The sequence below is a fragment of the Arthrobacter sp. CAN_A2 genome (genome assembly GCF_015752045.1).
Classification (GTDB): domain Bacteria; phylum Actinomycetota; class Actinomycetes; order Actinomycetales; family Micrococcaceae; genus Arthrobacter_D.
Genome location: NZ_JADOUS010000002.1, coordinates 168964 through 284306 on the forward strand (window position 1 = coordinate 168964; position 115343 = coordinate 284306).

The 115343-nt window shown below is 71.3% G+C and carries 86 protein-coding genes, 1 tRNA gene and 1 pseudogene (2 of these 88 only partly in view); 30 read left to right on the forward strand and 58 right to left on the reverse strand.

Going from position 1 to position 115343, the window contains the following annotated elements; all coding sequences use genetic code 11:
* The 4 genes in view from IWX63_RS03040 to IWX63_RS03055 are tightly spaced (at most 32 nt apart) and all read right to left on the reverse strand, a layout consistent with a single transcriptional unit that may run on beyond the window.
* A protein-coding gene (locus tag IWX63_RS03040) for a formimidoylglutamate deiminase (RefSeq protein ID WP_199276670.1) crosses the window boundary here: on the reverse strand, window positions 1–1398 show its 5' portion. 27 nt of this gene lie to the left of the window's left edge; the window shows 1398 of its 1425 coding nt (coding positions 1–1398); it begins with the start codon at window positions 1396–1398; the stop codon falls past the left edge of the window.
* On the reverse strand, window positions 1395–2612 hold the full coding sequence (locus IWX63_RS03045; RefSeq protein ID WP_199276671.1) for an allantoate amidohydrolase: 1218 nt from the start codon (window positions 2610–2612) through the stop codon (window positions 1395–1397). The genes IWX63_RS03040 and IWX63_RS03045 overlap by 4 nt, the downstream gene beginning before the upstream one ends.
* A gap of 32 nt (window positions 2613–2644) precedes the next feature.
* Complete coding sequence (hutU, locus tag IWX63_RS03050) at window positions 2645–4321, reverse strand: urocanate hydratase (protein WP_199276672.1); 1677 nt, start codon at window positions 4319–4321, stop codon at window positions 2645–2647.
* The gene (locus tag IWX63_RS03055; RefSeq protein ID WP_199276673.1) at window positions 4318–5007 is read right to left on the reverse strand and encodes an IclR family transcriptional regulator; all 690 of its coding nucleotides are present in this window, start codon (window positions 5005–5007) and stop codon (window positions 4318–4320) included. The genes hutU and IWX63_RS03055 overlap by 4 nt, the downstream gene beginning before the upstream one ends.
* A 110-nt stretch (window positions 5008–5117) precedes the next feature.
* Between IWX63_RS03055 and hutH the strand changes: the two genes are divergently transcribed.
* The 3 genes and pseudogenes from hutH to IWX63_RS16920 all read left to right on the forward strand — a co-directional run bounded on the left by hutH (window position 5118) and on the right by IWX63_RS16920 (window position 7631).
* The gene (gene hutH / locus IWX63_RS03060; protein WP_199276674.1) at window positions 5118–6722 is read left to right on the forward strand and encodes a histidine ammonia-lyase; all 1605 of its coding nucleotides are present in this window, start codon (window positions 5118–5120) and stop codon (window positions 6720–6722) included.
* A gap of 47 nt (window positions 6723–6769) precedes the next feature.
* Window positions 6770–7357, forward strand: a pseudogene (locus IWX63_RS03065) (siderophore-interacting protein); the annotation flags it as partial.
* A gap of 127 nt (window positions 7358–7484) precedes the next feature.
* Window positions 7485–7631, forward strand: a complete 147-nt coding sequence (locus IWX63_RS16920) for a hypothetical protein (RefSeq protein ID WP_442859088.1) — start codon at window positions 7485–7487, stop codon at window positions 7629–7631.
* Between the two features lie 51 nt (window positions 7632–7682).
* Here IWX63_RS16920 and IWX63_RS03070 read toward each other — a convergent pair whose 3' ends face one another.
* The 16 genes from IWX63_RS03070 to IWX63_RS03145 all read right to left on the reverse strand — a co-directional run bounded on the left by IWX63_RS03070 (window position 7683) and on the right by IWX63_RS03145 (window position 23763).
* Window positions 7683–8876, reverse strand: coding sequence for a cation:proton antiporter (locus IWX63_RS03070; protein ID WP_199276675.1), 1194 nt, complete (start codon window positions 8874–8876; stop codon window positions 7683–7685).
* Between the two features lie 9 nt (window positions 8877–8885).
* Complete coding sequence (locus tag IWX63_RS03075; protein WP_199276676.1) at window positions 8886–9368, reverse strand: cation:proton antiporter regulatory subunit; 483 nt, start codon at window positions 9366–9368, stop codon at window positions 8886–8888.
* A gap of 24 nt (window positions 9369–9392) precedes the next feature.
* A complete protein-coding gene (locus IWX63_RS03080; protein WP_199276677.1) occupies window positions 9393–10367 on the reverse strand; it encodes a cation diffusion facilitator family transporter in 975 nt (324 codons plus the stop codon).
* Window positions 10368–10530: 163 nt separating this feature from the next.
* Window positions 10531–11628, reverse strand: coding sequence for an NAD(P)/FAD-dependent oxidoreductase (locus IWX63_RS03085; protein WP_199276678.1), 1098 nt, complete (start codon window positions 11626–11628; stop codon window positions 10531–10533).
* Between the two features lie 40 nt (window positions 11629–11668).
* Window positions 11669–12913, reverse strand: coding sequence for a glycine C-acetyltransferase (locus tag IWX63_RS03090; protein ID WP_199276679.1), 1245 nt, complete (start codon window positions 12911–12913; stop codon window positions 11669–11671).
* 15 nt (window positions 12914–12928) lie between these two features.
* Window positions 12929–13972 carry an L-threonine 3-dehydrogenase gene (gene tdh, locus IWX63_RS03095; protein ID WP_199276680.1) on the reverse strand — a complete coding sequence of 348 codons (1044 nt, stop codon included), beginning with the start codon at window positions 13970–13972 and terminating at the stop codon, window positions 12929–12931.
* Between the two features lie 95 nt (window positions 13973–14067).
* A complete protein-coding gene (locus tag IWX63_RS03100; protein ID WP_199276681.1) occupies window positions 14068–14976 on the reverse strand; it encodes an aminoglycoside phosphotransferase family protein in 909 nt (302 codons plus the stop codon).
* A gap of 28 nt (window positions 14977–15004) precedes the next feature.
* A complete protein-coding gene (gatB, locus tag IWX63_RS03105) occupies window positions 15005–16519 on the reverse strand; it encodes an Asp-tRNA(Asn)/Glu-tRNA(Gln) amidotransferase subunit GatB (protein ID WP_199276682.1) in 1515 nt (504 codons plus the stop codon).
* Window positions 16519–18024, reverse strand: a complete 1506-nt coding sequence (gatA, locus tag IWX63_RS03110; RefSeq protein ID WP_199276683.1) for an Asp-tRNA(Asn)/Glu-tRNA(Gln) amidotransferase subunit GatA — start codon at window positions 18022–18024, stop codon at window positions 16519–16521. The genes gatB and gatA overlap by 1 nt, the downstream gene beginning before the upstream one ends.
* Before the next feature lie 3 nt (window positions 18025–18027).
* The gene (gene gatC / locus IWX63_RS03115) at window positions 18028–18324 is read right to left on the reverse strand and encodes an Asp-tRNA(Asn)/Glu-tRNA(Gln) amidotransferase subunit GatC (protein ID WP_104168350.1); all 297 of its coding nucleotides are present in this window, start codon (window positions 18322–18324) and stop codon (window positions 18028–18030) included.
* Window positions 18325–18432: 108 nt separating this feature from the next.
* On the reverse strand, window positions 18433–18966 hold the full coding sequence (locus tag IWX63_RS03120) for a GNAT family N-acetyltransferase (RefSeq protein WP_334685586.1): 534 nt from the start codon (window positions 18964–18966) through the stop codon (window positions 18433–18435).
* 88 nt (window positions 18967–19054) lie between these two features.
* Window positions 19055–19525 (reverse strand): Hsp20/alpha crystallin family protein, encoded by a 471-nt coding sequence (locus IWX63_RS03125; protein ID WP_199276684.1) that lies wholly within the window; start codon window positions 19523–19525, stop codon window positions 19055–19057.
* A gap of 132 nt (window positions 19526–19657) precedes the next feature.
* Window positions 19658–20803, reverse strand: a complete 1146-nt coding sequence (locus IWX63_RS03130; protein ID WP_199276685.1) for a glycerol dehydrogenase — start codon at window positions 20801–20803, stop codon at window positions 19658–19660.
* A 61-nt stretch (window positions 20804–20864) separates the two neighbouring features.
* Window positions 20865–21899, reverse strand: coding sequence for an NAD(P)-dependent alcohol dehydrogenase (locus IWX63_RS03135; RefSeq protein WP_199276686.1), 1035 nt, complete (start codon window positions 21897–21899; stop codon window positions 20865–20867).
* Window positions 21896–22720 carry a metal-sulfur cluster assembly factor gene (locus tag IWX63_RS03140; protein WP_199276687.1) on the reverse strand — a complete coding sequence of 275 codons (825 nt, stop codon included), beginning with the start codon at window positions 22718–22720 and terminating at the stop codon, window positions 21896–21898. The genes IWX63_RS03135 and IWX63_RS03140 overlap by 4 nt, the downstream gene beginning before the upstream one ends.
* Window positions 22717–23763: an amidohydrolase family protein gene (locus tag IWX63_RS03145; protein WP_199276688.1), complete on the reverse strand. Its 1047-nt coding sequence runs from the start codon at window positions 23761–23763 to the stop codon at window positions 22717–22719. The genes IWX63_RS03140 and IWX63_RS03145 overlap by 4 nt, the downstream gene beginning before the upstream one ends.
* 158 nt (window positions 23764–23921) lie before the next feature.
* On the opposite strand from IWX63_RS03145, the gene IWX63_RS03150 reads away from it, so the two are divergent.
* Window positions 23922–25427, forward strand: a complete 1506-nt coding sequence (locus tag IWX63_RS03150) for a GAF domain-containing protein (RefSeq protein WP_199276689.1) — start codon at window positions 23922–23924, stop codon at window positions 25425–25427.
* Window positions 25428–26100: 673 nt separating this feature from the next.
* A complete protein-coding gene (locus IWX63_RS03155; protein ID WP_334685631.1) occupies window positions 26101–27669 on the forward strand; it encodes an HNH endonuclease in 1569 nt (522 codons plus the stop codon).
* A 105-nt stretch (window positions 27670–27774) separates the two neighbouring features.
* Here IWX63_RS03155 and IWX63_RS03160 read toward each other — a convergent pair whose 3' ends face one another.
* The 8 genes from IWX63_RS03160 to IWX63_RS03195 all read right to left on the reverse strand — a co-directional run bounded on the left by IWX63_RS03160 (window position 27775) and on the right by IWX63_RS03195 (window position 36267).
* On the reverse strand, window positions 27775–28239 hold the full coding sequence (locus IWX63_RS03160; RefSeq protein ID WP_199276690.1) for a DUF2087 domain-containing protein: 465 nt from the start codon (window positions 28237–28239) through the stop codon (window positions 27775–27777).
* A complete protein-coding gene (locus tag IWX63_RS03165; RefSeq protein ID WP_199276691.1) occupies window positions 28236–29135 on the reverse strand; it encodes an inositol monophosphatase family protein in 900 nt (299 codons plus the stop codon). Before IWX63_RS03165 ends, IWX63_RS03160 begins: the two co-directional genes overlap by 4 nt.
* The gene (gene ligA / locus IWX63_RS03170; RefSeq protein ID WP_334685587.1) at window positions 29132–31456 is read right to left on the reverse strand and encodes an NAD-dependent DNA ligase LigA; all 2325 of its coding nucleotides are present in this window, start codon (window positions 31454–31456) and stop codon (window positions 29132–29134) included. Before ligA ends, IWX63_RS03165 begins: the two co-directional genes overlap by 4 nt.
* Before the next feature lie 15 nt (window positions 31457–31471).
* Window positions 31472–32410: a PP2C family protein-serine/threonine phosphatase gene (locus IWX63_RS03175; RefSeq protein ID WP_199276692.1), complete on the reverse strand. Its 939-nt coding sequence runs from the start codon at window positions 32408–32410 to the stop codon at window positions 31472–31474.
* 176 nt (window positions 32411–32586) lie between these two features.
* Entirely contained in the window at window positions 32587–33882 is a 1296-nt protein-coding gene (locus tag IWX63_RS03180) for an adenylate/guanylate cyclase domain-containing protein (protein ID WP_442859089.1), read from the reverse strand.
* A complete protein-coding gene (locus IWX63_RS03185) occupies window positions 33879–34475 on the reverse strand; it encodes a PH domain-containing protein (protein WP_199276693.1) in 597 nt (198 codons plus the stop codon). The genes IWX63_RS03180 and IWX63_RS03185 overlap by 4 nt, the downstream gene beginning before the upstream one ends.
* A 3-nt stretch (window positions 34476–34478) precedes the next feature.
* Window positions 34479–35360, reverse strand: a complete 882-nt coding sequence (locus IWX63_RS03190; protein WP_199276694.1) for a biotin--[acetyl-CoA-carboxylase] ligase — start codon at window positions 35358–35360, stop codon at window positions 34479–34481.
* Window positions 35361–35406: 46 nt separating this feature from the next.
* Window positions 35407–36267, reverse strand: coding sequence for an SDR family oxidoreductase (locus IWX63_RS03195; RefSeq protein WP_199276695.1), 861 nt, complete (start codon window positions 36265–36267; stop codon window positions 35407–35409).
* A gap of 253 nt (window positions 36268–36520) precedes the next feature.
* Between IWX63_RS03195 and IWX63_RS03200 the strand changes: the two genes are divergently transcribed.
* Both IWX63_RS03200 and IWX63_RS03205 read left to right on the forward strand, forming a co-directional pair.
* On the forward strand, window positions 36521–38104 hold the full coding sequence (locus tag IWX63_RS03200; protein ID WP_199276931.1) for an acyl-CoA carboxylase subunit beta: 1584 nt from the start codon (window positions 36521–36523) through the stop codon (window positions 38102–38104).
* Window positions 38101–38346: an acyl-CoA carboxylase subunit epsilon gene (locus tag IWX63_RS03205; protein ID WP_199276696.1), complete on the forward strand. Its 246-nt coding sequence runs from the start codon at window positions 38101–38103 to the stop codon at window positions 38344–38346. The genes IWX63_RS03200 and IWX63_RS03205 overlap by 4 nt, the downstream gene beginning before the upstream one ends.
* Before the next feature lie 35 nt (window positions 38347–38381).
* Here the strand turns inward: IWX63_RS03205 and IWX63_RS03210 are convergent, their stop codons facing one another.
* Window positions 38382–39551: a serpin family protein gene (locus IWX63_RS03210; RefSeq protein WP_199276697.1), complete on the reverse strand. Its 1170-nt coding sequence runs from the start codon at window positions 39549–39551 to the stop codon at window positions 38382–38384.
* A 209-nt stretch (window positions 39552–39760) separates the two neighbouring features.
* On the opposite strand from IWX63_RS03210, the gene IWX63_RS03215 reads away from it, so the two are divergent.
* The 11 genes from IWX63_RS03215 (at window position 39761) to IWX63_RS03265 (ending at window position 53347) form a co-directional block, all read left to right on the forward strand.
* Complete coding sequence (locus tag IWX63_RS03215; RefSeq protein ID WP_334685588.1) at window positions 39761–41890, forward strand: copper-translocating P-type ATPase; 2130 nt, start codon at window positions 39761–39763, stop codon at window positions 41888–41890.
* A 189-nt stretch (window positions 41891–42079) separates the two neighbouring features.
* Window positions 42080–42634, forward strand: a complete 555-nt coding sequence (locus IWX63_RS03220; RefSeq protein WP_199276699.1) for a hypothetical protein — start codon at window positions 42080–42082, stop codon at window positions 42632–42634.
* A 156-nt stretch (window positions 42635–42790) separates the two neighbouring features.
* A complete protein-coding gene (locus IWX63_RS03225) occupies window positions 42791–43492 on the forward strand; it encodes a DUF305 domain-containing protein (protein ID WP_199276700.1) in 702 nt (233 codons plus the stop codon).
* A 199-nt stretch (window positions 43493–43691) separates the two neighbouring features.
* Window positions 43692–44552, forward strand: coding sequence for a F510_1955 family glycosylhydrolase (locus IWX63_RS03230; RefSeq protein WP_334685589.1), 861 nt, complete (start codon window positions 43692–43694; stop codon window positions 44550–44552).
* Between the two features lie 237 nt (window positions 44553–44789).
* Window positions 44790–45065 (forward strand): SHOCT domain-containing protein, encoded by a 276-nt coding sequence (locus IWX63_RS03235; RefSeq protein WP_199276701.1) that lies wholly within the window; start codon window positions 44790–44792, stop codon window positions 45063–45065.
* Window positions 45062–46534: a multicopper oxidase family protein gene (locus IWX63_RS03240; protein WP_199276702.1), complete on the forward strand. Its 1473-nt coding sequence runs from the start codon at window positions 45062–45064 to the stop codon at window positions 46532–46534. Before IWX63_RS03235 ends, IWX63_RS03240 begins: the two co-directional genes overlap by 4 nt.
* A gap of 152 nt (window positions 46535–46686) precedes the next feature.
* A complete protein-coding gene (locus IWX63_RS03245; RefSeq protein WP_199276933.1) occupies window positions 46687–48375 on the forward strand; it encodes a DUF885 domain-containing protein in 1689 nt (562 codons plus the stop codon).
* A 167-nt stretch (window positions 48376–48542) separates the two neighbouring features.
* On the forward strand, window positions 48543–49973 hold the full coding sequence (locus IWX63_RS03250; protein ID WP_199276703.1) for a dicarboxylate/amino acid:cation symporter: 1431 nt from the start codon (window positions 48543–48545) through the stop codon (window positions 49971–49973).
* Between the two features lie 177 nt (window positions 49974–50150).
* On the forward strand, window positions 50151–50699 hold the full coding sequence (locus tag IWX63_RS03255) for an AMIN-like domain-containing (lipo)protein (RefSeq protein WP_199276934.1): 549 nt from the start codon (window positions 50151–50153) through the stop codon (window positions 50697–50699).
* A gap of 59 nt (window positions 50700–50758) precedes the next feature.
* A complete protein-coding gene (locus IWX63_RS03260) occupies window positions 50759–51391 on the forward strand; it encodes a Maf family protein (protein WP_199276704.1) in 633 nt (210 codons plus the stop codon).
* A 108-nt stretch (window positions 51392–51499) separates the two neighbouring features.
* Complete coding sequence (locus tag IWX63_RS03265) at window positions 51500–53347, forward strand: acetyl/propionyl/methylcrotonyl-CoA carboxylase subunit alpha (protein ID WP_199276705.1); 1848 nt, start codon at window positions 51500–51502, stop codon at window positions 53345–53347.
* 31 nt (window positions 53348–53378) lie between these two features.
* On the opposite strand, the gene IWX63_RS03270 is transcribed toward IWX63_RS03265, so the two are convergent.
* From IWX63_RS03270 to IWX63_RS03285, 4 genes are all read right to left on the reverse strand, one after another.
* The gene (locus tag IWX63_RS03270; RefSeq protein WP_199276962.1) at window positions 53379–54173 is read right to left on the reverse strand and encodes a hypothetical protein; all 795 of its coding nucleotides are present in this window, start codon (window positions 54171–54173) and stop codon (window positions 53379–53381) included.
* A complete protein-coding gene (locus IWX63_RS03275; RefSeq protein ID WP_199276706.1) occupies window positions 54170–55477 on the reverse strand; it encodes a serine/threonine-protein kinase in 1308 nt (435 codons plus the stop codon). The genes IWX63_RS03270 and IWX63_RS03275 overlap by 4 nt, the downstream gene beginning before the upstream one ends.
* 312 nt (window positions 55478–55789) lie before the next feature.
* Window positions 55790–57202 (reverse strand): MFS transporter, encoded by a 1413-nt coding sequence (locus IWX63_RS03280; protein ID WP_199276707.1) that lies wholly within the window; start codon window positions 57200–57202, stop codon window positions 55790–55792.
* A 170-nt stretch (window positions 57203–57372) separates the two neighbouring features.
* On the reverse strand, window positions 57373–58773 hold the full coding sequence (locus IWX63_RS03285; RefSeq protein WP_199276708.1) for an NAD(P)H-quinone dehydrogenase: 1401 nt from the start codon (window positions 58771–58773) through the stop codon (window positions 57373–57375).
* Between the two features lie 56 nt (window positions 58774–58829).
* Here IWX63_RS03285 and IWX63_RS03290 point away from each other — a divergent pair, with 56 nt between their 5' ends.
* The 5 genes from IWX63_RS03290 to IWX63_RS03310 all read left to right on the forward strand — a co-directional run bounded on the left by IWX63_RS03290 (window position 58830) and on the right by IWX63_RS03310 (window position 63235).
* Window positions 58830–59630, forward strand: a complete 801-nt coding sequence (locus tag IWX63_RS03290) for a purine-nucleoside phosphorylase (protein WP_199276709.1) — start codon at window positions 58830–58832, stop codon at window positions 59628–59630.
* A gap of 85 nt (window positions 59631–59715) precedes the next feature.
* Window positions 59716–61461: a phospho-sugar mutase gene (locus IWX63_RS03295; RefSeq protein WP_199276710.1), complete on the forward strand. Its 1746-nt coding sequence runs from the start codon at window positions 59716–59718 to the stop codon at window positions 61459–61461.
* A gap of 53 nt (window positions 61462–61514) precedes the next feature.
* A complete protein-coding gene (gene deoC / locus IWX63_RS03300; RefSeq protein WP_199276711.1) occupies window positions 61515–62195 on the forward strand; it encodes a deoxyribose-phosphate aldolase in 681 nt (226 codons plus the stop codon).
* Between the two features lie 72 nt (window positions 62196–62267).
* The gene (locus IWX63_RS03305) at window positions 62268–62555 is read left to right on the forward strand and encodes a hypothetical protein (RefSeq protein ID WP_199276712.1); all 288 of its coding nucleotides are present in this window, start codon (window positions 62268–62270) and stop codon (window positions 62553–62555) included.
* A gap of 209 nt (window positions 62556–62764) precedes the next feature.
* A complete protein-coding gene (locus IWX63_RS03310) occupies window positions 62765–63235 on the forward strand; it encodes a DUF6069 family protein (protein ID WP_199276713.1) in 471 nt (156 codons plus the stop codon).
* A gap of 49 nt (window positions 63236–63284) precedes the next feature.
* On the opposite strand, the gene mfd is transcribed toward IWX63_RS03310, so the two are convergent.
* A complete protein-coding gene (gene mfd / locus IWX63_RS03315; protein WP_199276714.1) occupies window positions 63285–66887 on the reverse strand; it encodes a transcription-repair coupling factor in 3603 nt (1200 codons plus the stop codon).
* Between the two features lie 247 nt (window positions 66888–67134).
* Between mfd and IWX63_RS03320 the strand changes: the two genes are divergently transcribed.
* From IWX63_RS03320 to IWX63_RS03335, 4 genes are read left to right on the forward strand one after another with little or no spacing between them, the layout of a single operon-like run.
* A complete protein-coding gene (locus IWX63_RS03320) occupies window positions 67135–67632 on the forward strand; it encodes a DUF2505 domain-containing protein (RefSeq protein WP_199276715.1) in 498 nt (165 codons plus the stop codon).
* Between the two features lie 54 nt (window positions 67633–67686).
* Window positions 67687–67908, forward strand: a complete 222-nt coding sequence (locus IWX63_RS03325) for an SCO4848 family membrane protein (protein WP_199276716.1) — start codon at window positions 67687–67689, stop codon at window positions 67906–67908.
* A 44-nt stretch (window positions 67909–67952) separates the two neighbouring features.
* The gene (gene nhaA / locus IWX63_RS03330; protein WP_199276717.1) at window positions 67953–69311 is read left to right on the forward strand and encodes a Na+/H+ antiporter NhaA; all 1359 of its coding nucleotides are present in this window, start codon (window positions 67953–67955) and stop codon (window positions 69309–69311) included.
* Between the two features lie 9 nt (window positions 69312–69320).
* Window positions 69321–70994, forward strand: a complete 1674-nt coding sequence (locus tag IWX63_RS03335) for a sensor histidine kinase (RefSeq protein WP_199276718.1) — start codon at window positions 69321–69323, stop codon at window positions 70992–70994.
* 26 nt (window positions 70995–71020) lie between these two features.
* On the opposite strand, the gene sufU is transcribed toward IWX63_RS03335, so the two are convergent.
* From sufU to IWX63_RS03400, 13 genes are all read right to left on the reverse strand, one after another.
* Window positions 71021–71473 carry a Fe-S cluster assembly sulfur transfer protein SufU gene (gene sufU / locus IWX63_RS03340; protein WP_199276719.1) on the reverse strand — a complete coding sequence of 151 codons (453 nt, stop codon included), beginning with the start codon at window positions 71471–71473 and terminating at the stop codon, window positions 71021–71023.
* Window positions 71470–72789: an aminotransferase class V-fold PLP-dependent enzyme gene (locus IWX63_RS03345; protein WP_442859090.1), complete on the reverse strand. Its 1320-nt coding sequence runs from the start codon at window positions 72787–72789 to the stop codon at window positions 71470–71472. The genes sufU and IWX63_RS03345 overlap by 4 nt, the downstream gene beginning before the upstream one ends.
* 142 nt (window positions 72790–72931) lie before the next feature.
* Entirely contained in the window at window positions 72932–75568 is a 2637-nt protein-coding gene (locus tag IWX63_RS03350) for an AAA family ATPase (protein WP_199276721.1), read from the reverse strand.
* 17 nt (window positions 75569–75585) lie between these two features.
* Window positions 75586–78204 carry a helix-turn-helix transcriptional regulator gene (locus IWX63_RS03355; protein WP_199276722.1) on the reverse strand — a complete coding sequence of 873 codons (2619 nt, stop codon included), beginning with the start codon at window positions 78202–78204 and terminating at the stop codon, window positions 75586–75588.
* 294 nt (window positions 78205–78498) lie between these two features.
* Complete coding sequence (locus IWX63_RS03360) at window positions 78499–81231, reverse strand: LuxR C-terminal-related transcriptional regulator (protein ID WP_199276723.1); 2733 nt, start codon at window positions 81229–81231, stop codon at window positions 78499–78501.
* The gene (locus tag IWX63_RS03365; protein WP_199276724.1) at window positions 81228–84026 is read right to left on the reverse strand and encodes a helix-turn-helix transcriptional regulator; all 2799 of its coding nucleotides are present in this window, start codon (window positions 84024–84026) and stop codon (window positions 81228–81230) included. Before IWX63_RS03365 ends, IWX63_RS03360 begins: the two co-directional genes overlap by 4 nt.
* A 253-nt stretch (window positions 84027–84279) precedes the next feature.
* Complete coding sequence (gene pth, locus IWX63_RS03370; protein WP_334685591.1) at window positions 84280–84864, reverse strand: aminoacyl-tRNA hydrolase; 585 nt, start codon at window positions 84862–84864, stop codon at window positions 84280–84282.
* A gap of 10 nt (window positions 84865–84874) precedes the next feature.
* Window positions 84875–85513: a 50S ribosomal protein L25/general stress protein Ctc gene (locus IWX63_RS03375; protein ID WP_199276726.1), complete on the reverse strand. Its 639-nt coding sequence runs from the start codon at window positions 85511–85513 to the stop codon at window positions 84875–84877.
* Window positions 85514–86040: 527 nt separating this feature from the next.
* A complete protein-coding gene (locus tag IWX63_RS03380) occupies window positions 86041–88725 on the reverse strand; it encodes a helix-turn-helix transcriptional regulator (protein WP_199276727.1) in 2685 nt (894 codons plus the stop codon).
* Window positions 88722–91427, reverse strand: a complete 2706-nt coding sequence (locus IWX63_RS03385; protein ID WP_199276728.1) for a helix-turn-helix transcriptional regulator — start codon at window positions 91425–91427, stop codon at window positions 88722–88724. The genes IWX63_RS03380 and IWX63_RS03385 overlap by 4 nt, the downstream gene beginning before the upstream one ends.
* 199 nt (window positions 91428–91626) lie before the next feature.
* The gene (locus IWX63_RS03390; RefSeq protein ID WP_104121083.1) at window positions 91627–92607 is read right to left on the reverse strand and encodes a ribose-phosphate diphosphokinase; all 981 of its coding nucleotides are present in this window, start codon (window positions 92605–92607) and stop codon (window positions 91627–91629) included.
* The gene (gene glmU, locus IWX63_RS03395) at window positions 92604–94124 is read right to left on the reverse strand and encodes a bifunctional UDP-N-acetylglucosamine diphosphorylase/glucosamine-1-phosphate N-acetyltransferase GlmU (protein ID WP_334685592.1); all 1521 of its coding nucleotides are present in this window, start codon (window positions 94122–94124) and stop codon (window positions 92604–92606) included. Before glmU ends, IWX63_RS03390 begins: the two co-directional genes overlap by 4 nt.
* 71 nt (window positions 94125–94195) lie before the next feature.
* Window positions 94196–94267, reverse strand: a tRNA-Gln gene (locus IWX63_RS03400).
* Between the two features lie 149 nt (window positions 94268–94416).
* Here IWX63_RS03400 and IWX63_RS03405 point away from each other — a divergent pair.
* Entirely contained in the window at window positions 94417–94956 is a 540-nt protein-coding gene (locus IWX63_RS03405; protein WP_199276729.1) for a hypothetical protein, read from the forward strand.
* Here the strand turns inward: IWX63_RS03405 and IWX63_RS03410 are convergent.
* From IWX63_RS03410 to IWX63_RS03430, 5 genes are all read right to left on the reverse strand, one after another.
* Window positions 94931–96457 (reverse strand): dynamin family protein, encoded by a 1527-nt coding sequence (locus IWX63_RS03410; protein WP_199276730.1) that lies wholly within the window; start codon window positions 96455–96457, stop codon window positions 94931–94933. The two genes, IWX63_RS03405 and IWX63_RS03410, sit on opposite strands and share 26 nt — an antisense overlap.
* Window positions 96454–98328: a dynamin family protein gene (locus IWX63_RS03415; RefSeq protein WP_199276731.1), complete on the reverse strand. Its 1875-nt coding sequence runs from the start codon at window positions 98326–98328 to the stop codon at window positions 96454–96456. The genes IWX63_RS03410 and IWX63_RS03415 overlap by 4 nt, the downstream gene beginning before the upstream one ends.
* Before the next feature lie 89 nt (window positions 98329–98417).
* Window positions 98418–99722 (reverse strand): IniB N-terminal domain-containing protein, encoded by a 1305-nt coding sequence (locus IWX63_RS03420; protein WP_199276732.1) that lies wholly within the window; start codon window positions 99720–99722, stop codon window positions 98418–98420.
* Window positions 99723–99837: 115 nt separating this feature from the next.
* On the reverse strand, window positions 99838–102045 hold the full coding sequence (locus tag IWX63_RS16700) for a LuxR C-terminal-related transcriptional regulator (RefSeq protein ID WP_334685593.1): 2208 nt from the start codon (window positions 102043–102045) through the stop codon (window positions 99838–99840).
* On the reverse strand, window positions 102042–104090 hold the full coding sequence (locus tag IWX63_RS03430; RefSeq protein WP_199276733.1) for an Hsp70 family protein: 2049 nt from the start codon (window positions 104088–104090) through the stop codon (window positions 102042–102044). The genes IWX63_RS16700 and IWX63_RS03430 overlap by 4 nt, the downstream gene beginning before the upstream one ends.
* Before the next feature lie 277 nt (window positions 104091–104367).
* On the opposite strand from IWX63_RS03430, the gene IWX63_RS03435 reads away from it, so the two are divergent.
* Entirely contained in the window at window positions 104368–105717 is a 1350-nt protein-coding gene (locus tag IWX63_RS03435; RefSeq protein ID WP_199276734.1) for a right-handed parallel beta-helix repeat-containing protein, read from the forward strand.
* A 64-nt stretch (window positions 105718–105781) separates the two neighbouring features.
* Here IWX63_RS03435 and IWX63_RS03440 read toward each other — a convergent pair whose 3' ends face one another.
* The 6 genes from IWX63_RS03440 to IWX63_RS03465 all read right to left on the reverse strand — a co-directional run bounded on the left by IWX63_RS03440 (window position 105782) and on the right by IWX63_RS03465 (window position 114861).
* Window positions 105782–107191, reverse strand: coding sequence for a UDP-glucose dehydrogenase family protein (locus IWX63_RS03440; RefSeq protein ID WP_199276735.1), 1410 nt, complete (start codon window positions 107189–107191; stop codon window positions 105782–105784).
* Between the two features lie 55 nt (window positions 107192–107246).
* On the reverse strand, window positions 107247–108332 hold the full coding sequence (locus IWX63_RS03445; RefSeq protein WP_199276736.1) for a NosD domain-containing protein: 1086 nt from the start codon (window positions 108330–108332) through the stop codon (window positions 107247–107249).
* The gene (locus IWX63_RS03450; RefSeq protein WP_199276737.1) at window positions 108329–110170 is read right to left on the reverse strand and encodes a right-handed parallel beta-helix repeat-containing protein; all 1842 of its coding nucleotides are present in this window, start codon (window positions 110168–110170) and stop codon (window positions 108329–108331) included. Before IWX63_RS03450 ends, IWX63_RS03445 begins: the two co-directional genes overlap by 4 nt.
* Entirely contained in the window at window positions 110167–111522 is a 1356-nt protein-coding gene (locus IWX63_RS03455) for a glycosyltransferase (RefSeq protein ID WP_334685594.1), read from the reverse strand. The genes IWX63_RS03450 and IWX63_RS03455 overlap by 4 nt, the downstream gene beginning before the upstream one ends.
* Before the next feature lie 534 nt (window positions 111523–112056).
* The gene (locus IWX63_RS03460) at window positions 112057–113877 is read right to left on the reverse strand and encodes an ABC-F family ATP-binding cassette domain-containing protein (protein WP_199276739.1); all 1821 of its coding nucleotides are present in this window, start codon (window positions 113875–113877) and stop codon (window positions 112057–112059) included.
* A 36-nt stretch (window positions 113878–113913) separates the two neighbouring features.
* A complete protein-coding gene (locus IWX63_RS03465; RefSeq protein WP_334685595.1) occupies window positions 113914–114861 on the reverse strand; it encodes a 4-(cytidine 5'-diphospho)-2-C-methyl-D-erythritol kinase in 948 nt (315 codons plus the stop codon).
* 267 nt (window positions 114862–115128) lie between these two features.
* Here IWX63_RS03465 and IWX63_RS03470 point away from each other — a divergent pair, with 267 nt between their 5' ends.
* Window positions 115129–115343, forward strand: the beginning of a protein-coding gene (locus tag IWX63_RS03470) for an SGNH/GDSL hydrolase family protein (protein ID WP_334685596.1). Its footprint extends 586 nt past the window's final position; 215 of the gene's 801 nt are visible here — the first part of the coding sequence; its start codon is at window positions 115129–115131; its stop codon lies off the right edge, out of view.

The window sequence follows — 115343 nt, forward strand, 5'->3', positions numbered from 1 at the left end:
GTCACGGTGTGCGTCATCGAGGCGGGCGATGGCGGCGACCAGCAGGGGCCCGGGGTCCCCGAGCGTCGCGTGGACGCCGGAGCCCGCCGCCAGGACTCCCCCGACGACGACGCCGGTCACGTCCTGCGCCGTCGCCGTGTACGCGAGCTGCTCCCAGGAGGAGCCGGCCGTCCGGGCGGTGTGGGGGTCGACCGCCATGAAGTCGGCCGCCAGGCCCGGACCGAAGCCTGCTCCTGCGCGGTCCTGTGCCCGCGCGCCGCCGAGGGACGCGATCCCGTGCAGCCGTTCCGGGGCGAAACGGCCCCGGCGCCCGGTGCGCAGGCGCTCGCCGTGCTCGAGGGCCCGCATCTCGAGCCAGGGGTCGACGACGGCGTGCTGGTCGGTGCCGAGCGCCAGGGTGGCCCCGGCATCGAGGAGGTCCCCGGCCGGCCCGAGCCCGTCCGCGAGGTCCGCCTCCGTGGTGGGGCAGAGCACGACGGTTGCTCCGGCGTCGCCGAGGAGCGCGATGTCCTCCGCGCCGACATGGGTGGCGTGGATCACGGACAGGCGCGGCCCGGCGAGTCCGTGCCGGTGCAGCAGGCCCGCGGGGGTGAGCCCGGTGGCGCGGAGGCAGTCCTCGTTCTCGGCGGGCTGTTCGGAGAGGTGGATGTGGAGGGGCACCCCGGGCGGCAGGTGCCGGGCGATGACGGCCAGGTCCTCCCCCGGCACCGCGCGGACGGAGTGGATGGCCGCCCCGACCGTGACCTGGTGCGCGGGGTAGCGCGAGGAGATCGCGGTGCGCAGGGAGGCGAGCCGTGCCAGCCACCGCTCCGCGGTCCCGTCGGAGAAGCGGCGCTGGCCGTCCTCCAACGGGACCCCGAGACCGCCGGCGAGGTAGCAGGTGTCGAGCAGCGTCAGGCGGATGCCCGCCCGGACGGCCGCCCGGGCGAGGGCGAGCTCCATGGCATGCGGCCCGTCGTCGTCCTCCTCCTGGCCGTACGGCGTGCCGTCGGGGCGGTGGTGCACGTAGTGGAATTCGGCGACGCTCGTCCACCCCGACACCACCATCTCGGCGTACACCGCGGCGGCGAGCTCCTCGTACAGCCCGGGCGTGAGGGCGTGCGCCGCACGGTACATCGTCTCCCGCCAGGTCCAGAACGTCCCGTCGTCCGCCGTGCCGTGGGTGCGTCCGCGCAGTGCACGGTGGAACGCATGCGAATGCGCGTTGGCGGCGGCGGGGAACACCACGCCGCGCAGCACCACGTCGCCCGCCCGCGCCGGGACGCCCGGCAGCACGGCGACCACCAGCCCGTCGGCGTCCGCCTCGATCCGCACCGAGTCCGCGACGCCCTCGGCCCCCAGCCACGCGTGCTCGCACCAGACGGCGCGGGCGGCCCGACCGGCGCGGGGGCCGCTCACAGCAGGTCGTCGAGGACGTCCGCGAGCGCGGTGGCCCCGGCGTCGGCGTCGTCGCGCTCCACGAACTCCTCGGGTGAGTGGCTGATCCCGGTGGGGTTGCGGACGAACAGCATGGCGGTGGGTGCGATGGCGCCCAGGATGCCGGCGTCGTGGCCCGCCCCGGTGGGCAGGGTCGGGGCGACGGGGAAGGACCGGCGGAGCGACTGGCCGAGGGTGCGCTGCAGCGCGCCGTCGAAGTGGACCGTACCGCTGCGCGATTCCTCGGTCAGGGTGGCCCGGCAGCCCTCGAAGGCGCAGATCTTCTGGGCCTGGCCGTGGATCCTCTCGATGAGGGCTGCGGTCAGGGCGTCCTCCTCGTGGCGCACGTCCAGCCACAGGTCCACGCGGGAGGCGATGACGTTCGTCCCTCCCGGCACGGGCTGCAGCCGGCCGACGGTCGCGCGGGCGCCGTCCTGCTCGGCGGCGGTCTTCCGGACGGCGAGGACCACCTGGGCGGCGGCGACCATGGGGTCGGCGCGGTCGGCCATGAGCGTGGTCCCGGCGTGGTTGCCCTGGCCGGTGATCGACAGGCGCCAGCGCCCGTGGCCCAGCATGGTGGAGCCGATGGCCACGGCGGAGTCCAGGTCGACCAGCCCGCGCCCCTGCTCGACGTGGAGTTCCACGAAGTCCCCGATCCGCCGGATCGCCTCCTCGTCGCGGCCCAGGTGCGAGGGGTCGACGCCCGCGGCCCGGGCGGCCTCGGCGAACGTGGTGCCGTCGGTGTCCGTCAGGGACCGGACGGCGTCGGGGTCCAGGGTGCCGGTGAGCAGGCGCGAGCCCAGGCAGGACACCCCGAAGCGGGATCCCTCCTCCTCGGGGAACACGGCGATCGCGAGCGAGCGCTGCGGCTCCACCCCGCGTTCGCGCAGCAGGTCGACGGCGACGAGGGACGAGGCGACGCCGAGCGGGCCGTCGAAGGCGCCGCCGCCGGGCACGGAGTCGAGGTGGCTGCCGGTGACGAGCGCGCCGTCGCGGCTGTCGGTGGCGTCCCACCATGCCCAGAGGATGCCGTTGCGGTCCGTCTCCACGGCGAGCCCGCGGGTCTCCGCCTCCGCGGAGAACCATTCGCGCAGGGAGGATTCGGCCGGCGTGTACACGCCGCGCGAGTATCCCCCGCGGGTGGCGTCGCGGCCGACGTCGCTGATGGAATCGAGGACAGAGGAGACGGTCTGCACGGAGGTACCTTCCGGTCGGGTGGTGCGGGTCTTCAGGATTGCATGGGGATGCGCACCCCGCGCTCCTCGGCGACCTCGCGGGCGCGGTCGTACCCGGCGTCGACGTGGCGGATCACGCCCGTCCCGGGGTCGTTGGTGAGGAGCCGCTCGAGCTTCCGGGCGGCGAGGTCCGTGCCGTCGGCGACTGAGACCTGCCCGGCGTGGATGGAGCGGCCGATGCCCACGCCGCCGCCGTGGTGGATGGACACCCAGGTGGCCCCCGAGGCGGTGTTCAGCAGGGCGTTCAGCAGCGGCCAGTCGGCGACGGCGTCGGAGCCGTCCGCCATGGCCTCGGTCTCCCGGTAGGGCGAGGCGACGGACCCGGAGTCGAGGTGGTCGCGGCCGATGACGATCGGGGCCGACACCTTCCCCTCGGCGACGAGCCGGTTGAAGAGCAGGCCGGCCTTCGCGCGGTCCCCGTAGCCGAGCCAGCAGATCCGGGCGGGCAGGCCCTCGAACTCCACGTGCTCGGCCGCGGCGTCGAGCCAGCGGTGCAGGTGGCCGTTGTCCGGGAACAGCTCCTTCAGGGCGGCGTCCGTGACGGCGATGTCCGCCGGGTCGCCCGAGAGCGCGACCCAGCGGAACGGGCCGAGCCCCTCGCAGAACAGGGGCCGGATGTAGGCGGGGACGAACCCGACGATGTCGAACGCCCGGCCGTAGCCGCCCTTCCGGGCCTCGTCGCGGATCGAGTTGCCGTAGTCGAAGACCTCCGCCCCGGCGTCGAGGAAGCCGACCATCGCCTCGACGTGCAGGGCCATCGACGCCTGGGCCTTCTTCGTGAAGCCGTCGGGGTCCGCCGTGGCCTCACGCTCCCACTCGTCGACGGCGATGCCGTCGGGCAGGTAGCTGAGCGGGTCGTGGGCCGAGGTCTGGTCGGTGACGATGTCGACGTCGAGCCCGCGCCTGAGCAGTTCCGGGAAGACGGTCGCCGCGTTGCCGACGACGCCCACGGACAGCGCCCGCTTCCCGCGCTTGGCGGCGAGGACCTGCGCGACGGCGTCGTCGAGCGTGTCCGCGACGGTGTCCAGGTACCGCTTGGCGACGCGGCGGCGCAGGCGCGCCTCGCTGACGTCGACGATGAGGACGGCGCCGCCGTTGAGTGTGACGGCGAGGGGCTGGGCGCCGCCCATGCCGCCGCAGCCCCCCGTCAGGGTGAGGGTGCCGGCGAGGCTGCCGCCGAACCGTGTGCGGGCGATCGCGGCGAACGTCTCGAAGGTGCCCTGGAGGATGCCCTGCGTGCCGATGTAGATCCAGGAGCCCGCCGTCATCTGCCCGTACATCATCAGGCCCTCCGCCTCGAGGCGCCGGAACTCCGGCCAGGTGGCCCAGTCCCCCACGAGATTCGAGTTGGCGAGCAGCACGCGCGGCGCCCACGGGTGGGTGCGGAAGACCCCGACGGGCTTGCCGGACTGCACGAGCAGGGTCTCGTCGTCCTCGAGCGTGGTGAGGGTACGGACGATCGCGTCGTAGGCCTCCCAGCTGCGGGCCGCCCGTCCGGTCCCGCCGTACACCACGAGGTCCTCGGGCCGCTCGGCGACCTCCGGATCGAGGTTGTTCATGAGCATCCGCAGCGGCGCCTCGGTCTGCCAGCTCTTCGCCGTCAGGCGGGTGCCGCGCGCGGCCCGGATGGACCGGGAGGGATCGTGGGTCGGGGACGTGGGGGTGGTCATGCGGGTTCTCCTGTCAGATCCTCGGGCACCGGGACGGCGCCCGCAGCGGGCTCCGCCAGGAGGGCTGCGGCCTCCTGTGCCACGAGCGAGCCCATGCGGTGGGCCTCCGCCTCGGTGATGCGGTAGCTGGGGACCACGACGCTGAGCGCCGCGACCACCCGGCCGCCCGGCGAGACGGGTGCGGCGATCGCCGTGACGTCCGTCTCGACGCCGTCGCGCACGACGACGAAACCGCCCTCCGGGGGCCCGCCCGTGAGCACCGCGCCGACGGCGGTGTGCGCGAGCGGGATGCTGCGCCCCACCCAGCTGGCGTGGCGCACCGAGTGGGTGCCCTCGCGCATCGCCAGGTAGACACCCTCGCCGTCGTGCGAGGGAACGCTGAGGTAGGCCGACTCGCCGGTCCGCTCCACGAGGCGTTCGAGCGCGGGCTCCGCGAGGGAGACCAGGGACTCGTGGCCGAGGGCCTGCGCGCCGAGCTGCACCACGCGGAGGCCCGGCCGGTAGGCACCGGCGGCGTCCCGGCGGACGAAACCCGTGCCCTCGAGGGTGCGCAGGAGCCGCAGCGCCGTCGACGCCGACAGGTCGGCCTCCCGCGCGGCGTCGGCGAGGGTCAGCGACCCGGCCGCGCAGACCGCACCGAGCAGCACGAGGGCCCGTTCGACGGTGCGGGTCGACGATTCGGCCATGGCCCCTCCTTGCTTTCGTGGTCGGTGTGTATTTCACTTATTGAAACGCCGTTTTCACTCAATGGCAAGAGCGGCAAGAGCGGCCGGAGCCGCGGGAATCGAGGTACAGCGTGAACCAGCAGACCGTGATCGTTGATACGGGCCCGCTGTCCCCCGCCGACGTCGTCGCGGTGGCGCGGCACGGCGCCCGCGTGGACCTGGCGTCCGAGGCCCTCACCGCGATGGCCCGGTCCCGGGCGGTGGTCGACGCGCTCGTCGACGACGGCACACCGCACTACGGCGTCTCGACCGGGTTCGGCGCCCTGGCCACCCGGCACATCCCGCTGGACCAGCGCACCCGGCTCCAGCGCAGCCTCATCCGCAGCCACGCCGCATCCTCCGGCGCCGAGGTGGACCGCGAAGTGGTGCGTGGCCTGATGCTCGGGCGCCTCTCCACCCTCGCGACGGGCCGGACCGGCGTGCGCCCGCTGGTCGCCTCCACCTACGCCGCCCTGCTGAACGCCGGCATCACGCCGGTCGTCGGCGAGTACGGCTCCCTGGGCTGCTCCGGTGATCTCGCACCGCTCTCGCACATAGCCCTGGCACTGATGGGCGAGGGCGAGGTACGGGACGTCGCCGGGCACCTGGTGACGGCGTCCGCGGCGCTCGCCGCGGCCGGCATCACCCCGGTCGAGCTGCGCGAGAAGGAGGGGCTCGCCCTCATCAACGGCACGGACGGGATGCTCGGGATGCTCGTCCTCGCCGCCTCCGACCTGCGCCGGCTCCTCACGACGGCGGACCTCGCCGCCGCCATGAGCGTCGAGGGCCTGCTGGGCACGGACGCCGTCTTCGCCGAGGACCTCCACGCCCTGCGCCCGCACCCGGGCCAGCTGGCATCCGCCGCGAACATCCGGGCCCTGCTGGCCGGGTCTCCGCTCCTCGCCGAGCAGCTCACCTCCGAGACCGGACGGCACCGCTTCACCCGCGTGCAGGACGCCTACTCCCTGCGCTGCGCGCCCCAGGTCCACGGCGCGGCCCGCGCCACCCTCGCGCACGCCGACGGCGTCGCGGCGATCGAACTCGGGTCCGCGATCGACAACCCGGTCATCACGCCCGACGGCCGGATCGAGTCGAACGGCAACTTCCACGGGGCCCCCGTGGGCTACGTGCTGGACTTCCTCGCGATCGCCGTCGCGGATGTCGCCTCGATGAGCGAGCGCCGCACCGACCGCTTCCTCGACAAATCCCGCAGCCACGGGCTCAACGCCTTCCTCGCCCACGACCCGGGCGTCGACTCGGGCCACATGATCGCCCAGTACACGCAGGCCGGCATCGTGTCCGAGCTCAAGCGGCTCGCCGCCCCGGCGTCCGTGGACTCCATCCCCTCCTCGGCCATGCAGGAGGACCACGTCTCGATGGGCTGGGCCGCGGGCCTGAAGCTGCGCCGGGCCGTGGACGGCCTCACGCGCGTCCTCGCGATCGAGATCCTCACCGCCGCGCGCGCCCTGGACATGCGCGACGGCGGCGCGACCGGCCTCGCGGGCGCCGCCGGGACCGCAGCCGGCCCGCGCAGTTCCACGCCGATCACCGCCGTCCGGGCCCGGCTCCGCCAGGACATCGAGGGCCCGGGCACCGACCGCTATCTGGCCCCGGAGATCGAGGCCGCCCGCCTGCTGGTGGACGACGGATCCCTGCTGGCCGCGGCCCACCGGGCACTCCCGACCCCCCTCCAGTAGGGCTTGTTAGGGTGGAACGACCACCCCCGAGAAAGAGGCGCCGTTCCATGTCCTCACCCGCCCCCGCGCCCTCCGCCAAGCCCCCGCGGCCCCAGGCGGTCCTCACGGTGCTCGAGACGCAGCGGCTGGGCCCCCACCTCGTGCGGGTCGTGGCGGGCGGACCGGGCTTCCGGGACCTGCAGCACTGCGACGCGACGGACAGGTACGCCAAGCTGCTGTTTGCGAAGCCCGAGCTCGGGCTGACCCCGCCCTACGACCTCGCGGCCCTCAGGCACGAGCTGCCGGCGGACGACCGCCCCGTGAAGCGCACGTACACCATCCGGTGGCTCGACGCCCCCTCGGAGCGCCTGGCCATCGACTTCGTGGTGCACGGCGACTCCGGTATCGCCGGTCCGTGGGCGGCGCAGGCCTCCCCCGGGGACACCCTGGTGCTCATGGGCCCCTCCGGCAAGTGGTCGCCGGACCCGGACGCCGACTGGCACCTCTTCGCCGGGGACGATGCCGCGCTGCCGGCGATCGCCGCCGGCCTCGAGGCGCTGCACCCGGCCGCCGTCGGTCACGCCTACCTCGAGGTGGACACCGACGCCGATGTCCTCGCGCTCGCCGCCCCCGCCGGGGTCGAGCTGCACTGGCTGACGCGGGACGGCAGGGAACCGGGCACGACGACGCTGCTCGCGGACGCCGTCGCCGCCGGCCCGTGGCCCGAGGGGCGCGTGGCCCGAGGGGCGCGTCGACGCCTTCGTCCACGGCGAGCGCGGCGCCATGAAGGCCCTGCGGGACATCCTGTTCAAGGGCAGGGGGCTGGCCCGCTCGCAGGTCTCGCTCTCGGGCTACTGGGCGTACGGCCGGGAGGAGGACACCTTCCAGGCGGAGAAGCGTGAGCCGATCGGCAGGATCCTCGACGACTGACACGACTGACACGACTAACGCGAGCGACACGGCCGGCCGGCCCGCCGCTCCTCAGACGACGGGCGCGGCGCGCGGCCTCCGCCGGGGCACCCGGTCGAGGAGTCCCATCGCGGGCTCGGCGACACGCGCCAGCACGGGCCCGAGCACGGCCATGATCAGCACGTACGTCGTCGCGAGCGCAGCGAGCTCCGGGATCACGGCGCCGGAGGTGACAGCGAGGCCGGCGATGACGATCGAGAACTCCCCGCGCGCCACGAGGGCCGTGCCCGCCCGGGCCCGGCCCAAACGCCCGATGCCCTGGCGGCGGGCCGCCCACCAGCCGGTCGCGATCTTCGTCGCCGTCGTGGCGAGCGCCAGGAGCAGCGCGACCCCGAGCACCGGGGGGATCGACGCCGGATCGGTGTTGAGCCCGAACACCACGAAGAAGATGGCCGCGAAGAGGTCCCGCAGCGGTTCGAGGAGGCGGGCGGCGTTCTCCGCCGTCGCGCCGGAGATCGCGATGCCGAGCAGGAACGCCCCCACGGCGGCCGAGACCTGCAGGGCCGAAGCGAGACCCGCGACGAGCAGGGCCGCACCGATGAGGGTCAGCAGGAAGACCTCGCGGTCCTTGCTGTCGACGATGGTCGAGACCACGTTGCCCCAGCGCAGCGCGACGACGAGCACGAGGGTGACGACGAGCAGGGAGACCCCGACCGTGCCGAGTCCCCCGGCGAAGCTGAGCCCTGCCAGCACCGCGGTGAGGACCGGCAGGTAGACAGCCATGGCGAGGTCCTCGAAGACGAGGATGGCGAGGACGGTGGGGGTCTCCCGGTTGCCGAGCCGGCCGAGATCGCTCATGACCTTCGCGGCGATGCCCGAGGAGGAGATGTAGGTGACGCCGCCCATCACGAGGGCCGCGACCGGCCCCCAGCCCAGGATGACCGCGACGAGGGCGCCCGGGGTGAAGTTCAGGACGAGGTCGACGATTCCCGCCAGCCACGACTGGCGCAGCCCGGTGACGAGCTCCTTGGCCGTGTACTCCAGGCCGAGCAGCAGCAGGAGCAGGACGACGCCGATCTCACTGGCCACCTCGCTGAAGGAGACGACCCCTTCGAGCTGGAGGAAGCCACCCTGCCCGAAGAACAGTCCGCCGAGGAGGTACAGCGGGATGGGCGAGAGCCCGATCCGGCCCGCGAGCCGCCCGAGCACCCCGAGGAACAGGAGAATCGCGCCGAGTTCGATCAGGGTGAGGGCGGTCGTGTGCACAGGCGGCGATCAGCCGTTGCGCAGGATGTCCGCTGCGGCGTCCAGGCCCTCGGAGGTGCCCACCACCACCAGCAGATCACCGGCGGCGAGCGTGAAGTCGGGGGTGGGTGAGGCCTGGACCTGACCCGAGCGGAGCACGGCGACCAGGGACGCGCCGGAGCGCGACCGCATCCTGGTGTCGCCGAGGGCGCGGCCGTCGAAGGGCGATCCGCGGTTGATGTAGAACTGGCGCGTCGAGACGCCGGGAAGGTCCCGGTGCTCCTCCGTCAGCTGCGCGACGAGCTGCCGGGAGCCGAGGAGGTTGCCGATCGTCGCCGCCTCGTCCGGGGTCAGCGGGATGGAGGCGACGCAGGCATCCGGGTCATTGGCCTTCGAGATGATGAGGTCGAGCTCGCCGTCGCGCTGCGAGACGATACCCACCCTTCGACCGGACCCGGTGACGATCTCGCGCCGGACCCCGATGCCGGGAAGGCGTGTTTCGATGACGTTCATGCGATCATCCTAGACCTGCGCGGACTACTCGCCGGCGGGCAGGGCGCTGGTTGTGCTGCCGTTCGCTGAGGGCGTCGCGGCATCCTTCGGCGCGTACAGATCGGGCTCCAGGTAGATGAGCCTGGCGATCGGGACGGCCGCCCGGATGCGCTGCTCGGCGTCGTCGATGGCGGCCGCGATCTGTGCGCCGCTCTCCTGGCTCCCCACCGAGATCTTGGCTGCCACGAGCAGCTCCTCCGGCCCGAGGTGCAGGGTCTTCAGGTGGATGATCCGGGTGGACCCGTCGCTGCCGATGGCCTCCTCGATCTTCGCGACGTGGGCGGCGGAGGCACTCTCCCCGAGGAGCAGGCTCTTGGTCTCCACGGCGAGGATGGCCGCGATGGCCACGAGGAGCAGGCCGATCATCGCCGTCCCGGCCGCGTCCCACAGGCCGTTGTCGGTGAGCAGCGTCATGGAGACCCCGAACAGGGCGAAGAGGAGGCCCAGGAGGGCGCCGGTGTCCTCGAGGAGGATGACGGGCAGCTCGGGCGACTTGGCGGTGCGGACGAAGCGCACCCAGCTCATGCCCCCGCGCGAGGGGTTGGACTCCCGGATGGCCGTGCGGAGCGAGAAGGACTCGGCGACGATCGCCCCGGCGAGGACGGCCAGCGGTACCCACCAGAAGGAGCCCTCGATCGGGTGGGGATCCAGGGCCTTGTGGTACGCCTCGTACAGCGCGAAGAGGCCGCCGACGCTGAAGAGCACGATCGAGACGATGAACGCGTAGATGTACCGCTCGCGGCCGTAGCCGAAGGGGTGTTCCGGACTGGCCTGCTGTTTGGCACGCTTGCCGCCGACGAGCAGCAGGACCTGGTTCCCGGAGTCCGCCACGGAGTGGATACCCTCGGCGAGCATCGACGAGGACCGCGTGAGCGCGAAGGCCACGAACTTGAGTGCGGCGATCGTGAGGTTCGCGGCGAGGGCCGCGATGATCGCCTTGTTTCCTCCGCTTGCTGACATGATCCGTTCCATTCCTTCTGCCCCGCGTCCGCCGGGTTTTCTCGACGGTGATCGGGCCGGCCGCCGACGTCGTGCGCCGGGACCGCCTCCGTTCCCCACTGTACGGACTCGTCGACCGGCCGGGGCCGGAAGAATCGGACCCGGATGTGTGCTGCGCGGGCGCTCAGGCCGGACGGAGCGCCGCGGCCGCGGCGGTCACCCGCTCCGGGTCGGCCCCGAGATCGGCAGGATCGGCGCCGGTGAGCAGGACGGTCGCCAGTTCGGCGATGCCCGACGACGTCTGGAACCCGTACCCGCCCTGCCCCGCGAGCCAGAAGAAGCCGGGGTGGCCTCGGTCGAACCCGACGACCGGGACGGTGGAGTCCCGCTGGGTGCGCAGGCCCGTCCAGGACCGGTGGACGGCCGTGATCCCGAGGGTCGTCACGGTCCCGAGCCGCTCGATGAGGCGCTCGACGTCGCCCGGGTGGGGCTGCGCGTCGCCGGCCTCCGCCGGCTCCGACTCGCACGGCGAGATGAGGACGCCGTCGGCGTCCGGGCGGTAGTAGAAGGAGTCGTCGGCTGCCGCGACCATCGGGGACCCCACCCGGGGGGCGTTGCCCGCGGCGACGATCGCCGCGGTCCGTCGGCGCGGCACGAGTCCCTGGGGCGCGACGCCGCACAGGGCCGCGATGCCGTCGGCCCAGGCTCCCGCCGCGTCGACCACGACCTCCGCGGTGATCGGGCGGTAGCCTGCGCGGACGTTCCAGGCCGCGCCGTCGTAGCGGGCCTCGGTGACCTGCGCCCCGGTGAGGATGATGACGCCGTCGTCGCTCGCGCTCCGCCGGTGGTATTCGAGGAGCAGGTCCGTGTCCGTCCCCACGCACTCCGTGTCGATGGCGGCGGCAGCGAAGGATCCCGGGCGCAGCTGCGGGCAGAGATCGAGGGCCTCGGCGTGGGTGATACGACGCATCGCGGCGCTCGCCCGTGCGTCGACGTCGGCCTCGGATCCGACGAGGACGAAGGACCGCGGCACGGTCAGGGGCAGCCCGGTGGAGGACTGCACCCCGTCGAGCAGGTCGAGCGTGCGCCGCGTCAGGTCCAGGACCGGCCCGGGCCCGTAGCTCGGGATGAGCTGCCGGGCGGAGCGGGAGGAGGTGTGGTAGCCGAGGGTCGGCTCGGCTTCCACGAGGACCACGCTGGAGAACGGGGCCAGCGCGGAGGCCAGCGAAAGGCCGGCGATGCCGCCGCCGATGATCAGGACGTCGCACTCGAGGGAGCTCATCCCGTCATCCTAGGCTCGCCCGCCCCCGGTGGTGCTGTCCTCAGCCCACGTGCGCGCCCGGTGCGCCACCGACGGCGGCTCGCGACCCGCCCGCGGCCACCTCGGCGCGCGCGGCGACGAACGCCCGGACGCAGGCCTCGATGTCCTCCCCCGTGTGCGCTGCCGAGAGCTGCACGCGGATCCGGGCGGCGCCCTTCGGGACCACCGGGTAGCTGAACGCGGTCACGAAGACGCCCTGCGTAAGCATGGCATCGGCGGTCCTGGCCGCGAGGACGGCATCGCCGAACATGACCGGAACGATCGCGTGCTCCCCTGCGATCAGGTCGAAGCCCTCCTCCGTCATGCGGCGGCGGAACAGCGCGGCGTTGGCTGTCAGCGTGGACCGCAGGTCGGTGCTGTTCTGGACCAGGTCCAGGGCGGTCAGGGTCGCGGCGACGATCGACGGCGCGAGCGAGTTCGAGAACAGGTAGGGACGGGCACGCTGCCGCAGGAGGGCGACGATCTCGGCGCGGGCGGCCACGTACCCGCCGGAGGCCCCGCCGAGCGCCTTGCCGAAGGTGCCGGTGAAGATGTCCACCCGGTCGGCGACCCCGGCGTGCTCGGGCGTACCGGCACCGGTGGCGCCCATGAAGCCGACGGCGTGCGAGTCGTCGACCATGACCATCGCGTCGTAGCGCTCGGCGAGATCACAGACGGCTTCGAGCGGCGCCAGGTAGCCGTCCATGGAGAAGACGCCGTCGGTGACGACCAGGCGCCGCCGGGCCCCCGATGCCTCCTGCAGCTTCGCCTCGAGGTCCGCCATGTCGCGGTTGGCGTAGCGGAACCGCTGCGCCTTGGACAGGCGGATGCCGTCGATGATGGACGCGTGGTTCAGGGCGTCGGAGATGACGGCGTCCTCCGCTCCGAGGAGCGATTCGAAGACGCCGCCGTTCGCGTCGAAGCAGGAGGAGAACAGGATGGTGTCCTCGGTGCCGAGGAACCGCGAGACACGGCGTTCGAGCTCGAGGTGCAGGTCCTGGGTGCCGCAGATGAAGCGGACGGACGCCATGCCGAAGCCGCGCTCGTCCAGGGCCGTCTTGGCTGCGGCGATGATGTCCGGGTGGTCGGCGAGGCCGAGGTAGTTGTTCGCGCAGAAGTTCAGCACGCGGGCGTCCTCGGCCCCCAGCGCGCCGGCCGTGATGTGGCTGGACTGCGGTGAGGAGATGCGGCGCTCGTGCTTGAACAGGCCTGCACTGCGGATCTCGTCGAGTTCCCCGGCGAGCTGGTCGCGGACTGCTGAATACATGGTGTTCCACTCCTCCTAGAGCGTGGTCCAGTCGAGGACCACTTTGCCGCTCGCGCCACTGCGCGCTGTTGCGAATCCCTGCTGCCACTCGCGGGCAGGCAGGCAGTCGGTGACCACGGACGAGACGGCCTCGCGCAGGGTCCGGTTGGACTGCAGCATGGCGCTCATCGCATACCAGGTCTCGAACATCTCCCGACCGTAGATGCCCTTGAGGGTGAGCATATGCGTGACCACCTTGCCCCAGTCGATGGAGATCGGGCCTGCCGGCAGGCCGAGCATGGCGATCCGCCCGCCATGGTTCATATTGTCGATCATCTCGGGCAGCGCGGTGGCATGACCTGACATCTCCATCCCGATGTCGAAGCCCTCCTTCATGCCGAGCTCGCGTTGCGCGTCGGCGACGCGCCTCCGGCTGACGTCGATGGCGATGTCCGCCCCGACACCGCAGGCGAGGGCGAGCCGGGGCGCAGAGACGTCGGTGATCGCGATCTTGCGGGCCCCCGCGTGGCGGGCGACGGCGACGGCCATCAGGCCGATGGGTCCGGCGCCGGTGATCAGCACGTCCTCGCCGACGAGCGGGAAGCTCAGCGCGGTGTGGACGGCGTTGCCGAAGGGGTCGAAGACGGCGCCGAGCTCGGGGGTGATGGTGGCGTCGTGCACCCAGACGTTGGTCTCGGGGACGACGACGAACTCGGCGAACGCGCCGTCGCGCTGGACGCCGACGCTCGAGGTGCGGATACACATCTGGCGGCGCCCGGCACGGCAGTTGCGGCAGATCCCGCAGACGATGTGCCCCTCGCCGGAGACGCGGTCCCCGATGCGGACGTCCCGGATGCCCTCGCCGAGGGCGACGACCTCACCGTAGAACTCGTGGCCGGGGATCAGCGGCGCGGAGATCATGCCCTGCGCCCAGGTGTCCCAGCTCTCGATATGGAGGTCGGTGCCGCAGATGCCCGTCGTGACGACCCGGATCTTGACCTCACCCCACCCCGCGTCGGGTTCGGGCCGGTCCACGAGCTCGAAGCCGGGGTGTGCCCCGGATTTGTACAGCGCCTTCACTGAACGGTTCCTTCCATGCCGCGCCTGTCCCCGGCGGATCGCGTCGGGGCCGTGCGGTACGAGTGCCTGGGCGGAATGTGCCCGGAGCAACAGTATCAGCGGTGTCCGTCCTCGAGGACGGCGGCGAGGATCCCCACGCCGAGGCCGAGGAACGCCGGGGAGTCGTCGGAGGTCATCGCCAGGGCGCTCCCCATGCTCAGCGCCCAGCCCCGGGCCCGCTCCCAGGTCGCGGCGTCGACCGGGCGCAGGCGGTGCGTCTCGGCGCGGAACGCGGACCGACCGGCGGCGTCGAAGTGCAGCCAGGCCGCCGCGAGGTCCGTGGCGGGATCCCCGGAGCACAGGTCGCCGAAGTCGACGACTCCGGCGAGCGTGCCGTCGGGCGCGAGGACGACGTTGGCAGGATGGAGGTCGCCGTGCAGCCAGAGCGGCGCGTTCTGCCGGCCCGGTGCGGCGAGGGCGGAGTCCCAGACGCGCAGCAGGGCGGCGGTGGGCACCCCGGGGATGTCCGGGAGCGAAGCCAGCCGTGTCCGCAGGACGTCGTCGCGCGCCGCGAGCGGACCACCGCGCCCCACGGGACTGACCGGGGCATCACGTGGTGCGGGCTGGTGGAACCCGGCGAGGAAGCGCGCGAGCGGGACGGCCGCAGGAGAGCGCCCGGCCCGGGGCACGGTGATGCCGCTGACCCCGTCGATCCAGCGGGAGACGGACCAGTGCCACGGGTAGCCGGCGCCGGGGACGCCGATCCGGACGGGCGCCGACGTCGGCAGGGTGAGGTGGGCGGTCAGCCGGGGGACCCACTGCTGCTCCGCGACCATCAGCCCGGCGCCCGCCTCGCGGCGCGGCAGCCGCACCACGAGATCCTCCCCCAGCCGGAACAGCACGTTGTCCCACCCGTGACCGGCGGGACGGAGCGGGAGATCCGCCAGATCCGGGTGCTGGTCGGCGAGCAGCGACCTGACGAGGGAGGGCGCGATGTCGATCTCCGCCCTCGGCAGTACCGCCATCGCGCCCTCCCCGTGGATGCTGCCGGTGCTAGCCTTCGACGCCGAGGCGCTGAAGGATGAGCTCGCGCACGCGTCCCGCATCGGCCTGTCCGCGCGTGGCCTTCATGACGCCGCCCACGATCGCACCGACGGCCTGGACCTTGCCGCCGCGGATCTTGTCCGCGACGTCGGGCTGGGCCGCGAGGGCGCCGTCGATCGCCTCGAGCAGCGGGCCGTCGTCGGACACGACGGCGAGGCCGCGCTTCTCGACGACCTCCGCGGGCGTGCCCTCGCCGGCGAGGACGCCGTCGAGCACGTCGCGGGAGAGCTTGTCGTTGATCTTGCCGGTCTCGATGAGCGCGTTGAGTTCGACGATCAGCTCGGGTGTCACGCCGAGCTCGGCGGGCTCGACGTCGGCCAGCTTGGCGCGGCGGGAGATCTCGCCCATCCACCACTTGCGGGCGATAGCGGCGCTCACGCCGGCGGTGATGGTGTCCTCGATCGAGGACATGACCCCGGCGTTGACGACGTCGCGGAACTCGGCGTCGGAGTAGCCCCAGTCGGCCTGCAGGCGCTTGCGGCGCTCGGCGGGCGGCTCGGGGAGTTCGGCGCGCAGCTTCTCGATCCACGCCTCGTTCGTCACGACCGGCACGAGGTCCGGCTCCGGGAAGTAGCGGTAGTCGTCGGCGTCCGACTTGGGGCGCCCCGACGTCGTCGAGCGCGTGTCCTCGTGCCAGTGGCGCGTCTCCTGCTGGATCGGCGTACCCGAGTCGAGGACGGCGGCGTGCCGCTGGATCTCGTACCGGACGGCGTGCTCGACGGCGCGCAGGGAGTTGACGTTCTTGGTCTCGGTGCGGGTGCCGAACTTCTCCTGGCCCTTCGGCTTGAGGGAGACGTTCGCGTCGCAGCGCACGTTGCCGCGCTCCATGCGGGCGTCCGAGACGCCGAGGTTCTTGACGATCTCGCGGATCGCAGCGACGTAGGCCTTGGCGAGCTCGGGGGCGCGTGATCCGGCGCCGACGATCGGCTTGGTGACGATCTCGATCAGGGGCACGCCCGCGCGGTTGTAGTCCACGAGGGAGAACTCGGCGCCCTGGATGCGACCCGTCGCGCCACCCATGTGGGTGAGCTTGCCGGCGTCCTCCTCCATGTGGGCGCGCTCGATCTCCACCGTGAACACGGTGCCGTCGGCGAGCTCGATGTCGATGGTGCCGTCATAGGCGATCGGGTCCTCGAACTGGGAGGTCTGGAAGTTCTTCGGGGTGTCCGGGTAGAAGTAGTTCTTCCGTGCGAAGTAGCACTTCTCGGCGATCTTGCAGTTGAGCGCGAGGCCGATCTTGATCGCGGACTCGACGGCGACGCCGTTGACGACGGGCAGGACGCCGGGCAGGCCGAGGTCCACCGGGGTCACATTGGTGTTGGGGACGTCCCCGAACGCGTTGGGCGCGGAGGAGAACATCTTCGTCCGCGTGTTGAGCTCCACGTGGACCTCGAACCCGAGCACCGGATCGTACTTCTCGATGGCCTCGTCGAAGGACAGGACCTCATCGGTTACAGCAGTCATTACTTACCACCTGTGATCTCGGGGGCCTTGGCCAGCAGCGGCCCGCCCCACGTCTCTTCGAGCAGCGATTCGAGGACGGCGCCCACGCGGTAGAGGCGCGCGTCCTTGCGGGCGGGGGCGAGGAGCTGGATGCCGACGGGCAGCCCGTCCTCGTCCGCGAGGCCACCGGGCAGCGACAGTCCGGGGACGCCGGCCATGTTCGCCGGGATGGTGGCGACGTCGTTCAGGTACATCGCCAGCGGGTCGTTGAGCTTCTCGCCCAGCTTGAACGCCGTGGTGGGGGCGGTCGGCGAGATCAGGACGTCGGCCTGCTCGAACGCGGCGGCGAAGTCGCGCTGGATGAGCGTGCGCACCTTCTGGGCCGAGCCGTAGTAGGCGTCGTAGTACCCGGCGCTCAGTGCGTAGGTGCCGAGGATGATGCGGCGCTTGACCTCGTCGCCGAAGCCGGCCGCGCGGGTGGCTCCCATGACGCGCTCGATCGTGGGCGTGCCCTCAGGCACCACGCGCAGGCCGAAGCGCACGCCGTCGTACTTGGCGAGGTTGCTGGAGGCCTCGGACGGCATGATCAGGTAGTAGGCGGCGAGCGCGTACCGGAAGTTGGGGCAGGAGACCTCGACGATCTCGGCGCCCGCCGAGCGCAGCAGCTCGAGCGACTCGTGGAAGCGCGTGAGGACGCCGGCCTGGTAGCCCTCGCCCTGGAGTTCCTCGATGACGCCGATGCGCATGCCGTCGACCTGGCCGAGGCGGGCGGCTTCGACGAGCGCGCCGACCGGGTCGGTGAGCGACGTCGAATCGTGGGGGTCGTGGCCGCCGATGACCTCGTGCAGCAGGGCGCTGTCGAGGACCGTGCGGGACACGGGGCCGATCTGGTCGAGCGAGGACGCCATCGCGATTGCACCGTAGCGGGAGACACCGCCGTAGGTGGGCTTCACGCCGACCGTGCCGGTGACGGCGCCGGGCTGGCGGATGGACCCGCCGGTGTCGGTGCCGAGCGCGAGGGGTGCCTCGAACGCTGCGACGGCGGCCGCGGACCCGCCGCCGGACCCGCCGGGGATGCGGTCGAGGTCCCAGGGGTTGCGGGTGGGCCCGAAGGCGGAGTGCTCGGTGGAGGAGCCCATGGCGAACTCGTCGAGGTTCGTCTTGCCGAGGATGGGCATCCTGGCGGCGCGGAGCTTGCGGACCACGGTGGCGTCGTAGGGGCTCTGCCAGCCCTCGAGGATCTTCGACCCGGCCGTGGTGGGCTGACCTCGAGTGACGATCAGGTCCTTCACGGCGATGGGGACGCCGGCGAGCGGGTGCAGCGTGTCGCCGTCGATGCGGGCCTTGTCGACCCCGGCGGCGACGAGCAGCGCCTCATCGGTGTTGACGTGCAGGAACGCGTTGATCGCGCCGTCCACGGCGTCGATGCGGTCGAGGTAGGCCTGCGTCGCCTCGACGGCGGAGACCTCCTTCGCGGCGAGCTTCTGCGAGAGGGCGTCGGCGGAGAGGTGGATCAGGTCGGTCATGGGTTACTCCCCGTCCAGGATTGCCGGGACCTTGAAGCGGCCGTCGGCGTTGTCGGGAGCGCCGAGGAGGGCCTCCTCGTTGCTGAGGGTCTCCCCCACGACGTCGTCGCGGAACACGTTGCTCAGCGGGATCGGGTGGCTCGTCGCGGGGACGTCGTCGCCGGCGACCTCGCTCACGCTCTTGATGGAATCGACGATCACCGCGAGTTCCCCGGCCATGCGGTCGAGCTCGTCGTCGGTCATGTCGATGTGGGCGAGCCGCGCAAGGTGCGCGACGTCGTCCCGGTTGATCTCAGCCATGGATCTCCCCTGGAAGTCGGAGGTGGGTATCTGCCTCCAGTCTAGTGCTGGCGCGGTCGGCGCCCGGCATCAGCGGGGCCGGCACCCGACGACGACGGACGCGGACGCCTACAGGGGCAGGCGGAACACCCAGAGCAGGATGTCCTCGTTCGGGACCTCCCAGTCCCGGCCCGGCACGCGGACGAAGCCCATCGACTCGTAGAGGCGGTGCGCCCGGACCATGTCGGAACCGCTCGTCAGGCTCACGGCCTCGATGCCGGGGAGGGTGCGGGCGTGCTCGATGATGCGCTCCACCATGGCCCGGCCCACCCCGCCGCGCTGCACCGCCGGGTCCACGGCGAGCATGCGGAACTCCAGCTCCCCGTCGACGGCGATGTCCGTGTACCGCTGGCCCGCGAAGGTGAGGGCGACCGACCCGACGACGACGCCGCCGCGCTCCGCCACCCAGACCTCGGCGTGCTCGGCGCGGTGCTCGATGTCGGCCAGCACGGCCATGTAGGGGTGCGCCTCGTCGGTGAAGTACCCGGCGTCGAGGTAGGCGCCGCGCGTGATGCGGCGGACGTCGTCGTAGTCCTCGGGCTGGATGGGCCGGATGGTGATGCGGGCATCGGAGAGGGCGTTCCCTGAGGGTGCGTTGGTCACCGATCCATTTTGTCACGCGGCCTTGTCACGCGGCGACGCCGCCGGGACGCCGTCGTCCCGGCGGACGCCGTTCCTCCCCCGGCCTGGGTCAGGCCCGGGTGATGGGGAGTTTCCTGGGGCCCTCCGGCTTCTTGTCGTCCGGAAGCGGCGTCCGGACGTCCAGCACGCCGTCGGCGTAGCTGGCCCGGATGTCCTCGTCCTTCACGCCGTCGGGGAGCACGATGTCGCGTCGGAAGGCGCCGTACCGGAATTCGGTCCGGTACCCGTTCTTGTCCTTGTGCTCTTCCTTCTCCTCGCGGTGGGCGCGGATCCGCAGGAAGCCGTTCTCGATGCTGACCTCGATGTCCTTGTCGGGATCGAGTCCCGGCATCTCCGCGCGGACCACCATGTCCTTCCCGTCGACGAATTCCTCGACCCGGATGGAGGCCGGACCGGACGACGACGACTCGATGAGTCGCTCCATCGAATCGAGCAGGTCCATGGGAGACCTGGTGCCGGCGTTGAAGGGGAAGTTCCGTCGGCTGGATCCGAACGGCGGCCATCGCCGTGCATCAGTCATGACAAACTCCAGACTCTTGGTGGGATCGGCCCGATCCGGGCCAGGTCCTCCGAGTAGACACCGATCATGCCTGCACCGACAGGGACGAAAGACCTCCCTTCCCCCGGGAACCGGGCGGGCCGGCGGGGCACGTCAGTGCGGGGCCTTGTACATCTTCGGTGCGGGGAGGCCCGCTTCCTCCCGGACCCGCCGCGCGAACCGCTCGATGGACGTGAGCGCGGAGACGACGTCCGCGGGCCGGACCTCGAACGGCATGGCGTGGATGGTCTCGCCCGCCACGGTCGCCGTGGTGGCGATGAGTTCGAGTTCCTTGGTGTCCTCCGGGGCCAGCCCGATCTCCGTCAGGGTGGTGGGCAGGCCGACCCGCGTCGTGAATTCGATGAAGTCGCGGATGTCCTGTGTCGGGGCGCCCTCGAGGATGAGCTGGGTCAGGGAGCCGATGTTGACCTTCTGACCGTGCGCCAGTCCGTGGGTCTGCGGCACCGCGGTGAGACCGTTGTGGATGGCGTGGGCCGCGGCCAGGCCGCCCGACTCGAAGCCGAGGCCCGAGAGGAGCGTGTTGGCCTCGATCACCTTCTCCACGGCCGGGGTGACGAGGTGGTCGCGGACCGCATCGAGGGCCGGCAGGGCGTTGTCCCAGAGGACGTCCCAGCTCAGGCGAGCGAGGGCCGTGCCGGTGAGAGTGGGCAGCCCTCCCGCCATCGTCAGGGAGCTCGACGCCGCCGTCGCCCGCGCTTCGAGCCATGTCGCCAGGGCGTCGCCCACTCCAGCGGCGAGGAAGGCCGCCGGGGCGTTGGCGACGATCCGGGAGTCGACGAGGACGAGGTCCGGGTTGCGCGGGAAGAAGCGGTATTCCTCGAAGGTGCCGTCCTCGGTGTAGACCACGGCCAGGGCCGACGTCGGGGCGTCGGTCGACGCGACGGTGGGGACGGTGACCCACCGGATGCCGGCCAGGAATCCGGAGGCCTTGACGGCGTCGATGGTGCTTCCCCCGCCCACCGCAACGGCGACGTCGGCCTTCGTCCGTTTGATCACCTCGACGAGGCGGTCGATCTCCCGGGCCGACGGCACACCCCCGAACGCCTCCCGCGTCACGGGCAGCCCGGCCGCCTGGAGGGACGAGGTCACGTCGTGTCCCACGAAACCCCAGACGACGTCGTCGGCGACGACGAGCGGTGTGCTCCCGATCGGTGCGAGGTATTCGCCGAGCCGGGAGATGGCCCCCGGACCCTGGGCGTACCGGCCGGGGCTGATGACGGAACGGATGGGACTGGGCATGGGGACCTCCTGGGGGTCTCGTGGGTTGGCGGGTGGTCTCTCGTGACGATCGGTCGTGGTGTCAGGGCACGAGGATGGCCCTGCCTCTCACCCGGCCCTCGTCCAGGTCGTCGATGGCCTGCTGGAAATCGTCCAGCGCGTACTTCTGCGTGTGGAGGGTGACGGCACCGCGGGCCGCCAGGGCCATGAGGTCCTGCAGGTCGTTGTAGGAGCCGACGAGGTTGCCGATGATGTTGATCTCGGTCGAGATGATGTCGATGGTCGGGACGTCGATGTTCTCGCCGTAGCCCACCACGTAGTAGTCCCCCGCCCGGCGCAGCATCGCGATGCCCTGTGCGGTGGCGCCGCCCTCGCCGACGAAGTCGACGAGGGCCTCCGCACCCTTCCCATCGGTGAGGGCGAGCACACGCTCCACCTGGTTCCCGTCGGCCAGGACGCCCTCGTGCGCCCCGATGTCCCGTGCAAGCTCGAGGGCCGCTGCACTGCGGTCCACGACGACGATGCGCGCGGGGGTGAGCGCCCTCAGGACCTGGATGCCGATGTGCCCGAGTCCGCCGGCACCGATGACGACGCACGTATCACGGGGCGTGAGCCGCTTCGCGGCCTTGGCGGCCGCATGGTAGGCGGTGAGGCCGGCGTCCGCGAGGGCCGCGACGTCCGCCGGCTCCAGGGAGTCGTCGATCATGACCACCGAGCGGGCGGTGGTCAGGAGGTACTCGGCGTAGCCCCCGTTGGTGTCGATCCCCGGGAACTGGCTGACCTCGCAGTGCACGTCGTCCCCGGACCGGCAGGCGCGGCACAGGCCACACGTCATGAGGGGGTGGAGGATCACCTTGTCGCCCACGCCGACATTCGTCACGGCGCTCCCGACGGCATGCACCCAGCCGGCGTTCTCGTGCCCGATGGTGTAGGGCAAATGGACCTGGGATTTCTCCTCCCACTGGCCCTCGAGGATGTGCAGGTCGGTGCGGCAGACCCCCGCACCGCCGACCCTGACGACGACGTCGAACGGACCGCTGATGCTCGGCATCGGCACCTCGGCCATCTTCAGAGCTTGGTGGTAGCCGACGACCTGGACTGCTCGCATGGTGCTCATGAGTGGAGTTCCTTAACGCTGAGGGGTAGTAGGGCGTGGCGGTCGGCGTCCTCGGCGCCTTCCGGCCGGAAGGCCTGGTCCGCGCCGGAGCCTTCGTAGCGGGTGCGGAGGAGCCCCCGGCAGAAGTGCGCGTTCCCGTCGATGGAGATGCGGGTGGACCGGGCACGGCGCAGGGCGAGCGGGACGGCCTCGACGGGATAGGGGCGGCCGTCGTCGTCGACCAGCACGGGCGCGTCGGCATCTCCGGACAGCCCGAGCGCCGCCCGTCGGCGGAGCAGCGCGTCCGTCTCGCGGCCCGGCGGGAGGTCCTTCAGGCGCACCCCGCCGACGTCCTCCACCCGAAGCCCGGCATCGGCGCGCAGCAGACCGGTGAGGCAGCGCTCCATGGCGGCCGTGTGCGCCTTCCGCCGGAACGTGTGCCGCAGGTCCTCGAGGCTGTCCTCGGCCTCGTGGAGGAATGTGCCGCGGTACCCGGCGTCCGCCGCGAGACCCGTGTTGATCAGGTCCGAGTCGTGGTGGTCGTCCAGTTCGACGACGACGGCGGCCACACCGGGGATCGCCGACACCGCATCCTTGCTGTCGGACGCCATGAGGTAGGCGAAGTTCGGCGAGCAGAAGGACGTGGGCAGGCGCAGGTGCACCCGGACCGTGGGATCCGGGCCCCCGTCCCCCTCGCCGTCCACCTGGATGGATCGGACGAACCCGAGTTCGGTGATGGGCTCGTCGAGCTCCGGATCGAAGACCGCGTCGAGGCTCCGGCGGACGTCGTCCTCGGTGACCCGGTGCGCGCTCCCGGCGAGTTCGGCGTGCGCAGGGGTCATTGTGCGCTCGCGAGATCGGCCCGTTCCGGCTGCCGGGGCCCCGTCGCGGTCTCCTCGGCATCGGGGAGCTGGAGCTCCGCGGGCACCGGGATGTCGTACATCTTCGCCGCGTTGAGGCCGAGGATCTTCTTCTTCTGCGCGATGGTGAGCGGCGCGTACTCGGTCATGTCTTCCGGGATCTGGAAGTCCACGAACTGCTCGACGAGCCACCGCGGTGTCCACAGCGCGTAGTCGCTGGAGAACTGGATGCGGTCCTCCCCGATCCAGTAGATGAGCTCGCCGAGGATCTGGGCGAAATACCGCGGACGGGTGTGCATGAACGGCATCGCCACGGCCAGGCCGCCGTGGACGTTGGGCTCCTGCGTGGCGATCCAGCAGAAGTCCTCCAGCCGGGGCAGACCGACGTGCTCCACGATGAAATTGAGGTCGGTGAAATCGGTGGCGGCGTGGTCGACGTCGGAGACGTCGAAGGCGTCCCGGTCGAGGGGCCGGATGGTCGGGCCCTTGTGGACGTGGATGTTCTTGATCCCGAGGGCGCGGCACTCCTCGAAGTACCGGGTGGCCCAGGGGTCGGACAGCTTGTAGCCGCGCGAGTCGCCATGCCACTCCGCGGTGTACAGCTTCACGCCCTTGAAGCCCATCCGCTCGTGATCGGCGCGCAGCTGATCCAGGCCCGCCTCGCCGTTACGGGGATCGAAGCAGTGGTTGTAGGTGAGCTTGTCCGGGTGCGCCGACGCCAGTCCGTAGGCCTCCTCGGTCTGCCCGAACCCCCGGTGGTAGAACTCGCCGAGGTACGCCGGCTGGAAGATGGCGTGGTCGACGTACCCGTCCGTGAACAGGTCCTTCATGAGGCGTTCGCCGCCCTGGTAGAGGTAGTCCTCGTAACTCCACGTCTCCGATTCCGGGGAGAGGTTGCGGTGGTAGTCGTAGAAGCAATCGATGAACTGCTTGCCGTGGATGCTGCGCTGGTTCTCGGGACGGGCGTCCCAGAGGGCTATGTGCGCGTCGACAATGAAATAGTTCTCGCCGTCTTTGCTGTACATCTTCGATCTCCTCCTGGCAACTCCCGTAGTCGCGACAGGACCGACGTTAGGTGCGAAGATGGCTTCCATCGCGCGGGGTGTGTCTCATTTTGAGACGATCCATTTCTTGTGGTGAGACGCGGATCAGCAGCCTCGACCATCGAACGAGGAGGGCGGCAATGGTGCCGAACCAGGAGGGCGAGCTCTTCACGCCGGGCAGGGACCCGGACACCGGGCCCCTGCCCGTCACGGCCAAACGCCTGGTCGCCTCGTGGCAGCGCAGCGAGGAGTACGGGGTGTCGGCCGAGGAGGTGGACCCCAGCTGGGCCGGCTCTGCCCCCAGGGACTCCCTGTTCTTCCAGTGCGGACAGGAGGTGCTCAGGGCCCTGCGCGGCACGCTGGCGGACGAGCCCGTCAGTCTCATGCTCACCGACGCCGACGGCCTGCTGCTCGAACGGCTGAGCGGGAGCTCCACCCTCCTGCGGGCCCTCGACCGTGTGCATCTGGCCCCCGGCTTCACCTATTCCGAGCGGGACGCCGGGACCAACGGGATGGGACTGGCACTCGCGGACCGCTCACCGGTCCTGGTCCGCGCGGAGGAGCACTACAGCGCCAGCCTGCGCACCTATACCTGTGCCGCCGCGCCCGTCTTCGATCCGGTCAGCGGGATCCTCGAGGGCTGCGTCAACATCACCACCTGGTCCGATGCCTCACCCGCGCTGCTGCTGGCCCTGGCGCAGTCGGCGGCCGGAAACGCCACGGCACTGATGCTCGCCCGGGTCCACGGCCGCCGGCAGAAGCCGGGGCCCAAGGGCGGCGTGTTCCGGATGCGGCGCGACAGCATCGAACCCGCCGCAGGGACCCTGCGCGCCCTGTCCTCGTCGTGGACGGGTGCGCTCGACCAGGCGACGCACGCGTTGGCGGCCGGGCGCGTCGTGGCCGCCGTCGGGGAACACGGCGCGGGGCGTGCGACGCTCCTCGCCCAGGCCTTCCGTTCCTCACGACCCGGTGCCCGGATCCTGTCCGCTGCCGCGCCCGCGCCGGACGATGTCGACGCGTGGCTGTCGCTGTGGACCCCCGAACTGGCCAAGGCGGACACCGCGGTGATCGTCGAGAACATCGATCTCCTGCCCGCCTGGGCGGCCCAGGAGCTCCACGGGCATGCCGTCCGCGCACTGCGGGCGCTCCCGCCGTCGGGAGAGGGAACGACGCCGACCCTCGCGTGGGCGGTCACGGCCACCGATGTGGACGCCATCCCCCGTCCACTGGCCGCCGCGGTCGACACCGTGATCGCCGTCCCACCGTTGCGGGACCGGGGCGACGACGTCGTCCAGCTGGCACGGTTCGCCGCCCGCCAGACGCGGCTGCGCGAGATCGACTTCACCGCCGCCGCCGAGCGGGTACTCCTGGCGCATGACTGGCCGGACAACGTCGACGAACTCTTCACCGTGGTCCACGACGCCGCGGTCCGTGCGGAGCGGATCGACGTCCGGCATCTACCCGCCTACATCGTCGGCAGGCCCGGCCCGCACCTGAGCCGGATCGAAGCGGTCGAACGCGACGAGATCGTCCGGAGCCTGGCACAGCCGGGGGCGACGGTCACCGCGGCGGCGGCGGAGCTCGGCATCAGCCGCGCGACCATCTACCGCCGGATCGCCCGGCTCGGGATCACGCTCCCGAGGTGATCCTGCCCGTCCCTGACGACGCCTGCGGCCTGAGGGTCGAGGGCCAACTTCCACATGCATCCTGCTCGTCCTCCGTCACTCGATCGGTGCCATCAGGTGCTCGCCACAGGACGAGTGGAGGACAGGCGCCGTCACCAAGAATCGACGGGGTTTCACCGTGCGCCGACAGGCCGTGACGGCCTCAGAATGTCGGTGGCGGTTGGGAGAATTCAGTATGGACAGCAGCAGGAATGCTCCACTCGACACCACCGATACGGGTGGGCTATCGCGGCTGGTCGGCGCCTCGTCCGATCCGATCCAGTCGATTGCTGTCCCATCCGTCGCTGTCCCGGCGGCGATGCTTCCCGGTGACTCTGTGCAGGATCTGATCGACCTGGTGGCGTCCCTTCCGATGGGCCCGGGGCGTGCTGAACTCATCCGGCAGCTGCGCGAATTGATTCATCAGTTCAGCGCTACCGGGTCCGGTGGTGCTGCCCACCAGGGTGACGTCGGATCTGCTGCTGTCCCGCCGGCCTCTGTCCCGCCGGACCGCGTCTCACCGGGTGTTGGTCCGTCGGCCTCTGTTGCTCCTGGTGCTGTTCCGCCCGGCTGTATTTCACCGGGTTTTGTTCCGGCGGGTTTCGTGCGGGTGGGTTGTGTGCGGGATCTGATCGACGTACTGGCCTCCCTCCCGATGCCGTCGGATGGTTCGGGGTTGATCGATGAGGTTCGGGACCTGGAGGAGTTGAAGTCCATGCTCGCCGCTCGGCAGGCCCGGGATGCGGTCGCGTTCGACCTCGACCAGCGTCGGTCCCAGGCCGCCGCCGGTGTCCCGGTCGCCGAACAGGGCAAGGGTGTGGCCGCGCAGATCGCCCTCGCCCGGCGTGAGTCCCCGGCCCGCGGTGGGCGGTTGCTGGGGATGGCGAGGGCGTTGGTCACGGAGATGCCCCACACTCAGGCCGCTTTGGAGGCGGGACTGTTGAACGAGTGGCGGGCGACCCTGCTGGTGCGGGAGACCGGCTGCCTGTCGGCGGCGGATCGGTGCGCGGTCGACGAGGAGTTGGCGCCGGACACGGGGACGTTCGAGGGTGCCGGGGACCAGCAGATCGCCGCGGCCGCCCGGGCGGCGGCGTATCGGCGGGATCCCCGCTCGGTCACCCAGCGGGCCAGTCACGCGGCGTCGGAGCGGCATGTGAGTCTGCGTCCGGCCCCGGACACCATGACCTACCTGACCGCCCTGCTGCCCGTGGCCGAGGGGGTGGCGGTGCACGCGGAGCTTTCCCGGCACGCCGACGCCTGCCGGGCGGAAGGCGATCAGCGCAGCCGTGGGCAGTTGATGGCGGATGCGCTGGTGGAGCGGACCACGGGCACCCCGGGTGGGTTCTCCCGGGTCGAGGTGCAGCTGATCATGACGGACCGGACCCTGCTCCAGGGCGACAGCGAACCGGCCCGCCTGCCCGGCTACGGCATCGTCCCGGCCGGCTGGGCGAGGGACCTCCTCGCCCAGAAGCCCACCACCCCGGCAGCAGGACCCGCCGGGCGCTCGACCGGCCCAGCGTTCCAGCGCTCATCGGTGCGGTCCGCCCTGCAGCCTGGGACGCAACCCGGCGGGCAGGCAGGCGGGCAGGACCGCGGCGACGACGCCGAGCACGCCTCCCCACCGGCAAGCGACCCGCTGATCGGTCAGGCCGCCGGATCCGCATCAGGTAACGCGTCCGATCCATCAACCCGTCAAGGGTTCGAGGTGTGGCTCCGGCGTCTCTATACCGCTCCTGGGAGTGGGGAGCTGGTGGCCGTCGACTCCCGGGCACGGTTGTTCACTCCCGGGCAGCGGCGGTTCATCCAGGCCCGCGACCACCTGTGTCGGACCCCGTACTGTGACGCGCCGATCCGCCACTACGACCACATCAACCCCTGGCACACCAACGGGCCCACGAACCTCACCAACGGTGCCGGGCTGTGTGAGGCCTGCAACCACACCAAGGAGCTCCCCGGCTGGAAGGCCACGGTGCACCCGGACCCTGGGGCCCGGCATGCCCTCGAACTCCACACGCCCACCGGGCATATTTACCATTCCACGGCACCACCGCTCCCCGGTAACAACCAGAACGAACGCGAACTCGAGCAGGAGCGGGAACACGCGCAGGAACCCGGGAGATACGCCCGGCCGCCCACACCCCCGAGCCACGCGCCGGAGGATCACTCCACTCCCGCATACCCTTATGCGCGGCGATCCCGACGGGCTGAACTGCTCTCGGCCTGACCTGCAGGCAGGAGTTCTGACCAACCCGCCTCCGAGAGGCCCGAAGCGGACGGCAGACCAGTCCCGATGACCAGTACCACTACGCCAGGGGCTCCCCAGGATCCTTCAGGACGACGCCACCCGCCGATAGCCGGACCCGTCAGGGTTCCGCTCCAGGAAGCCGTGGTCAACGAGAGCACGCCGCAGGGTCGGGATGTCGCTCGTGACCGTCGCGAGTAACCGGTTGACCTCTGGTTCGCCGAGCTCCTCGTCGGCCGGGAGGAGCCTCCCGGCGAGGTGCGCCAGCAGGTCGGTGCGGTCCTGACCGGCGCGCGGCAGGCCATCGATCCGCCCGTTCCGGAAGAAGCGGTCCACCCCCTTCGGAGTGGCGGGCGCCGCGGCGGCGAGCACCTCCTTGAACAGCCCCTCAGCGACGGCATGCTCCGGCGTCAGCAGGCCGGCGTCGACCAGCCGTTGCAGCTCCTTCGGCGTGGCATCGAGGGGCTGCCCCAGCACGGCCCCCGCGTACAGCTCGCGGGAGCGCCCGCCGGCGAGCGTGGACAGGATCTTCTGCCAGGACGGGACTGTCATGCCCGGCCCTCGCCGGACGCTGAACCGGACGAGGAACCCGACGTGGAACCGGTGAGGGAGCCGATGAGGCCTGCGGGCCCGGCGGCGGTGACGCCGGCCAGCCGCTCGGCCTCGGTGGGGCCGCCGTCGAGGATCGGCCGGAGCGGTGGCCGGTGGACGGCCAGGCCTGCTTCCTCGGCGATCAGGGCGCCCGCCGCGTAATCGTGCTCGTGCAGGCCGCGCTCCACGAAGGCATCGAGTGTGCGGTCTGCCACGAGGCAGAGGTCGAGGGCGGCCGAGCCGAGGCGGCGGACATCACCGTAGCCCCCGAGGAGCGCGCCGAGGGCCACGACCTGCTCGGCCCGGGTGGCGGCGTCGTAGGAGAAGCCTGTGCCGAGGAGGCGTCCCGTCCCGGTGCGCGGCCCGACGAGGCGCCGCACGGACCCGTGGTCGCTCAGCCAGGCTCCCCCGCCGCGGGACGCCCAGTAGATACGGTGCAGGGCGGGCGCGCGCACGACACCGGCGAGCCAGGTGCCGTCGGCGCCGGCGGCGGCCACGGACGTGCCGTAGTAGACGATGTTGCGGATGAAGTTGGTGGTGCCGTCGAGGGGGTCGATCGACCAGCGGACGCGGTCGCCGTCGGGCGTGAATCCGGCGGGCACCGTGGTGCCGAGTTCCTCGCCCGTGATCGCGTCGTGCGGCCGCGCGCCCTTGATGACGGTGCGGACCGCGTGCTCCGCGGCGACGTCGAAGGCGGTCACCCAGTCGCTGTCCGAGCTCTTGCTGGTGGCGTCCAGCGCCTCGGGATCACGCCGGGCCAGCACTGCGGCGCCCGCCGCGGCGGCCTGCCTGGCGAGATGGAGGAGCACCTCCGGAGAGGGTGCCCCACCGCCGGAGGCGGGTGTCGAGGGCGTCATGGGGTGGCCCTCCCGGTGGGATCCACACCGGCCCCGGCCTCCAGCTCCGCGGCCACCTCGGTGTCCTCGCTCTCGTCGACGCCATTGTCGCCGTCGTCCCCGCCGGCTCCCCCGTCCTCGGGCCCGGCGCCCGCGGGGCCGTTCTCGAGGAGGGCGATGAAACCCTCCTCGTCCAGGACCGGGATGCCCAGCGACTCGGCCTTCTCCAGCTTGGTGCCCGCGTTCTCCCCGGCCACCACGTAGCTCGTGTTCTTCGAGACCGAGCCGGCGGCCTTGCCGCCGCGCGTGATGATCGCCTCCTTCGCCTCGTCGCGGTTGTACCGCTCGAGGGACCCGGTCACGACGACGGTCAGGCCCTCGAGGGTGCGGGGCGTGCTCTCATCGACCTCGTCCTCCATGCGCACCCCCGCTGCGGCCCACCGGTCGACGATCTCGCGGTGCCAGTCCTCAGTGAACCACTCGGTGAGGGCGACGGCGATGGTCGGGCCGACGCCGTCGACATTCGCGAGCTCCTCCTCGCTCGCTGCACGGATCCGCTCCATGGACCCGAAGGCCGTGGCGAGGGCCCGCGATGCCGTCGGGCCGACGTGCCGGATGGACAGCGCCACGAGCACGCGCCACAGCGGCTGCGTCTTCGCCTTCTGGAGTTCGGTGAAGAGCTTCCGGGTGGTGGCGCTCGGCTCGGAGGGCTTCTTCGCGGTGCCCTTGGAGTAGAAGTAGGGCACGAGTTCGCGGCCCGTGACCACGCCCTTGACCTTCTTGTCCCGCTCGATCCGGACATCCGCCAGCTTCTCCGGGGTGAGGTCGAAGATGTCGGCCTCGGTGGTGATCGGGGGCACCTCGGGCTCGGCGGGCTGCGTGAGGGCGATGGCCGCCTCCCAACCGAGGGCCTCGATGTCGAAGGCTCCGCGGCCGGCGAGGTGGAACACCCGCTCGCGCAGCTGCGAGGGGCAGGACCGGGCATTGGGGCAGCGGATGTCGACGTCACCCTCCTTCGCCGGCTGCAGCGGGGTGCCGCAAGAGGGGCACTCCGTGGGCATGACGAACGGCCGCACCTTCTCCGGGTCCCGGAGGGCCATGACCGGCCCCACGATCTCGGGGATGACGTCGCCCGCTTTCCGCAGCACCACGATGTCGCCGATCATGACGCCCTTGGCCTTGACCACCTCCTGGTTGTGGAGCGTGGCCATCCCCACGGTGGAGCCGGCGACCTTGACCGGTTCCATGAGCCCGAACGGCGTGACGCGGCCGGTCCGGCCGACGTTCACGAGGATGTCCAGCAGCCGCGTGTTCACCTCCTCGGGCGGGTACTTGTAGGCCACGGACCACCGGGGCACGCGGGAGGTGTGGCCGAGCGCGCGCTGCAGGGCGAAGCTGTCCACCTTGACCACGATGCCGTCGATCTCGTGCAGCAGGTCGTGGCGGTGATCGCCGTGGTGGCCGATGAAGTCGACGACCTCGTCCTGGCTGTGGAACACCCTGTAATAGGGCGACGTCGGCAAACCCCATCCCTTCAGCAGCTCGTAGGTCTCCGACTGCGTCCCGGTCGACAGCCCCGTCCGCGCACCGATGCCGTGCACGTACATGTCCAGCGGGCGCTCGGCCGTCATGGCCGGGTCCTTCTGGCGCAGGGAGCCGGCGGCCGCGTTCCGGGGGTTGGCGAAGGGCGCCTTGCCGGCGGCCACCATACGCTCGTTGAGCTGGCCGAACTCCTTCGTCGGGAAGAACACCTCGCCGCGGATCTCCACCTCCTCGGGGTGGTCCGTGCCCGCGAGGTGCCGGGGGATCGAGGCGATGGTGAGGACGTTGTGGGTGATGTCCTCCCCCGTGACGCCGTCGCCGCGCGTCGCGGCGCGCACCAGTTCGCCGTCGCGGTAGAGCAGGTTCACGGCGAGGCCGTCGATCTTGAGCTCCGTCAGCCACTCGACGGTCGCGCCTGGGCTGCGCTGCTCCACGCCGGCGCTCGCGCGATCCAGCCAGGCCTTCAGTTCGTCGAGCGAGAAGACGTCCTCGAGGCTGTACATGCGGGCGAGGTGGTCCACGGGTGTGAAGGCCGCGGACACCTCGCCGCCCACCTCCTGCGTCGGCGAGTCGTTCGCGACGAGCTCGGGATGCAGCGCCTCGAGCTCCTCGAGGCGCCGGAACAGGGCGTCGAACGCGGCGTCGGAGATCGTGGGCGCGGCGTCCTGGTAGTACGCGGTGCGATGCGCGCGCACGTCCTCGGCGAGCTGCGCGTACTCCTCGCGGAGCTCCTCGCTGGGCGGGCCGCCCTGCCCGGCGGGGGTGGCGTCTACCGATGCACTGTCAGGTCCTGGAGTCACTTTCCTTATCCTGCCCTACGCCCCTGACACCGGCCACCTGTCGCCGTCGGCGGCGAAGCGGCCGCCCGCGGCGGCGCCGGACCGCGTCCCGTCCCCCTGCGCGTCCAAGGCGTCGACGACGATCACGGTGACGTTGTCCCGGGCTCCGGATCGGAGCGCGGCGGCGATCAGCTCGTCGCATGCCTCCTGCGGATCCGGGACGGTGGCCAGGATGGAGTGGATGTCCTCATCGGTCACCTCGCCGCTCAGTCCGTCCGAGCAGAGCAGGATGCGGTCGCGGTCCTCCACCGGCATCAGCCAGAAGTCCGGGTCGGCGTCGTCGCCGGTCCCCAGTGCCCGGGTCACCACGTGCCGCCGGTGATGGGTCCGGGCCTGATCCTCGGTGATGCTCCCGAGGTCCACGAGTTCCTGGACCTCGGAGTGGTCCACGGAGATCTGTCCGAAGGTGCCGCTGCTCAGCCGGTACGCCCGGGAGTCCCCCACGTTGAAGAACAGCCAGTGGGGGGCGCCCGACTCCTCGACGAGCACGACGCCCGTCAGGGTGGTGCCCGCCTGCCCGCCGGCCTCGGTCCGGATGCCGTGGTCGGCCTGCCGGATGATGTCCTCGAGCTCGGCTGCCGTGAGCCGGGGCATCCGGGTCCCGGCGACGCTGCTGGCTTCCAGCGTGCGGACGCAGACACTGCTGGCCACCTCGCCGGCCTCGTGCCCGCCCATGCCGTCCGCCACGGCGAAGATGGGCTCGACGGCGAGGAAGGAGTCCTCGTTCAATTCGCGGCGCAGCCCACGATCGGTGCCGAAGCCGTACGCGAGCCGGAGATCGAGGCCGGGCGCCGTCCCCGAGTCCTGCTGGCGGGGGGCGGAACCGGCGGTGCCGTCGGGTGTGCCGTCGGATGTCTTGTCAGGGGTCAGGCCGACGTCGACGGCGTGTGAGCCATGCACCTGCGGCTCACTCATGCCGCTCTCCCGGACGGGTGGACGGCCTGGGAGGACAGGACGGGCCCGGGTACGGGCATGCATGGCCGGAGGGCCGGGGCTTCGAGGCAGCCTTGCTGGTCAGTCATGTCCCCATTCTGCCCTTTGCCCGGTCCGGGACGGCGAGGCGCCACCGGAGGACCCGCGGGATCGTCGCGTCAGTCGAGGATGATCCCCGTGCCGGTCCCCCGCGCGAGGGTCACCGGCTGCACCTCTCCGAAGCCGCGCACCTGTCGCGGCTCGTGCGGCGTGAGCACGAACTTCTCATTGGCGGTGAGCGTCGCGGCGGTGCCGGAATCGACGAGGACCTCGCCGGGTTCGGCGAGCGCGGTGAGCCGCGCCGCGAGGTTGACCGTCGGGCCGTAGATGTCGCCGAGCCGCGAGAGCACGCGGCCCCAGACGAGGGAGCAGCGTGCGGCGGGGAGGAACTCGTCCTCGGAGAAGGCCTTGGCCAGCGCCAGCGAGATCTCGGCCCCGGCTTCCGGGGATTCGGCGATGTAGAGGACCTCGTCGCCGATCGTCTTCACGAGCCGGCCGCCGCCCACGGAGATGATCTCGGCGCTCTTGTTCTCGAACCGCTGCACGAGCTGCGCCAACGTCCGCTCGTTCATCTGCCGGGACAGGCTCGTGTAGGAGACGAGGTCGGCGAAGCCCACGGCACGCGCGAGCGGCAGCGGGGCGTCCTGCTCGTCGCCGGCGCGGCCCGTCTCGCTCGAGGCCAGGCCCGATTCGGCGCGGAGCGCCAGCCGCTGGACCGCGGCGTTCATCTGCCGGCGCCAGGCGTAGACCAGCGTCTTCTCGAGCGGCTCGATGAGGTCCGGCAGCTCGGAGACGAGGGTCTTCCGCGCCTCGGCGTCGGAGAGCCCGCGCTGCGCGACCATCTCCTCCACGATCGCCTCGATCTGCCAGACCACCATGCGGTCCGTCATCTGGCCCACCGCCCGCGTGATGGAGATGGCCGCGTCCTCGGTGAGCTGCTCCTGGCGCACCAGATCGATGATCGTGGTGAGGGCGCCGAGGTCCTTCTCGGTGAACGCGACGTCGTCGTCCCCGATGTTGGGGAAGCCCATGGCGCGCCACAGCTTGCGCGCGGACAGCAGGGACACGCCCGCGCCCGCGGCGATATCGCGGCGCTTGAGTGTGCGCTCGGCCCCGAGGAGTTCGCGTTCCAGCCGCCGGATCGTCTCGCGGTCCAGTGAGATCGGGACCGCGTCCGACGGCGTGGGCTCCGGGCCGCTGCCGGTCGCCATGTCCGGCAGCAGCTGCCAGACGGCCTTGGACGCCGTCGAGGCCGCGGTGTCGGGGGCGTCGTCGGTCTGCCCGGACGCCCGGATGGCCTCGGCGGAAGCGACGACGTCGGCGGTGCCTCCGCCGGCGCCGGCGTCGGGCGCGCCCGCGGCACCACCTTCGGGGTCGGCGGGCTGCCCTGCCTTGCGGCGGTCCTCGACTGTCACGGTTGCGCGTCCCTCCATTCCTGCTGCACCCGGGGCGTCCCGCCGCGGGCGTACTGCGGATCGATTTCCATGTCTACTCCGTCGAACATGCGGGTCAGCGGGAGCTCGCCGATCGCCTGGACCACATAGTCCTTGAACGTTGCAATCTGCGGAACGTGCCGGTAGGCGTGCGACCGGTCGAAGCCGAGGTCCGCGACGAGCGTCCCGCTGCCCATCATCCGCTGGATCAGCCCCTGCTCCGTCTGGAGTTGCGAGATCGCGGACAGGTTGATCTGGTGCTCGGTGCGGCGCGTGGTCCCCGTCCGGTGGATGAGCCGCATGCTCGTGAGCACGTACCGGTTGCTCGCCCAGCGCACCAGCGGCCTCACCACCACGCGGAGGAGCAGCAGCACCGCGATGGCGAACACCACCGGCAGGAGCACGGTCTGCGACTCGGCCAGGCCGCCGGGGAGGTCCGGCCGGGCGAGGTAGCCGAGCCCGAACCCCCCGAGGGCGAGGATCAGGAACCCGGCGATGACCGGCCGGACGAGCGGCAGGGGGTTGGGTCGGGTGCGGACGAGGACGCGCTCCCCGGGCAGCAGCCTGATCCGCACGGGCTACGCCTGCGGGCGCAAGTGCACCACGTCGCCCGCGGAGATAGTGTGCCGCTCGCCGTCGTCGTCGCGCACCACGAGACCGCCGCGGGCGTCGAGGGAGAGCGCGCGCCCTGCCACCACGGTGCCGCCGGGCAGCTCCGCACGGACGTCCTGGCCGAGCGTCGCCATCCGGGCGCCGATGCGCGCCAGCAGCGAGGGCCCGGCGTCCCACGCGGCGCCGGCATCGCCGTCCACGTCGCAGAAAGCGCGGTAGTGGTCGGCGAACGTGCGCAGGAAGGACTTCAGGAGGACATTGCGGTCCGTGGTCCCCGCGTACTCGAGGAGCAGGCTCGTGGCGGTGGGCACGGGGAGTTCGTCGTCGGTCAGGCTGACGTTCAGCCCCACCCCGACGACGACGGCGGGCGGCTCGGCACCCGCGCCCGGCACGAACTGGGCCAGGACACCGGCGAGCTTCCGGCCGTCCACGGTGACGTCGTTGGGCCACTTGAGCTGCGGGGAGATCCTGGTGCGCTCCTCGACACTCTCGGCGAGCGCCAGCGCGGCGAGGAGTGAGAACCAGGAGTAGGCGGTGGTGGGGACGGGCCGTCCGTGCCGGTTGAAGGGGCGCAGGAGCACGCTCACGAAGAGCGAGGAGCGTTCCGGTGCCACCCAGCTGCGATCCATCCGGCCGCGCCCCGCGGTCTGGGTCTCCGCTGCGAGCACGCTGAGGTCCGGCCAGCCGGCCGCCTCCACCTGCGCGTGCTCCACGAGGTCGGTGTTGGTGGAGCCGGTGGTGGCCACGATGTCGAGCCGCGGGAACGGACCGGCCGGCATGCACAGGGCTGTCCTCAGGGCGCCGAGGTTCAGGCCGGGGCGCTCAAGATTGGAGTAGGGGGAGGACATGACATCGATCCTATCCGGCCCGGCCCCGCGTACACCGGCCGGAGCGTCAGAGGAAGATGTCGGGGACGAGCCGGTCCTCCGGCGCCCCGAGGCTGTACCGGGTCAGATCGGTGACGCCTTCCTCGCGCAGCACCTGCTCGTCGGTGTAGAAGTTGCCGGTGTAGCTGCGCGACGGCCGGACGAGGACGGCGTTGGCCGCGTCGGCGACGATCTCCGGGCTGCGGGCCGCCTGCACCAGGCGGTCGCCGCCCGGCATGTTGCGGATGGCCGCGGTGTCGATCAGGGTGGCGGGCCAGAGCGAGTTGACGGCCACGCCGTCGTCCTTGAGCTCCTCCGCGAGGCCCAGGGTGGTCAGGCTCATCCCGTACTTCGCCATGGTGTACGCCAGGTGCAGCCCGGCCCACTTCGGTGCGAGGTTCAGGGGCGGGGAGAGCGTCAGGATGTGGGGGTTCCGCGATCCCCGGAGCGCCTCGAGGGCGAACTTGCTGAGCATGAAGGTGCCCCGCACGTTGATGTCGGCCATGAGGTCGTAGCGCTTCATGTCCACCTCGGGCGTCCTGGACAGGTCGATCGCCGAGGCGTTGTTCACGACGACGTCGATGCCGCCGAACGCCCGGACGGTGGCATCCACGGCGGAGGCGACATCGTCGTCGTTCCGCACGTCCCCCACGATCGGCAGGGCCTTCCCGCCCGCGGCCTCGATCTGCTCCGCGGCGGTGTACACGGTGCCCTCGAGCTTCGGGTGCGGCTCCCCCGTCTTGGCCATGATGGCCACGTTCGCGCCGTCACGCGCGGCGCGCAGGGCGATGGCCAGGCCGATACCGCGGCTTCCGCCCGACATGAGGATGGTGCACCCGGCGAGCGTGGCGGGGGCGTGCGTTTCCTGCGCTTCGTTGCGTTGCGTCATGGCACCACCATAAGCAGCGCCGGGCCGCCGGACGGCCCGCGACGCACCGATGTTACCCGCGGGTAACATCGGAGGCCCGGCTAAGTGATGGCGGCGGAAACTGTAGACGTCCTACAACGGCCCACCCCTGGATCCTCACTAGACTGGGGGAAATGCGCCGTTCGTTGTCGGAAACCTCCAGTCTCGGCTGGGGTGTCTGCGCGGCGCGCCCGCCCTCTTCGACCCGCCGACCGGAGTACTCATGCATCAGGACCTGCAGCCCGACCTCACCACGACGGCCGGGAAGCTCGCCGACTTCCGGAGGCGCAAGGAACTCTCCGAGCAGCCCTCGGGGCCCGAGGCGATCGAGCGGCAGCACGCCCGCGGCAAGAACACGGCACGCGAGCGCATCGACCTGCTCGTGGACGAGGGCTCCTTCGTCGAGTTCGACGCCCTCGCCGTGCACCGCTCCACGGCCTTCGGCATGGAGAAGAAGAAGCCCCTGGGCGACGGCGTGGTGTCCGGGTACGCGACCGTCGACGGCCGGCTGGTCGCCGTCTACAGCCAGGACTTCACCGTCTACGGCGGCTCGCTGAGCCAGGTGAACGGGGAGAAGATCGTCAAGGTGCAGGAGTTCGCGCTGCGCAACGGCTGCCCCGTGGTCGGCATCAACGACGGCGGCGGTGCCCGCATCCAGGAGGGTGTGGCGTCGCTGGCCATGTTCGCGGACATCTTCCGCAACAACGTCCACGCCTCGGGCGTGGTCCCGCAGATCTCCCTGATCATGGGCCCGTGCGCCGGCGGTGCGGCGTACTCCCCCGCGCTCACCGATTTCGTGGTCATGGTGGACAGGACCTCGCACATGTTCATCACGGGTCCGGACGTCATCAAGACCGTGACCGGCGAGGACGTCGACATGGAGACCCTCGGCGGGGCACGCCAGCACAACACGACGACGGGCACCTCCGCGTATCTCGCCACGGACGAGGCGGATGCCATCGGCTTCGTCCGCGAACTCCTCGACTTCCTGCCCTCCAACAATCTCGCGGAGGCCCCGCTGACGGCGTTCGTCGAGGAACCCGAGGAGACGGACGAGGACCTCGCGCTCGACACCCTGATCCCCGACGCCGCGAACCAGCCCTACGACATGCACGCCGTCATCGACGCCGTGGTGGACGACGCCCACTTCCTGGAGATGCAGGCGCTGTACGCGCCGAACATCATCACCGGCTATGCCCGGGTGGAGGGTCACACCATCGGCATCGTCGCCAACCAGCCCCTGCAGTTCGCCGGGACCCTGGACATCAACGCCTCCGAGAAGGCCGCGCGCTTCGTGCGCCACTGCGACGCCTTCAACATCCCCCTCCTGACCCTCGTGGACGTGCCGGGCTTCCTGCCCGGCAAGGACCAGGAGTTCCAGGGCATCATCCGCCGCGGCGCGAAGCTGCTCTACGCCTACGCCGAGGCCACCGTGCCCAAGCTGACCGTCATCACGCGCAAGGCCTACGGCGGCGCGTACATCGTCATGGGATCCAAGAAGCTCGGCGCGGACCTCAACCTCGCCTGGCCCACCGCGCAGATCGGGGTGATGGGTGCGCAGGGAGCCGTCAACATCCTGTACCGAGGGCAGCTCAAGGCCGTCGCGGAGGCCGGCGGGGACGTCGAGGCCGCGCGCGCCGACGTCGTCCAGCAGTACGAGGAGGAGTTGCTCAACCCGTACCAGGCGGCCGAGCTCGGCTATGTGGACGCGGTCATCGCCCCGTCGGAGACCCGACTGCAGATCGTGCGCGGGCTCCGCGCCCTCCGCGACAAGCGCTCGGCCAACCCGGCCAAGAAGCACGGGAACATCCCGCTGTGACCGGCGACAACCCCCTCGATTCCACGGACGACGGCGCCACGGACGACGCCGCGGTCCTCTCCGTGGTGTCCGGCAACCCCACCGACGAGGAGCTCGCGGCGCTGACCGCCGTCGTCGTCGCCCTGCAGGCAAGCGGGGCCGAGGACGACGATTCGAGCCAGGGCCGGTCCTGGGTGCGGCGGGCACTGCTGCGCCTGGGCCCGACGCCGGGTCCCGGATCGTGGCGGCGCAGCGTCCGCTGACGCCCCTGCCCTGGCCTGCTCTGCCGCAGGATTTCTCAGCGCGGATCGGCGACCGTGCCGAGGAAGAGCGGCAGCCCTGTGTCCTCGTGGACGATCTGGTACCCGAAGGGCCGATCGAAGGAGACGCTGACCTCGGGAGGCACCGGGGCACTGGTCATCATCGCCAGCTGGGTGACGGCCGCGGCGATCGTGCCCTTCTCGGCGACCGTGATGCTGACGGTCTGGGCGGCGCCCGAGACGCGGAGCCCGGGATGGATGGCGGCGAAGTCGGCGCCCGGGCCGAAGGTCTTCTCCAACCCCAGCGCTTCCAGCACACCGATCAGCTCCTGATCGTGGCCGTGCTCCCACGTCGGCAGCGAGAGGTCGACGCGGATACTCTCCGCCGCATCGAGCCGGTCCGCGATCCCGAGCAGCTCCTGCTCGTCCCATGCCGGTGACGCGCCCTCGGCCGGCAGGACGAGCCTCAGGAAGAAGCCCCCGCCATAGGGCAGGTCGATGCCCTCCCAGTCAGGCCCCACGGCGTGGCGCACCCAGCGGTGACCATGCATCGTCGGGACGAACACACGCGTCCCGGTGGCCAGGGTGAAGGCGTCCTCGTCCGTCCCGGAGGCATCGAACGGTTCGTCCCAGGCCGCGGCGAAGTACACGGCGTTCAGCAGGGACAGTCCGGTGTCCGCCCCGGTGACCAGGGGTGCCTTCGCGACGCGCCCGCCGGTCTCCCTCCACACCCAGTCGTCGATCAGCCCGGCGGTGGCGGGATCGGCGAAGTCCACCGGGTAGACCCCCGCGCCGTAGTACCGTGCCAGCGCGTCGAGGAACGCCTCGCCGATCGCACCGCCCTCGGGGACGAAGACCGCGTTGGCGAGGTGCACCAGGGGCTGCCCGGGCGGATCGTCCTCGTCGACGGCGACAGGATCGCCGTCGAAGTACTGCAGGGTCGCGAGGAGCGCGTTCATCGCCGCGTGGTGCTCGGCGGGGAGCCCCAGCACGGCGTCCATCTCCGCCGCCGTCGGGGTGCCCGCACCCGCCCGCAGCATCGACAGGGCGTAGAGCGCGCTGACCGGGCTGCTGACCTGATTGGTGTCGGGGAGCGCGGCGAGTGCCACGCCGAGCCTGAAGGCCGAGCGCCGGAGGGCGTCCTCCGCCTCGGGATACCGGCCGGGCTCGACGGCGATGCGCGCCACAGGCGCCCTGGACTGCTTCATGGAATCCCCCTCGCGTGATCCCCCCACGGTAGGCGCGGCCCCGGGAAATGGCCATGGGTACGAGGCGCCGGGTTGCCGCCTGGTGGGCACTGGTGATCCTCCGCGCCCAGGCGCGAACGGTGGGCCTTCCGACCCTTGACGCATACCCCTAGGGGGTATACCTTTGCGGGCATCGGAGCATGTCCGTGCAGCGGAGAAGGAGAAGACCAATGAGCAGGAATCACCCCACCACTGCCCCACCGACCGCGGGGCACGAGGGCCCTGGCGCGGATGAGGATCATCAGGTCCACACCCAGGGCGAGCATGCCGGCCACTCGACGGCGATGTTCAGGCAGCGTTTCTGGATCAGCCTGGCCCTCGCGATCCCGGTCCTGACATTCAGCCCCATGTTCACCATGCTCCTCGGGTCCATGCCGCCCGAGTTCCCCGGCTCGGCGTGGATCGCCCCGATCCTGGGCACGGTGATCTTCGTCTACGGCGGCGCCCCGTTCCTGAAAGGCGGGGTGTCCGAGCTGAAGGCGCGGCAGCCGGGCATGATGCTGCTGATCGCGATGGCGATCAGCGTCGCGTTCGTCGCCTCGTGGATCACCACCCTCGGCATCGGCGGTTTCGACCTCGACTTCTGGTGGGAGCTGGCCCTGCTGATCGTCATCATGCTGCTCGGGCACTGGATGGAGATGCGGGCCCTCGGCTCGGCGGCCGGCGCACTGGATGCCCTGGCAGCGCTGCTCCCCGACGAGGCGGACAAGGTCACGGACACCGGGGTCGAGACCGTGCCGGTGAGCTCGCTGGTCACCGGGGATGTCGTGCTCGTACGCTCCGGTGCGCGTGTCCCGGCGGACGGGCAGATCACCGACGGGACTGCGGAGTTTGACGAGTCGATGATCACCGGAGAGTCCCGCGCCGTCTCCCGCGGCGTCGGCGAGACGGTCGTCGCCGGAACGGTGGCGACCGACAACGCGGTCCGGATGCAGGTGACCGCCGTCGGCTCGGAGACGACGCTCGCCGGGATCCAGCGCCTGGTCGCCGAAGCCCAGGCCTCCTCCTCGAAGGCCCAGGCCCTGGCGGACCGGGCCGCGGCCCTGCTGTTCTACTTCGCGCTCGGCGCCGGCATCCTGACCTTCATCGCCTGGATGCTCCTCGGGAGCCCGAATGACGCGGTGATCCGTACCGTCACCGTCCTCGTGATCGCCTGCCCGCACGCACTCGGCCTCGCCATCCCCCTGGTCATCGCGATCTCCACCGAACGCGCCGCGAAGGCCGGGGTGCTGATCAAGAACCGGATGGCCCTCGAACGGATGCGCACGGTGGACGTCGTGCTGTTCGACAAGACCGGGACCCTCACGGAGGGCCGCCCCGCCGTCACGGCGACGACCGCCGTCGACGGCGTCCCCGACGCGGAGCTGCTGGCCCTGGCCGGAGCCGCGGAAGCGGACAGCGAGCACCCCGTGGCGCGGGCCATCGTCAGCGCCGCACAGGCCGACCCGGCCGCGGCGAACCGCTCCTACACCGGAACCGGATTCAGTTCCATGACCGGCCGCGGCGTCCGGGCGACCGTCGACGGCCATGACGTGGCGGTGGGCGGGCCGGCCATGCTCAGGGAACTCGGCCTCGATACCCCACCGGACATCGAGGGCACCGTTCGGGCATGGGTGGGCCGCGGCGCATCGGTCCTGCACGTCATCAGCGACGGCGCCGTGATCGGCGCGGTCAGGCTCGAGGACAAGGTCCGCGAGGAGTCCCGGCACGCCGTGAAGGCCCTGCAGTCCCGCGGGGTGAAGGTCGCGATGATCACCGGCGACGCACGGCAGGTGGCCGACGTCGTCGGCGCGGAACTCGGCATCGACGAGGTGTTCGCCGACGTCCTGCCGCAGGACAAGGACTCCAAGGTCGCCGAGCTGCAGGCGCGCGGCCTGGCGGTCGCGATGGTCGGGGACGGCGTCAACGACGCCCCGGCGCTCGCGCGCGCCGAGGTGGGCATCGCGATCGGAGCGGGCACGGATGTCGCCATGGAATCCGCCGGCGTGGTCCTCGCGGGGAACGACCCGCGATCGGTGCTGGCGATGATCGACCTGTCCCGCGCCAGCTACCGCAAGATGATCCAGAACCTCGTCTGGGCCACCGGCTACAACGTGCTCGCCGTGCCGCTGGCCGCGGGGGTCCTGGCCTTCGCGGGTATCCTCCTCTCCCCCGCGGCGGGCGCCGTCCTCATGAGTGTGTCCACGATCGTCGTCGCCCTCAACGCGCAACTGCTGCGGCGGATCGACCTCCGTCCCGAGCGGATCGGCACCGACCGGCCCGGTCCTGAGAAAACGGACACAGCCCCCGCTCGGACGTGAGGTCGGCCTCATCGGCGAACGCGCACCTCTGCCTGGTCGTTGATCATGCGACGTCGTGATCGGTGCAGTGACCAGGCAGACGGCGTGAACGGGACGACTCGCCCGTTTCGTTAGGCTGGTAGGACGACACCGGATGACGACCGTGGCGCGCAGGCGTCAGCGACAGCGTGGACAGAGAGGACGGGGAAGGTGAACGGAAACCGGGCATCACACACTGCCTCCTCCCTGCTGCGCGCCGCCGTACCGTCCGTTGTCGCCTTCCTCGGCCTGACAGCCGTCATCGTCGGGATCCTCGCGATGCACGTCTGGATGGGCGGCCACGGGTCGACTTCCCACCATGTGGGGGCCCCCGTCACCAGCACGACCACGAGTACTCATTCGGTCGACGGGACAGGCCAAGGACGCACGATTCTTCATGACCGGACCACGACCGCGGTGATCGCTGCCATGGCAACGGTCGAAACAACGGTCCTGGACGCCGCGTCGCATGCCGCCTCGACCACCGTCACGAAGGCCGTCCCGGACGGTGGCGGGTCGGTCGGGTGCGGCGGGGACTGCGCCGACGAGATGATGGTGGGCCTGTGTGTGCTGGCGATGATCGTCGTCGGCATCGCCGGCCTGCTGACTCCTGCCGGCCGCGCCCTCCTGTCGGCGGTGGGGCGGCGGGGTCCTCCTGCACTGTCCCGGATGTCCCGACCCGCGCCTACTCCTTCACTGACGCAGCTCTGTATCAGCCGAACCTAGGATCCGCGGCCCGCACCTGCCCCTCTCCGGGACAGCAGGGCCACTGTCCTGCCGGGACTGCGCCCACGCGCGCCCCGGCCCTCGCCGTACCGACGCCTCCTGGACGGTACGACCAGCCGATACCCCCGCATCTGAGCACTGAAGGACTTGAGCATCATGAAGCATTCCCTTTCCCTTGCATCCCTGTCCGTGGCCGCCCTCATCACCCTGTCCGCCTGCGGCTCCTCCTCCGGCGGAGACACTGCCGGCACGAGCGGTGAAAGCTCCGCAGCGACCGCACCCAGCGCCACCGCAGAAGCCGGCACCGGAGCCACATCCGAGGCCATCTCGGGCGCATCCGAGGCCACGGCCGAGCACAATCAGGCGGACGTGATGTTCACGCGGATGATGATTCCCCACCACGAGCAGGCCGTGGAGATGAGCGACCTGATGCTCGCCAAGGACGGCATCAGCCCCGAGATCACGGACCTCGCAACGAGGATCAAGGACGGACAGGGGCCCGAGATCGAGCTCATGCAGGGCTGGTTGGAGACCTGGGACGACGCCATGGGTCCGGACAGCATGGAGAGCCATGACATGGGCGACGGGGACGACATGGGATCAGGGTCGGGACAGATGGAAGGCATGGAGGGAATGATGAGCGATGACGAGATGTCCGGGCTCGCGTCCGCCGAGGGCACCGAGGCATCCCGCATCTTCCTGGAGTCGATGACGGTCCACCACGAAGGCGCCATCGACATGGCGCAGGACGAGATCGACAGTGGCCAGAACCCGGACGCGATCGAACTGGCGACAACCATCATGACCACACAGCAGTCCGAGATCGCCGAGATGGAAGAGCTCCTCGCGGGCCTCTGACTGGCGCGAGCAACACCCCGCATTCCATCCCCGACCCCGGATACCGGACCCCGTGACCCGACCCGGTCCGGATGCAGGGACGGCGAGTGCCCCCTGACAGGTGCCGGTGTGGGTGCCCCGTCCCATCCACACCGGCACGGTCCCCGACCGCCGGCACGACCACCAGCTCCGCCCGCCCTCGACTCTTCAAGGATGCCCGTTGCCTTCGACCCTGTCCCGCACCGCACACCTGGGCATGACCGCGGCCCTCGCCGTGCTCCTCAGCGCCTGCACCACCCCGACCCCCACACTCCAGGACGCACCCACGGAGCCGACGGCCTCGGCGGGGTATCCCTCCGGGCACATTCACGGAATGAGCGTGGACCCGGGGACCGACCGCATCCTGCTTGCTACCCACGACGGCCTGTTCGACGTCACCCGGTCCCCGGCCCAGCAGATCGGCCCGACGATCGATCTCATGGGCTTCACCGCCACCGGTGATGGAACCCTCTACGCCTCCGGACACCCCGGCCCGGGCACAGACCTCCCGGACCCGGTCGGGTTGATCACCAGTACCGATGACGGTCGCTCATGGGAGCCCGTGTCCCGTCAGGGCGAGACAGATTTCCACGCCCTCGCCGCAACTGGTACCGGGCTCATCGGCTACGAAGGGCGAATCGTCACCAGTGCCGACGGGCATCACTGGATGGTCACCGCCGACGACGTGCCCGCGTACAACCTCGCCGCCGCCACCGGCGGGACCGTGCTGGCCACCACCGAGCAGGGCCTGTACCGGTCCGAGGACAGCGGGGCCACCTGGACCACCGTCCCGAACGCGCCGCTGCTGGCCTTCACGACCTTCGCCGGCGACACCGCCATCGGCGTGACCCCCGACGGAACCGTGCACACCAGCGCCGACGCCGGACTCACCTGGACACAACGAGGGGCCATCCTGGGCGAACCAGCGGCTATCGCCGCAGACCACACCGGTGACAAGACGCACCGCATCTGGGTAGCGACGAACGAAGGGATCGAAGTGTCCAGCGACAACGGGGCAACATTCAACCCGCTAGCGCCGTAAGCACCTTCTGCCCCAGGACACGGATGCCCACCAGACGGATGCCCATCATGTGGCGCTGGCGGGTAGGGACGGTCGTGGGACGCCTCACCGGAGATCAGGACGAGCCGGCCGTCGTCGGGGGTTGCGAACGACGGCGCGCAACGAAGCGGTGCGCGTGGGCCGGGACCTCGGCCTCTACCTGTCAGCGGAGGCCGCGCGAAGAGTCGGAGGTGACCCTGGAAACGAAAGGCACACATCATGATGTCGGGTTACGGACAAGGCATGGGATGGCTGTGGCTCTGGATTCCCCTGCTCCTCATCGGCATCGCGCTGCTGGTGTTGCTGGCGGTACGCGTCTTCGGCGGCGGCGTCCGTAACGGATACGGGCCTCCCGGCCCCCCGGGGCCAAACGGGCCGCCGGCGGCTGGAGGAAGCAGGGCCCGCGAGATCCTCGACGAGCGCTTTGCGAGAGGAGAACTCACCGCGGATCAGTACCGCGAATATCTCAAGGTACTCGGTGAGGCCCCGGAGTGAAGCCCATCAGTCGCCGTCAGGCGCTGTTGCTGGGCAGCCTCGGCGTCGCGGGGACAGCGGCCGGTGGTGCCGGACTGATCTGGACCCTTGCTTCGCGGGACGCCCCCGTGACGGGAAGCGACCTGACCCAGCCTCCGGAGGAACGGAGCACCGACGGCCGGCTGCAGGTGCGGCTCGAAGCCGCACCCGGACAGCTACTGCTCGCCGGCCGGCAGGCCGCGGCCCTCGGCTACAACGGCGGCATCCCCGGCCCGACACTCCGCGTACGCCCCGGCGACGTCCTGCGGATCGGGCTCGTCAACAACCTGGCCCAGACCACCAACCTGCACGTGCACGGCCTCCACGTATCCCCGGAGGGCAACGGGGACAACATCTTCGTCTCGGTGGAGCCCGGCGGCACCTTCGACTATGAACACAGACTTCCCGACGATCACCCCCCGGGCGTGTACTGGTACCACCCCCACCACCACGGCATGGTCGCCGACCAGATCTTCGCCGGACTCTTCGGAGCCATCATCGTCGAGGACCCCGAACCCATCGAGGCGAGTGCGGAACGCGTACTGGTCGTTTCGGACACCACCCTGGACGGCCTGGGGAACATCCCGGACGTCTCCGAGATGGACCGGATGAGGGGCCGGGAGGGCGAACTGGTCCTGGTCAACGGTCAACGCAACCCCCGCATCAGCGCCCGCCCGGGACAGCGCGAACGGTGGCGCATCATCAACGCGTGCGTGTCCCGCTACCTTCGTCTACGGCTCGACGGACAGCAACTGCAGCTCCTCGGCATGGACTCCGGCCGCTTCCCGACACCCCGGACAGTGGATGAGCTCCTCCTGGCACCCGGAAACAGGGCAGACCTCCTTGTCACCATGACGACGGGGGACTCCACGCTGCGCGCGCTCTACCAGGACCGGGGAGACATGCGGGGAATGATGGGTTCGGGATCCGGAGCACGCAACCCTGCAGACCAGCCGGACGGCGCCGCCCTGGCCACCGTCCGCGTGACCGGCGGACCGGTGGCGGCCCTGACAGCCGTGCCGGCCCGGCAGGGGCCCACAGACCTTCGGTCCGGGCCCGTTGCGGCACGCCGGCAGATCGTCCTGGCCGCCGGCACGGGCATGGGCGGGGGCATGGGCGGGGGCATGATGCGGTTCACCATCAACGGCAGGGAGTTCGACGAGGCCAGAACAGACATCACGGTCGCGGCAGGCGATGTGGAGGAATGGACATTGATCAACACCAGTCCCATGGACCACCCGTTCCACCTCCATGTCTGGCCGATGCAGATCATCGAGGAAGACGGCCACGGGACGAACCCGGCAAGCCGGCAGGACGTCGTGAACGTACCCGCCAACGGGCGGGTGAAAGTGAGGGTGGCCTTCAGGGACTTCCGCGGCCGCTCGGCCTACCACTGCCACATCCTGGACCACGAGGACCTCGGCATGATGGGTGCCATCGAGGTCCGGTGAGGAGTCGCATCAGCGTGACACACGGAGACATCGACGCGGGGTCCGCCGGTGTGGTCGACAGCGCCAGCACACCGGCGCCGGCCAGTCGGTAGCCTCCGGCAACGGTCTGGCGCTAGGCTCGTGACGTGACCCACGACACCCCAGCCCCCACCCTGTCCTCCAGCGAGCAGCCTGCACGTCAGGCCACGGCCATCGACGCCGTCGCGACGTCGTACTACGAGACGCTGCTCGAACTGATGCCCAACTTCGCGACCGAGCTGGGCATCCCCGGCCACGAGACGGAGTACCAGGACTACTCGCCCGCCGGTATCGAAGCCCTCGCCGACGCCGCCCGCACCACGCTGCGGCGGCTCGAGGACCTGCAGCCGGCCGACGACGTCGACGCGGTGACGCTGGACGCCATGCGGGAGCGGCTCGGGCTCGACCTCGAGATCCACGACGCCGGATTCGGCTATGCCGAGCTGAACAACATCGCCTGCCCGGCCCAGAACATCCGCGCGATCTTCGACCTCATGCCCACCGCCACCGCGGAGGACTGGGGACACATCGCCGGACGGATGGCGAACGTGCCCGACGCGATCGACGGCTACATCTCCTCCCTGCGGGCCGGACGCGAGCGCGGGCTGGTCGCGGCACGTCGGCAGGTGGCCATCGTGATCGAGCAGTCCACCAAGTACGCGGAGGACGGCGGGTTCTTCGACACCCTCGGCGCGACCGCCACGGCGGACGACGGCGAACTGCCCGAGGCGGTCCGTGACCAGCTGCGGGCCGGCGCCGAGGCCGCCCGCGGGGCCTACCGCACGCTTGCGTCCTTCCTGCAGGACGATCTCCTCCCCTCCGCCCCGGAGAAGGATGCCGTCGGCCGGGACCACTACGCCCTGATGTCCCGCGTGTTCCTCGGGTCCGCCGTCGACCTCGAGGAGACGTACCGGTGGGGTGTCGAGGAACTCGACCGCGTCATCGCCGAGCAGGAGGCCGTGGCGAACGAGATCCGCGAGGGTGCCTCGATCGAGGAGGCCATCCGGATCCTCGACGAGGATCCGGCCCGCCAGCTCCAGGGCACCGACGCACTGCAGGCCTGGATGCAGGGGCTCTCCGACAGGGCGGTGGACGCGATGGCGGGGGTCCACTTCGACATCCCGGACGTGATGCGGCGCCTCGAGTGCAGGATCGCCCCGACCAACGAGGGCGGCATCTACTACACCGGTCCCAGCGACGACTTCTCGCGGCCCGGCCGCATGTGGTGGTCCGTACCCGAGGGTGAGGATTCCTTCACCACCTGGAAGGAGACGACCACCGTCTACCACGAGGGTGTCCCGGGGCATCACCTGCAGGTCGCGACCGCTACGTACCAGCGCGCACTGCTGAATCCCTGGCGCCGCAACGCCATCTGGGTCTCCGGGCAGGGCGAGGGCTGGGCCCTGTACGCCGAGCGGCTCATGCAGGAACTCGGCTTCCTGTCCGATCCGGGCGACCGCCTCGGGATGCTCGATGCCCAGCGCATGCGCGCCGCGCGGGTGGTGTTCGACATCGGCGTGCACCTCGAACTGGAGGTCCCCGAGCGATGGGGTGAGGGCACCTGGACGCCGGAGAAGGGGTACGCCTTCCTGAAGAAGAACATCGCCATCAGCGAGGGGCAGCTCGATTTCGAGTACACCCGCTATCTGGGCTGGCCGGGCCAGGCACCGTCCTACAAGATCGGCCAGCGCCTCTGGGAGCAGATCCGCGAGGAGGTCCGGACCGCCGAGGGCGACGCCTTCGACCTCCGTGCCTTCCACACGCGGGCCCTCAACCTGGGCTCCGTGGGACTCGATACGCTGCGCCGCGCGCTGGTCTCCTGATATAGACGTTCGTCACAGGCGGCCCGGGGGTTCTCCCCGGGCCGCCTGTGACGGAGCCGGTATTCCGCGGAAGTGCCCCGGGGAGCGGCACGACGGCGGCATGGACCGCCGTAACATTCCGCAACGTCCGCTTCGCCTTGGTATACGGCATCCCTAGAGTTTCGGGCGTGTCTACTGAAACCAGCTCCCCGCCCGCCCGGCGAAGGCTGCCCCGCTGGGCGACCTCCTTCGGACCGCAGATCATCGCCGCCCTGGTCGTCGGGCTGGCCCTCGGCCTCATCGCCAAGTACACGGGGCACACCCCGGAGACGCCCACCGGTCTCGGCACCACGCTTGCCACCCTCGGCTCCAGCTACGTGGCCCTGCTGCGCGCCGCCGTCGTCCCCCTGATCTTCACCGCGGTGGTGAGCTCCATCGCGAACCTCCGCGCCGTCACCAACGCCGCCCGGCTCGCCGGACAGACCCTCCTGTGGTTCGCCATCACCGCCCTGATCGCCGTGGTCATCGGTATCGGCCTCGGCGTCCTCTTCCAGCCCGGCGCCGGGACGGACGCGACGCAGCCCGCCGAGTACACGGGCAACACCGGCAGCTGGTGGGCCTTCCTGACCGGACTCATCCCCGCCAACTTCCTCGGCCTCCAGGCGTCCTCCGCCGTCGCCGAGTCCGGAGCCGTCAGCACGGCCCTGAACTTCAACGTGCTGCAGGTCCTCGTGGTCGCCGTCGCCGTCGGCATCGCCGCCCTCAAGGTGGGCAAGCAGGCCGAACCGTTCCTCGCCGTCAACGCCTCGGCCCTGGCCGTCATCCAGAAGGTCCTCTGGTGGATCATCCGGATCGCCCCGCTCGGCACGGTCGGCCTCATCGGCAACGCCGTCGCCGTCTACGGCTGGGACACCATCGGCTCGCTCGGCAAGTTCACGCTGGCCATCTACGTGGGCCTCGCCCTCGTGCTGTTCGCGGTGTACCCGGTGCTGATCAAGGCGCACGGCCTCTCGGTCCGGCAGTACTTCTCGGGCGCCTGGCCGGCCATCCAGCTGGCCTTCGTCTCGCGCTCCTCGGTGGGTACCCTGCCGCTCACGCAGCGCGTCACCGAACGGAACCTCGGCGTGCCCCGCGGCTACGCCTCGTTCGCCGTGCCCCTGGGCGCGACGACGAAGATGGACGGCTGCGCGGCCATCTACCCGGCGATCGCCGCGATCTTCGTGGCCCAGTTCTTCGGGATCGACCTCAGCCTCACCCAGTACCTGCTGATCGCGCTCGTCTCCGTGCTCGGCTCCGCGGCGACCGCCGGGACCACCGGCGCCGTCGTCATGCTGACGCTCACGCTCTCCACGCTGGGACTCCCCCTGGCCGGCGTCGGCCTGCTCCTCGCCGTCGATCCGATCCTCGACATGGGACGCACCGCCGTCAACGTGGCGGGCCAGGCGCTGGTGCCGACCATCGTCGCCCGGCGCGAGGGCCTGCTGGACCTCGATCTCTACAACGCGCAGCGCACCGGTGACCCGTTCGCCGATGACAGCGAAACCGCCGACACGGCCGACGCGGCCCACGCAGCCGGCGGTGCCGCCAACGACGGCATCACGGCCACCGCGACCCGCTAGGACACGCCCGCTGGATCGACGGCCCGCCCCGGCATCCGCCCGGGAGCGGGCCGTTGCGCGTCCCGGCTAACGATTCGGCGCCGTTCAGGGCGGCGACGGCGCTTTCCACCGGGTACCGGAGGACGATTGACCTCCCTATCCAGTTCGACCAGGTGGTGCGCCATGAAGAAGAAGCGCATGACGGGGAAGCTCTCCGCCACACTCGCCGCCCTCGCCCTCACCGCAGGCCTCGGCCTCGCGGGAGGACCTCCGGCATCCGCCGCATACTGCGACATCACGTGGGGCTCGACGGCGAAGACCGCCTCCACCACACTCCGTCCGGCGCCCATCACCGACGTCCGCGCGGGCCGGCATGCGTGCTTCGACCGGATGGTCGTCGATCTGCGGAGGCGTACGGCCGGGTACACCGTCCAGTACGTCGACGATTTCACCGGCATCGCGTCCGGCCTGTCGATCCCGCTCCGGGGCGGCGCGCGCCTGTCCGTGACGGTGAACGCTCCGGCCTACAACCAGGCCGGACGCCCCACCTATCGACCCGCCGACACCAACGAGCTCGTGAACGTCGCGGGCTACACCACCTTCCGCCAGATCGCCTACGGCGGAAGCTTCGAAGGACTCACGAGCTTCGGGCTCGGCGTCCGGGCACGCCTACCCATGCGGGCCTTCGTGGTGCCGGGACCCGGTGCCGGATCGAGGGTGGTGATCGATGTCGCCCACCGCTGGTGAGCACCCTGCCGGTCACGCCCCCGGACGGTGACGCGACCGGAGACCCCTAGGCTTGGTCCATGACCCTCCGCCTGATCCTCGCGTCGAAGTCCCCTGCCCGCACCAGACTCCTCGACGACGCCGGCATCCGGCACTCGGTGCTCGTCTCCTCTGTCGACGAGCCGGCCGTCGTCGCATCCTACGGCGACCTCGACGCGCACGACACGTCGCTGCTGTTGGGGCGCGCGAAGGCCGAGGCCGTCGCGGCCCTCGCGGAGGCGGACGACGCCCTCGTCCTCGGGTGCGACTCGGTGTTCGAGTTCGACGGCGAGGCGCACGGCAAACCCTACGAAGCCGCCGTGGCGATCGAACGCATCAGCCGCATGCGCGGACGCTCCGGCGTCCTGCACACGGGCCACTGGCTCGTGGACACGCGGACCGGCGGATCCGGCGCCACCCTGGGGGCGGTCTCCTCGGCGACCGTCCACTTCGGCCAGATGTCCGACGCCGAGGTCGAGGCGTACGTGGCCAGCGGCGAGCCCCTGCACTGCGCCGGCTCCTTCACCATCGACGGACTGGGCGGCGCCTTCATCGAGCGGGTCGACGGAGACCCGCACGCCGTCGTCGGGCTCAGCATCTCCACGCTGCGGGCCCTCCTGCACGCGGCCGGTGTCTCCGTGACCGATCTCTGGGCGCCCGTGACCTCGTTGTAGGTTCCCTACAAAGGATCGCCGCACAACACTCCCCTTCGGCACGATCCATGGGCGGAAGCCACCAAACCGGGCTAGGCTCCCACGAGAGAAGAAGGAGTCCGAACACCCATGAGCCAGTCCCGCCTCAGCCCGTCCGAGTCCACCTCAGCCGGCGGTCACAGCGCCGACTCCGACTCCGGTCGCGGGCAGCACCGCCCGGTGACGAAGGTCCTGGTCGCCAACCGCGGGGAGATCGCCGTCAGGGTCATCCGCGCGGCCCGTGACGAGGGGATCGCATCGGTCGCGGTGTACGCGGAGCCTGACCGCGACGCCCTGCACGTCCGGATGGCCGACGAGGCGTTCGCGCTCGGCGGGGAGACCGCCGCGGAGTCCTACCTGGTGATGGACCGCATCCTGGAGGCCGCGGAGCGCAGCGGGGCCGACGCCATCCACCCCGGCTACGGTTTCCTGTCGGAGAACGCCGAGTTCGCTCAGCGGGTCCTCGACGCCGGCATCACCTGGATCGGGCCCTCCCCTCACTCGATCGCGCAGCTCGGCGACAAGGTGCAGGCGCGGCACATCGCGCAGCGGGTCGGGGCGCCGCTGGTCCCGGGCACCAGGGACCCGGTCGAGTCGGTGCAGGAGGTCATCGACTTCGCCCACGAATTCGGGCTGCCGATCGCGATCAAGGCGGCATTCGGCGGTGGCGGACGCGGCATCAAGGTGGTCCGCAGCCATGAGGAGATCCCCGAACTGTTCGACTCCGCGGTGCGCGAGGCGACGGCGGCCTTCGGTCGCGGGGAGTGCTTCGTGGAGCGCTTCCTCGACGCCCCGCGCCATGTCGAGACCCAGTGCCTCGCGGACGCCCACGGGAACGTCGTCGTCGTCTCCACGCGCGACTGCTCCCTGCAGCGCCGCAACCAGAAGCTCGTGGAGGAAGCACCCGCACCGTTCCTCTCCGCCGCGCAGAACACCCAGCTCTACGAGGCCTCCAAGGCCATCCTGCGGGAGGCGGCGTACCAGGGCGCCGGCACCTGCGAGTTCCTCGTGGGGCAGGACGGCACCATCTCCTTCCTCGAGGTGAACACCCGGCTCCAGGTGGAGCACCCGGTCTCCGAGGAGGTCACGGGCCTCGACCTCGTGCGAGAGCAGTTCCGCATCGCCCGCGGCGAGGAACTCGGGTACGGGGACCCCGAGGTCCGCGGACATGCGTTCGAGTTCCGCATCAACGGCGAGGACGCCGGCCGCGGCTTCATGCCCGCACCGGGCACCGTGCAGACCCTCACCCTCCCCACCGGGCCGGGCATCCGCGTGGACTCCGGTGTCGAGGCCGGCGAGGTGATCGGCGGCAACTTCGACTCGATGCTCGCCAAGCTGATCGTCAGTGGCGCAACCCGCGACCAGGCCCTGCAGCGCGCACGCCGCGCCCTCAGGGAGATGGTCATCGAGGGCATGCCGACCGTCCTGCCGTTCCACGCCGCCGTCGTCGCGGACCCCGCGTTCGCACCCGCGGACGGCCCCTTCTCGGTGCACACGCGCTGGATCGAGACGGAGTTCGACAACACCATCGAGCCGTGGCAGGGACCGGCCGATCCCGCCGCGGACGACGACACGCGCCAGCGCGTCACCGTGGAGGTCGGCGGGCGCCGCCTCGAAGTAGTGCTGCCCGCGTGGTTCGGCACGACGTCGAACGGCAAGGCGGCCGCACCGGCGAAGACCAAGAAGTCCTCACGCGCCCGGGCCGGCAAGACCGCGGTCAGCGGCGACGAACTGACATCCCCCATGCAGGGCACCATCGTGAAGGTCGCGGTGTCCGACGGCGACAGGGTGGCGGAAGGCGATCTGATCGTGGTGCTCGAGGCCATGAAGATGGAACAGCCGCTCACGGCGCACAAGTCGGGAAGGCTGTCCGGCCTGGCGGCGAAGCCCGGCGACACCGTGTCCGCCGGTTCCGTCATCGCCACCATCCGCGACTAGCGGTCACGGGCGCCGGCCCTGCCGACCGGGACTACTTCTCCTTCTCGGCCGGGGGCTTCCTGGCCGCCTGTTCCGCCCGCTTCTCGGCGTCCTTCCGGGCCTTCTGGGCGGCCTCTTCGGCGGCCTTCCGCTGCTGCTCGCCGGCACGGTCCGAGGCGTTGTCGCCGTCGTTGCCCTGCCCGGGCGCGTCCTCGGCCGGGGTGTCGCCGTCCTGACCGGCTCCGTCCCCACCGATGGCAGCGTCGCCTTCGCCGGGGCCGCCTTCGCCGGTGCCGGCGTCGTCCGCGGCGCCGTCCTCACCGGTCGGGGCATCGTCCGGCACATCGTTCCCGTCGGCATCGTCACCGTTCTGCCCGGCGCCGTCGTCGGGCGCCGGGGCTTCGGGTGCCGGGGTGACAGGTGCGGGGGTGACAGGTGCGGGAGGGACGACGGGCGCCGGTTCCGCGGGGATCACGCCGGGCGCGGCGGGCCCGGGATCGGCCGGAGCGCCCGGCTCTTCCGGCTGCGCCTCCTCCGACGGCGCATCCGCAGGTGCCCGCCCGTCCTCGAGCGTCGCGATCAGGGCGTCGATGCGCGCGCTGATCTGCGCGGCGCGGTCCTCGGTGACGCTGCCGTCGGTCCGGGCTCCGTCCACGTCATCCCTCAGCCGCTGGGCCAGGACGATGGCTCCGTCGGCGTCACCGGCGGCAGCCGTCGTGGCGATGGCACGGACCTCGGCCTGGAAGTCCCCGGCCGCACCGGCGTCCATAGCGTCGTCGGTGCACCCCGAGAGGAGGAGCGCCGCACCGATCAGCAGAGGCAGCACCTGCCTGCGAAGCGCCCTCATCGCTGCACGCTGTCGTAGAGTTCCTGCAATTTCTCGCCTGTCTCGCCGGGTACCGCCGGCAGGGGTTCGACCTCGGCCCCCGAGTCCCGGGCGGTCGTGGTGGTGAAGGCCCACAGCGCGGCCGCGAGGAGCCCGATAACGAGCAGCGTGACCAGCCAGGGCAGGACATGCCGACGGCGTCCGGAGGGACGGGCAGGGGACGCCGGCCGGCGCGGCGCGACTGCCGGGGGGTTCTCCGCCGGACGGGGAGCAGCATCCGACCTACCCGGAGCGATGGTGCGAGGCTCGGCGGGACGCGCCGCGGCAGTGGCAGCAGTCGCGCTCCCCGGAACCGCTGTCCGAGTGACCGCGCTCCCCGAAGCGGCCGTGGCGGACGCCTGCGGGTCCCAGGCTGTCGTGCGCGGCGCGGCGACGTGTGAGGGCATCGTGGTCGTCGGTGATGCGTCAGCGGACAGCACGACCGTTTTTGCTGCGTTCCCGTGGCCGTGCTGCGGCCCCATGGCCATCAGGGCCCGGACCACGCGGGCGGCGTCGGGACGGTCGGCCGGCTCGTCGAGCGTCATGGCGACCAGGAGTGCCGACAGCGCGGGGCCGGCCGCATGCGGGACGGACGGACTCCGGTGCAGGCGTGCGAGTGCGCTCTCGACACCGGTTCCGGGGAAGGCGCGCTCCCCCGTCAGGGCCTCGATCAGCACGAGGCCGAGCGAGTAGATGTCCGAGGGCTGACCCACGCCGTCGCCCCGCGTCTGTTCGGGGCTGAAGTAGGCGGCGCTGCCGATCACCTGCCCCGTGGCGGTCATCCGGCTGCCGTCGAAGAACCGGGCGATCCCGAAGTCGGTGAGCAGGAACCGGAAGACGCCGCTGTCCGCGTCCGCCTGCCGTGTCAGGACGTTCGAGGGTTTCAGGTCGCGGTGCACGATGCCTCGACCGTGGATGTACTGGAGCGTCCGGGCCAGGTCGAGTGCCAGGAGCCGGACGTGGTCCTGGTCGAGCGGGCCGCCGGTCCGCAGCAGCACACCCAGGTCCGGTCCGTCGACGAGTTCCATGACCAGATAGGCGTTGCCCCCGGTGTCGTCGCCGCTGTCCATGTCGAGGACGCGGACCAGGCCGGGGTGGTCCAGGCCGGCGAGCATCCGCGCCTCCGCGGATCCCCGTTCGAGGCAGTCGGCGATGCCCGGACGGAAGAGTTTGACGGCGACGTCCCGCTCGAGCCTCGTGTCCCGGGCCGAGAAGACGTCCGCCATCCCGCCGGTGCCGACACGCTTCCCGAGGGCGTACCGCCCGGCCAGTGCCTGCTTCTCCATGCCACCCGCTTCCGATACCCCGCTGTGTGGCTTCCGGGCGTGCGCGATCGGCGCGGGTCCCGGGAATTTGATAAGCCGACTTTCCTTCAGTGTACGGGGCGCCCCGGGCCGTGGGGCAAGTGATCTCCTCGTGCTCGCGTCTGGTCGACAGGATGCGTGTCGCGGCGGGACGTGCCGCCGATCCGGACCTCCGCACCCGCGATGCCGTGCACGACGCCGGCGCCGCATCCGGGCAGAGGCGCATCCGGAACGACGACGGCGCCGCACCCGGGTGGGTGCGGCGCCGTCGGACGGGCTCGGGGAGCCTGCGGATCAGGCGACGTTGTTCTCGTAGTCGTTGTCCCGGGTCTCCCGCGAGAACCAGAGCGCGATGAAGGTGGCGACGGCGGCCACGCTCAGGTAGGCGCCCACCAGCACGGTGCTTCCGTCCGCAGCCTGCCACAGCGCCACGGCGATGAAGGAGGCCGGTGCGGCACCGATCATGCTCGACACGTTGTAGGCGACCGCCGAGCCCGTGTAACGGACGTTGGCGGGGAAGAGCTCGGGCAGCACGGCGGCCATGGGGCCGAAGGTGAGTCCCATGAGGATGAATCCGATGATCAGCAGTGCCATGGCGCCGATCGTTCCGGCGCCGAACAGCGGAGCCCACAGGAGCCCGAAGACAGCGATGCCCACGGTGGTCGCGAGGAGCATCTTGCGCCGGCCGAAGCGCTCGGCCAGCGGACCGGACACGAGCGTGAAGATGCCGAAGAACACGACGCCGATGATCAGCATCCAGAGGAAGTCGGTACGGTCCATGCCCAGGCCCGGCACGAACGCCGCGGCCTGCGCGTCGGTGAACTCCTTGCCGGTCGCTTCCGCCCGGGCCCGCGCCTGCTCGACGCTCGACGGCGAGGTCCCGTACGTCAGGGTGAAGGCGGTCATGAAGTAGAAGAGCACGTAGGTCGCGAACATGATGAACGTGCCGAGGATCAGGGCCCGCCAGTGCAGGCGGAACGTGGTGCCGAGCGGCACCTTGACTACCTTGCCCTCGCTCTGGACCTTCTGGAAGGACGCGCTCTCGATCAGCTTGAGTCGGACGTAGAGGCCGATGATCACCATGACCGCGCTGAGCAGGAACGGCACGCGCCAGCCCCACTCGAGGAACTCCTCGGGCGTCAGGACGGTGCTCAGCAGGACGAACAGGAGGTTGGCCAGGATGAAGCCGATCGGAGCGCCGAGCTGCGGGAACGTCCCGTAGACGGCCCGCTTGCCCTCGGGTGCGTTCTCGGTGGCCAGCAGGGCCGCTCCGCTCCACTCCCCGCCGAGCGCGAGGCCCTGGAGGAAGCGCAGCACCACGAGCAGCAGCGGGGCCAGGAGTACCCAGCCGTCGTTCGTCGCCGCCGGCAGCAGCCCGATCAGGAACGTCGCGATGCCCATGGTGAGCAGCGACGCCACGAGGGTGGCCTTGCGCCCGATCTTGTCGCCGAAGTGTCCGAAGACGACGGAGCCCAGGGGCCGGGCGACGAACGCGACGCCGAAGACGGCGAACGAGCTGAGCAGCTGGTTCGCGGAGGTCTGGTTCGGGAAGAACAGGGCAGGGAACACCAGCACCGCGGCCGTGGCATAGATGTAGAAGTCGTAGAACTCGATCGTCGTTCCGATGAGGCTGGCGAAGATCACCTTGCCCCGGGAGTTCAGCGGCTTGGTGGTTCCGCCGGCACTGGCGGCAGTGGAGGAGGTCATTGGTGTCGGCTTTCTCAAAACGAGCCGTGGCCGCGGGGCACGGGGGCCGCCGCAGCACGGCGTCCGTGCAACAGATGAATGCCAACATCTGACCACCAGCGTCCATCAGGTGGATAAGCCTGTCCACCATGTGGACATCGGGAACCGGGCTTCCGGCGCCTCTCCGCGGGTCAGGTGTGCACGTGCAGGCGGCGTGCCGCTTCGGAGATGGACCCCGTCAGCGACGGATACACGGTGAACGTGTTGGCGACGTCGTCCACGTGCAGCTTCTTCGTCACCGCGAGCGCCAGCGGGAAGATCAGCTCGGACGCGCGGGGGCCGACGACGACGCCCCCGATCACCGTGCCGGAGCCCTTCCGGGAGATCACCTTCACGAAGCCGTCCTTGACGTTCATCATCTTGGCGCGCGCGTTGGTGTGCAGGGAGAGCTTGACGATGTCCCCCTGGTACCGCCCGGACTCGATGTCCTCCTCCGTCACGCCCACGGTGGCGATCTCCGGGGAGGTGAAGATGTTCGAGGCGACCTGCTTGAGCTTGATCGGGCTCACGGAGTCGCCCATGAGGTGGGCGATGGCGATCCGGCCCTGCATCGCGGCCACCGAGGCGAGTGCGAAGACACCGGTGCAGTCACCGGCGGCGTACACGTTGGGCGCCGTGGTCCGGGAGACGCCGTCCACCGTGATGTGCCCGGATTCGTTGACGGCCACCCCGGCGTCCTCGAGGCCGATGCCGACCGTGTTGGGGACGGCGCCGACAGCGACGAGGCAGTGGCTGCCCTCGACCGTCCGGCCGTCCGCGAGGTGCACCCTGACGCCGTCGTCCGTGCGGTCGACCGCGTCGGCCCGGGACTTGGACAGCACGGTCATGCCGCGGTCCTTGAACACGCCCTCGAGGACCTCGGCGGCGTCGGCGTCCTCGCCCGGCAGCACGCGGTCGCGACTCGAGATCAGGGTGACCTTCGAGCCGAGCCCGTTGTAGGCGCTGGCGAACTCGGCTCCGGTGACGCCCGAGCCGACGACGATCAGGTGGTCCGGGATCTCCCGGAGGTTGTACAGCTGGGTCCAGTTGAAGATGCGTTCGCCGTCGGGCATGGCGGTCGGCAGTTCGCGCGGCGTGGCACCGACGGCGAGGAGCACGGCGTCGGCCTCGACGATGCTCGTCCTGCCCCCCGAGTGGACCTCGAGGCGGTGGTTGTCGAGCAGCTTGCCGGTGCCGATGATCACGCGCACGCCGAGGCGTTCCAGGGTGGCGCGGATGTCGGAGGACTGCTCGACGGCGAGCTTCAGGAGCCGCTGGTTGACCTTGTCCAGGTCGGCGTAGACCTTGCTGTCCTCGGAGAACCGGACGCCGAGCCCGCTCGCGTCGGTGAAGCGCGTCATCGTGTCCGCCGTCGCGATGAGGGTCTTGGACGGTACGACGTCCGTGAGGACCGCCGAGCCGCCGAGCCCCTGGCGCTCGACGATCGTGACGTTCGCGCCGAGCGACGCCGCGACCAGCGCCGCCTCGTAGCCGCCGGGTCCCCCGCCCAGGATCGCGAGGCGCAGTGAACTGAAGTCGAGTTGGTTGGTCACCGTCCCATCATCGCCCATGCCACTGACGCGCGGGAAATAGAGGGTAGGTTGTAGCGGTGACTTCTGATCCTTTTGACCTGGCCCGCGACGCTGCCGGCCACATCGCCCGCGCGACCGGCATCGACCGGCACGACACCGCACTCGTCCTCGGCTCCGGCTGGGGGGAGGCCGCCGAGCTCATCGGCGAGACCACGCACACCCTCGACGCCGCGGACATCCCCGGCTTCTCGGCACCCGCCGTCGTCGGCCACACCGGCACGATCCGCTCCATCCTCACGCCCAACGGCAAGCGCGCGCTGGTCCTCGGCGCACGCACGCACTTCTACGAGGGACGAGGCGTGCGCGCCGTGGTGCACGGCGTCCGCACCGCCGCCGCGGCCGGCGCGACGACGATGATCCTCACCAACGGGTGCGGCGGCCTGCAGGAGCACTGGCAGCCCGGCACCCCGGTGCTGATCAGCGACCACATCAATCTGACGGCGTCGTCGCCGCTCGAGGGCGCCACCTTCGTGGACCTCACGGACCTGTACTCACCGCGCCTGCGCGAGCTCGCCCGCCGCGTGGACCCGACGCTCGAGGAGGGCGTGTACGCGCAGTTCACCGGGCCCCACTACGAGACGCCTGCCGAGGTCCGGTACGCCAAGCGCATCGGCGCCGACCTCGTGGGCATGTCCACGGCACTCGAGGCCATCGCGGCCCGGCACGCCGGCATGGAGGTCTTCGGCCTGTCCCTCGTGACGAACCTCGCGGCCGGGATCAGCCCCGTCCCGCTCAGCCACACCGAGGTCCTCGAGGCCGGCCAGGCGGCGGGCCCCCGCATCTCCCGCCTGCTCGCCGACATCGTCGCCACGGTCTAGCCGCCCCTCCCGCCCCGGCGCCATCCCGCCACCGCTGCAGCACCGGCGCCCGTCGGGCTGCCGCCGATCCACGTAAGGAACCCGCATGACCACCCCCGACCTGGACACGCTCCTCGCCGCCGCCGACGCCTGGGCGTCCGCCGACCCCGATCCGCGGACGGCGGAGGAGCTCCGGACGCTGACCGGGAACGTCCGGTCCGGGGACTCCACCGCGGCCGTCGCGGAGCAGGAGCTGCGGGACAGCTTCTCGGGTCCGCTCGTGTTCGGCACGGCCGGGCTCCGGGCAGCCCTCGGAGCCGGCCCCAACCGCATGAACCGCGTCGTGGTCCGCCGGGCCGCGGCGGGCGTCGCCGCCCACGCACTGGACCTCGCGGCCGGCGCCTACGCACCACGCGCCGTCGTCGGGTTCGATGCCCGCCACAACTCGCGCATCTTCGCCGAGGAGACCGCGGCCGTCCTCACCGCCGCCGGACTCGAGACGTTCCTGATGCCCAGCGAGCTGCCGACGCCGGTGCTCGCCTACGCGACCCGCGCCCTCGAGTGCGAGGTGGGCATCATGGTCACCGCGAGCCACAACCCGCCGCAGGACAACGGGTACAAGGTCTACCTCGGCGGGCGCGCCGTCGAGGAGGACGCCCGCGGCGTCCAGATCGTGGCCCCGCACGACGCCGGGATCGCCACCCACATCGCCGCCGTCAGGGACGTCTCGCTCGCGGCATCCGGGTGGACGGTCCTGCCAGAGGCCATCGAGACCGACTACGTGGCCTCGGTCTCCGCGCTCGCCGATCCCGCCCTGACCGACCGCGACCTGAAGATCGTCCTCACCCCCCTGCACGGGGTCGGCGGCCGCACCGCGCGGGCCGTGCTGGCGACCGCCGGGTTCGGCGATGTCACCGTCGTCGAGCGCCAGGCCGAGCCGGACCCCGACTTCCCCACGGTCGCGTTCCCCAATCCGGAGGAACCCGGCGCCCTGGACCTCGCCCTGGAGACCGCGGCGCAGGTCGACGCGGATCTCGTGATCGCGAACGATCCCGACGCCGACCGCGTGGCACTCGCGGCACGCGAACCTTCGACCGGTGCGTGGCGCATGCTGCGCGGCGACGAGGTCGGGACCCTGCTCGGGCTGCACCTCGCCGCCCGCCTCGGCACCGGTGAGGCCGCCGCCGGAGAGACTGCCGGCGCTCCCCGGCCCGCGGTCTTCGCGAACTCGATCGTCTCCTCACGGCTGCTCGGCAGGATCGCCGCGGGCTCCGGCGTCGACCACGTGCAGACCCTGACCGGCTTCAAATGGATCGCCCGCGTCCACGACCTCTCCTTCGGCTACGAGGAGGCCCTCGGCTACTGCGTGGCCCCCGACCTGGTGCGGGACAAGGACGGCATCTCCGCCGGACTGCTGCTCGCCGAGCTCGCCGCGGCGACGAAGGCCGCCGGCCGCACCCTCTTCGATCTGCTCGACGACGCGTACCTCGTGCACGGACTGCACGCCGCGGACCAGCTCTCGGTCCGCGTCGAGAGCCTCGGCCTGCTCGGGGCCATGATGGGCAGGCTGCGGGAGAACCCGCCGTCGTCGTTCGCCCACTCGCCCGTGAGCGTCGCCGAGGACCTCGCCGAGGGCTCCGCGCACCTGCCGCCCACGGACGGGCTCCTGTACCTCACGGAGGACCGGACGCGGGTCATCATCCGGCCCAGCGGCACGGAGCCCAAACTCAAGTGCTACCTGGAGGTGGTGGAACCCGTCGGGTCCGCCGCCGGGCTCGGCGAGGCCAAGGAAGTCGCCCGCGAGCGCCTCGAGGCCGTCAAGCGCGACGTCGCCGGGGCCCTCGGCCTCTGATGTCTGTGCCCCTGGCGGCCGGCTGGACGGCACCGACATGGAAGGATGGGAGCATGCCTAACGACGTATCCCTCGCCTCCTACATCGACCACACCCTCCTGAAGCCCGAGGCGAGCCGTGAGCAGATCCTCACGGTATGCCGCGAGGCGGTCGAGTACTCGTTCAAGTCCGTCTGCGTGAACCCGGTCTGGGTCAGCACCGTGCGCACGGCGGTGAAGGACACCGGTGTCCTCACCTGTTCCGTCATCGGGTTCCCCCTCGGCGCCACGACCACCGAGGTCAAGGTCTTCGAGGCGCAGGGCGCCGTGGCCGACGGGGCCGACGAGATCGACATGGTCATCAACATCGCGGCCGCACGCGCGGGCGACCGGGAACTCCTGGTGCAGGACATCCTCGCGGTCGCCGAGGCGGTCCACGAGCACGGCGCCGTCCTCAAGGTCATCATCGAGACCTCCCTGCTCACGGACGAGCAGAAGGTGCTTGCCTGCGAGGCCGCCGTCGAGGCAGGCGCCGACTTCGTGAAGACGTCCACCGGCTTCAACGGCGGCGGCGCCACGGTCGAGGACATCGCCCTCATGCGGAAGACGGTGGGCCCGGACCTCGGCGTGAAGGCCTCCGGCGGGGTGCGGTCCCTGGAGGATGCGCGCGCCATGATCGACGCCGGGGCAACGCGTATCGGGGCCAGCTCAGGAGTCGCTATCGTTAAGGGTGAACAGGGCGCGGCCGGCTACTGACGCGACCGCAGGTCCCGCACCCGCAGCACACAGCCCCAGCACGAACACGACGAACGCATCCAAGGAGAACCAATGTCACACGACCTCAGCCCGGAGCGTCAGCCTGCGCACGCCGGCGAAGGCCACCTCGTCGGGAACATCGTGGTGTTCGTGCTCATCATGGGCGCCTTCCTGCTGGGCATCTACCTGCTCAACTGGCTGACCCTCGACACCGTCTGGCCGATGTTGGCCATCCTGGTCCTCTCGTTCCTCGCGTTCTTCATCCCGCAGGGGATCATGGGCCGCGCCGACACCGGGTACAACCTCGCCGAGGGCAACCGGACCGACGAGAAGGAAACCTCCGCCGGCGTCAGCTCCTGACGACGAGGGCGCAGACCCGCGTCCGCCCGTCCCACGAGAAGGCCGTCCCCCCGGGGGCGGCCTTCCCTCTTCCTGCCACCCCTTGATCCCGCCCCGCTATCGGTGCACAGTGGACCGCATGGATCGGCGTGGGAGCGCCGGCTGGACGGTCCCGCTGCCTACTCCACTCCCCGGAACAGTTCCGGGGAGCATGAGAAAGGAACGGAAGAATGTCCGGAACGACAGCCTCACCTGCTCCAGCGCCCGCCCGGGTCATCGCCACCGCCGTCGTCGTGGCCGTCGTCGTGAACCTCGCCATCTTCTTCCTCGGCGGACTGGCGGGAGCGTCCTACGCGTTCACCTCACCGGCGGGACCGGCCACCGTGGCCGCCGTCGTCGTCGTCGCGTTCACGATCATCCCGCTCGCACTCGGCCTCACGGTCGTCGCCGTGACGCGCCGCTGGTGGCCGGGGGTGGTCACCGTCGCCCTGATCGTCGCCCCGATCCTCGAGATCGGCACGATCTTCGCCCTGACACTGCCCGCCGACTTCGACGGGCCGAGCACGATCGCACTGGCCCTCTGCCACGTGGCCCTCGTGCCGGTGACCGTGCTGGCACTCCGCCGACTCGGCGCCGGACAGCTCGGCGCACCGGCGGAGAAGACCAGGGCGGCCCACCGGCAGAGCGGGACACGCGGCTGACCGCACGGGGCGGGTCCGGGTCCGGGGTTGGTCCCGGTCCGGGGGCACGCTACGGGGTGAACACCGCGTCGAGCACGTTCCTCGCCCAGTCCAGGATCTCGGCGTCCACGAGGTCCCGCCCGCCGATCCTCGCGGTCTTCGGCTTCGGGACCAGCACGGCGTTCATTGCGGGCTTCACGGCGGCGCCGGGATACATCCGCATCAGGCGCATCTGCTTGGATTCCGGCAGCTCGGCCGGGGCGAACTTGATGAAGTTCCCCTGCAGCGCCACGTCCGTGAGGCCGAGGGCCCGGGCGGACACCCGGAAGCGTGCCACGGAGATGAGGTTCTCCACGGCCGCCGGCGGCTCCCCGTAGCGGTCCTTCAGCTCGGCGACGACGGCGTCGATCGCCTCGTCGGTGACGGCGGAGGCCAGCTTCCGGTAGGCCTCGAGGCGGAGGCGCTCCCCCGGCACGTAGTCGTGCGGCAGGTGCGCGTTGATCGGCAGCTCGATCTTCATCTCCGCCGTCTTCTCCTCGGCCTCGCCCCGGAAGTTCGCGACGGCCTCGCCGACCAGGCGGATGTAGAGGTCGAACCCGACGCCCTGGATGTGCCCGGACTGCTCGCCGCCCAGCATGTTGCCGGCACCTCGGATCTCGAGGTCCTTCATGGCCAGCTGCATGCCCGCGCCCAGTTCGTTGTGTGACGCGACCGCCTTGAGCCGCTCGAGGGCCACCTCGCCGAGCGGCTTCTCCGACGGGTACAGGAAGTAGGCGTAGGCGCGTTCGCGCCCTCGGCCCACCCGGCCGCGGAGCTGGTGCAGCTGGGACAGACCGTAGGAGTCGGCGCGGTCCACGATCAGGGTGTTGGCGTTGGAGATGTCCAGGCCCGTCTCGATGATCGTGGTGCAGACGAGGACGTCGAACCGCTTCTCCCAGAAGTCCACGATGATCTGCTCGAGCCGGGACTCCGTCATCTGGCCGTGCGCCACGGCTATGCGCGCCTCGGGCACGAGCTCCCTGAGCTGGGCCGCGGTGCGGTCGATCGACGAGACGCGGTTGTGCACGAAGAACACCTGGCCCTCGCGCATCAGTTCGCGCCGGATGGCGGCCGACGCCTGCTTGTGGGTATACGGGCCCACGTAGGTGAGGACGGGGTGGCGTTCCTCCGGGGGCGTCGCGAGCGTGGAGGTCTCGCGGATGCCGGTGAGGGACATCTCGAGCGTCCGTGGGATCGGGGTGGCGCTCATCGCCAGGACGTCCACGTTGGTGCGCATCTTCTTCAGCGCCTCCTTGTGTTCGACGCCGAAGCGCTGTTCCTCGTCCACGATCACGAGCCCGAGGTCCTTGAACGCGATCTCCTTCGACAGCAAGCGGTGCGTGCCGATGACGACGTCGACCGCGCCCGAGGCCAGGCCCGCCGCCGTCTCGCGCGACTCCTTGGCCGTCTGGAACCGCGAGAGCGCACGGACGCGCACCGGGAAGCCGGAGAACCGCTCCGAGAAGGTCTCGAAGTGCTGCTGGACCAGCAGCGTGGTCGGCACGAGCACGGCGACCTGCTTGCCGTCCTGCACGGCCTTGAACGCGGCACGGACGGCGATCTCGGTCTTGCCGTAGCCGACGTCCCCGGAGACGAGCCGGTCCATGGGGACCTCGCGCTCCATGTCCGCCTTGACCTCGTTGATCGTGGTCAGCTGATCGGGCGTCTCGACGTACGGGAACGCCTCCTCGAGTTCGCGCTGCCACGGCGTGTCGGGGCCGAAGGCGTACCCCCGGGACGCCATGCGGGCGGAGTAGAGGCGGATGAGCTCGCCGGCGATCTCCTTGACGGCCTTGCGGGCCTGGTTCTTCGTCTTGCTCCAGTCGGAGCCGCCCATCCTGCTCAGCGCCGGGGCGTCCCCGCCCACGTAGCGGGTCACCTGGTCGAGCTGGTCGGTGGGCACGAACAGGCGGTCCCCGGGAGCCCCGCGCTTGGACGGCGCGTACTCGAGCACGAGGTACTCGCGCGTGGTCCGGGTGGGCCCCGCGCCGGTGGAGCGCTGCAGCAGCTCCACGAACTTCGCGACGCCGTGCTGCTCGTGGACCACGAAGTCGCCCTCCTTGAGCTGCAGGGGGTCGACGGCGTTGCGGCGCCGCGAGGGCATTTTGCGCATGTCGCGCGTCCCCGAGGCGCTCGTGCGCCCGAGGAGGTCGGCCTCGGTGAGCAGGCCCAGCTTGAGCCCGTCCACCACGAAGCCGCGGCCCGCGCACGCCGTCGTGATCTCGATGATGCCCGGCTGCGGGGCCGCCTCGAGGGAGTCGACGCGGCTCGTCGGGATGTCGTTGTCATGGAAGAGTTCGGCGAGGCGCTGCGCCGGGCCCGGGCCCTCCGTGGCGACGACGACGCGCCACTGGTCGCGGACACGCCCGCCGATGAAATCCATCATCTCGGCGACGTCGCCCTGGTAGCCGCGCGGCTCGCGGGCGTGCAGCGTGAAGCTGTCGACGTCGGTCAGCTCCTCGTCGGCCCCGAAGGACGTGATGCCCCACCAGGCGACCGAGTGGGCGAGCGCCGTCGCCCGGGTGTCGGTGAGCGACCTGAAGCTCGCCTCCTGCAGGTCGGTGCCCAGCGCTCCGCCGAGGTCCAGCGGTGCGGCACCGCCGTCGGACGCCGTGGACCACGCGGCGGCGAGGAACTCCTCGTTCGTGGCCGAGAGGTCGTGCGCCCGCGTGCGGACCTTCTCCGGCTCGAGGACGACGGCGATCGAGCCGGGCGGCAGTTCACCCATGAACGGGACCATCGCGTCGACGAGGACGGGTGCGAGGGACTCCATACCCTCGACGGCGATCCCGCCGGCGATCTTCTCCAGCATGGACGCGGCGGCCGGGAGCTCGGACTGCAGCTTCGCGGCCCGGGACATCACGGACGGGGTGATGAGGATCTCGCGGCAGGGCGGGGCGTACAGGGCGGTGGGCGGTTCGCCCGAGGTGAGGGACCGCTGGTCCGCGACGGCGAACCATCGCATCTGGTCCACCTCGTCGCCGAAGAAGTCGACGCGCACCGGGTGGTCCTCTGTGGGCGGGAAGACGTCGATGATGCCGCCGCGGACGGCGAACTCCCCGCGGTGCGTGACCATGTCCACCCGCGCGTACGCGGCGTCGGAGAGGGCCCGGACGACGTCGGAGAAGGCCACCTCGTCGCCGACCTTCAGTGCCACGGGCTCGAGGTCGCCGAGCCCGGCGACGAGCGGTTGCACGACGGCGCGGATGGGGGCGGTGATGACGCGCACCGGGTTCCCCTCGGGGTGCGCGAGCCGGCGCAGCACCGACAGGCGCCGGCCCACGGTGTCGGAGCGCGGTGACAGGCGCTCGTGCGGCAGTGTCTCCCAGCTGGGGAACTCCTCGATGGCGCTCTCCGGCAGGTAGCTGCGCAGCGCCGCCGCCAGGTCCTCCGCCTCCCGGCCCGTCGCGGTGATCGCCACGACCACCGGCACGGCGCTTCCCGCATCTCCCGGGACGACCGGGACGGCGTCGAGGCCGTCGACCATCTCGGCGATCAGCGGTGCCCGCATCCCGGCTGGTGCGCCGATCTGCAGGTCCGCGCTGCGCTCCCCGACCGGGCGTGAAGCGTTGGTCCGCACGCGCCCGTAGGACGCATCCTCGGCGAGCGCTGCGCGCAATCCGTTCAGGCTCATCTGGTGGGACTCCTCGGGCAACGGGTGAAGAACAGCGGGTGAGAAACAGGGCGGAGACAGCACGAAAGCCCGGAAACATGAAGCATTCCCGGGGATATCCCCACACTACCAACCCCCACCGACGCTCCCCGGGGGTTGTCGCCGGCTTGTAATCGACGGCACACCGGCGGAGGCCAGGCCGTAGGATTGCGGGAGGCCCCTGCCCTGCCGCCTCGCGGCACCCACCTGTGCATCCTTCGGAGGAACCATGGCATTGAACGCGTCCACCACGCTCCCCTACGACACCGGGACGGTGCTCGGCGTCTTCACGGACGAGGCGTTCGTGCGCCACATGAGCGAGTACGTCGGCGGCACCCTCGAGTCCCTCACGGTCGACGGCGACACCTCCGGTCCCTTCACCCTCACGGCCGTCCGCACCATGCCCACCGACCGGCTCCCCGACATGGCCCGCAAGTTCGTCGGCGAGACCCTCTCCGTCACGCAGACGGAGCAGTGGGGTGCGCCCTCCGCGGACGGCTCACGCGAGGCGAAGCTCGAGATGACCGTCGCGGGCGTCCCGCTGAACGTCGCCGCCGTCCAGCGCCTGATCACCCAGGGCACGGACACCGTCGTCGACCTGCAGGGGAACGTCACCTCGTCCATCCCGTTCCTCGGGGGCAAGATCGCCGGCGCCGCCGAGCCGATGATCGGCAAGGCGCTGAACGTCCAGGCCGTCCAGGCGCGGAAGTGGCTCGAGAGCCGCTGACCGCGGCGACGTCCCCCCGCCCCTCCCCCTCGACCCGAGAGATCCACGCACGCCATGCAACTCCCCACTCCCCTCGCCCTCATCCTGATCCTCGCCGGTGTCTGGACGCTCGTCGTCTGGCCGCCGTTCCTGCGGCGCGTCCTCAAGGACCCGCGCGCCCGTGACGAGAAGGGTACCGCCACGCGGTTCCTGACGGTGCACCTCATGCTCATCTCGACGTCGATGATCCTCGGTGCCGCGACCGCCGTCATCGGCGTGCGCGCCCTCGTCGCCTAGCGACCCTCCGCTCCGCCGTAGCCCGCACCCACCCAGGAGACCTGATGGCCCACGACGAGTCCCCGAAGGCATCCGGCGCCCACCCGGTGATCCTGCAGCGCTCCAGCTATCCCGAATACCTGCGCATCACGGAGATCCTCCGCAAGGAGACCGTGGGCGGCATCCTGCTGCTGATCGCCGCGACCCTGGCCATCATCTGGGCCAATTCGCCGTTCTCCGACTCCTACTTCGCCATCCGCGATTTCGAGTTCGGCTACGAGCCGTGGCACCTGCAGCTCTCCGTCGGCCAATGGGCGTCGGACGGCCTCCTGGCGGTGTTCTTCTTCCTCACCGGGCTGGAGCTCAAGCGGGAGTTCGTGGCCGGGGACCTCCGGCGGATCAGCCGGGCGATCGTCCCCGTGGCCGCAGCCTTCGGCGGGGTCGTCGTGCCCGCGCTCATCTACGCGGCCGTCAACCTGTCCTCCCCGGACACCCTGCGCGGCTGGGCCATCCCCACGGCGACGGACATCGCCTTCGCGCTGGCCGTCCTCGCGGTGATCAGCTCGCACCTGCCGGGGGCGCTGCGCATCTTCCTGCTCACGCTCGCCGTCGTCGACGACCTCATCGCGATCGCGATCATCGCGTTCTTCTACTCGGAGGACGTCAGTTTCGTCTTCCTGCTCTGGATGCTCCTACCGCTCGGGCTGTTCGCGCTCCTCGCCCAGCGCCGACCCAAGTTCTTCGGCAGCACCACGCGCGGCCCCTGGCTCATCCTCCTGCCCCTCGGTGTGGCGACGTGGGCCCTGATGCACGCCTCCGGGGTCCATGCGACGGTCGCAGGCGTGCTGCTGGGCTTCTGCGTCCCCGTGCTGCGCAAATCCGGCGGGAAGACGATGCTGCCGCGCCCGGACAAGCCGGGCCTGGCCGAGGTCTTCGAACACCGTTTCCGTCCGCTCTCGACCGGCTTCGCCGTCCCGGTCTTCGCCTTCTTCTCGGCGGGCGTGGCGATCGGCGGCGCCGCAGGGTTCGCCTCGGCGGTCACCGATCCGGTGTTCATCGGGATCGTGCTCGGCCTCGTGCTCGGCAAGCCCATCGGCGTCCTGCTGACCACGTTCGTCGTGACGAAGATGACCCGCGCCAACCTCGACCCCGGGCTGAGCTGGTGGGACCTGCTCGGCGTCGGCATCCTCGCCGGCGTGGGCTTCACGGTCTCGCTGCTGGTGAACGACCTCAGCTTCGGTGCGGGCAGCGAGCACGACGACCATGCGAAGGTCGCCATCCTGACCGCGTCCGTCCTGGCGGCGCTCCTCGCGAGCGTGGTGCTGCGCTCGCGGAACAAGCACTACCGGCGCATCGACGAGGAGGAGAAGGTGGATTCCGACGCCGACGGCATCCCGGACGTCTTCGAGGAGCGCGGCAACTAGGATCGGTCCATGACGGACTCCGGCTGGCCGCGCAGAGCGGTGGACCTCGTCGCCACCGGCGCGGGCTGGTCCCGGAACCGCCGCCGCCGCATCGTCCTCAGCGAGCTCGCCCTCACGATCACCTTCACCCTCACCGTCGGACTGGGCCTCGTCCAGCGCGACGCCCTCGACTCGACAGCCCTCTTCCTCGCGGGGTGGGCCCTGAACCTCGTGGTCCTGGTGCTGTGCTGCGTCCTGCCGTGGTCCAGGATCTCCGGCCGCTGGGTCATCCTGATGCCGCTCCTGGACTTCGTGGCCATCGGCCTGGCCCGGGCTGCGGCGGGCGATGCCCTCTCCGGCGTCGGCCTGCTGGCGGCCTTCCCCGTGGTCTGGATCGCCGCCTCCCGGGTGCGGACGGCTGCGGCCGTCGCCATCACCGTCCTCGCCTCCCTGGCGATCATCTGGTTCCCGCTCGTCGCCCAGCCCGGGCCGGTGACCCTCGACACCCTGATCGACCCGATCCTGCTCCCGATCATGCTCACCGGCCTGGCCTGGTTCGTCAGCGAGCTCACGAAGGACAACCGGCGGCGGCAGGCAGCCCTCCAGGCCTCGCAGGCGGCCCTGCGGGAGAGCGTGGAGGCCGGACGGGCACGCGAGAGACTGCTCAGGACCGTCCTGGACACCGTGAGCGTGGGGGTGCTGGCGGTCTCCGCCCGGGGCGACGACGTCCTCATGAACGCCCGGCAGCGGGAGGGCCACGCCACCGCGGCGCCCCCGGGCAATGACGATCCCACCGAGGCCGAACTGCTGATCTTCGGCGAGGACAGGGTCACGCCCCTTCCCCCGGACCGGCGCCCCGTGCTCCGCGCGATCGGCGGCGAGGACCTCGACGGCGAACAGGTGTGGGTGGGCACGGGGCGGTCCCAGCGTGCCCTCAGCATCTCCTCACGGTCCATGCACGACGACGACGGCGCGTTCGCGGGGACCGTGGTGTCCTTCAACGACGTCACCGAACTGCTGCGCGCCCTGCACGCCAAGGACGATTTCCTCTCCAACGTCTCCCACGAGTTCCGCACCCCCCTGACCTCGATCCTCGGCTACCTCGAGCTCACCGCCGAGCGGAGCGACGACCTCCCGGACGACGTGGCCGGTTTCATCACGGTGGCGCGACGCAACGCCCTGCGCCTGGAGCGGCTGGTCGAGGACCTGCTGGCGATCAACGCGGGCACGTTCCAGGTCCACCCCGTGCCCACCGACGTCGGCGGGATCCTTGCGGAGGCGACGTCGTCGAGCCTCGTCCGCGCCGCCCGCGCGGGGGTGCGCCTCGTGAACCGTGCGCCGTCGAGGCTTCCGGCCGTGGCCGACCCCGTGCGGCTGGCGCAGGCCGTGGACAACCTGGTCAGCAATGCGGTCAAGTACAACCGGCGCGGCGGCAGCATCACGCTCGACGCCACCCTCGGCGAGGACGGGCTGACGGTGCAGGTGGAGGACACCGGGATCGGCATCGAGGCCGAGGAGCTGCACCAGGTCTTCGACCGGTTCTTCAGGTCCTCGTCGGTCCGCTCGTCGTCGGTCCCGGGGGTGGGGCTGGGGCTCCTGATCACCAAGAGCATCGTCAGCGAACACGGCGGGTCCATCACCGTGACGAGCGAGCCGGGCGTGGGGACCTGCTTCAGCATGCTCATCCCGCAGCCGGCACCCTGACAGGGTCTCCTGTCCTGGTCGTGCGGTCAGGCGTTGGCCGCCAGCAGCGATTCCTCGAGGGCGACCCACGCCAGCATGGCGCACTTCACCCGGGCCGGGAAGCGCGAGACCCCGGAGAACGCCGCGGCGTCGCCGAGCACCTCCTCGTCCGCCTCGATCCTGCCGCGCGAGCGCATGACCTCGCGGAAGCTGTCCACGAGGCCGATCACCTCGTCCCTCGGCAGTCCCTGCACCAGGTCGGTGAGCACGGAGGCCGAGGCCATGGAGATGGCGCACCCGGCGCCGTCCCAGCTGACCGAGGTCACGGCGCCGTCGGCCACGCCCGCGCGCAGGGTGATCTCGTCACCGCACACCGGGTTGAGCTGATGGGACTCGCCCACGCGGCCCGCGCCATCGTACTCCCGCAGCGGCGAGCCGTGCCGCGCCTTGGCGTGGTCGAGGATGATCTGCTGGTACAGCTGTTCGAGGCCCGTGCTCATCGGTGTGCTCCAAAGAAGGGACGGACCAGTGCGACGGCGTCGAGGAACGCGTCCACCTCGTCCGTCGTCGTGTACAGGTAGGTGCTCGCCCGGGTGGTCGCGGTGAGCCCGAGGCGGCGGTGCAGCGGCTGCGCGCAGTGATGGCCCACGCGGACCGCGATGCCCTTGTCGTCGAGGAACTGCCCGACGTCGTGGGCGTGCACGCCGTCGACGTCGAACGACGCCAGCCCGATGCGGGGGCGGCCGGCCTCCGGGCCGAGGACGCGGATGCCCTCGATGGCGCCGAGTCCCTCCACGAGGCGCGCACCCAGCGTGGTCTCCCACGCCTCGATACGCTGCATGCCGGTCTCGGCGAGGTAGTTCGCTGCGGCGCCGAGGGCGATGGCCTGGGAGATGCGCTGGGTGCCGGCCTCGAAGCGGTTCGGGGAGGGCAGGTACTCGGCGCGCTCCATCGTGACGGTGGTGATCATCGAGCCGCCCGTCAGGAAGGGCGGCAGGGCGTTGAGCAGCCCGGCGCGGCCGTAGAGCGCACCGATGCCGGTGGGTCCGAGCATCTTGTGGCCGGAGAACACGAGGAAGTCGACGTCCAGGGCCTTCACGTCGACGGGGAGGTGCGGCACGGACTGGCAGGCGTCCAGCAGCGTGAGGGCACCGACCCCCTGCGCGAGCCGCACGAGGTCGGCCACGGGATTGATGGTGCCGAGGACGTTCGAGGCGTGGGAGAAGGCCACGAGCTTCGTGGCCGGCGTGATGACGGCGGCGGCCTCCTCGAGGCGCAGCGTGCCGTCGTCGGCGACGGGGATGAAGCGGAGCTCGGCGCCCGTGCGGGCCGCGAGCTCCTGCCAGGGGATGAGGTTGGCGTGGTGTTCCATCTCCGTGACGACGATCCGGTCCCCGGGGCCGAGGGCGAAGCGGCGTGCCGCCTCTCCCCCGCGTCCGAGGCTCGCGTTGGACATCGCGTATGCGACGAGGTTGATGCCCTCGGTGGCGTTGGAGGTCCAGACCAGTTCGTCGGTGCGGGCGCCGATGAACCGGGCGACGGCGGTGCGGGCGTCCTCATAGGCGTCGGTGGCGTCGACGGCGAGCGTGTGGGCCCCGCGATGCACGGCCGCGTTGCGCTGCTCGTAGAATTCCTGCTCCGCCTCCATGACGCTCACCGGGTTCTGGGAGGTGGCGCCGGAGTCGAGGTAGATGAGCGGCTTGCCGTCGACCTCGGTGCCGAGGATCGGGAAGTCGTTGCGGATGCGGTGCACCTCGGCGTCGGTCAGCCCGGCGTCGGACGGGGTGAGCGTGACGGGTGTGTCGACCACGGGCACTTCGGACTCCTCGGATCAGTCAGCGGGCCGCACGTCAATTACGCAAGGCTTCTCTGCTGTAATCCTGCCACTCCGGGCGGCGCGGGGCACCCCAGTGCTGCCTAAGTCGGACCACCCGCAGCGGGTGGAGCTCCTGCGGCGGCTACAGGACAACGTCCGGCTGCTGCAGGACCTCACGCCGGCTGATGCCCAGCTTCGCGAAGATACGGTACAGGTGTCCTTCGACGGTCCGCGTTGAGATGCCGCGGATCTCCGCGATCTCGCGGTTGGTGTGCCCGGCCGCGACCAGCTTCACGATCACCTGCTCCCCGCGTGTCAGCCGCGCCCCGTGCGCCGGCGGCACCGCACTGCCTCCCGGCACCACGCGGAGTTGGGCGCGCAGGGCCGCCAGCTGCCGGTCGATGCCCCGGGCCACCGCTCCGGCCGGTCCCGCCAGTGCGGCCTCCTCCAGGCACCGGACGGCGAGGGGCAGGTAGCCCCGCCGTCGGGACGCTTCGCTCTCGGTGACGAGCGCGTCGCGGTCACCGGCGGCGGCCGCCGCGGCGAAGCGGTGCAGGAAGCGGCCCGCCTCGCCGTCGAACGCCCGAGTCACCTCCGCGAGGGGGCGCAACGCCGTCCTGTCCCCCAGCACCGCCGCATGGTCGAGTGCGGTGGCGACCACCAAGAGCGAGTACCGGCCCTCGGCCCGTGCGGCGATCGACCGCAGGCGCTCGACGGCGCCCTCCTCGCCCAGGTGACCGAGCGCGGCCGCGACGTGGGCATCCCCCATGCGGCGGGCGACGGCGTCGGACCCGCCCTCGAGCGGCCCGTGGGCGTCGATCAGGGACCGGGCGCCCGATCCGTCACCGGCCCGTGCGCAGGCGTAGGCTGCGGCACCCGACACCCACTCGAGGAGGTGCAGGCCGTCGACGTCGCGGAAGGCCTCGACCGCCAGGACCAGGTGCTCCCGCGCATCGCGGAAGCGGCCGGTCTGCAGGCTCCTGCTCCCGTCGATGACGTCGAGCCAGCCGCTGAGGAGGAAGGTGCTCTCGGCGTCGGGCGGGTAGCACCGGTGAAAGCGGTCGCGGGCGTGGTCATAGGCGCCGGTGCCGATGAGGGACATCAGGTGCTCTCCGGACACGGCCTCGCGGTAGGTCAGCAGGTGCTCGGGACTCTCCTCGAGCAGCGACTGGGCTTCCTCCAGGGCACGGGATGCCGCCTGGGGCCTCCCGGTCCGGGTCAGGGCGTGCGCGAGCAGGGTGAGATGACCGAGCCGCACCTCCGCCGGCAGGCCGGCATCCACCGGCGCCGCCTCCAGGTCCGCTGCCCCGCGCAGGTTCCCGCCCAGGACCTCGACGGAGGTACGGAGCAGGCGGACCGCGGCGCGGGCGGCCTCCCGTGCCTGCGGGTCACCGCCGTCGTCGTCGACCGATGCGTCCAGCAACCCGGCCCAGCGTTCGACATCCCCGTGCAGCGCGCGCGTCCCCTCCTGCAGGTACCTTCGCAGGTGCAGGGAGAGCACGGCCCCGTCCCGCGCCACGGCGGCGTCGCCCACCGTCCGGAGCCCCTCGTCCAGGAGCACCCGGGCGAGCTGCCGATTGCCGTCGGCCGCCTGCACCCACGCCGCTTCGAGCAGGTAGGCCGGCGTGGGCGAGGGCTCCCGGACCGCCCTGAGCGCGTCCAGAGCAAGACGCGGATCGTGGAGCCGGTTCGCCACCCTCGCGGACCGGAGCAGCACGGGGTCCCCGACCGGCGAGGACGTCCTGAGGGCCGAGGCGACCCAGGCGGCGAGTCCGCTCGGGTCCCGGGGCGGTTCGGGCAGCGCGGCACGGACGGTCTCTGCACGGTCCAGGGCGCGCGCCGCGGTGATGCTGCCGCGCAGCGCCTCGGCGTGCAGGGGGTGCCGGAGGGAGACGAACTGTCCGTTCGAGGGATCCACCTCGATCAGCCGCTCCTGCGCCAGCCGTGCAAGGACCCCCCGCTCCACCTCGGCCTCGAGGGAGGCCAACGGGACCCGCCCCTGGACGGCGACGGCTTCGAGGGCCGCCAGCTCTGCACCGCTGCGCTCGCCCAGCCCGTGCAGCAGGAGATCGGCCAGCGGGGCACCGATGGCGGGGCGGGGCCCCTGCGAGCGCCATACACCGTTCCGGGCGACGAGGTAGCCCTGTCCCCTGAACTGCTCGAGGAGCATGGTCAGCAGCAGCGGGTTCCCCCGCGTGGTCACGGCCAGCATGCGCGCGGTGCCGGTGAGGACGGGTCCGCCGAGCACCTGCTCGCACAGCTCGCGGATGTCGGGGAGGGTGAGCGGCTCGACCAGGTGGTGTGCCAGGAGGCCGTCCTTCGCGGCGCGGGCGAACTCCCCCACCGGTCCCGGCACCTGTCGTGCCGTGGCCAGCACCTTCACCTTGCGGGCGGTGGCCAGCTGCATGATGAGCAGCGCGGACTCGTTGTCCAGGTTGTGGGCGTCGTCGACGAGGATGACGGGTGCGGCCTGGTGCCTCAGCTCCGGGGCGATATGCCTCATGAAGTGGCGGAGGACCGCCGATGGTGACCCGGCGTCCGCCGGCGAGAGCCCCACGAGGTAGCGGGACAGCGCCCCGTACGGGATCAGGCGGAGGCCCACCCCTCCCCTCACCGGGATGACCTGGACGGAGTCCTGCAGCTGGTGGGCGACCTCGCGTGCGATGGCGGTCTTCCCGATGCCGGCCTCTCCCACGAGCACGACGCCCACCGCATCCGGTGCCCCCAGCCCGTCGACGACCGTCTGCACCAGGACGGACCTCCCGCTCAGCACCTGCATCCCTTCTCCCTCGTCCATCATCGTTTCGCGAACACGGAGCGCAGCTGCTTGCGGTTGTGGACGCCCAGTTTCGCCATCGCCCGGTGCACATACCCTTCCGCGGTGCGGATCGACAGGTGCTCGGCCGCGGCGATGTCCTTGTTGGAGGCACCGCGGGCCACCATCCTGGCCACCGCGCGTTCGCGCTCCGTCAGGGCCTGGCGGGTCAGGGACCGCCGCCGCTCCACGGAGGTCTGCCGGAGGATCTGTTCGGCGCGGACGAAGATCAGGGGGTCGTCGTCGCGCGCGCGCAACTGGACGGCGAGCAGGGAGGAGGAGCCGGCGAGGTCGTGGTGGCCGGCGGTGAGGGCGGCCTCGGCAGCCTCCAGCAGCAGTGCCGGATCCTGCGCGAGGACCCCCTTGCTGAAGAGGTGGCCCAGGTGCGCGAGCGGACCGGGGAGCTCGCCGGAGCGCACCAGCAGGCGGTGGGCGACCGAGGCCTCCCCGAGACGCACCGCCTGCAGGAGGAAGAGGAGTTCGAGGCCCTTGCCGCCGAGTGCACGCTCGGCATTCGCGGAGCGCAGCATCGCCTGCGCGGAGCTCTCCTGGTCATCGAGCAGGGCCGCCGTGAGGACGCTGAAGTAGTCGACCATGCGGCCCGCGGGCCAGCGGTTGTGCCGGCCCCGGCGCCGCCCGTCGTCGAGATAGCCCCTGGCGGCGTCGTCCTGGCCGTCCAGCGCGTACGCGTACGCCGCGGCGGCCTCGGCCGCGGGCAGCATCCCCGACCGGTCCTCCATCCCCAGCTCGGCCATCGCCGGCAGGAGCAGCCGGAGTGCCTCCCGGCTGCGGCCCGCCCCTGCCAGCAGGATGCCCGCCAGACCCTCGGCCCATACTTCGTCCTGGATGTCGCGCTGCGAGGAGGAGACGCCGCGCAGTCGTTCGAGTGCCTCGTCGAGGCGGCCCGCCAGGGCGAGGGACAGCACGGCGCCGCGGTGGGCCTCCTCCTGATCGCGGGGATGGGAGGCGGCATACGGGCTCTGCGCCAGGACCTCGGCGAGCACATCGGCGCGCTCGTGCCGGCCTGTCGCGGCGAGGGCGATCATGAGCAGGCCCTTCGCGCGGACCGCCGCGGACGAGGGGTCGAGGATCGAGGCGGTCAGGCAGGAGGCATCGCGGATGACGTCCGAATAGCGCCCCTCGAGCAGCCCCAGTTCGAGGCGCAGGAGGGTCAGTTCCGCGCCCAGGTGCCCGCGGTCCTCGCCCTGCACGGCCGAACAGTCGGCTTCGCACAGGCGCAGCCGCTCCAGCAGCGCGTCGTCGACGGGGGCGTGGCGCAGCCTGGTGCGCGCGTCCTCCAGGCGCAGTGCCGTCCGGCAGGCCGGGGTCAGGTCGGGGTCCTGCAGGAGCGTGTCGATGGCGGAACGGACGGCACGGGCGTCAGCGTGGTCGAGGGGCAGGCGGGCGTATTCGATGACGCCGGCCGGGTGCTGCCGCCAGTCGTCGAGCGCAGCCAGGACGCGGCGCGCCGCGCGGGGAAGCGCGAGCTGGTTCGCATGCTTCGCCGCGCGCAGGAGGCGCTGGTCCGGGACCACGGCGCCCGCGTCGAGGAGCCACTCGGTGAGGACGACGTCGGAGGTGGGCGGCAGGTCCTCGCACCGTTCGACCTCGTCGAGGGCGTCGAGGATCGCCGGCTCCGGCGAGCGTGCCAGGGCGGTCCTGAACGACGTTGCGGCGAAAGGCTCCGCGATGACCGCGGTGGGCTCGTCGCCCCACTGCACGCGGATCAGCCCGCGCTGCTGGAGCGCGTCGACCTCGTCCCGGGGGATGTGGTGGAGGAGCATCCGCACGGGCAGTCCCTCGAGCACGGACAGGAGGGCGAGGGCCGTCCGCGCGACGCCGGTCGCGGCGTCGAGCGTGCTCGTCCCGATGCCTGCCCCCGGAACGCCGTTCCCGGGCCGCTCGTGGGACTGCGTCCAGATCCCGTCCCGGCGCCCCATCTGTCCGGTCTCGAGCGCCAGCGGGACCAGGGTGCGGAGATTGCCGGCCTTGCCGTCGCTCGCCCGCCACATCGCGACCGCCAGGGCGCGGGACACGTCCCCGCCGAGGACCTCCCGGAGCAGGTCGCGGGTCTGTTCGAACGTCAACGGTTCGATATCCACCCGCACCAGTACCTGGTTCCGCCAGAGTTCCAGGAACGGCTCGGGCGTGGACGGTATCTGCTCGGTGATGACCACCAGCCGTACGGACTCCGTCGAGGCGAGATGCGCCAAGGCCGTGGCGGACTCGGGGTCCAGGTCCTCCACGTTGTCGACGACGACGACGGGCCGGCCTCCGGGCATGCGGGTGAACAGGGTCTGGAGTGCGGTGAGCAGGACCAGGGGATTCCGGGCCACCTCGTCATCGAGGTCGACGAGGAGCACGGTCAGCGCACTGTAGGCCATGGGCGCGCCGAGGCTGGAACCGCGGATGTACAGGATCTGCTGCTTCGAGGACAGGGCGTTCACGGCGTGGCGGGCCACTGCCGTCTTGCCCTGGCCGGCTGCGCCCACGAGCAGCACGCCCGAGGACTCCGTGGCGCGGAGGGCGTCCGTGACCCGGTCCGTCTCGGCGCTGCGTCCTACCAGCGGCCAGGTGCCGCGCGCCACCACCTCAGTCATGGAAGGCACCGTGCTCACACGACGGCGCGGGCAGGGGCATGCCCGTACGAGGTGGCTCCCCTGTGTACGCGTGCTCCGTCATAGCTCATCCCCATCGACCGCATGACTGGGCTTCGGCTCCCCTGCCCGCCTCGGGAAGGGCCCGCCGCCTACTACGTTGGTCTCGCCGAATCATACGCGAGATCCTTTGGTTGTCTACCCGCACCGGTACTTTATGGGCCCCTCGGTACCCGCTCGTGATGCGCCGGACCCGCCGTCGCACCGCGCGCGGTACCCGCTCGGGAGAGCCGGCGCCTACGTAGTGGTCTGCAGGGGCTGGACGCCCAGCCCCTGCAGCTCCCGCACCAGGTCGGCCCGTCCGCTGATGCCGAGCTTCACGTAGATGCGGTGCAGGTGACCCTCGACGGTGCGCACGGAGACGCAGAGGGCCGCCGCGATGTCCCGGTTGCTCTCCCCACCGGCGACCAGGCGCGCTACGACGTCCTCGCTCCTCGTGAGATCCGTCAGGCGGCGCGCGCCTCCCGGGACCTCGAAGGACGTGCCGGTGAAGGGCGCGCCGTGCCTGCCGAGGCGCCGCGCCGCCGTCCGGATGTCGGCGTGGGTACCGGACTCCGCCTGGACGTCCCGGGCCCGCGCGGCTGCCTCCAGGGCGATCAGGGGGAGCCCGACGGCGGCAGCGCGGTCGGCGACCTCCCCGAGCGCGGCGCCGTCACGGGCACCGGCGGCCCTGGCGACGCCGGCGAGGATCAGCGCTTCGTCCCCCTGCAGGTCCGCGGCGACCAGGGCCAGGCGCTCGGTGGCCCCGGCCACACCGAGCAGGACGGCGAGCACGAGGATGTCCTTCTCGCAGGCACGGAGGTCGGGAGGCCGCACCTCGTCGACCAGTGCCGCGAAGCGCGTGGGCCGCTGAGGACCACGGGACTCCAGCGAGCCCGCGGCCGCGGCGAAGGCGCGGCCCATGATGCCGAGGTCGAGGCGCCCTCGGGGCGGTAGCGCCCGGAGCTCCTCGATCAGCGCCGTGGCCTGCTCCGTCTCCCCGAGGACCGCCGCCCCCCAGGCGGCCACCCCGACGGCGTAGGGCAGCAGGAGCTGCCGGTCCACCCTGCGCAACCGGGCGAGCGCCGGCACCAGGGCCTGCATGCCGGTCCTGAAGTCTCCCCGCCGGAGAAGCACGATGCCCCGCAGGGCCTCCAACGGGCCGAAGGGCAGCGTGGCGGTCTCCGCCTGCCCGAGCGCGGCGAGCGCGTGATCGGCCGCCCCGGCCTGTGCGAGGACGAGCACGTGCTGGGTCAGGACGTCCTCGGCGACGTGGGCGAACCGATAGGGGTCGGCGATGACGGCGTCGAACGCGGCCTGCGTGCACCGCGCCGCCTCGACCGCCCGGCCACGGAGGCCCAGGGCTCCGCCGCGCAGGGCGAGGGCGACGGCGCGCAGGTCCCCGAAGGGTTCCGGGTCAGCCGCGAGGAACCGATCCTCCGCCAGGAGCAGGTCCACGGCGGCGGGTTTCCCCTGATCGAGGAGGAGCTGCGCCCTCAGCAGGTCTGCTCCCACCGTGGTCCCGGCGTCGGCCGTGCCGGGCTCGACGTGGCTTGTCCGGACGGACTCGAGCAGTGCAACGACCTCGGAGGCGGGTGCGCCGGCCAGCCTCATCGCCGTGCCCTGCGCGACGACGACGGCCCGCACGGGCGCGACGTCGGCCGCGGCGTCGTCGGACCCGTCCTGCACACGGATCCCTGCCCCTGCATCCCGATCGGCGAGCAGCCGCACGGCCTCCGCCGGACGGCCCCGCGCGGAGAGCAGGCGTGCGCGTTCGACGGCGATGCCGGGCCCGGACCCTGCGGGGACGGCGTGCAGGAACTGCTCCGACGCCGCCAGCCGACCCAGCCCGGTGGCGACCCTCGCCGCGTCGAGGAGCATCGCCGCCTCGACGGGTGCCCCCGTATCGAGCGCCCACTCGAGGTGGCGGAGGCGGTGGCACCCGTACGGGGGGACGTCGAACGCGGGACCGCAGAGCCGTGCGCGTAGCAGGGCCTTCCGCCCGAGGGGCAGGACGGCCCGGATCACCTCGCCGTACAGGCCGTGGCGCAGCGTCAGATAGCGGGCGTCGGCCGGATGCGCGGCAACGAACCGCTGGTCGATCAGCGTGCGGACGGCCTCGCTCCCGGTCAGGCGCTCGACGTCGGCTGCGGGCACCGCGCCACCGAGCGCGAGGAGGTCCATGGCTGTGCGCTGGGCGTCGGGCATCGGTGCGAGGATCGACGCGACGAGATCGGTCAGAGCGCCGGCCGGCCGGGGTCGCACCGGGTCGACGTGCCATCCGTCGCCCTCCCCGGACTGCGCGCCGTCCGGGGCGAGGTGTCCGAGGACCGCCTTGAGCAGCATCGGGTTGCCGCCCGTGGACTCCCGGAGGCCCAGGAGGGCCCGGTGGCCCAGCGGCCCGGTTCCCAGCGGCTCAGTACCCGCCGGTGCCGGTCTCAGCGCGTGCTCCGCCACGGCGCGCAGCGTGGCATCGGTGAGCGGTTCGAGGTGCACCCGGTCCAGGTAGCCCTCGCCGGCGAAGCCGTGCAGCCCGGAGGAGGGGGTGAGGGAGTGGTCGGCGAACGCGATCAGCCGGACCACCCCCATGACCACGAGCTGCGTCAGCACATGTGTGCTCTCCTCGTCGAGGAACTGCGCGTCGTCCACCAGCACCGCGCAGGCACCGCCGCCGTCGGGTCTGTGCAGGCGCTGCCGCGCGGTGCGCAGGAGCGGGATGGGACTGGTGAAATCCCGTGCCGGGACACCGGCGAAGAAGTCGCCGAGGGCGCCGTAGGGCACCGAGTGCAGCGCGCGGGCTGCGCGCACCACGTGTCGGGGACGGGCGGCGGGGATGGCGCGCTCCAGCGCCCGGAGCAGGCAGGTCTTCCCCATGCCGGTCTCGCCGAGAACCAGTGCCCCCAGCCCGTCATCGCGTTGGAGGACGTCGAGCAGCGCGTCGACGACGGGTTGCCGGCACGGCAGCAGATCGTCGGTGCGGAGAAAGTTCACCGAGCTCCGACCTGGACGAGGTCGGCGAGTTCGCCGCGGGCGCTCACGTGGAGCTTGGAGAAGATCTGGTAGAGGTGCCCCTCGACGGTCCGGGTGGTGACGCCGATCGTCAGGCCGATGGCCCTGTTGTTCTCCCCCGCGGCGACGAGCTGTGCGACCTCCCGTTCACGCCGGGTGAGGCGTTCGAGCGCGGCGCCCAGCTCCATGTCCGTGGTGTCCCCGAAGAGCCGGCCGGCCCGCCGCTGGACGTCCCGGAGGACTCCACGGCCGCCGGAGAGCTGCGCCGTCTGCAGCGCCTGGGCCGCGCATTCCCGTGACAGGCCGCGGTCACCGGCGAGCGCCGCGCTCTCCATCGCCCGGGCGAACAGCTCCGCGTCCGAGGCGCCGACGGCCTTCGCGTACAGCGCACAGGCGGCACCGTAGGCTCCCTCGACGCGACCGGCCGCAGCGGCCAGGGCCCCGGCGGCCCGGGTGTTCCCGGAACGGACCTCGGCCAGCCGGTGCATCATTGCCAGCAGCGAGACCCCCTGTGTCTCGGCCGCCTGTGCGAGGAGGCGGAGCCGTGCTGCGGTCTCCGACCGCGGGTCGCGGGGCCCCGCCGACACCGCGCACAGATGGCTGACCACGGCGGTTGCGAGCCACGACGTCGGACGCCCGGCCTGTGCACGGGGCAGGTGGCCGATCGCCGCGTCCCCTGCACCGGTCGCGGCATGACTGTAGGCGAGCGCCGCCGACGCAAGCGGGAGGAGACCATGCGGGTCGAGCAGCTCGAGCTGCCGTGACACCGGTAGGAGGAGCGCGCGCGCCCGGTCGGGCCGGCCCTGCAGGGCCGCCCCCACCCCGGTGATGAAGTCCTGCACCGTGTCGTGCCCGCCCGCAGGCCGGGATGTGCGGGCGTCCGTCGCGGCGCCGGGCGCCGCGCTACCCGCGCTGTCGGCGCTGCCGGCCGCGTACTGGGCGGCCGCGATGCGCAGGCGTGTGACGTCGAGTACCCGCCGGCTGGTCGTGGACGCGGTGAGGCGCCCCTGCAGGACCAGGGCCAGCTCGGCGGCGGCCAGCTGTTGGTCCGTCAGCGCGAGGGCCTCGCACAGCAGCCCGTCACCGAGCGTCTCGTGGTCCGGGGTCCATCCCGTCCGGTCTGCGCCCTGCAGGAGCCTGACGACCGCGGCGTAGTCGCCGGTGAACGCGGCGTCCTCGGCACGTTCGAGGGTCACGTGGCCGCGACACTCCAGGAGCTGCCGTCCCGGACGCCCTACGGTCCCGGGCTGCCGCTCCGCGCGGGCGAGGTGTCCCTCGGCGTCGTCGAGCAGCGCCACCCGCACGGCAGGGAGGCCGCCGGTGAGTCGTGAGGTACGGCTGCGCAGCAGGAGGAGGGCTATCTGACTGGAGACGGACGTGCCGGCCATTGTCTCCGGGTCGTGCGCCAGCAGGGCCTCCGCCTGGTTGCCGTGGCCGAGATCGAGGGCGGCGGCGGCCGCTACCAGCCGGCGTTCCGGGTCCTCGTCGGTATGCAGGGAGGCCCAGAAGAGTGCCCGCTGATGGAATCCGAGGAAGGAGCATCGACGCGCCGCCCCGAGGGACAGACCGGCCGGGATCGGGAGGCCTGCGGCGAGCAGCCAGTCGGCGTGCAGCATCGGGTCCAGCCCCGCGGGATCGACCACGGGGCGACCGGGTCCGGCGGGATCGACCACCGCGGACCTGCCGACAAGCAGCGCGTGCAGCATCGCCGCCTCCCCCGCCGTCGTCTGTTCGCGGACAGCGGCCGCGAACAGCGCCGAGCGCAGGGACACGGTGCCTGCTCCCCCGCTGGTCCCGGTCTCGATGAGGGGCTGCAGGGCGTCGAGGTGGGCCGCCTCCGCTCCCGGCCGGAGCGCCGCTGACGACGACGCATCGGACGGTCCGTCGGACGGCGCACCGGTCGGCGCATCGGTCGCCACGTCGGGCCCGCTCGCGAGCTGCCGGACCGCGAGTGTGGGAAGCGAACCGGCGAACGCGAGCGCCCGCACGATCCGCTGCTCGCACTCGTGCAGGGCACCGAGGGTGGACCGGGCACTGTTCATCACGGCGGACGACACGACGATCCGGTCCGACGTGGCGACCCACGCCCCGCCCTGCAGGGTGATCCCCTGATGGGGCATTTCCTCGAGGGCGGCGGAGAGGTACCGGGCGTTCCCCTCACTGGAGAGCTCGAGCAGCTCGACAGCCTCCGCGGACACGGGCGCCCCCAGCGCTGCCGCGGCGATGGTGCGGATCTGCGGCCGCGTCAGGCCGGGGAGGTCGAAGCACTCCAGGTCGCCGTCGCGCCACAGGTCCGAGAACGAGGTGTTCATGGTCCGGAGCGATTCGGCGGCGATCAGCACGGACGCCGTCCCGGCGATCACGAGCCGGCTGATGACCATCGCGGACTCGGCGTCGAGGTGGGCTGCGTTGTCGATGGCGAGGATCACGGGGCGGCCCTCGGCCTGCTCCTCGAGGAGTGCACGGACACCCCGGATGATGGTCAGCGGATGCTGGGTGTCCTCGGACTCGAGCTCCGCGAGCAGGAAGGCGATCGCCCGGTAGGGCTCGGTGGACGCGCGTTTGGAGGCCCAGATCCGCACCATGTGGTGGGTTCGGGAGGCGCGGTGGGCGACAGCCCGGAGGACCGCCGTCTTGCCGCTGCCTTCCTCACCGAGGAGCACGGCGCCGATCCCGTCCGGAGCCGTGATGCGCCGCAGCACGGCGTCGACCAGGTCCGTCCGCGCCGCGAAGAAGGCCTGCTCTCCCTGTGAGCCCGCCGCGGGGGTCCCGGACAAGGGCGAGTCCGTGCTGACGAAAGCGTGCGTTCGAGACTCCACAGTGGTGCCGTCCTGTTCCCCAGAGAATGCAGCGAAAGACCTGCACTCACACTAGGAAGACGGCGTGCTGCTAGCACGAGTGGGACCTACCGAGGGTCGGAAACGGGCTACTCGTTTAACCCGCTCCGGGGATCGGAGAACCACTCGGAAACTGGGGCCGGGACTACGCAGACGGAGCCGGCGGCGACCCGACCCCCGTCTCCGCAGCCGGCTACTTCTGCGGGTGGAATTTCTGCTGGGCTTCGAGCAGGCCGTCACGGATGAGGAGTTCGACGGCGTCCGCGGCGTCGTCGAGCAGGAACGGCAGCTCCTTCTTCTCCACGGTGCCGAAGTCCTTCAGGACGAAGTCCGCGGCATCCTGGCGTCCGGGAGGGCGTCCCACGCCCACGCGCACCCGGTAGTAGTCCTTGGTGCCGAGGGCCTTGCTGATGTCGCGCAAGCCGTTGTGGCCACCCTCCCCGCCGCCGAGCTTGAGCTTCAGCGTGTTGAAGGGGATGTCGATCTCGTCGTGCACGGCGATCACATGATCCGGCGCCACGTCGTGGAAGCGGGCCAGGGTGGAGACCGGGCCGCCCGTGATGTTCATGTAGGTGAGCGGCTTCGCCAGGACCAGGCGAGGGCCGCCGATCCCCAGGCGCCCCTCGAGGGTGACAGCCTGCGCCTTGGACGACGTGAAGCGGCCGCTCATGCGGGAAGCGAGCAGATCGAGGACCATCTGGCCCACATTGTGGCGGTTGCCCGCGTAGCCGGGCCCGGGATTCCCGAGCCCGGCTACGAGCCAGGTGTCAGAGGACACCGATCCTTGCTTACTTCTCGTCGCTGACGACGGCGTCGGCATCTCCGGCGGTCGCGCCTTCGGCGGTGGCCTCGGTGTCGACGTCGGTCTCCTCGGTCTCGCCCAGGTCCTGGACGGTGGGAGCCATCAGGTTGACCACGAGGGTCTCGGGGTCGGTGAGGAGCGTGACGCCCTGGGGCAGCACGATGTCCGAGGCGTGGACGTGCTCACCGATCTGGTGGCCCTCGATGCTGACGGTGAGGGTCTCGGGCAGGTGGGTGGCTTCGGCCTCGACGAGGACCGTGTTGGCCTCGAGGTTGAAGACGACCTCGGGGGCGGGCTCGCCTTCGACGTGGATGGCGACATCCACCTGGACCTTCTCGCCGCGGCGCACGGTCAGGAGGTCGAGGTGCTCGACGATCCGCTTGAGCTGGTTGCGCTGGATGTCCTTGACGAGGGCCAGGTGGTCCTCGCCGTCGATGTCCAGGGTGAGCAGGGCGTTGGGGGTGCGGACAGCCAGGGTGGTCGCCTTGGCGGGCAGCAGGATGTGGATGGGATCCGCGCCGTGGCCGTACACGACGGCGGGGATCATGTTGGCGCGGCGGGCCTGGCGGGCCGAGCCCTTGCCGAATTCGGTGCGGACGTGTGCTGCGAGCTTCTGCTCGGACATGGCTTCTCCTGAAACGATTGCGGCTCCCCGCGCGGTTGCGGGAACACTGGGACGAGAGCCGGGGCGGAAGGAACACGCGAGTGGGGCAGTCGTCTAGAAACCAGTCGAGTCGCTAGCCACCGTCGATCACGGAGTACGACCGGATATCGTGCAATCCGGCCCGCTCCCTCGCCTAGGCATCGGCTCCATCGTACAGGACCGAGGACTGCCGGCTGTCGCCGAGCATCGGCCCTGCGGGGCGTCTCCATGATTCCTTAAATGGGAAGAGGCCAGCGGCAGCTGGGGACGGAGTCTTGGTCTCAGGAAGACTCCTTTGCCGCTGGCCCCGATCCGGGACCCGCTCTTCATGCGAGTAAGGGCCGAAGCCCTGCAGTTGAAGCTTCATCGGTTCAACAAATGCAACCCTACGCAGGTCATCGAGATCGCTCACCAGTGCTCAATACTCGTGTTCTTGGCGACACATACGCGAGTTGCTGATGCGCACCACTTAAAGAGGGCGTGCCGACTACGCAGAGTGCCCGTGGCGCTCAGTGCTCGTCGTCGTACGCGTTCATCTCACCCTCGAGCTCCTCACGGGTGGTGATGCCGAGTTTGCCGTAGATGCGGTACAGGTGCCCCTCCACCGTGCGCGTGGACAGGACGAGCGTCTCCGCGATGGCGCGGTTCGTGGCCCCGTTCGCCGCGAGCCTGGCGATCTCCCGTTCCCTGGACGTCAGCTCGTGGGAGCGGCGCAGGTCCCCCTCCTCGTGCGGCAGCACGCCTTCGAGCAGGGACTGACGGCGGCGGACGGCCCGCAGGGCCATGCGCCGGGCCCTGCCGTCGCCCTGCTCCTCGAACAGGTGCATGGCCGTCGCCGAGGCCTCCGCTGCGATGGGGATCTTCTGGAGTCCCTCCGCGCGGTCCGCCACCGCGAGAAGGGCGTTGGCGTCGTGGTCGGCCAGGGCATGCGCGTACCGGGAAAGGACCTGCGCCTCGGAGCCCTCGAACTGGTCGGCGAGTTCGGCGAGGCGCCACGCCCGCGCCGTGTCGCCGAGCACCGCGAGCAGTTCCAGCACGTCCTTCTCGCACGAGCGGAAGGAGGCGTCCTGCGCCGCCTCGGCCAGTGCCTCGAGCCCACGCAGGTCGCCGGCGCCGTCGGGCGCCCCAGTTCCCGCTGCGGCCAGGAACGCCCGGCTGAGCAGGAGCAGCGGGCGGCTGCCGACCGACGCCACTGCCTCGAACTCATTGTCGAAGGCCGCCGCCGTTCCGGACTCCCCCAAGGAATGCGCGGCCCACGCTGCGATGCCCAGCGCATAGGGCAGCAGCATCTCGGAGTCCACCTGCCGGAGGGACGCGAGGGCCGGCTCGAGGAGGTGCAGTGCGGTGCGGAACTTGCCCCTGCGCGTCTCGAGGACGGCCTCGAGCGCCGCCAGTGGGCCGCCCAGGTAGTCGAAGCTCACCACGGTGCGCTGCCGGTACTCCTCGAGCGCCTCCTGGGCGGCGGCGAACTCCCCTGCATGAATCAGGGCGCTGACGTACCGTGCCACGACGCGCGGACGCAGGTACTCGAGCTCTCCGCTGGAACGGTCCACCGCATCGACCGCTGCCCGGAGCTCCGCCAGGGCCGCGTCGCAGTGGCCGGACGATGCGTCGATCTCACCGCGGAAAAGCAGCAGGAGCACCGGCAGTGGAGACCCGGGCTCCATCCCCACGGGAGGGATCACGGTGTCGAGGGCATTCGCTTCGGCGTGGGCGGCCTCGAACTCGCCCTCAAGGATCCACCCGAACAGATGGAGCAACCGCAGTGCCTGACCGGCGGGCTCGGTCTGACCTGTCGGCTCATGTGCTTCGCCCTGCCGTTCGGCGCACGCGTCGGCGATCGTGTGGATGTCGCGCGGATCATCGCCCCGCTGGACGCACGCCAGTGCCTTCAGGACGGCGGCCTCTGCCGCGATGACGGGACCCGCCGGACCCGCCAGGACGTGGTCCAGCAGGTCGACGGCGACCGCGTATTCCCCGAGGGTGACCCGGACCCGTGCCTCCTCGACAGCGCCGGCGCAATCCTCCCCCGCCGCCCGCGCAGTGCGCGCGAACCGTAGGGCGGAGTCCGGGCTGGAGACGTGCGCCGCGGTCCGGGCCGCACTCAGGAGGACGGCCGGCGGCACAACCGCACCGCAGTCGAGGGCCCAGTCGAGATAGTCGATCATGCCCTCGGCCACGGCAGGCGGCACCGCGTCGTCGTCGAACACGCGGCGGCGCAGGTCCGCGCTACGCCCGGCGGGGACGAGCGCTCTGACGACGCGCGCCATCATGGGGTGCGCCACCCTGAACGGGCTGGTGGACGAACCCGGGGCGCGCAGGAGCCCGCGCCGCACGAGCTGCTGGGCCACCGTGTCCTCCGCGATGACCGTCAGCTGCGCCAGCGGGATGCCGCCGCTGAGCGCGACGACCTCGTAGGCGGTCCGCTCCTGCTCCGTGAGTTCCTGCAGCAGGGTCTTCGCGAGATCCATCAGCGGCGCGGAGGGCGGATGGAACCGCCCGGACAGGCACCACACGCCGTCGCGCGCCACGAGCTCGCCGGTGGTGGCCGCGTGGTCCAGCAATGCGCGCAGCATCAGCGGGTTCCCCGCGCTCTGCCGGGCGAGATAGTGGCCGGCCCCCTGGGACAGACGCCCGCCCTGGATCGCCTCGCACAGCGTGACGGCGTCCGCTTCGGAGAGCCCGAGGAGGTCCACCCTGCTGATGAAGCCGTCCGTATAGAGGGAGAACAGGTCTCCGGCCCGCGGCGGCAGGCCGTCGGAGAAGAGGACCACCTTGATGATGCGTGAGATGACGAGCTGGGTCAGGATGTGGCTGCTGTCGTCGTCGAGGTAGTGGGCGTCATCGACGACGACGACAGCGTTCCGGCCCTCGGAGGCTGCCCGGAAGTAGGCGACGAGGGCGCGGAGGGCGGAGAGGGAGGAGTCGAGCGTCTGGGGTGTCGCGTGGGAGAGGTAGGGGCCGAGTGCCCCGTACGGCACGTCGGCGAGGTTCTCCGTTGCCCGGACGAGGAAGAACCGCGTCTGGTGCGGGTCGACGTCGGTCATCAGCCGCCGAGCGAGCGCGCTCTTGCCCGTCCCGAATTCGCCCACCACGAGTGCGCCGTGCAGATTGGGATGGGACAGCGTCTGGGCGATGGCACTGATGGGGCGATGGACCCCCACGAGGGGGATCCGCCCGCCGTCGACGCTCATCCGAGTGGTGCCGGGAACAGCTCCGCGAGCTGGGAGCGGGAGGACACGTGCAGTTTCGAGTAGATCTGGTACAGGTGCCCCTCGATCGTCCGGACGGACACGCACATGGCCTCGGCGATCTCCCGGTTCATCAGGCCGCCGACCGCCAGTTGGGCGATCTCCGCCTCCCGCGGAGTGAGGCAGTCGAGCTGGGAGGTGGGGCCGTTGGCGTCCATGTCGGCCAGGACGCGCCGCGCCCGCTGCTGGACCTCGCGCACCGTCGACTTGTCGCCCAGGGCGCGCGCCGCGTGGAGGGCCGAGCGGGCGGCATCCCGCCCGAAGTTCTGGTCCCCGCCGGCGGCGGCGAGGTCCATCGCCTGCAGGAGCACCTCGGCGTCGCGGTGGCTCACACCCTTCGCGAACGTCTCGCACAGGTGCGCGTAGGGTCCCTGCACGCGGGCGGCGACATCGGAGACCTCCGCGAGGGCTCCGCTGCTGCCGAGCCGGACCGCGCTCGTGAACGCGGACAGCGCGAACAGGGATGCACCGCGTTCCCTGTCGCTCCGCCCAAGGGCCTGCAGTTGACGGGCAGCGTCCGGTTTCGCCTCACGCAGTCCGACACTGAGGAGTTGCAGCTGGGACGCGATCCGGCGCACCAGCCAGGGATCGCCCGCAGCGGGTTCCGCGTGCACCAGGAACGGGATCGCGGCCCTGATGTTGTCCGTGATCGAGTGGCAGTAGGCGATGGCCGTCGCGGCGAGGGGGAGCACACGCTGCGGGTCGCCGACCCGCAGTTGATCGAAGGCGGGCGCCAGCACGGCCAGCGCATCCTCAGGGGTCCCGTACCGGCCGCGGACGAGTCCCAGGGCCAGCTGCACGGCCGAACTGTGGAACATCGCCGCGCTGTCCGTGTCCGCCAGGTGGAGCCTGCGTGAGCCCTGCTCCCAGGAGCCCGTGGCGCTGTAGATCGCGATCAGGCGCAGGTAGGCGAGTTCCCGGATCCGGGACGGGACGTCGGGCTCCTGCAGGCGGTCCGCCAGCGAATCGGCGAGTTGCAGGGCCTCCAGCTGGTTCTCCAGCATGGCCCACGCCTCGCCCAGCAGGATGTCACCCGCGATGCCCTGCTCGGCGCGCAGTGGGACCCCGGCCGAGCGGAGGGACAGCACGAGATCCCGCGCCTCGGCGAACCGGCCCTGCAGTGAGGCGACCTCGGCGCGGGCGATCACGACGTCCGCCCGGAGCCGGGCGCGTTCCTCCGGGTCGAGGCCGGCCTCGGATTCCAGCCGTTCGTCGGCCTCGTCGAAGCCTCCCTCCACACCGCCCAGCCCGAGCCGGTGGCGCAGGAGGACACCGGTGAGGAGCAGTGGCACCGCGTCCGTCGCCGGCGCATCGTCGAGCAGTGGACCGATGAGCACCAATGTGTTGCCGGCGTCCTGGAAGCGTCCGGTGAATGTGAGTGCCCTGAGGCGCTCGACGGCGGCGGCGGCCGACAGGCGGTGCTCATCGCCGAGCTCGGCGTACGCGACGGCGTTGCAGTACCGGCCGGCCCTGTTGGCCGACCGCGCTGCGGCGAGGGCGATCCCGGCGGGGACCGGGCGCTGGCACTTCAGCAGCCATTCCGTATGTCGCTCCGGGTCGAGCAGGTCGCCGAGCCGGGCGCCGTCGACCCACTGCCCGTACAGCTCGCCGGCACGCTGCGCGGAGAGGGACGCGGCCGTGCCCGCAGCGATCACGGGGTTGTGGAACTCGACGAGCTCCTGGTCCGCATGCCTCACCCCGAGCAGGCCCGCGGTCTGGAGGGCGTCGAGGTCGGTACTTCCCGTGATGGCCTGTGCGACGGCGAGGGGCAACCGTCCCGCCAGCGCGACGACGTGGGCGATCTCCTGCTGCCCGGCGGGCAGCTCCTCGAGGATCAGCTGGGCCGCCTCGGCGATCTCGGTCGGGACGAAGGTGCTGCCCGGCAGGAGCACCCAGGTGTCCCCGTGCCGCACCACGCTGCGTCCGCGGACCGCCCGGATCGAGGCCTGCAGGAACCGCGCGTTCCCGCCGCTCATGCGGTACAGCAGCGCCGCGGCCTCGGCACTCACTGCTCCCTGCAGCTCGGCGGCCACGAACGCCCGCGCCTCCAGGGCATCGAACGGCGCGAGGTCGAAGCGGCGCAGGGAGCCGTCCCGCCAGAGACCGGCGAACTGGGGGTCGGCTGCGGCGAAGTCCTGCGCCGTCAGCAGCACGCTGGCGGTTCCTCCGAGCACGAGCTGCCCGATCAGTGCGGCCGAGGACGGATCGAGGTACTCGACGTTGTCCACGGCGAGGACCACGCGGCGCCCGCGCGCCTGCTGGTTCAGGAAGTCGGCGACGGCACGGAGCACCATCACGGGATGCTCGACGACGTCCGCCTCGAGTTCCGAGAGGAGGAAGTTGACCGGCCGGTAGGCCTGGTGCCGGAAGCCCCTGGAACCCCGGATGCGGAGGACGTAGAGGGTCTCAGCACTGGAGGACAGCACCTGCTGCACCACGGCGGTCTTGCCCACGCCCGCCTCCCCCACGAGGACGGCGCCGACCGATCCGGGGGCGGTCAGGGCCTCACCGACAGCCCCGAGGACATCCGCGCGACCGACGAAAGGAGGCGCGTCGTCCGGTGCGAGGCTCGGGCCCGGGCGTGTGCCGGGGCCGTGGCCCGGGATGGATCGAGCAGCTGACAGGCCCTGGACACTCGCGGCCATGGGACCACATCCTAAGTTCGAAGGGGGGTCGTTCGCCTCCGAGCCTAGGAAGAGTAGCGACGAGCTACACGAGTAGCACTTACGGGAGTTGCACTCCACCTACTCGAGTTTTACCCACAAAACTACTGTGCAACTACCTAAAATCGCTTGGGAAACTACTTGTCAGTGCGAGTAGCTCCCTGACCGTCGCGGCGCCCGCTCAGGAGTTGCCGTCGAACAGGCTGGTGACCGAGCCGTCGTCGAACACCTCGCGGATGGCCCGCGCGATCAGCGGGGCGATCGACAGCACGGTCAGCTGCGGGAACCGCTTCTCCGAGGGAATGGGCAGCGTGTTGGTGACCACGACCTCGCGGGCACCGGACTCTGCCAGGCGACGCGACGCCGGCTCCGAGAATACCGCATGCGTGGCCGCGATGATGACGTCCTTGGCGCCGGCGTTCTTGAGCACCTGGACCGCCCCGGAGATGGTGCCGCCGGTGTCGATCATGTCGTCGATCAGCACGCAGGTGCGGCCCTCCACCTGGCCCACGACCTGCTTGGAGACGGCCTGGTTGGGGACGGTCAGGTCCCGGCTCTTGTGCACGAAGGCGAGGGGGGCGCCCCCCAGGCGCTCCGCCCACTGCTCGGCCACGCGGACCCGGCCGGTGTCCGGCGAGACGACGGTGACGTTGTCGGCGTCGACCCTCGAACGGATGTAGTCCGCCAGCAGCGGGATGGCCATCAGGTGGTCCACGGGGCCGTCGAAGAAGCCCTGGATCTGGGAGGTGTGGAGGTCCACGGACATGAGCCTGTTGGCTCCGGCCGTCTTGTAGAGGTCCGCGACGAGGCGGGCGGAGATGGGCTCGCGACCCCGGCCCTTCTTGTCCTGGCGGGCGTAGGGGTAGAACGGCGAAACCACGGTGATGCGCTTGGCCGAGGCCCGCTTCAGCGAGTCGATCATGATGAGCTGTTCCATCAGCCAGTTGTTCAGGGGGGCCGGGTGCGCCTGGATCACGAAGACGTCCGTGCCGCGGACGCTCTCCCCCGACCGCACGTAGATCTCGCCGTTGGCGAAGTCGTAGGCCGAGACCGGCAGCAGCTCGGTACCCAGCCAGGAGGCGATCTCCTCCGCCAGCTCCGGGTGCGCGCGCCCCGAGGCCAGGACCAGCTTCTTCTCGCCGTGTGCGGTGATCTCGCTCATGCCTGGGTGCTCTTCTCTTCGGTGGGGGTGCTCGTGGGGGAGTCGGTGGAGGGGGTGCCCGCGGCAGCGGTGGCGGATGCTGAGCCGGAACGCTTCTGGGCCACCCAGCCGTCGATGTTCCGCTGGGCCGCGTCGGTCACGGCGAGCGCGCCCGCCGGGACGTCCTTCCGGACCACGGCGCCGGCTCCCGTGTAGGCGCCGTCGCCCATGCTCACCGGCGCGACGAAGACCGTGTTCGAGCTGGTGCGGACGTGGGAGCCGATGACCGTGCGGTGCTTGTCCACGCCGTCGTAGTTGGCGGTGATGTTGCCGCAGCCGATGTTGGTGTACTCGCCGATCTCGGCGTCGCCCGCGTACCCGAGGTGGGACAGCTTGGAGCCGCGGCCGACGGTCACGTTCTTCGTCTCGTAGAACGCGCCGATCTTGCCGTCCTCGCCGAGGACCGTGCCCGGGCGCAGGTAGGTGAAGGGGCCCACGCTGGCGCCGGCGCCGATGCGCGCGCCGCTGCCGTGCGTGCGGACCACGTGCGCACCCTCGCCGATGACGACGTCGGTGAGCGTGGTGTCCGGGCCGACGACGGCGTCGCGCGCCACGACGGTCCCACCGTGGAGCTGCGTGCCGGGCAGGATGGTGACGTCCTCCTCGAGGACCACTGTGGCGTCGATCCAGGTGGTGGCCGGGTCCACGACCGTGACTCCCGCGAGCATCCACTGCTCGACGACGCGGCGGTTGAGTTCGACGCCCAGCGCGGCGAGCTGGACGCGGTCGTTGGCACCCTCGACCTGCCAGCGGTCCGCCTGCACGACGGCGGCGACGCGCCCGCCGTCGGCCCGGGCGATGGCCAGGACGTCCGTGAGGTACATCTCGCCCTGCGCGTTGGAGGCATCGACCTGCGTCAGGGCCCGCCGCAGGACGGCGGCGTCGAAGGCGTAGATGCCGGAGTTGACCTCGCGGATGGCACGCTGTTCGGGCGAGGCGTCCTTGTGCTCGACGATCGCGAGGACGGTGCCGTCCTCCTCGTGGCGCTGGATGCGCCCGTACCCGGTAGGGTCCTCGAGGACCGCGGTGAGGACGGAGACGGCATTGCCCTCGCCGTGGTGGACCGTCACGAGCCGGCGCAGGGTCTCAGGGGTGAGCAGCGGGACGTCGCCGTAGGTGACGACCACGGTGCCGCTCACCGGGTTCCCGGTGCGTGCGTCGAGGCCCTCGAGCGCCACCTGGACGGCGCGTCCGGTCCCCGGCATCTCGTCCTGGTCGATCAGGACGGCGGCCGGATCCACGCTGCCGATGTGTTCGGCCACGCGGTCCCGTTCGTGGCGGACGACGACGGCCAGCTCCCGCGGCTCGAGGGCACGTGCGGCCCGCAGCGCGTGGCCGATCATGGAGACCCCGCCGATCCGGTGCAGGATCTTGGGGGTCCGCGACTTCATGCGGGTGCCCGCGCCGGCGGCGAGGACGATGACGGCTGCCGGGACGTCGGGGTCCCCTAGGTGCGTGGTTTCGTCCTGGTTGCTCACGAAGAAGCGCTCCTACCTGTAGGTGACCGGCGTGTGCGGCGGACTGGCCGATCCGGCCAGCGCCTCCCCCGTTCCGCCCATAGGATTCGAACCTATACTCCACAGCTCCAAAGGCTGGGGTGCTGCCATTACACCAGGGCGGACCGCGACGTGCTCCGGTGGGCCGGAGCATGTGCGCACGGTTATCTAGTTTGCCATGCCTGCAGGACTTTGCCACGACGGGTCCCGCGCCGGGCGGGGCTGTCGCCGGACGACCATTGAAGCCCCCGCGCGGCGGGGCTAGATTACGACCATGCGTCCTCCCCGGCCAGAGATGTCCAACGCCGTCCCGCCTCCCGTGCTCAGGGAGGCGACTCCTCCCCCGCTGGTCCGGTACGTGGGCGCACTGTGGCTCATGGGCGGCGTCCTCGGCGTGGCGGCGCTCGTCGTCGCCTACCTCGACCGCGACACGCACCTGGCCGGTCTCCGGGAGACCGCCGCGAGCATCGACGGCGCAGCGGACGCCACGCGGCTGGACCAGGTCGCCTCGATCGCCCTCTGGGGAACGCTCGCCCTGTTCGCGCTGGTCGTGGTGGTCGAGGTGGTCGAGGTGCTCCTCGTCCGACCGTTGATGCGCGGCGTGGGCCGCGTGCGCTGGGCGCTCCTCGTGGCGCTCGTGCTCGATGCGGGTGCTGTCCTGCTGGTGTTCGCCTTCCTCGGTGACGGCTCCTCGGGGTTCCAGCCCACGCCCCATCTGGCGGGTGTCCAGCTGGCGGTCGCAACCCTCGCGTTCCTCCTGGGCCTGCTCCCCCCGGCCTCACGCTGGTTCAGGGACGTGCGCCCCCCGCGCTGACGGTCACGACTGCGGGTTCCGGCTCGCTCACAGGGGTGGCCGGACCTGCACGGACCACCAGTTCCTCGCAGGTGCGCACCACGATCTGGCACGCCTCCAGGGCCGCGCGGCTGGTCAGCGGATTCTCGGCCAGCACGCGCCACCGGTGCAGCCGCCCGAGCGCGGCGGACCGCACGTCCCCGGGGTCGGGGGTCGGGGGCAACCCGAGTCGGTCCGCAGCGGAGGTGCCCGAGCCTCCGACCAGGCGCTCGGCGTCGGCCACCGCGGGTGCGGGCAGCGGGACGCGGCCGGCGCGCAGCGCGGAGAGCAGTGTCAGTTCGTTCATCTCGTGGGCTGTGGCCGTGATCCTCTCCACTCCGGCGTGCAGCCGCGCGGCGGCCTCCCGTGGATGCGCGGCCAGGATCACCTCGAGCCCGGTCAGTGCCGTCCGCACCCGCAGGGCGGTGGCCCGCGCGTGGAACTGCCGCGTCATGAGCGTCATCAGCTGGTCGAGCCCGCTGCGCCGCGCCAGCTCGTGGGCCAGCGCCGTCGCACTGCCCGTCCCGCCGCGTACCAGGGCGGCCCCCAGCCGGAGCCCGAACAGCCCGAAACGGTCGAGCAGGCGCGCCGCGTCCTCCGTCGAGATGCCGAGGTCCGGGCTTCCGGCGACGAAGCGGTCCGCCGAGATGAGGGTTCGCTCCCGGCCGGTCCTGTCCAGTGCGGCCAGCGCCACGAACACCTGGTACTCCGCCTGCCGCAGGGTCCGCGCGCTCTGGGCGAGCAGTCCGGCCATGGGGAGCACGTCGAGCACCAGCGACCTGAGGGACGGATCGGCCCGGTAGCGGTCGGCGATGTGGGAGGCGGCGATGAGCGAATCGAGCCGCCCCGCGCCCACTTCGTCAGCCCGCGACAGGACGGCGAGCGCGTTCACCGTGCCCGAGCGGGCGGCACTCGTGTCGTGGAAGGCCTCGAGGAACAGCAGGTCCGAGGCGTGGAGGTGCCGCATCAGGTAGATGACGGCGTCCGCCTCGGACGGTGCGTCCTCCGGGGTGAGAAACCGGGTGCTGCGCTCGGAGACGTCAGTGGAGAGCGAGGCGATGCCCGGGGTGTCGATCAGGGTCATCGCGCGGAGGTTCTCGGCCGGCCAGTCGACCACGAGGCGCGCCACCTCCTCGGCCTGCTGTCCGCCGAGGTCGAACACCAGCCGCCCCTCCACCCTGGTGATGGGCAGCAGCCGCGGCTCGCCCTCCAGCGGGTGCAGGGTGATCCGGGGCGTCGCCGCGTACCGGTACCAGGTGATGATCCGCGTACATTCCCCGGTGTCGGTGGGGGCGATCTCCTCGCCGATGATCGCGTTGAGGAGGGTGGATTTGCCGGCCTTGACCATGCCGGCGACGGCGACACGCAGCGGTTCACGCAGGCGCCGTGCATACCCCTCGAGCTCGGCACGCACCGCCGGGTCGTCGTCGTAGACCCGGAGGGCGTCCGCGAGGAGCGCCTCGACGGCGCCGCTGTCCCTCACGGGTGAGCTCCCGCCGCCACGACCCCGGTGGGTGTGCCGTGGGGATGCGGGGACAGCGGGGACTGCGTGGGCCCCGGAAGGAGGCGCCCGGCCTGCGCGTGCAGGCGGTCGATCGCGGCGAGCTGGGCCTCCAGCTCCTTGATGCGCGCCTCGCGTTCCTGCCGGAACGTCGACGCCGTGCGCTGCGCCGCCGAGACGGAGTCCGCCAGGGAGCGGTGGTGCTCCTCGGCGAGGGCACCGAAGTGGTCGCGGATCTCGCGCTGGACGAGCCTCATCCGGTCCTTGAGCTGCTTGCCCACCTGGAACACGACGTCGTCCATCTGGCGCCGCACCAGGGTCTTCGCCTCGCCCTGGCGGCGCTTCAGCCGGGCGTCCTTGTCCTCGCGGTACGCCTTGCGTCCGAGCAGGAGCCCGGCACCGACCGAGAGCGGGTTGATGAGCGCCATGCCGATGATGCCGGTCAGCAGGCCGAACATCAGCACACCGCCGTAGGACCCCCGCATGCCGATCAGGACCTTGCCTGCCGCGCTCACGCGTCCCGGGTCGAGGAACGGCACCTCCTCCACGGGGGCGAGGACGCCGTCCGTGCTGGAGACCTCCAGCAGCGGCAGCGGGACCTCGTCGAGCGCGAACAGCTCGCCCACCTGCTCGGCGAGCCATTGCGAGCGCTCGTTCGTCCACACGAAGGTGTCGGACACGGCGGAGGCCACGCGCTGCTCGAGCCACTCCGCGAACTGGTCCCAGACGAGCCCGGGATCCCCGTCGTCGATGGCGGCTTCGGCCTCCCGCTGGATGGACCGGAGCCGATCGCGGAGATCATGCTCCATGTCGCTGATGAGATCGGAGGCGCCGTCGTTCAAGGTGGTCTGCCAGCGCGAGGACCGTTTCCGCTGCTGGTCCGCCCGCTCCTTGGCGTCCTCGAGCTCGGCGAGGAGGACGGGCACGCCCTCGGGGTTCCTGAGCGCCTGCAGTTCGGCGGTGACCGAGAGGCGCAGGTGGTCGGCAGTGGACAGGAGGTCCTGCGCCACGGACTTCCGGCGCAGGGATTGGGCCTTGCCCACCACCTCGTTGCGGAGGTAGCCGATCAGGTCCGGGAACCCCGACTCGCGGTTCAGCTCGACATCCTTGTTCTGCGCCGCGAAGAGGCGGAGGTCGGAGGACACCGGGATCAGCGGGGCGGCGATCCCCGCCTCCGTGAGGTGGCCACGATCGAGGTCCGCGACGGCGCGCCACTGCGGATACAGGTCCGTCTTGGACAGCACGCAGCCGACGTTCGGGACGATCCGGGTGGCCTGCTTGAGGAAACGCAGCTCCGGCTCGGTGTACTCCTGGGAGGCATCCGAGACGAGGATCATGGCATCGGCCGTGGGCAGGGCGGTGAGGGTGGTCAGGGCGTGGGCCGACTCGAGGCCGCCCACCCCCGGGGAATCGATGATCGAGAGCCCGTCGGCCAGCAGGCGTCGCGGGAGGCGGACCTCCGCCGAGGCGAGGCCCTGCCGGTTCGCCGGGTTCCCCCGTTCGGAGACGAAGCCGGCGATGTCCGCGAGGGCTATCTCGCGACGCTCGACTGCGTCCTGGCCCGGCCCGCCGTCCTTGCGGGGCATCAGCACCGCCGCACCGGCGGGGTCGCCGAAGCCCACCACGGTGGGCACGGAGGTGGCGATGTCGTCGTCGACGGGGCAGACCGGGGCGTTCACGAGCGCATTGATGAGCTTGCTCTTGCCCTGCTTGAACTCCCCCACCACGATCACGCGGATGTCCGGATTGGCCAGGCGGCCCAGCGTCTGCTCCAGCCGCTGGCGCAGGTCGGCGCGGTCGCCGGTGGCGACCAGCCCCAGTCCGCTCTTCACGAGCGGAATCAGATCATCCATGCGACGCTCCCCGGTGAGTTGTTCCATGAGACCACGGGCAAGCCCGACGGGGACAGGTCCCCGTCGGGCTTGCCTCGGCTGTCCTGCGATCAGAGCGCCGGATCCGCGACGACGATCACGGGCTCGAGCTCGACATCCACCTCGTTGTCGACGAAGAACGCCGAGTCGTCGATGGACATGGACTCATCCGTCGAGTTGTCGGTCGCGGTGAACGAGTCCTCGATCTCGACCTCGGTGTTGATCGAGCTGTCCGAGGTGAACGAATCCTCGATCTCCACGTCGGTGTTGGTCGAGCTGTCCGAGGTGAACGAATCCTCGATCTCCACGTCGGTGTTGACCGAGCTGTCGGTGGTCGTCGTCGAGTTGTCCGTCGTCGAGCTGTCCGACGTGAACGAGTCCGTGATGGCGACGTCGAGGTCGGTGTTGACGGAGTTGTCGGAGTTGTCGGTGGCGGTTGCGGTCGTCGAGCTGTCCGACGTGAACGAGTCGGTGACCTCCACGTCGATCGAGTTGTCGGAATTGTCAGAATTGTCGGAGTTGTCGGAGTTGTCCGAGTTGTCCGTATTCGTCGTCGAGCGGTCGGAGTTGTCCGAGTTGTCGTTGTAGGAGTCCTCGATCGAGTTGTCCGAGCTGTCGTTGTACGAATCCTCGATCGAATTGTCGGAGTTGTCCGAGTTGTCCGAGTTGTCGGAGTTGTCCGTGTTGCCGATGGCGACGGTTGCTCCGTCGTCGGCCTGGACGTTGGTGGAGTTGTCCTGCGAGTGGTCGTCGGAGTTGTCCACCGAGTTGTCGACCCTGACGTCGCCGTCCGCCGCGACCGACCGGTCGCCGGAGGCGATGAAGGCGTCGTTGTCGAACCACTGGGTGACGTCGCCGTCGGCCCAGATGTTCTGGTTCACGGACTGGTCGGTGATGGTGTCGCGGTCGTCCACGGACGAGGTGTACGAGTAGTTGTTGACGATGTGCATCAGCTGCTGGACCGCGTTGCCGTGGTCGCTGTCGTCGTCGTCGCGGCCCGGGGCACCGTCGTCACCGTCGCGGCCGTCGTCGCCGTCGCGACCGGGAGCGCCCGGGGCTCCGGGGGCGCCATCGCGGCCGGGGGCGCCCGGCATGGCGGCTCCTCCTCCGCCGCCGCCGCCCGGGGCGACGTCGCCGGAGGAGTTCCCGCCGGTGTCGTAGCTGCGATCGAACGAGCTGTCGTTGCGGCCACCGAAGCTGACCGGTGCGTAGTCGAGGACCACGGGCATGACGGCGTCGACGTCGTCACTGCACACGTCCCCGAGGCCGGCGCTCGCCAGGACGGCTTCGGGGTCGCTGATGAATTCGCTGGCCGCCTCCTGGTCGTTGAAGAGGTTCATCAGGAAGTCGAGGAGGTCTGAGGCGAGAGTAGTCATGAGATGTTCCTTCGGTGAGGTCGGATCCGCCGGCGACTCTGCCGGCTTGTGTCAAACGTAGGAGCGGGGGTGGGGGCGGGACATCGGTAGTTCCACCCCTGACCGCCGGGGGGCGTTAGGGGTTTCGCCGTCCCCGATGAGGGGTACCCAGGGGGCTGGGGACCCGGCCCGACGGCGGAGGCGCAGCGGCGGAGGTGTCCCCGGGGGTGGTCTCGAGCGACAGGCGGAGCCGTGCCAGCAGGTCGGAGCGCGACGACGCGCCGAAGCGGCGCCGGATACGTGCCACATGGTGCTCGACGGTCCGCGGGGAGATGAAGATCTCCTCGCTGATCTCGCGGTAGGTCCGACCCTGCAGCACCAGGTGCGCGATCTCCCGTTCACGGCCGCTGAGTGCCGGCTCTCCCGCCATCCGCACTGCAGCACCCCGCATCCCGGCACCCGCCCCGGACGTGGCGGGACCTCGCGTCCCGGCATCTGGCCTCCCGTATTGCGGGCCCGCCGTGACGCGCGGGCTCGCGACGGCGGCGACGCCTGGATCCGGGCCCGACGGCGGGGCAGGCGCCACCGGGGCAGTCCCGACGTCGGGACGCATGACCCGCTCACGCGCCGGCCGCAGGTCGCGGGCGCAGGAGAGCAGCCGTGTCATGTCCTGGCGGTCGTCCGCCCGCGCCGATGCGTGGCCTGCCAGGCGCGCACCGTCCCACGCGAACCCCGCCACCGCGAGGCCCTGCGCCGCCGCCTCCACGGCATCGGTGTCGAAGCGTCCGGCGAGTACGGAGACCCAGGCCTTGCCGGCGAGCGCGAAGGTGGCCGCCAGGGGGTAGGCGGAGGACTGATGGACCAGCGCCGCCGCGTGCGGGGCGAGCTCGCCGGGGCGTTCGAGCAGGAGGGCGGCCCTGGCAGCGGACCAGTGCAGCGGGACGGACCACAGCGGCGGGTCCCCGAGCTCCGAGAGCAGCGCCCACGCCTCGTCGAGGTGGGGCCTGAGTGCGTCGGAGTCGCGGAGCCGGGCGGCCGCGACAACCAGTTCGGTGAGCGGAAGCACCGTGAAGAGGTCCACGGAGACGTGCAGCAGCGCCTCGCGGGCGCGCTGCCAGGCCTGGACGAGTGCCGCGCTGTCCCCGGCCCGCCGGGCCAGTCCCACCTCGAGTGCCTGCAGCAGGAGATGGTCCCGCGGCGTGAGGTGCTGGTGCAGTCCGAGGGCTTCGTCGCAGAAGTCGCGTGCCAGGGCAGGCTGGTCCATGAGCATGGCCGCCCAGCCACCCAGGAAGCACAACCGGGGGCGCAGCACCCGGCCGCCCTGCCCGCTCGCGAGCGCCGCCTGGATGACGGTGAGTGCGGTCTGGTGGTTGCCGGCCAGGAGTCCGACGGTCGCAGCGAGGCACCCGGGCAGTTCCGGGGCCGGGGACACCCTCCCGGTCGCGTTCAGGGTGTCGGAGGCGCGGATGAGGACGGGCACGGCGCCGGAGGGGTCCTCGCCGAGGGAGTGCAGGGCGCCCTCCGCGAGCAGGAGGTGCGCGACGTCGACCAGCGACGGTGACGCCGCCGAGGCCCCGCCCGAGATCATCACCCGGGCGCCCGTCACATCGCCCGTGGCGAGCAGGGTCACCGCGCCGAGGGCCTCGACCCCGGCCGATCCTGCTCCCGCCGCCCAGCGGTGCACGTCGGCCGCGCGCGACATCATGCCCCGGTGGGCCCAGAGCGCGGAGGCGACCCGCACCGCCCGCGCGGTGTCGGGGAGCGTCGGCTGCGCATCGGTGCAGCCGTGCCCGAAGTAGGTGTCGAGGATGCGGGAGGCGGCGTCGAGGTCGCCCGCGCCGAGCGCGGCCTCGGCCCGGCGCGGAGCGGTGCCCACGGCATCCGCTCCGGCAGCGACCGCGCGCTCGAGCAGGTCGAGGGCCGCGGCGGGATCGGTGCCCAGGAGCGCGGTGCCCTCCTGGGCCAGCACCCCGGCGACGCGGTCGTCGACGAGGCCGTCCCCGGCGAGCCGGCGCGCGAGCGTGCCGAGGGGCAGCGATTCCGAGCAGTAGAGGTCCACGAGGGCGCGCTGCAACCGGCGCACCTGGTAGGGGTCGGCGTCGCGCAGCATGGACGCCCGGAGTTCGGGGGTCGGGCGTCCGTCCGGCCGTACGAGGCCCGCAGCCCGCGCCTCGGCGGCCAGCTGTTCGGCGGGCACACCCTCGCTGTACAGCAGCGGAGGGGCGAGGCCGGGGATGGAGAATCCGATGCACAGCGCGAGGACCACCTCGTAGGTCGCGGCGTCCAGGGGCCGACCGTGGAGCGAGGGCAGACCTGTCTCCACGTGGTGGGCGGTCACGGTCACGACTCCGAGGCGACGGACGACGGGGTGGCTGGTTCGCTGGGCGGCGGAGCGGTCGGCGCAGGAGGGTCGATCGTGATGGTGGGCTGCGGTTCCGGATCGGCGGGAGGCGGAGGAGGCTCGGTGGGCGCGGGGTCCGCCGGTGGCTGCGTGGGGTCGGGGGGCTGCGGGGTGGGGTCGGAGGGCGGCGGCGTGACGGGATCAGGGGCCGGCGGCGTTGTCTCGGGCGGTGTCACCGGCGTCACCGGGGGCGCCTCGATGACGGGAGGTGCCGGCGCGGGCGTCGGCGAGGGGACGGGTGACGGCGGCGTCGGGTCGACCGGGCCGGTTCCGGGTCTCGGCGCGGACGAGGGCGGCGTGCCGGTGGACGGTGGTGCGGGCTTCGTGCCGCCCGCCGGCTTCGGATCCTGTGCCGCGGCCTCCTCCGGGGTATCGCGTGCCGGATCCGTTCGTTTCGCGGCCTCCGAGGAGGCCCCGGCGCCTTTCTCCCCGGCCGCGCCCGACGGGGTGGCCTGCCCTGCGTCGACCGGCCCGGTGCCGACCTTCTCCTCCGCCGTGTCCAGGAAGGTCCCGCCGTCGACGTCCGGCTCCAGGAGCGGCCCTACCCCGTCGCCGTCCGGCTGTCCCGGGGCGGCGGTCCGGGCTCCGGCGTCCGCCGTGGGCGCGGTTCCTTCGGCTGCCTCTGCCCGCTGGTCGCCGGACCAGGCCGAGAGCGCCGCGAACGGGTTCGGGGAGCCCGTGGCGGACGCCGTCGCGATTCCCAGCAGCGCCACGGCGGCGGCGACGGCCCCGACCCGCACCCCCAGCCGCCTCGTCGGTGCCATGGCTGCCGGACCGGCAGCCACTGCGACGGCGCGCGGGGCCGGCCGCGCGAACCCGGCCGCGTTGGTGAGCGGGACGGGCGCGGCTCCCTGCGGCCCGCCGGTCCCCTCGCCCGCCGTCGCGGCAGGTTCCTGCCCGCCCGAAGCGTCGTCCAGGGCAGAGGTGGCGAAGGCAGCACCGAGGGCCACGGAGGCCTTGGGGTCCACGTCGATGGCCAGGGGGCGGTCGAATTCCTCGGACAGGAGCTGGGCGACCAGCGGGATGCGTGACGACCCGCCGATCAGCAGGATCGCGGTGAGCTCCTCGGCACGCACCCCGGCGCTCTCGAGGGCGGCGCGCAGGGTCGCGACCGTCTCGCCGAGGGCCGGCTCGATCATCGCCTCGAACTCCGACCGGACGAGGCGGACCTGCGCGTGGGTCCCGGGCAGCATCACGGACACGGTGGCCTCGGAGTCGGAGGAGAGAGCCTCCTTGGCCTCCGCGCATTCCTTCCGGAGGCGGGTCAGTGCGACGAGGACCTCCGGGGTGGGCTCCAGTCCTGCCAGAGGGACGCCCGTGCTCTCGAGGACGTGGTCGAAGATCTCCTGGTCGAAGTCCGCCCCGCCGAGCCGCTCGAGCCCCTGGGGGGTGCCGAGGACCGCGAACGTGTCGGCGTCGGTCTTCCGGAGCACCGTCGCGTCGAAGGTCCCGCCGCCCAGGTCGTAGACGGCGAGGGTACTGCCCGCGGACACCTGCTCCCGCGAGGCGTACGAGAGCGCTGCCGCCTCGGGCTCGGTCAGCAGGACGACGTCCCCGACGCCCGCCTCGGCCAGGGCCTGCCGCAGCAGGGAGGTGCGGTGCTCGCCCCAGCCCGCAGGGTGGGTGAGGGTGACGACGTCGGGGGCTCCGCCCTCCCGCTCGGTCGCGACACCCACCACCCAGCCGACGACCGCGGCGACGAGATGCTGCGGGAGGACCTGCGCCCCGCCGATCATGAGGGGGACGTCGTCGCCCATGCGCCGCTTGAACTCCCGGGACACGCAGTCGGGCTGCGCCGCTCCCCTGCGTTCCGCCGCCTCGCCGACCAGCCGGGTGCCGTCCGCGCCGAGGAACACGACGGTGGGGATGGCTGCCGACCGGCTGCCGAGGGAAAGGGTCTGCGGCGCGCCGGGACCCTCACCGTCCGTCCGGAGGATGGCTGCTGCCGTGAAACTGGTTCCTACGTCGATGCTGAGACCGTAACTCATAGCTTCCCCACGTCGTGCTCGTCCTTGACCACTCGGGCCCAGCTAACAGGACGCCACACGACGAAACGAGAGTAGCTCCACGCACCCGGTACTTGTCTTCCCGATGCGATTACTTGGCCTGCGGGAACCCCTCCGACACAAGGATCGGCAAGCATTTCCTCAGGTTCGACAGTTTCTTGCAAGGCCGGGGCAGGACCTGTAGGCGCACCCCGGGAGTGTCGCTAGCCTCTGGTGAACTGGCCCGCACCAGCGGGATGGTCTCTCCAGAAAGCAGCACATGCTCCCCTCCCCCAGCCTGCCCGCGTGCCGCCGGGTGGCAGCCGCCGTCGTCGCCGTCGTCGCCGTCTCCCTCATCGCCTCGCCCGCCTCCGCCGCTCCTCCCACCGTCCGCGCGGACGGGCAGGCGCTCGCAGGCACCGTCCGGGGCGACGGCGTGTTCCTCGCCTTCGTGGATGCGCCCGCCGGGTCGAAGGTCAAGTTCAAGGTCGACGGCACCTACCTCGGCCAGGACACCACCGCGCCCTACGCGTGGCCCGTGACCGTGGGGGCCGGAGCACATAGGCTCGAGGTCCGGTGGGAGTCGCCCACCGGCCGACAGGAGAGCACCGTGTCCTTCTCCGTGGGCGCTCCCCGAACCGTAGCCCCGGCGCCCAAGCCGGCGCCCAAGCCCGCGCCCGTTCCGAAGCCCGCGCCCAAGCCGGCCCCCAAACCTGCACCCAGGCCGGCGCCCGCCCCCACGCCCGTTCCTGCCCCCGCCCCCACGAACGTCGTGCAGGTCTCGACGGCGGCCGGGCTCAGGTCCGCCCTCGCCGAGGCGCGGCCCGGGCAGGTCATCGAACTGCGGGACGGCCGCTACATCGGGGCCTTCAAGGCGTCGGCCTCGGGCAGGGCGGCCTCCCCGATCACCCTGCGCGGCTCCCGGGACGCGGTGCTGTCCAGCGGGTCGACGTCCTCCGGCTACGGACTGCACGTCACGGGGTCGCACTGGCGCATCACGGGGATGTCCGTCGCCTCCTCGGCCAAGGGGATCGTGCTGGACGGCTCGAGGAACACGATCATCGACGGCGTGGACGTGGGCACGATCGGCGCCGAGGCGGTGCACTTCCGGTCCGGGAGCTCCGACGGCGCCATCCGCAACTCCTTCATCCACGACACCGGCCTCAGGCAGCCCGGTTACGGCGAGGGCATCTACCTGGGCAGCGCGACCAGCAACTGGGCCAAGGGCGTGCCCGACCGTTCCGACCGCATCGAGGTACGGGACAACCGCATCACGAACACCTCCGCCGAGGGCATCGATGTGAAGGAGGGGACCACGGGCGGCGTGATCACCGGCAACACCTTCACCAATGCGGGCGGCTCCGGCGCCAACTTCGCGGACTCCTGGGTGGACGTCAAGGGCAACGGCTACCGCATCGAGGGCAATACGGGCTTCGGGACCGGGCTCGACGCCTTCCAGGTGCACTCGGTCCTCGCCGGGTGGGGCACGGGAAACACCTTCGGGGGCAACACCGTGCAGGGCGGGGTCCCCGGGTACGAGGTCTGGGTGCAGTCGGCTGCCCTCGGGACGGTCATCGCGTGCAAGCCCAGCGGCGCCGACCGCGGCCTGAGCAACATCGCCTGCCGGTAGTCCCGGGGAGCGCACGAGGGGCCGGGTGGGAGTTCGTCCCACCCGGCCCCTCGCGTCATGGCTCCTAGCCGACGAGCGTCGGCGTCTCGTCGCGGATGTCCGAGGCCAGTGCGACCGTTCCGGCCTGGGCGGGACGGCCGAGCGCACGGTACTGCCAGCCCTTCGACGTGTAGTCGTTCGCGTCCAGGGCGTGGCGTCCGTCCACGATGCGGCGGTGGTTCACGAGGGCGCCGAGCTCGTCAGGGTCCGCGTTCCGGAACTCCGACCACTCCGTGAGGAGGGCGACGACGTCGGCCTGGTCCACGGCCTCGGCCATGGATCCCACGTAGTTGAGGTCGGGGTAGCGGCGGTGCGCGTTCTCGTTCGCCTCCGGGTCGTACACGCTGACGATCGCGCCTTCCAGGTACAGCAGGCGTGCGACGTCGAGCGCCGGGGCGTCACGGACGTCGTCGGAGTTGGGCTTGAACGCAGCCCCCAGCGCGGCGACCCGCACCCCGTCGAGGTTGCCGCCGGCCAGCTCGCGGATGAGATCCACGGTACGCACGCGACGTCGGTTGTTGATGGAGTCCACCTCACCGAGGAAGCTCACGGCCTGCCCGACGCCGAGCTCCTCCGCGCGGTACTTGAAGGCACGGATGTCCTTGGGGAGGCAGCCTCCGCCGAAGCCGAGGCCGGGCTTGAGGAACCGGCCGCCGATGCGGTCGTCGAGGCTGAGCGCCTTCGCGAGGTGGTTGACGTCGGCGCCGGTCGCCTCGCAGATCTCCGCCATGGCGTTGATGAACGAGATCTTCGTGGCGAGGAACGAGTTCGCGGCGACCTTCACCAGCTCGGAGGTCGCGAGGTCGGCGACGATCACCGGGGTGTCGAGGTCGAGGACGGGCTTGAAGACCCGGCGGAGCTGCTGCTCGGCCCACGCGGATTCGACGCCGAAGACGAGGCGGTCGGGGTACAGGGTGTCCTGCACGGCGAATCCCTCGCGGAGGAACTCGGGGTTCCAGGCGAGTTCCAGTTCCGCCCCGAGCGGGGAGATGGACTGCACCAGCTCGGTGATGCGCGCGGCGGTACCGATCGGGACGGTGGACTTGCCGACCAGCAGGGCCTTGCGGTCGATCCGCGTGGCCAGGGCCGTGAACGCGGACTCCACGTAGCGCAGGTCCGCGGCCGCGGAGTCGGCGGCCTGGGGCGTGCCGACGCAGACGAAGTGCACGTCGCCGAAGGCAGCGGCCTCGTCGAAGTCCGTGCTGAAGCGCAGACGACCGGAGGCGAGGGCCTCCTCGAGCTTCTCGGGCAGACCCGGCTCGAAGAAGGGCACCTTGCCGCCGGACAGCATGTCGATCTTGCGCTGGTCCACGTCGACGCCGAGGACGTCGAAGCCCATGATGGCCATGCACACGGCGTGGGTTGCTCCCAGGTAGCCGGTGCCGATGACGGTCACCCGCGGTGCCGGCTCGTGGTTCTCGGGGGAAAAGCTCATGGTCGGTCCTTATCTGAAGTGGGGGAGAACTGGGGTGGGGTGCGTGGTCGGAGGGTCAGCCGGAGGTGCAGGGTTCATTGGACAGGCCTTCTCCGGCGTCGGAGGCCGTGTTGCTGCATTCGACGACGTTGTCGCGCACGGGCTTCAGCGAGAAGCCGAGGCCGGGTCCGTTGACCTGGGCCACGTTGTCGCGGAAGACATTCTCTGTGCCCCAGCCGTCCACGATCTCGTGGGTCTGGAAGCCGTCCTGCGGCGAGTTGGCGCCGGTGTTCCCGTCGATCAGCCAGCCGCGGCCCTTCACATCCACCCAGGAGTCGGCCTCCACGATCGCGGAGCCGTCGAAGGTGTTGGCGCGCAGGACGCCGTCGGCGGTCCCCTCCTTGATGTCAACGTTCTCCGAGGTGGTCCCCGAGATGGTGTTCCCGGCGATCTCGTTGCGGTCGGAGCGGTCGGGTTCGCAGTTGCTGATGTCGCACCAGTTGCTCTCGGCCGTGCCGATGTAGACGCCCTCGCCGAACTTGGGCTTCCGGAGGCCGGTGTCGCTGATCGTGTTCCCGAGGACTCGGTTGTCCGTGCTGAACTTCCGCAGGTGGATGGCCTCGTCGCCGATGGTGGTGACGGTGAGGCCCGTGATCAGGGTGTCGGTGGTCTGGTCGACCATGACGCCCTTCTGGCCGTTGCGGACCGTGAAGCCCTGGAGCACCCAGTGGGCGGAGTCCTCCAGGTGGAGGATGTAGCCGTCGTCCGTGGTGCCGCCGTCGAGGATGCTCTCCGCGGAACCGCACAGCATGATGGGCTGCTCGGCCGTGCCGGTCGCCGAGGCCGCGAAGTTGCCGGTGTAGACGCCGGCGGCGAGGCCGATGACGTCCCCGGGCTTCGCGGCGTCGAGCGCGTTCTCCAGATCGGTCGCGTCGGCCACGCGCACCGTGGCTTCGGGGCACTCCGCCGGGGTCCCCACCGGCGCGGGCGCCGACGGGGAGTCCTGCGCGGCGTCCTGGCTGCTGCGGGGCGCGGACTCCCGGGGGTCCTGCGCCGCGCCGTCGCCGTCCGACCGGTTCAGGCCGACGACCACGACGACGGCGGCCACCCCGATCGCCACGACGGCGAGGATGAGCGCGAGGAGGCCTCCGCGGCGCGTCATCGGGCGTCCCGGAGGTCGTCGATGCGCACGATGCCGGCGCTCAGCGCCGTCAGCGGGATCCGCTCCTCGTAGGGGTTGCGGATGGTACGGACGCGCAGGTGCCGCTTGCGGGTGAACGCGGTGGCCACGAGGAGGGCCCCGAGCAGCAGCCAGATGAAGGTCAGCGGCTGGAAGACCGAGTTCATGACGCTCTGGACGGTGGGGGCGGGGTGCCAGTCCAGCAGGTCGTTCTCCTCGACCAGCGCCCCCGTGGAGGTCTCGTCCCAGATCGCGATGGTGCCGTTGCCGCTGACGTCGTTGCCCGTGACCCGGGTGTCGGGCACGCTGCCCACGAGGGTCACGCCGTGGCTCGAGATGGAGCTCAGGGTGTTGCCGGTGACTGTCGCGGACGCGTCGCGCACGTACACGCCGGTGTCGGTGCCGGAGATCGTGTTCCCGCGGATGTCGGCGCGTGCGCCGGTCTCGCGGACGGCGATGCCCTGCTGCCGCTGGTCGCGGATCTCGTTGTCGATGATGCTGACTCCTTCTGCTGCGTAGTTCACGACGATGCCGACCTCGTTGCCGCGGATGGTGTTGCCCGTGACGCGCAGGTTGTCCCCGCCGCTGAGTTCGATGCCGTACCGGCCGTTGTCCGCCACCGTGCTCCGGACCACGCGGTTGCTGCCGTAGGTGACGACGGCGGTCCCGACGGCGTTGGGGCCGTCCGCGAGCGGCTGGCCGTCGAGCGAGAGACCGTTGCGGCCGTTGCCGCTCGCGGTGACGCCCTGCAGTTCCACGCGGGCGCTGGAGCGTCCCACGGCGATGCCGTCCACCGCGTTGTCCGAGGATGTCGTCCCGGTGATGGTGGCGTCCGTGACGGAGCGGTGGAGGACCAGGCCGTCCACGAGGCTGCCGGTGATCGCGGTGTCGCGGATCGCGACGTCGCGGGCATTGGTGATGAAGAGGCCGAACGCGTTGTCCTTGACGGTCAGGTGGTCGATGCCCGCGGTGACGACGCTGTAGTCGAGTTCCGTCTGGTCGGCCAGTGACTGCAGGTCCGCCTCGGGCAGCAGGCGGGCGCCGGCCGGGGCCACGGGATCCGCGGCGGCCGGGGCGTCCTGGAACGTCCCGGGCGTGTCCGTGCCGGTCAGGGCGAGCCCGCCCGTGTTCCCGCTCCAGAAACCGAGCGAGGACACCGTGGCGTACGAGAACGAGGCGTGGCCGCCGATGGCGCGGACGTAGGCGCGTCCGTCCGAGGTGTCGGTGTCCGCTCCGGAGCCGTCCCAGCTCGTGACCGTGACGTCGGACTGCTCGGTGCCGGCCATGGCGAGCGAGCCGCCGAGGGCCACGATCGAGACGAAGGCATCCTCGTCGCTCTGCATGCGCACCGTCACGCCGTCGTCCCCGCTGAGGGACAGGGTGGCACCGGGCAGCACCACGATGTTCTCGGTCAGCAGGAACGTCGACGGCGCCCGCTGCGTGAACGTGTCCGGGGCGAGCCCGAGGAGGTCGGCCGTGGTGTACGGCTCGGTGCGGGCCGGGAGGACGAGCGTGTTCGTGGACCCGGTGTCGAGGCGGTACGGTCCCGCGAGCCCGTCGACGCGCCAGCGGGCGGCGGAGGCGATGGTCCGCACGTAGACGAGGCGTTCCTCCTCGCTCTTCACGATGCGGGCCTCGCTGCGCGGGTCCCCCGTGTACAGCTCGCCCTGGACGTTGCCGTTGGCGGCGATCTCGTTGCGTCCGACGGCGTCCGCCGCGGACTTCTCCCAGACGTTCCCCGCGGCGAGGAAGCCGGCGCCGGCGAGGGCGATGATCACGAGCGCGAGGAGGCCGAGGAGGATCGGTTTCCGGCCGCTCATGCGACGGCCTGCCGGGTGTCGGACGCGGTGTCGGCCCTGGACTCGAGGCTCACGGCGTCCTGGCCGTCGCCGCCGATCTGGTCCGCGTGCCGGGTCAGCCAGCCCTGCTTGTTCATGGTGGCGAAGGCGTAGAGCTTGATGGGCAGCGCCACGAGGATCACCGCGAAGGCGAGCACCGGCAGGATCAGGATGTCCCGCGGATGACGGCGCAGGTGGGAGACCCCGCGGATGCCGCGGCCCAGCAGCAGCCAGCACAGCGCGGCGGCGATGCCGAGCACGGTGAAGTCCAGCCGGTTGAAGATGAGGTAGAACATGGTCAGGCCCATGGTCACCGGGGTGAGCAGGATCTGCAGGACGGTGACCTTCGTGATGAAGGGCGTGCGCCAGAGCCAGCCGGTACCGATGGCCGTGAGGTAGCAGCGGTAGGAGTTGCGGCTCCACCGCACACGCTGCTTCACGAAGGCGCTGAAGCTCGCGGGGAACATCGACAGGGCGCGCGCCGTGGACTGGTGCACGGTCTTGTAGCCGGACGCCAGGACGAGCCAGGTGAGGCGGCCGTCGTCGCCCGAGATGCAGCGCTTGCCGAGGAAGTATTCGTTCTCGAGGTGCTCGAGGACCGGCAGGACCGCGGACCGGCGGTAGACCGCGGTGCGGCCGGAGATGCACGGCACGGCGCCGGCGGCACCCATCGCCGGGACGTAGTCGAGGTAGCGCAGGTTGACGAGCCAGTCGGCGACACGTCGCCAGACGCTCGTCTCCCGCATGTAGACGGTCTGGTGCGTCCCCACGGCGCCGACGAGCGGGTCGATGAAGGGCATCTGGACGTTCCGCAGGAGGTCGGGCTGCCACCAAGTGTCCGAGTCCGTGAGGACCAGCACGTCGTACTGTGCGAGGCGGATCCCGGCGCCGAGCGCGGACCGCTTGCCCACGTGGTGGAACAGGATCGGCTTGATCGTCGGGTCCTGGAGCGCCTCGATCCGGGCGTAGGCGTCGAGGTCCTTGACGTCGAGGACGATGATGATCTCGTCCGGGCCCTGGGCGCGCCAGGATTCGAGCGCGCTCATCAGGATCTCGGGGTCCTCGTGGAAGGACGGGACCACCACGGACGTCGTGGTGCGATGCTCGGTGACGATCGGCTTCGCCCGGTGCGACAGGATGAACCGGTACAGCCAGAGCGCCCAGACGATCGTGCCGGCGACGGCCACGGGGAAGTACGGCGAGACCTCGGCCCAGAAGGCGCTCGGATCCGCCCCGTCGAGGCCGGTGGTCCAGGCGGACCACCGGGAGCCGAGGATGGTCAGCCCGACGTCGAGGGGCGTGCTGGAAGTGGCGGCAGGAGGAAGAGGGTACAAAGGAGTCCTTGGGCAGGCTGGAGCGGCTGGGTGGATGCACATCAGCGGGCTTGGGTCGCCAGGCAGCCTTGCAGTCGGACTGCGGTGCGGCGGGCGGGGGGCGGTCGCTGACTGATCCTCAGCTACCTTCTGATTCGACCCTAGGGCAGGCGGCTCGAGGGCCGGATACTCGTCTATTTCCCGAAAACCACTTGTGACGGGACGCACGGCTACTCGGCTGCGAGGGGGACGACAGCCTGGCGGCAGGGTCGTCGCTCCGCCCTCCGTCGTCCGTTCCGGGAGGTTGTGCCGGCACGCCGAAAAGGGCCGGGCGCCCGTCCCGGCGCCACAGCCGGGCGGGGACGGGCGCACGGCCCTACGTGTTCCAGGGGAGCCGAGTGTTACCGGACGGCGACGGGGCGATGACGTGGCCGTTACGCGCCACTACTTGCTTTCTCGGCGGTCACCCACCCACCGCCCGCCGGGGGTCCTTGCCCGGAGTCCGACGATGTGGGGCACATCACCGCCGGAATATTCCAAAAGACCCTTGACGGGCTACTCGCCGAGGATCTCGGCGGTCTCCATCCACTGCACCTCGAGGTCTCCGATCTCCGTCTGCAGCTCCTGCAGCCGGGCATTCAGGCCCGCGATGTGCTCGAAGTCGGCGTCGGGCCGTGCACCGGCGTCGCTCATCTGCTTCTGCGTCTTGTCCTTCTGTGCGTCCACCTTGGTGATCTGCCGCTCGATGCGCGTCAGGTCCTTGCGGGCCTGTCGCAGCTCGGCTTCGGACGTGCTGCCGCCGGACCCGCCGCTGATGGCCGGGGAGGCGGCGCTCCCCGTGGCGGTGAGCGGCCCGGCGGCGTTCCGCAGCTCGAGGTACTGGTCCACGCCGCCGGGCAGGTCGCGGAGCTTCCCGTCGCCGAGCAGCGCCATCTGGGTGTCGGTGACGCGCTCGAGGAGGTAGCGGTCGTGGGAGACCACCACGAGCGTGCCCGGCCAGCCATCCAGGACGTCCTCGATGGCGGACAGGGTGTCGGTGTCGAGGTCGTTGGTCGGCTCGTCGAGCATCAGCACGTTGGGCTCCCCCACGAGCAGCCGGAGGAGCTGGAGTCGACGGCGCTCGCCGCCGGAGAGCTCGCTGACCCTCGTCCACTGCTTCTCGTTGGTGAAGCCGAGCTGCTCCACGAGCTGGCTCGCCGAGACCTCCTTGCCGCCGACGGCGAAGACGCGCTTCTCCGCCTCGATGACCTCGATGACGCGGCTGTCGCTGACGTCGTCGAGCTCCCTGACCTCCTGCGAGAGGACGGCGGTCTGGACCGTCTTGCCCCTCTTGAGCTTGCCCGCGGTGGGCTGGATCTCCCCGTTCAGCAGCCGCAGCAGCGTCGTCTTGCCGGAGCCGTTGACGCCCACGAGCCCGAGGCGCTGGCCGGGAGCGAGCCGCAGCGTGACCTTGTCGAACAGCGTCCGCTCGGTGCCCTCGCCGTCGTCGATCGTCAGGCTGACGTCCTCGAGGTCCAGGACGTCCTTGCCCAGCCGGGACATGGCCATCTTGCTGAGGGCCAGCGAGTCGCGGGGCTCGGGGACGTCGGCGATGAGCTCGTTCGCGGCCTCGATGCGGAACTTCGGCTTCGCGGTGCGCGCGGGGGCGCCGCGGCGCAGCCAGGCGAGTTCCTTCTTGACGAGCTGCACGCGCTTGGATTCGATGACGGATTCCATGCGGTCCCGCTCGGCGCGTGCGAGGACGTAGGCCGCGTAGCCGCCGTCGAAGTCGTCGACGACGGCGTCGTGGACCTCCCACGTGTGGTTGCAGACCTCGTCGAGGAACCAGCGGTCGTGGGTGACCACGAGCATGCCCCCCTCGGTGGGCCGCCAGCGCTGCTGGAGGTGCCGCGCCAGCCAGGCGACGCCCTCGACGTCGAGGTGGTTGGTGGGCTCGTCGAGCATGATGACGTCGTCGTCGGCGATGAGCAGCTTCGCGAGGGCTACGCGGCGCTTCTGCCCGCCGGAGAGGGAGGACACCTTCGCGTGCCAGTCCACCTCGGAGACGAGGCCGCCCATGACGTCGCGGATCTTCGGGTTGGACGCCCACTCGTGGTCCGCCTGGTCCCCGACGATCGCGCGGCCCACCTCGAGGTCGCCGTCGAGCACGTCCGACTGGTCGAGGTAGCCGACGGAGACGTCACGCCGCTTGGTCACCCGCCCGGAGTCCGGGCTGCTGCGCTGCGCGAGGAGCCGCATGAGGGTGGACTTGCCGTCACCGTTGCGGCCCACCACCCCGATGCGGTCGCCGGCCTCGAGGCCGAGGGACACGTTGTCCAGGATGGTACGGGTGACGAAGGCGACGCTGAGGCTTTCGGCGCCGAGAAGGTGTGCCAAGGAGATACTGCTTTCGGTTGGAACGGTGGTGCGCGGTCAGGCCGCGAATTCGGTGGCGATCCGGGCCCCGTGGGCGGGACCGTGGACGGTCATCGCCTGCAGCCCCTCGGTCCCGAGGAGCGTTGCCAGTTCGGCCGCGTGGCCGGAACTCCGGGCGAGGAAGGCGATGGTGGGACCCGATCCGGACACGATCCCGGCGAGCGCACCAGCGGCCTTACCCGTCTCAAGGATATCGCCCAGCACGGGGGCGAGCTCGATCGAGGCGCGCTGGAGGTCGTTGTGCAGCAGCGGGGCCAGCCCGGGGGCGTCGCCGGCCCGCATGGCGCCGAGGATCGCGGGATCGATGTCCGGCTGCGGGTCCGGGTCGATGCCCTCGCGCAGACGGATCCCGTCCAGCGTGCGGTACACCTCGGGCGTGGAGAGGCCGTAGTCGGAGGTCACGAGCACCCAGTGCAGGGGGGTCTTGGAGATGGCCGGGGTCAACTGGTCCCCGACCCCGAGCCCGACGGCGGTCCCGCCGACGAGCGCGAACGGCACGTCGGCGCCGAGGTCCACGGCGATCTTCGCCAGCTCGTCGCGCGAGAAACCACTGCCCCACAGGGCGTCGCAGGCGAGCAGGGCCGCTGCCGCGTCCGCCGAGCCGCCGCCCATGCCGCCGGCGATGGGCACGCGCTTGGTGATGTCCAGGTGTACCCCGGTGCGCCCGGGGCTGACCTCGGCGAGGAGTTCGGCAGCGCGCACCGCGAGGTTGGTGCGGTCCAGCGGGATGGACTCGGCGGGGAGGTTGAGGGTGCCCTGGCCGTTGACGGTGACGCTGATGCCGTCCCCGTCGGTCTCCGTGGCCGTGACCTCCTCGTACAGGGACACCGCGAGGAAGACGCTGGCGATCCCGTGGTAGCCGTCCTCCCGGGGCGGGCCCACCTTGAGGGAGACGTTGATCTTGCCCGGGGCCCTGACGCGCACGGACCGGGCGCCGGAGCGCATGTCGACTGTTCTGCCCGAGGCCATACCCACCAACCTAACGCACCCGTGTTCCACGGCTCGTCCGGCGGCTCGTCCGGCGGCTCGTCCTCCGACCCGCCGTCGGCGTCAGGATCTGCCGTGGCGAAGGTCTTCCCAGCGTCCCTTCAGCGTCCCTTCAGGGTCCGTGGCGGACACTTGTCCTACCGACGCCGACCGCATCGATGGCCGGTCAGGGCTCGGACGATGGCGGGGGGCCGCATGGACGGGAGAGGACGCAGACACCTCCGGGTGGCGGTGGAGGTCGGCGCGAAGATGGCCGTCGGCATCCTGCTCATGGTGACCGCCGCCGACGGCGGCAGCCTCACCGCACCGGCGACCACGGGGCCGGTGGCGGGGAGCGCCACCCGGTCGCCCCGCACAGCGTGCACCGATCCGATCAGCCACGGGCCCGGCCTGCAGGTGCCGGATCCCACCCGGACGGCGCTGCTGATCGGCGACTCGCA

Coding starts and splice junctions, on each gene's coding strand:
- hutU (WP_199276672.1), bottom strand. CDS start 4,321: ATGACCACCCCCACGTCCCCGACCCACGATCCCTCCCGGTCCATCCGG.
- IWX63_RS03055 (WP_199276673.1), bottom strand. CDS start 5,007: ATGGCCGAATCGTCGACCCGCACCGTCGAACGGGCCCTCGTGCTGCTC.
- IWX63_RS16920 (WP_442859088.1), top strand. CDS start 7,485: ATGAAGGCCCTGCGGGACATCCTGTTCAAGGGCAGGGGGCTGGCCCGC.
- IWX63_RS03075 (WP_199276676.1), bottom strand. CDS start 9,368: ATGAACGTCATCGAAACACGCCTTCCCGGCATCGGGGTCCGGCGCGAG.
- IWX63_RS03080 (WP_199276677.1), bottom strand. CDS start 10,367: ATGTCAGCAAGCGGAGGAAACAAGGCGATCATCGCGGCCCTCGCCGCG.
- IWX63_RS03085 (WP_199276678.1), bottom strand. CDS start 11,628: ATGAGCTCCCTCGAGTGCGACGTCCTGATCATCGGCGGCGGCATCGCC.
- IWX63_RS03090 (WP_199276679.1), bottom strand. CDS start 12,913: ATGTATTCAGCAGTCCGCGACCAGCTCGCCGGGGAACTCGACGAGATC.
- IWX63_RS03100 (WP_199276681.1), bottom strand. CDS start 14,976: ATGGCGGTACTGCCGAGGGCGGAGATCGACATCGCGCCCTCCCTCGTC.
- gatB (WP_199276682.1), bottom strand. CDS start 16,519: ATGACTGCTGTAACCGATGAGGTCCTGTCCTTCGACGAGGCCATCGAG.
- gatA (WP_199276683.1), bottom strand. CDS start 18,024: ATGACCGACCTGATCCACCTCTCCGCCGACGCCCTCTCGCAGAAGCTC.
- gatC (WP_104168350.1), bottom strand. CDS start 18,324: ATGGCTGAGATCAACCGGGACGACGTCGCGCACCTTGCGCGGCTCGCC.
- IWX63_RS03125 (WP_199276684.1), bottom strand. CDS start 19,525: ATGACTGATGCACGGCGATGGCCGCCGTTCGGATCCAGCCGACGGAAC.
- IWX63_RS03130 (WP_199276685.1), bottom strand. CDS start 20,803: ATGCCCAGTCCCATCCGTTCCGTCATCAGCCCCGGCCGGTACGCCCAG.
- IWX63_RS03135 (WP_199276686.1), bottom strand. CDS start 21,899: ATGAGCACCATGCGAGCAGTCCAGGTCGTCGGCTACCACCAAGCTCTG.
- IWX63_RS03140 (WP_199276687.1), bottom strand. CDS start 22,720: ATGACCCCTGCGCACGCCGAACTCGCCGGGAGCGCGCACCGGGTCACC.
- IWX63_RS03145 (WP_199276688.1), bottom strand. CDS start 23,763: ATGTACAGCAAAGACGGCGAGAACTATTTCATTGTCGACGCGCACATA.
- IWX63_RS03150 (WP_199276689.1), top strand. CDS start 23,922: ATGGTGCCGAACCAGGAGGGCGAGCTCTTCACGCCGGGCAGGGACCCG.
- IWX63_RS03155 (WP_334685631.1), top strand. CDS start 26,101: ATGCCGTCGGATGGTTCGGGGTTGATCGATGAGGTTCGGGACCTGGAG.
- IWX63_RS03160 (WP_199276690.1), bottom strand. CDS start 28,239: ATGACAGTCCCGTCCTGGCAGAAGATCCTGTCCACGCTCGCCGGCGGG.
- IWX63_RS03165 (WP_199276691.1), bottom strand. CDS start 29,135: ATGACGCCCTCGACACCCGCCTCCGGCGGTGGGGCACCCTCTCCGGAG.
- IWX63_RS03175 (WP_199276692.1), bottom strand. CDS start 32,410: ATGAGTGAGCCGCAGGTGCATGGCTCACACGCCGTCGACGTCGGCCTG.
- IWX63_RS03190 (WP_199276694.1), bottom strand. CDS start 35,360: ATGTCCTCCCCCTACTCCAATCTTGAGCGCCCCGGCCTGAACCTCGGC.
- IWX63_RS03195 (WP_199276695.1), bottom strand. CDS start 36,267: ATGACGCAACGCAACGAAGCGCAGGAAACGCACGCCCCCGCCACGCTC.
- IWX63_RS03210 (WP_199276697.1), bottom strand. CDS start 39,551: ATGAAGCAGTCCAGGGCGCCTGTGGCGCGCATCGCCGTCGAGCCCGGC.
- IWX63_RS03215 (WP_334685588.1), top strand. CDS start 39,761: ATGAGCAGGAATCACCCCACCACTGCCCCACCGACCGCGGGGCACGAG.
- IWX63_RS03225 (WP_199276700.1), top strand. CDS start 42,791: ATGAAGCATTCCCTTTCCCTTGCATCCCTGTCCGTGGCCGCCCTCATC.
- IWX63_RS03235 (WP_199276701.1), top strand. CDS start 44,790: ATGATGTCGGGTTACGGACAAGGCATGGGATGGCTGTGGCTCTGGATT.
- IWX63_RS03255 (WP_199276934.1), top strand. CDS start 50,151: ATGACGGGGAAGCTCTCCGCCACACTCGCCGCCCTCGCCCTCACCGCA.
- IWX63_RS03260 (WP_199276704.1), top strand. CDS start 50,759: ATGACCCTCCGCCTGATCCTCGCGTCGAAGTCCCCTGCCCGCACCAGA.
- IWX63_RS03265 (WP_199276705.1), top strand. CDS start 51,500: ATGAGCCAGTCCCGCCTCAGCCCGTCCGAGTCCACCTCAGCCGGCGGT.
- IWX63_RS03270 (WP_199276962.1), bottom strand. CDS start 54,173: ATGAGGGCGCTTCGCAGGCAGGTGCTGCCTCTGCTGATCGGTGCGGCG.
- IWX63_RS03275 (WP_199276706.1), bottom strand. CDS start 55,477: ATGGAGAAGCAGGCACTGGCCGGGCGGTACGCCCTCGGGAAGCGTGTC.
- IWX63_RS03280 (WP_199276707.1), bottom strand. CDS start 57,202: ATGACCTCCTCCACTGCCGCCAGTGCCGGCGGAACCACCAAGCCGCTG.
- IWX63_RS03295 (WP_199276710.1), top strand. CDS start 59,716: ATGACCACCCCCGACCTGGACACGCTCCTCGCCGCCGCCGACGCCTGG.
- deoC (WP_199276711.1), top strand. CDS start 61,515: ATGCCTAACGACGTATCCCTCGCCTCCTACATCGACCACACCCTCCTG.
- IWX63_RS03305 (WP_199276712.1), top strand. CDS start 62,268: ATGTCACACGACCTCAGCCCGGAGCGTCAGCCTGCGCACGCCGGCGAA.
- IWX63_RS03310 (WP_199276713.1), top strand. CDS start 62,765: ATGTCCGGAACGACAGCCTCACCTGCTCCAGCGCCCGCCCGGGTCATC.
- mfd (WP_199276714.1), bottom strand. CDS start 66,887: ATGAGCCTGAACGGATTGCGCGCAGCGCTCGCCGAGGATGCGTCCTAC.
- IWX63_RS03320 (WP_199276715.1), top strand. CDS start 67,135: ATGGCATTGAACGCGTCCACCACGCTCCCCTACGACACCGGGACGGTG.
- IWX63_RS03325 (WP_199276716.1), top strand. CDS start 67,687: ATGCAACTCCCCACTCCCCTCGCCCTCATCCTGATCCTCGCCGGTGTC.
- nhaA (WP_199276717.1), top strand. CDS start 67,953: ATGGCCCACGACGAGTCCCCGAAGGCATCCGGCGCCCACCCGGTGATC.
- IWX63_RS03335 (WP_199276718.1), top strand. CDS start 69,321: ATGACGGACTCCGGCTGGCCGCGCAGAGCGGTGGACCTCGTCGCCACC.
- sufU (WP_199276719.1), bottom strand. CDS start 71,473: ATGAGCACGGGCCTCGAACAGCTGTACCAGCAGATCATCCTCGACCAC.
- IWX63_RS03350 (WP_199276721.1), bottom strand. CDS start 75,568: ATGCAGGTGCTGAGCGGGAGGTCCGTCCTGGTGCAGACGGTCGTCGAC.
- IWX63_RS03355 (WP_199276722.1), bottom strand. CDS start 78,204: ATGACTGAGGTGGTGGCGCGCGGCACCTGGCCGCTGGTAGGACGCAGC.
- IWX63_RS03375 (WP_199276726.1), bottom strand. CDS start 85,513: ATGTCCGAGCAGAAGCTCGCAGCACACGTCCGCACCGAATTCGGCAAG.
- IWX63_RS03380 (WP_199276727.1), bottom strand. CDS start 88,725: ATGAGCGTCGACGGCGGGCGGATCCCCCTCGTGGGGGTCCATCGCCCC.
- IWX63_RS03385 (WP_199276728.1), bottom strand. CDS start 91,427: ATGGCCGCGAGTGTCCAGGGCCTGTCAGCTGCTCGATCCATCCCGGGC.
- IWX63_RS03390 (WP_104121083.1), bottom strand. CDS start 92,607: ATGAGCGAGATCACCGCACACGGCGAGAAGAAGCTGGTCCTGGCCTCG.
- IWX63_RS03405 (WP_199276729.1), top strand. CDS start 94,417: ATGCGTCCTCCCCGGCCAGAGATGTCCAACGCCGTCCCGCCTCCCGTG.
- IWX63_RS03415 (WP_199276731.1), bottom strand. CDS start 98,328: ATGGATGATCTGATTCCGCTCGTGAAGAGCGGACTGGGGCTGGTCGCC.
- IWX63_RS03420 (WP_199276732.1), bottom strand. CDS start 99,722: ATGACTACTCTCGCCTCAGACCTCCTCGACTTCCTGATGAACCTCTTC.
- IWX63_RS03430 (WP_199276733.1), bottom strand. CDS start 104,090: ATGAGTTACGGTCTCAGCATCGACGTAGGAACCAGTTTCACGGCAGCA.
- IWX63_RS03435 (WP_199276734.1), top strand. CDS start 104,368: ATGCTCCCCTCCCCCAGCCTGCCCGCGTGCCGCCGGGTGGCAGCCGCC.
- IWX63_RS03440 (WP_199276735.1), bottom strand. CDS start 107,191: ATGAGCTTTTCCCCCGAGAACCACGAGCCGGCACCGCGGGTGACCGTC.
- IWX63_RS03445 (WP_199276736.1), bottom strand. CDS start 108,332: ATGACGCGCCGCGGAGGCCTCCTCGCGCTCATCCTCGCCGTCGTGGCG.
- IWX63_RS03450 (WP_199276737.1), bottom strand. CDS start 110,170: ATGAGCGGCCGGAAACCGATCCTCCTCGGCCTCCTCGCGCTCGTGATC.
- IWX63_RS03465 (WP_334685595.1), bottom strand. CDS start 114,861: ATGCGCTCCGGCGCCCGGTCCGTGCGCGTCAGGGCCCCGGGCAAGATC.